At 67.8% G+C, this 115,343-nt stretch carries 91 protein-coding genes, 2 pseudogenes and 1 riboswitch (1 of these 94 running past the window's edge); of the genes and pseudogenes, 49 read left to right on the forward strand and 44 right to left on the reverse strand.

Annotated elements, in window-relative coordinates:
* Window positions 1–145: 145 nt before the first annotated feature.
* The 8 genes from GQ57_RS10595 to GQ57_RS10630 form a co-directional block, all read right to left on the reverse strand.
* Window positions 146–529, reverse strand: coding sequence for a VOC family protein (locus GQ57_RS10595; protein ID WP_034197842.1), 384 nt, complete (start codon window positions 527–529; stop codon window positions 146–148).
* A 123-nt stretch (window positions 530–652) separates the two neighbouring features.
* A complete protein-coding gene (locus GQ57_RS10600; protein WP_034197843.1) occupies window positions 653–3,961 on the reverse strand; it encodes an efflux RND transporter permease subunit in 3,309 nt (1,102 codons plus the stop codon).
* An 83-nt stretch (window positions 3,962–4,044) separates the two neighbouring features.
* The gene (locus tag GQ57_RS10605; protein ID WP_034197844.1) at window positions 4,045–7,158 is read right to left on the reverse strand and encodes an MdtB/MuxB family multidrug efflux RND transporter permease subunit; all 3,114 of its coding nucleotides are present in this window, start codon (window positions 7,156–7,158) and stop codon (window positions 4,045–4,047) included.
* A gap of 15 nt (window positions 7,159–7,173) precedes the next feature.
* Window positions 7,174–8,511 (reverse strand): MdtA/MuxA family multidrug efflux RND transporter periplasmic adaptor subunit, encoded by a 1,338-nt coding sequence (locus GQ57_RS10610; protein WP_031401841.1) that lies wholly within the window; start codon window positions 8,509–8,511, stop codon window positions 7,174–7,176.
* Between the two features lie 253 nt (window positions 8,512–8,764).
* On the reverse strand, window positions 8,765–9,589 hold the full coding sequence (locus tag GQ57_RS10615; protein ID WP_031401842.1) for an IclR family transcriptional regulator: 825 nt from the start codon (window positions 9,587–9,589) through the stop codon (window positions 8,765–8,767).
* A 607-nt stretch (window positions 9,590–10,196) separates the two neighbouring features.
* A complete protein-coding gene (locus tag GQ57_RS10620; protein ID WP_031401843.1) occupies window positions 10,197–12,161 on the reverse strand; it encodes a PhoX family protein in 1,965 nt (654 codons plus the stop codon).
* A gap of 159 nt (window positions 12,162–12,320) precedes the next feature.
* Window positions 12,321–13,514, reverse strand: a complete 1,194-nt coding sequence (locus tag GQ57_RS10625) for an ammonium transporter (RefSeq protein ID WP_031401844.1) — start codon at window positions 13,512–13,514, stop codon at window positions 12,321–12,323.
* Between the two features lie 264 nt (window positions 13,515–13,778).
* Window positions 13,779–14,114: a hypothetical protein gene (locus GQ57_RS10630; RefSeq protein ID WP_031401845.1), complete on the reverse strand. Its 336-nt coding sequence runs from the start codon at window positions 14,112–14,114 to the stop codon at window positions 13,779–13,781.
* 193 nt (window positions 14,115–14,307) lie between these two features.
* Between GQ57_RS10630 and GQ57_RS10635 the strand changes: the two genes are divergently transcribed.
* The 4 genes from GQ57_RS10635 (at window position 14,308) to GQ57_RS10650 (ending at window position 16,761) form a co-directional block, all read left to right on the forward strand.
* A complete protein-coding gene (locus GQ57_RS10635) occupies window positions 14,308–14,736 on the forward strand; it encodes a hypothetical protein (RefSeq protein ID WP_031401846.1) in 429 nt (142 codons plus the stop codon).
* 90 nt (window positions 14,737–14,826) lie between these two features.
* Window positions 14,827–15,282 carry an Rrf2 family transcriptional regulator gene (locus GQ57_RS10640; RefSeq protein ID WP_034197845.1) on the forward strand — a complete coding sequence of 152 codons (456 nt, stop codon included), beginning with the start codon at window positions 14,827–14,829 and terminating at the stop codon, window positions 15,280–15,282.
* Window positions 15,283–15,416: 134 nt separating this feature from the next.
* On the forward strand, window positions 15,417–16,058 hold the full coding sequence (locus GQ57_RS10645; RefSeq protein ID WP_034197846.1) for an NAD(P)-dependent oxidoreductase: 642 nt from the start codon (window positions 15,417–15,419) through the stop codon (window positions 16,056–16,058).
* A gap of 232 nt (window positions 16,059–16,290) precedes the next feature.
* A complete protein-coding gene (locus tag GQ57_RS10650; protein ID WP_031401849.1) occupies window positions 16,291–16,761 on the forward strand; it encodes an Lrp/AsnC family transcriptional regulator in 471 nt (156 codons plus the stop codon).
* 60 nt (window positions 16,762–16,821) lie between these two features.
* Here the strand turns inward: GQ57_RS10650 and GQ57_RS10655 are convergent, their stop codons facing one another.
* Genes GQ57_RS10655 through GQ57_RS10665 form a run of 3 tightly spaced genes read right to left on the reverse strand, consistent with a single transcriptional unit; the run spans window position 16,822 to window position 20,321 of the window.
* Window positions 16,822–17,595, reverse strand: a complete 774-nt coding sequence (locus tag GQ57_RS10655) for an ABC transporter ATP-binding protein (RefSeq protein WP_034197847.1) — start codon at window positions 17,593–17,595, stop codon at window positions 16,822–16,824.
* A gap of 4 nt (window positions 17,596–17,599) precedes the next feature.
* Window positions 17,600–19,288, reverse strand: coding sequence for an ABC transporter permease (locus GQ57_RS10660; RefSeq protein WP_034197848.1), 1,689 nt, complete (start codon window positions 19,286–19,288; stop codon window positions 17,600–17,602).
* On the reverse strand, window positions 19,278–20,321 hold the full coding sequence (locus GQ57_RS10665) for a Fe(3+) ABC transporter substrate-binding protein (protein ID WP_034197849.1): 1,044 nt from the start codon (window positions 20,319–20,321) through the stop codon (window positions 19,278–19,280). The genes GQ57_RS10660 and GQ57_RS10665 overlap by 11 nt, the downstream gene beginning before the upstream one ends.
* 241 nt (window positions 20,322–20,562) lie before the next feature.
* Here GQ57_RS10665 and GQ57_RS41535 point away from each other — a divergent pair, with 241 nt between their 5' ends.
* Complete coding sequence (locus GQ57_RS41535; RefSeq protein ID WP_006476417.1) at window positions 20,563–20,724, forward strand: hypothetical protein; 162 nt, start codon at window positions 20,563–20,565, stop codon at window positions 20,722–20,724.
* 146 nt (window positions 20,725–20,870) lie between these two features.
* Here the strand turns inward: GQ57_RS41535 and GQ57_RS10670 are convergent, their stop codons facing one another.
* Together GQ57_RS10670 and GQ57_RS10675 are read right to left on the reverse strand one after the other, a co-directional pair.
* Window positions 20,871–22,238: an amino acid permease gene (locus GQ57_RS10670; protein WP_031401853.1), complete on the reverse strand. Its 1,368-nt coding sequence runs from the start codon at window positions 22,236–22,238 to the stop codon at window positions 20,871–20,873.
* 286 nt (window positions 22,239–22,524) lie between these two features.
* Window positions 22,525–24,816, reverse strand: coding sequence for an FUSC family protein (locus GQ57_RS10675; RefSeq protein ID WP_034197850.1), 2,292 nt, complete (start codon window positions 24,814–24,816; stop codon window positions 22,525–22,527).
* Between the two features lie 182 nt (window positions 24,817–24,998).
* Here GQ57_RS10675 and recC point away from each other — a divergent pair, with 182 nt between their 5' ends.
* The 4 genes from recC to arfB are packed head-to-tail and all read left to right on the forward strand — an operon-like array spanning window position 24,999 to window position 34,778.
* Window positions 24,999–28,337, forward strand: coding sequence for an exodeoxyribonuclease V subunit gamma (recC, locus tag GQ57_RS10680; RefSeq protein ID WP_034197851.1), 3,339 nt, complete (start codon window positions 24,999–25,001; stop codon window positions 28,335–28,337).
* Window positions 28,334–32,041, forward strand: a complete 3,708-nt coding sequence (recB, locus tag GQ57_RS10685) for an exodeoxyribonuclease V subunit beta (RefSeq protein ID WP_034197852.1) — start codon at window positions 28,334–28,336, stop codon at window positions 32,039–32,041. Before recC ends, recB begins: the two co-directional genes overlap by 4 nt.
* Window positions 32,038–34,377, forward strand: coding sequence for an AAA family ATPase (locus tag GQ57_RS10690; RefSeq protein ID WP_034197853.1), 2,340 nt, complete (start codon window positions 32,038–32,040; stop codon window positions 34,375–34,377). Before recB ends, GQ57_RS10690 begins: the two co-directional genes overlap by 4 nt.
* The gene (gene arfB, locus GQ57_RS10695; protein ID WP_034197854.1) at window positions 34,374–34,778 is read left to right on the forward strand and encodes an alternative ribosome rescue aminoacyl-tRNA hydrolase ArfB; all 405 of its coding nucleotides are present in this window, start codon (window positions 34,374–34,376) and stop codon (window positions 34,776–34,778) included. The genes GQ57_RS10690 and arfB overlap by 4 nt, the downstream gene beginning before the upstream one ends.
* Window positions 34,779–34,858: 80 nt before the next feature.
* Here arfB and GQ57_RS10700 read toward each other — a convergent pair whose 3' ends face one another.
* The 5 genes from GQ57_RS10700 to thiC form a co-directional block, all read right to left on the reverse strand.
* Window positions 34,859–36,139 carry a sensor domain-containing phosphodiesterase gene (locus GQ57_RS10700; protein ID WP_031401859.1) on the reverse strand — a complete coding sequence of 427 codons (1,281 nt, stop codon included), beginning with the start codon at window positions 36,137–36,139 and terminating at the stop codon, window positions 34,859–34,861.
* Between the two features lie 410 nt (window positions 36,140–36,549).
* Complete coding sequence (locus GQ57_RS10705; RefSeq protein WP_031401860.1) at window positions 36,550–37,476, reverse strand: DMT family transporter; 927 nt, start codon at window positions 37,474–37,476, stop codon at window positions 36,550–36,552.
* 144 nt (window positions 37,477–37,620) lie between these two features.
* Complete coding sequence (locus GQ57_RS10710; protein WP_031401861.1) at window positions 37,621–37,866, reverse strand: hypothetical protein; 246 nt, start codon at window positions 37,864–37,866, stop codon at window positions 37,621–37,623.
* A gap of 205 nt (window positions 37,867–38,071) precedes the next feature.
* Window positions 38,072–38,284, reverse strand: coding sequence for a glycine zipper 2TM domain-containing protein (locus GQ57_RS10715; protein ID WP_031401862.1), 213 nt, complete (start codon window positions 38,282–38,284; stop codon window positions 38,072–38,074).
* A gap of 234 nt (window positions 38,285–38,518) precedes the next feature.
* Entirely contained in the window at window positions 38,519–40,450 is a 1,932-nt protein-coding gene (gene thiC, locus GQ57_RS10720) for a phosphomethylpyrimidine synthase ThiC (protein ID WP_034197855.1), read from the reverse strand.
* 124 nt (window positions 40,451–40,574) lie between these two features.
* A riboswitch (TPP riboswitch) is annotated at window positions 40,575–40,691 on the reverse strand.
* Window positions 40,692–40,959: 268 nt separating this feature from the next.
* On the opposite strand from thiC, the gene GQ57_RS10725 reads away from it, so the two are divergent.
* The 3 genes from GQ57_RS10725 to GQ57_RS10735 all read left to right on the forward strand — a co-directional run bounded on the left by GQ57_RS10725 (window position 40,960) and on the right by GQ57_RS10735 (window position 42,743).
* On the forward strand, window positions 40,960–41,205 hold the full coding sequence (locus tag GQ57_RS10725; RefSeq protein ID WP_031401864.1) for a pentapeptide MXKDX repeat protein: 246 nt from the start codon (window positions 40,960–40,962) through the stop codon (window positions 41,203–41,205).
* Between the two features lie 87 nt (window positions 41,206–41,292).
* Window positions 41,293–41,925, forward strand: a complete 633-nt coding sequence (locus tag GQ57_RS10730) for a cytochrome b/b6 domain-containing protein (RefSeq protein ID WP_034197856.1) — start codon at window positions 41,293–41,295, stop codon at window positions 41,923–41,925.
* A gap of 29 nt (window positions 41,926–41,954) precedes the next feature.
* Entirely contained in the window at window positions 41,955–42,743 is a 789-nt protein-coding gene (locus tag GQ57_RS10735) for a molybdopterin-dependent oxidoreductase (protein WP_034197910.1), read from the forward strand.
* A 30-nt stretch (window positions 42,744–42,773) separates the two neighbouring features.
* Here the strand turns inward: GQ57_RS10735 and GQ57_RS10740 are convergent, their stop codons facing one another.
* The gene (locus tag GQ57_RS10740; RefSeq protein WP_034197857.1) at window positions 42,774–44,498 is read right to left on the reverse strand and encodes a methyl-accepting chemotaxis protein; all 1,725 of its coding nucleotides are present in this window, start codon (window positions 44,496–44,498) and stop codon (window positions 42,774–42,776) included.
* A 583-nt stretch (window positions 44,499–45,081) separates the two neighbouring features.
* Between GQ57_RS10740 and GQ57_RS10745 the strand changes: the two genes are divergently transcribed.
* Window positions 45,082–46,260, forward strand: a complete 1,179-nt coding sequence (locus tag GQ57_RS10745) for an EamA family transporter (RefSeq protein WP_034197858.1) — start codon at window positions 45,082–45,084, stop codon at window positions 46,258–46,260.
* Window positions 46,261–46,287: 27 nt separating this feature from the next.
* Here the strand turns inward: GQ57_RS10745 and GQ57_RS10750 are convergent, their stop codons facing one another.
* The 8 genes from GQ57_RS10750 to GQ57_RS10785 form a co-directional block, all read right to left on the reverse strand.
* A complete protein-coding gene (locus GQ57_RS10750) occupies window positions 46,288–47,487 on the reverse strand; it encodes an MFS transporter (protein WP_031401869.1) in 1,200 nt (399 codons plus the stop codon).
* Between the two features lie 156 nt (window positions 47,488–47,643).
* Window positions 47,644–48,468, reverse strand: coding sequence for a phosphodiesterase (locus GQ57_RS10755; protein ID WP_034197859.1), 825 nt, complete (start codon window positions 48,466–48,468; stop codon window positions 47,644–47,646).
* A gap of 87 nt (window positions 48,469–48,555) precedes the next feature.
* On the reverse strand, window positions 48,556–49,587 hold the full coding sequence (locus GQ57_RS10760) for an ABC transporter ATP-binding protein (RefSeq protein WP_034197860.1): 1,032 nt from the start codon (window positions 49,585–49,587) through the stop codon (window positions 48,556–48,558).
* 13 nt (window positions 49,588–49,600) lie between these two features.
* Window positions 49,601–50,497, reverse strand: coding sequence for an ABC transporter permease (locus GQ57_RS10765; RefSeq protein ID WP_034197861.1), 897 nt, complete (start codon window positions 50,495–50,497; stop codon window positions 49,601–49,603).
* Window positions 50,498–50,507: 10 nt separating this feature from the next.
* Window positions 50,508–51,332: an ABC transporter permease gene (locus tag GQ57_RS10770; RefSeq protein WP_031401873.1), complete on the reverse strand. Its 825-nt coding sequence runs from the start codon at window positions 51,330–51,332 to the stop codon at window positions 50,508–50,510.
* A 17-nt stretch (window positions 51,333–51,349) separates the two neighbouring features.
* Window positions 51,350–52,378 carry an ABC transporter substrate-binding protein gene (locus GQ57_RS10775; protein ID WP_034197862.1) on the reverse strand — a complete coding sequence of 343 codons (1,029 nt, stop codon included), beginning with the start codon at window positions 52,376–52,378 and terminating at the stop codon, window positions 51,350–51,352.
* Window positions 52,379–52,445: 67 nt separating this feature from the next.
* Window positions 52,446–53,471 (reverse strand): LacI family DNA-binding transcriptional regulator, encoded by a 1,026-nt coding sequence (locus GQ57_RS10780; RefSeq protein ID WP_031401875.1) that lies wholly within the window; start codon window positions 53,469–53,471, stop codon window positions 52,446–52,448.
* A gap of 226 nt (window positions 53,472–53,697) precedes the next feature.
* A complete protein-coding gene (locus tag GQ57_RS10785; protein WP_034197863.1) occupies window positions 53,698–54,276 on the reverse strand; it encodes a TetR/AcrR family transcriptional regulator in 579 nt (192 codons plus the stop codon).
* A 332-nt stretch (window positions 54,277–54,608) separates the two neighbouring features.
* Between GQ57_RS10785 and GQ57_RS10790 the strand changes: the two genes are divergently transcribed.
* The 16 genes and pseudogenes from GQ57_RS10790 to lpdA all read left to right on the forward strand — a co-directional run bounded on the left by GQ57_RS10790 (window position 54,609) and on the right by lpdA (window position 75,448).
* Window positions 54,609–55,412, forward strand: coding sequence for an SDR family NAD(P)-dependent oxidoreductase (locus GQ57_RS10790; RefSeq protein WP_031401877.1), 804 nt, complete (start codon window positions 54,609–54,611; stop codon window positions 55,410–55,412).
* Window positions 55,413–55,454: 42 nt separating this feature from the next.
* Window positions 55,455–56,576: a DUF5938 domain-containing protein gene (locus GQ57_RS10795; protein WP_031401878.1), complete on the forward strand. Its 1,122-nt coding sequence runs from the start codon at window positions 55,455–55,457 to the stop codon at window positions 56,574–56,576.
* 27 nt (window positions 56,577–56,603) lie between these two features.
* A complete protein-coding gene (locus GQ57_RS10800; RefSeq protein ID WP_031401879.1) occupies window positions 56,604–58,145 on the forward strand; it encodes an AMP-binding protein in 1,542 nt (513 codons plus the stop codon).
* Between the two features lie 77 nt (window positions 58,146–58,222).
* A complete protein-coding gene (locus tag GQ57_RS10805; protein WP_031401880.1) occupies window positions 58,223–59,098 on the forward strand; it encodes a transporter in 876 nt (291 codons plus the stop codon).
* 19 nt (window positions 59,099–59,117) lie between these two features.
* Window positions 59,118–60,296: a lipid-transfer protein gene (locus tag GQ57_RS10810; RefSeq protein ID WP_034197864.1), complete on the forward strand. Its 1,179-nt coding sequence runs from the start codon at window positions 59,118–59,120 to the stop codon at window positions 60,294–60,296.
* A gap of 542 nt (window positions 60,297–60,838) precedes the next feature.
* Window positions 60,839–61,307, forward strand: a pseudogene (locus GQ57_RS10815) (tyrosine-type recombinase/integrase); the annotation flags it as partial.
* A 162-nt stretch (window positions 61,308–61,469) separates the two neighbouring features.
* Window positions 61,470–61,733: a hypothetical protein gene (locus GQ57_RS10820; RefSeq protein ID WP_031401882.1), complete on the forward strand. Its 264-nt coding sequence runs from the start codon at window positions 61,470–61,472 to the stop codon at window positions 61,731–61,733.
* A gap of 1,259 nt (window positions 61,734–62,992) precedes the next feature.
* Window positions 62,993–63,418, forward strand: coding sequence for a hypothetical protein (locus tag GQ57_RS41545; RefSeq protein WP_152603235.1), 426 nt, complete (start codon window positions 62,993–62,995; stop codon window positions 63,416–63,418).
* Entirely contained in the window at window positions 63,415–68,187 is a 4,773-nt protein-coding gene (locus GQ57_RS10825; protein WP_081896641.1) for an RHS repeat-associated core domain-containing protein, read from the forward strand. Before GQ57_RS41545 ends, GQ57_RS10825 begins: the two co-directional genes overlap by 4 nt.
* Window positions 68,188–68,538: 351 nt before the next feature.
* A pseudogene (locus GQ57_RS39150) lies at window positions 68,539–68,859 on the forward strand (RHS repeat-associated core domain-containing protein); the annotation flags it as partial.
* Between the two features lie 386 nt (window positions 68,860–69,245).
* A complete protein-coding gene (locus GQ57_RS10830; RefSeq protein WP_034197865.1) occupies window positions 69,246–69,458 on the forward strand; it encodes a hypothetical protein in 213 nt (70 codons plus the stop codon).
* Between the two features lie 213 nt (window positions 69,459–69,671).
* Window positions 69,672–69,995, forward strand: a complete 324-nt coding sequence (locus tag GQ57_RS39155; protein WP_075123050.1) for an RHS repeat domain-containing protein — start codon at window positions 69,672–69,674, stop codon at window positions 69,993–69,995.
* A gap of 468 nt (window positions 69,996–70,463) precedes the next feature.
* A complete protein-coding gene (locus GQ57_RS10835; RefSeq protein WP_031401062.1) occupies window positions 70,464–71,696 on the forward strand; it encodes a 3-methyl-2-oxobutanoate dehydrogenase (2-methylpropanoyl-transferring) subunit alpha in 1,233 nt (410 codons plus the stop codon).
* A complete protein-coding gene (locus GQ57_RS10840) occupies window positions 71,693–72,739 on the forward strand; it encodes an alpha-ketoacid dehydrogenase subunit beta (RefSeq protein ID WP_031401061.1) in 1,047 nt (348 codons plus the stop codon). Before GQ57_RS10835 ends, GQ57_RS10840 begins: the two co-directional genes overlap by 4 nt.
* Window position 72,740: 1 nt before the next feature.
* Complete coding sequence (locus GQ57_RS10845; RefSeq protein WP_031401060.1) at window positions 72,741–74,051, forward strand: dihydrolipoamide acetyltransferase family protein; 1,311 nt, start codon at window positions 72,741–72,743, stop codon at window positions 74,049–74,051.
* A 5-nt stretch (window positions 74,052–74,056) separates the two neighbouring features.
* The gene (lpdA, locus tag GQ57_RS10850; protein WP_034197867.1) at window positions 74,057–75,448 is read left to right on the forward strand and encodes a dihydrolipoyl dehydrogenase; all 1,392 of its coding nucleotides are present in this window, start codon (window positions 74,057–74,059) and stop codon (window positions 75,446–75,448) included.
* A 7-nt stretch (window positions 75,449–75,455) separates the two neighbouring features.
* Here lpdA and GQ57_RS43670 read toward each other — a convergent pair whose 3' ends face one another.
* Together GQ57_RS43670 and GQ57_RS10865 are read right to left on the reverse strand one after the other, a co-directional pair.
* Entirely contained in the window at window positions 75,456–76,205 is a 750-nt protein-coding gene (locus GQ57_RS43670; RefSeq protein WP_235215047.1) for a helix-turn-helix transcriptional regulator, read from the reverse strand.
* Window positions 76,206–76,358: 153 nt separating this feature from the next.
* Window positions 76,359–77,459 carry an alpha/beta hydrolase gene (locus GQ57_RS10865; RefSeq protein ID WP_235215048.1) on the reverse strand — a complete coding sequence of 367 codons (1,101 nt, stop codon included), beginning with the start codon at window positions 77,457–77,459 and terminating at the stop codon, window positions 76,359–76,361.
* Window positions 77,460–77,579: 120 nt separating this feature from the next.
* Here GQ57_RS10865 and GQ57_RS10870 point away from each other — a divergent pair, with 120 nt between their 5' ends.
* Complete coding sequence (locus GQ57_RS10870; RefSeq protein ID WP_031401055.1) at window positions 77,580–78,605, forward strand: AraC family transcriptional regulator; 1,026 nt, start codon at window positions 77,580–77,582, stop codon at window positions 78,603–78,605.
* A gap of 125 nt (window positions 78,606–78,730) precedes the next feature.
* Here the strand turns inward: GQ57_RS10870 and GQ57_RS39165 are convergent, their stop codons facing one another.
* Entirely contained in the window at window positions 78,731–81,664 is a 2,934-nt protein-coding gene (locus GQ57_RS39165) for an ESPR-type extended signal peptide-containing protein (protein WP_052001254.1), read from the reverse strand.
* Window positions 81,665–82,118: 454 nt separating this feature from the next.
* Here GQ57_RS39165 and GQ57_RS10880 point away from each other — a divergent pair, with 454 nt between their 5' ends.
* Window positions 82,119–82,748 carry an NAD-dependent epimerase/dehydratase family protein gene (locus GQ57_RS10880; RefSeq protein WP_031401053.1) on the forward strand — a complete coding sequence of 210 codons (630 nt, stop codon included), beginning with the start codon at window positions 82,119–82,121 and terminating at the stop codon, window positions 82,746–82,748.
* Window positions 82,749–82,772: 24 nt separating this feature from the next.
* Here the strand turns inward: GQ57_RS10880 and GQ57_RS10885 are convergent, their stop codons facing one another.
* Window positions 82,773–83,690 carry a LysR family transcriptional regulator gene (locus GQ57_RS10885; protein WP_034197870.1) on the reverse strand — a complete coding sequence of 306 codons (918 nt, stop codon included), beginning with the start codon at window positions 83,688–83,690 and terminating at the stop codon, window positions 82,773–82,775.
* A 127-nt stretch (window positions 83,691–83,817) separates the two neighbouring features.
* On the opposite strand from GQ57_RS10885, the gene speB reads away from it, so the two are divergent.
* From speB to GQ57_RS10910, 5 genes are all read left to right on the forward strand, one after another.
* Window positions 83,818–84,786 (forward strand): agmatinase, encoded by a 969-nt coding sequence (gene speB, locus GQ57_RS10890; protein ID WP_031401051.1) that lies wholly within the window; start codon window positions 83,818–83,820, stop codon window positions 84,784–84,786.
* Window positions 84,779–85,243, forward strand: a complete 465-nt coding sequence (locus tag GQ57_RS10895; protein ID WP_031401050.1) for a GNAT family N-acetyltransferase — start codon at window positions 84,779–84,781, stop codon at window positions 85,241–85,243. The genes speB and GQ57_RS10895 overlap by 8 nt, the downstream gene beginning before the upstream one ends.
* Window positions 85,244–85,376: 133 nt before the next feature.
* Window positions 85,377–86,051, forward strand: coding sequence for an SOS response-associated peptidase family protein (locus GQ57_RS10900; protein ID WP_034197871.1), 675 nt, complete (start codon window positions 85,377–85,379; stop codon window positions 86,049–86,051).
* Between the two features lie 300 nt (window positions 86,052–86,351).
* Window positions 86,352–87,782: a purine-cytosine permease family protein gene (locus GQ57_RS10905; protein WP_034197872.1), complete on the forward strand. Its 1,431-nt coding sequence runs from the start codon at window positions 86,352–86,354 to the stop codon at window positions 87,780–87,782.
* A 161-nt stretch (window positions 87,783–87,943) separates the two neighbouring features.
* Window positions 87,944–89,014 carry a porin gene (locus GQ57_RS10910; protein WP_034197873.1) on the forward strand — a complete coding sequence of 357 codons (1,071 nt, stop codon included), beginning with the start codon at window positions 87,944–87,946 and terminating at the stop codon, window positions 89,012–89,014.
* A 50-nt stretch (window positions 89,015–89,064) separates the two neighbouring features.
* Here the strand turns inward: GQ57_RS10910 and GQ57_RS10915 are convergent, their stop codons facing one another.
* Window positions 89,065–90,021: a LysR family transcriptional regulator gene (locus GQ57_RS10915; protein WP_031401046.1), complete on the reverse strand. Its 957-nt coding sequence runs from the start codon at window positions 90,019–90,021 to the stop codon at window positions 89,065–89,067.
* A gap of 190 nt (window positions 90,022–90,211) precedes the next feature.
* On the opposite strand from GQ57_RS10915, the gene GQ57_RS10920 reads away from it, so the two are divergent.
* The 4 genes from GQ57_RS10920 (at window position 90,212) to GQ57_RS10935 (ending at window position 94,355) form a co-directional block, all read left to right on the forward strand.
* Complete coding sequence (locus GQ57_RS10920) at window positions 90,212–91,522, forward strand: MFS transporter (protein ID WP_034197874.1); 1,311 nt, start codon at window positions 90,212–90,214, stop codon at window positions 91,520–91,522.
* Between the two features lie 31 nt (window positions 91,523–91,553).
* Window positions 91,554–92,834: a Zn-dependent hydrolase gene (locus GQ57_RS10925; protein WP_034197875.1), complete on the forward strand. Its 1,281-nt coding sequence runs from the start codon at window positions 91,554–91,556 to the stop codon at window positions 92,832–92,834.
* Between the two features lie 33 nt (window positions 92,835–92,867).
* On the forward strand, window positions 92,868–93,890 hold the full coding sequence (locus tag GQ57_RS10930; RefSeq protein WP_034197876.1) for a histone deacetylase family protein: 1,023 nt from the start codon (window positions 92,868–92,870) through the stop codon (window positions 93,888–93,890).
* 162 nt (window positions 93,891–94,052) lie between these two features.
* A complete protein-coding gene (locus GQ57_RS10935; protein ID WP_034197877.1) occupies window positions 94,053–94,355 on the forward strand; it encodes a hypothetical protein in 303 nt (100 codons plus the stop codon).
* Between the two features lie 24 nt (window positions 94,356–94,379).
* On the opposite strand, the gene GQ57_RS10940 is transcribed toward GQ57_RS10935, so the two are convergent.
* The 6 genes from GQ57_RS10940 to GQ57_RS10965 all read right to left on the reverse strand — a co-directional run bounded on the left by GQ57_RS10940 (window position 94,380) and on the right by GQ57_RS10965 (window position 102,380).
* Window positions 94,380–95,342 carry a Csu type fimbrial protein gene (locus tag GQ57_RS10940; protein WP_034197878.1) on the reverse strand — a complete coding sequence of 321 codons (963 nt, stop codon included), beginning with the start codon at window positions 95,340–95,342 and terminating at the stop codon, window positions 94,380–94,382.
* Window positions 95,339–97,660 carry a fimbria/pilus outer membrane usher protein gene (locus tag GQ57_RS10945; RefSeq protein ID WP_235215049.1) on the reverse strand — a complete coding sequence of 774 codons (2,322 nt, stop codon included), beginning with the start codon at window positions 97,658–97,660 and terminating at the stop codon, window positions 95,339–95,341. The genes GQ57_RS10940 and GQ57_RS10945 overlap by 4 nt, the downstream gene beginning before the upstream one ends.
* 70 nt (window positions 97,661–97,730) lie before the next feature.
* Window positions 97,731–98,450 carry a fimbrial biogenesis chaperone gene (locus tag GQ57_RS10950; RefSeq protein WP_031401039.1) on the reverse strand — a complete coding sequence of 240 codons (720 nt, stop codon included), beginning with the start codon at window positions 98,448–98,450 and terminating at the stop codon, window positions 97,731–97,733.
* A gap of 15 nt (window positions 98,451–98,465) precedes the next feature.
* Window positions 98,466–98,951: a Csu type fimbrial protein gene (locus GQ57_RS10955; RefSeq protein WP_407638601.1), complete on the reverse strand. Its 486-nt coding sequence runs from the start codon at window positions 98,949–98,951 to the stop codon at window positions 98,466–98,468.
* Window positions 98,952–99,543: 592 nt separating this feature from the next.
* A complete protein-coding gene (locus GQ57_RS10960; RefSeq protein ID WP_034197880.1) occupies window positions 99,544–100,749 on the reverse strand; it encodes an MFS transporter in 1,206 nt (401 codons plus the stop codon).
* Window positions 100,750–101,468: 719 nt separating this feature from the next.
* Window positions 101,469–102,380, reverse strand: coding sequence for a LysR family transcriptional regulator (locus GQ57_RS10965; RefSeq protein WP_031401036.1), 912 nt, complete (start codon window positions 102,378–102,380; stop codon window positions 101,469–101,471).
* A gap of 167 nt (window positions 102,381–102,547) precedes the next feature.
* Here GQ57_RS10965 and GQ57_RS10970 point away from each other — a divergent pair, with 167 nt between their 5' ends.
* Window positions 102,548–103,468: a pyridoxal-phosphate dependent enzyme gene (locus tag GQ57_RS10970; RefSeq protein WP_034197881.1), complete on the forward strand. Its 921-nt coding sequence runs from the start codon at window positions 102,548–102,550 to the stop codon at window positions 103,466–103,468.
* 223 nt (window positions 103,469–103,691) lie between these two features.
* Here the strand turns inward: GQ57_RS10970 and GQ57_RS39175 are convergent, their stop codons facing one another.
* On the reverse strand, window positions 103,692–105,038 hold the full coding sequence (locus GQ57_RS39175; RefSeq protein ID WP_081896643.1) for a DUF2242 domain-containing protein: 1,347 nt from the start codon (window positions 105,036–105,038) through the stop codon (window positions 103,692–103,694).
* Between the two features lie 116 nt (window positions 105,039–105,154).
* The gene (locus GQ57_RS10985) at window positions 105,155–106,048 is read right to left on the reverse strand and encodes a LysR family transcriptional regulator (protein ID WP_034197884.1); all 894 of its coding nucleotides are present in this window, start codon (window positions 106,046–106,048) and stop codon (window positions 105,155–105,157) included.
* A 109-nt stretch (window positions 106,049–106,157) separates the two neighbouring features.
* Here GQ57_RS10985 and GQ57_RS10990 point away from each other — a divergent pair, with 109 nt between their 5' ends.
* From GQ57_RS10990 to GQ57_RS11005, 4 genes are all read left to right on the forward strand, one after another.
* Window positions 106,158–106,913, forward strand: coding sequence for a TerC family protein (locus GQ57_RS10990; RefSeq protein ID WP_031401032.1), 756 nt, complete (start codon window positions 106,158–106,160; stop codon window positions 106,911–106,913).
* 91 nt (window positions 106,914–107,004) lie between these two features.
* Complete coding sequence (locus tag GQ57_RS10995; RefSeq protein WP_031401031.1) at window positions 107,005–107,307, forward strand: TFIIB-type zinc ribbon-containing protein; 303 nt, start codon at window positions 107,005–107,007, stop codon at window positions 107,305–107,307.
* 172 nt (window positions 107,308–107,479) lie between these two features.
* Entirely contained in the window at window positions 107,480–108,253 is a 774-nt protein-coding gene (locus GQ57_RS11000) for an isocitrate lyase/PEP mutase family protein (protein WP_034197885.1), read from the forward strand.
* Window positions 108,240–109,286 (forward strand): bifunctional transcriptional activator/DNA repair enzyme AdaA, encoded by a 1,047-nt coding sequence (locus GQ57_RS11005; RefSeq protein ID WP_031401029.1) that lies wholly within the window; start codon window positions 108,240–108,242, stop codon window positions 109,284–109,286. Before GQ57_RS11000 ends, GQ57_RS11005 begins: the two co-directional genes overlap by 14 nt.
* A gap of 191 nt (window positions 109,287–109,477) precedes the next feature.
* Here GQ57_RS11005 and GQ57_RS11010 read toward each other — a convergent pair whose 3' ends face one another.
* Window positions 109,478–109,888 (reverse strand): Hsp20/alpha crystallin family protein, encoded by a 411-nt coding sequence (locus tag GQ57_RS11010; protein ID WP_034197886.1) that lies wholly within the window; start codon window positions 109,886–109,888, stop codon window positions 109,478–109,480.
* Between the two features lie 16 nt (window positions 109,889–109,904).
* Window positions 109,905–110,345: an Hsp20/alpha crystallin family protein gene (locus GQ57_RS11015; RefSeq protein ID WP_031401027.1), complete on the reverse strand. Its 441-nt coding sequence runs from the start codon at window positions 110,343–110,345 to the stop codon at window positions 109,905–109,907.
* Window positions 110,346–110,591: 246 nt separating this feature from the next.
* On the opposite strand from GQ57_RS11015, the gene GQ57_RS11020 reads away from it, so the two are divergent.
* A complete protein-coding gene (locus tag GQ57_RS11020) occupies window positions 110,592–111,509 on the forward strand; it encodes a 3-hydroxyacyl-CoA dehydrogenase NAD-binding domain-containing protein (protein ID WP_034197887.1) in 918 nt (305 codons plus the stop codon).
* A 39-nt stretch (window positions 111,510–111,548) separates the two neighbouring features.
* Here GQ57_RS11020 and GQ57_RS11025 read toward each other — a convergent pair whose 3' ends face one another.
* On the reverse strand, window positions 111,549–111,830 hold the full coding sequence (locus GQ57_RS11025; protein WP_031401025.1) for a DUF4148 domain-containing protein: 282 nt from the start codon (window positions 111,828–111,830) through the stop codon (window positions 111,549–111,551).
* A 154-nt stretch (window positions 111,831–111,984) separates the two neighbouring features.
* Window positions 111,985–112,833 (reverse strand): LysR substrate-binding domain-containing protein, encoded by an 849-nt coding sequence (locus GQ57_RS11030; RefSeq protein ID WP_031401024.1) that lies wholly within the window; start codon window positions 112,831–112,833, stop codon window positions 111,985–111,987.
* Window positions 112,834–113,161: 328 nt separating this feature from the next.
* On the opposite strand from GQ57_RS11030, the gene madL reads away from it, so the two are divergent.
* From madL to mdcA, 3 genes are all read left to right on the forward strand, one after another.
* A complete protein-coding gene (gene madL, locus GQ57_RS11035; protein WP_034197888.1) occupies window positions 113,162–113,557 on the forward strand; it encodes a malonate transporter subunit MadL in 396 nt (131 codons plus the stop codon).
* An 11-nt stretch (window positions 113,558–113,568) separates the two neighbouring features.
* Window positions 113,569–114,336, forward strand: a complete 768-nt coding sequence (madM, locus tag GQ57_RS11040) for a malonate transporter subunit MadM (RefSeq protein WP_031401022.1) — start codon at window positions 113,569–113,571, stop codon at window positions 114,334–114,336.
* Between the two features lie 132 nt (window positions 114,337–114,468).
* Window positions 114,469–115,343 carry the 5' portion of a malonate decarboxylase subunit alpha gene (mdcA, locus tag GQ57_RS11045; protein WP_031401021.1) on the forward strand. The gene runs 772 nt beyond the window's last position, so 875 of the gene's 1,647 nt are visible here — the first part of the coding sequence; its start codon is at window positions 114,469–114,471; its stop codon lies beyond the right edge, outside the window.

Raw genomic sequence — 115,343 nt, forward strand, 5'->3', positions numbered from 1 at the left:
GGCGGACCTCTGTAATGCGGTAGCCAATCCGCGGATATCAGCGTGATCCACCGTCGAGACGTACTGCTACGCCGCCCTCAGGAAATTCGAATGGAACCTCTCAGAGAGAACTGAAAACCGATCCCAATTGACAGCGGGAGTCATATCAGCCGTTCATCGCATACGGCCGCGTCATTACTTCGAGGAAGTGGCCGTCCGGATCGTCGAAATACACGCCGCGGCCACCGTTGTGACGGTAGATGTCGCCGGCTTGCCGCCTGGCCGGATCGGCCCAGTGCGCCAGCCCGCGCTCGCGAATGCGGGCGAGCACGCGATCGAAGCCGGCCTCGTCGATCAGGAACGCGTAGTGCTGCGCGTCGATCTTCCCCGTTTGTTCGTAAAAATCGAGCGACACGCCGTTGTCGAGCGGGACGACCAGCATCGCGCCGAACGGCGTCGGCGGCGGCAACTCCAGAAGCTCGGTGAGGAAGCGGCTCGACGCGTGCTTGTCGCGGCACCAGACGATCGTATGGTTGAGCTGGACGTTCATGGTGTGGCCCCGTGAAGGGCACCGCGATGGGCATGCACACACGATAGCCGATAGCGGCCGCGGTTCAAGCGGGACAAGCCTGACAAGCGCGACAAGCGGCCGCCGGACGGGCGGCCGCTTCGATTACTCGCCGGCGATGGCCGGCCCGCCGGTATTGCCGCGGCGGTTGCGCCGCTTCTCGGCCCATACGCGGAAACGGTCCATGTACAGGTAGACGACCGGCGTCGTATAGAGCGTCAGCACTTGCGACACGATCAGGCCGCCGGCGATCGCGATCCCGAGCGGCGCGCGCAGCTCGGCGCCGTCGCCGTTGCCGAACGCGAGCGGCAGCGCGCCGAGCAGCGCCGCCATCGTCGTCATCATGATCGGGCGGAAGCGCAGCAGGCACGCCTCGTGGATCGCGTCGAACGACGACTTCCCGTTGTTGCGCGTCTGGTCGATCGCGAAGTCCACCATCATGATCGCGTTCTTCTTCACGATGCCGATCAGCAGGATCACGCCGATCAGCGCGATGATGCTGAATTCGGTCTTGAACAGCAGCAGCGCGAGCAGGGCGCCGACGCCGGCCGACGGCAGCGTCGACAGGATCGTGATCGGGTGGATATAGCTCTCGTACAGGATCCCGAGCACGATATAGACGGCCAGCAGCGCGGCGAGGATCAGGATCGGCTGGTCGTTCATCGACTGCTGGAACGCCTGCGCGGTGCCCTGGAAGCTGCCGACGATCGTCGGCGGGACGCCGATCTCGCCCATCGTCTGGTAAATCACCTGCGTGGCCTGCGACAGCGACACGCCCGGCGGCAGGTTGAACGAGATCGTCGTCGCGACGAACAGCCCCTGGTGGTTGACCGACAGCGGCGTCGTGCTCGGCCCGAACGTCGCGATGGCCGACAGCGGGATCATCGTCGACTGCGAGGTCGACACGGACGCGCCCGACGACGCGCTCGACTTGCCGCTCGACGCGATCGAGTTGAGCGCCTGGTTGCGCGCGGAATCGGACGCGATCGCCGCAGCGCTTTGCGCGGCCGTGCCGGCGCTCGACGTGCCGGCCGACGTCGCGACGTAGGTGCCGGCGGCCGCGTTGGTGGTCTGCGAACCGTTCGCGCTGCCGCCCGTCGTGCTGATCCACACCTGGTTCAGCATTTCCGGGTGCTGCCAGTATTTCGGCGCGACTTCCATCACGACGTGGTACTGGTTCAGCGGGTTGTAGATCGTCGAGACCTGGCGCTGGCCGAACGCGTCGTACAGCGTGTTGTCGATCTGCGACGGCGTGATGCCGAAGCGCGCGGCCGTCGCGCGGTCGATCGTGACCATCGACTCGAGGCCGCCTTGCTGCTGGTCGGAGTTCACGTCGGTCAGCTCGGGGCGCTTCTGCAGCGCCTCGGTCAGGATCGGCCCCCACTTGTACAGCTCGGTGCTCGAATCGCCGAGCAGCGTGAACTGGTACTGCGCGTTGCTCTGCCGGCCGCCGACGCGGATGTCCTGTGCAGCCTGCAGGAACGTGCGGGCGCCCGCGACGTCCGACAGCGGCGCGCGCAGTTGCTGGATCACCTGGTCGGCCGACAGCTTGCGCTCGGAACGATCCTTCAGCGTGACGAACATGAAGCCCGAGTTGGTTTGCGTGCCGCCGGTGAAGCCCGCGACGCTCTTCACGTTCGGGTTGTGCTGCACGATCCGCATCATCTCGGAGAACTTCAGCTTCATCGACTGGAACGACGTCGCCTGGTCGGCCTGGATGCCGCCGATCATCAGCCCGGTGTCCTGCTGCGGGAAGAAGCCCTTCGGCACGACGATGTACAGGTAGACGTTCAGCCCGACCGTCGCGACCAGGGTCAGCATGATCAGCAGCGGCCGGCGCAGCGCCCACGACAGCGAGCGCTCGTAACCGCGCTGCATGCGGCTGAAACAGCGTTCCAGGAATCGCGCGAAGCGCCCTTCGCTCTGCGGCGTGTGCGACTCGGGCAGCAGGCGCGCGCACATCATCGGCGTGACGGTGAGCGACACCGCGAGCGACACGGCGATCGCCAGCGACAGCGTCAGCGCGAACTCGCGGAACAGGCGCCCGACGATGCCGCCCATCAGCAGGATCGGCAGGAACACCGCGACGAGCGAGATGCTCATCGACAGCACCGTGAAGCCGACCTCGCGCGCGCCGTCGAACGCGGCCTGCATGCGGGTCTTGCCGTTCTCGATGTGCCGCGAGATGTTCTCGAGCACGACGATCGCATCGTCGACGACGAAGCCGGTCGCGACGATCAGCGCCATCAGCGACAGGTTGTCGATCGAGAAGCCGAGCAGGTACATCGCGCCGAACGTGCCGATGATCGAGATCGGCACCGCGACGCTCGGGATCAGCGTCGCGCGCCAGTTGCGCAGGAACAGGAACACGACCATCACGACCAGGCTGACCGCGATCAGCAGCGTGTGCTCGGTGTCCTTCAGCGACGCGCGAATGGTGGTCGAGCGGTCGAGCACGGGCGTGACGGTGATGTCGGCCGGCAGCGACGCGGTGAGCTGCGGCAGCGCGTCGCGCACGCGGTCGATCGTGTCGATGATGTTCGCGCCGGGCGAGCGGTAGAGGATCACGAGCACCGCGCGCTTGCCGTTCGACAGGCCGAGGTTGCGCAGGTCCTCGACCGAATCGACGACGTCGGACAGGTCGGACAGCCGGACGGCCGCGCCGTTGCGGTACGCGACGACCAGGTCGCGGTATTGCGACGCCTCGGACGCCTGGTCGTTCGTGTAGAGCTGGTAGTGCTGCGGGCCGAACTCGATCGCGCCCTTCGGCGCGTTGGCGTTCGCGGAGGCGAGCGCCGCGCGCACGTCCTCCAGGCCGATCCCGTAGTGGAACAGCGCCTGCGGCTCCAGCTCGACCCGCACGGCCGGGTTCGCGGAGCCGCTCACCGACACCTGGCCGACCCCGTCGATCTGCGACAGCGACTGCTGCAGCACCGTCGACGCGGCGTCGTACAGCTTCGCGGCCGACGTGGTTTCCGACGTCAGCGACACGATCATGATCGGCGAATCGGCCGGGTTGACCTTGCGGTAGGTCGGGTTGCTCTTCAGCGCGGCGGGCAGGTCGGCGCGCGCCGCGTTGATCGCGGCCTGCACGTCGCGCGCGGCGCCGTCGATGTCGCGGTTCAGGCCGAACTGCAGGGTGATCCGCGAATTGCCGACCGTACTCGTCGACGTCATTTCGGTCACGTCGGCGATCGAGCCCAGGTGCCGCTCGAGCGGGCTCGTCACGCTGGTCGCGACGGTTTCCGGGCTTGCGCCCGGCAGCGACGCCTGCACCGAGATCGTCGGGAAGTCGACCTGCGGCAGCGGCGACACCGGCAGCTTGACGAATGCGAACAGGCCCGCGAGCGCGACGCCGATCGCGAGCAGCGTCGTCGCGACGGGGCGGGTGATGAAGGGGCGCGACAGGTTCATGTCGGCACTCGCTGGGCCGCCCCAAGGGTGCCGACCGCCCCCTTGGGGGGCAGCGAACGAAGTGAGCGTGGGAGTCGTTTCATTTACGCATCCGTGCGCGTGCCGGCGTGGGGGCCGTGGCGTTCGAACCAGCCGCGCACGCGGCGCGCGAGCGAGTCGAAGCCGAGGTAGATCACGGGTGTCGTGAACAGCGTCAGCACCTGCGACACGATCAGGCCGCCGGCGATCGCGATCCCGAGCGGCTGGCGCAGCTCGGAACCGGCGCCGGAGCCGACGATCAGCGGCACCGCGCCGAGCAGCGCGGCGAGCGTCGTCATCAGGATCGGCCGGAAGCGCAGCAGGCACGCCTGGTAGATCGCCTCGCGCGGCGGCTTGCCTTCGACGCGCTCGGCCTCGAGCGCGAAGTCGATCATCATGATCGCGTTCTTCTTCACGATGCCGATCAGCAGCACGATGCCGATGATCCCGATGATGTCGAGATCGTGCCCGGTGATCATCAGCGCGAGCAGCGCGCCGACGCCGGCCGACGGCAGCGTCGACAGGATCGTGATCGGGTGGATGTAGCTCTCGTACAGCACGCCGAGCACGATGTACATCGTGACGATCGCGGCGAGGATCAGGAACAGCTGGTTCGACAGCGACGCCTGGAACGCGAGCGCCGCGCCCTGGAAGCGCGTCTGGAACGACGCGGGCAGGCCGATGTCCTTCTCGGCGGCCTCGATCGCCTTGACGGCCTCGCCGAGCGACGCGCCCGGGGCGAGGTTGAACGACACGGTGGTCGACGGGAACTGCGACAGGTGCGCGACCAGCAGCGGCGACGGCCGCTCGTGGAACGACGCGATCGACGACAGCGGCACCTGGCCGCCGCCCGCCGACGGCAGGTAGATGTCGTTCAGCGATTGCGCGTAGTGCTGCTCCTTCGGCTCGGACTCGAGGATCACGCGGTACTGGTTCGACTGCGTGAAGATCGTCGACACGATGCGCTGGCCGAACGCGTCGTACAGCGCGTTGTCGACGGTCGCCGGCGTGATGCCGAAGCGCGCGGCGCTTGCGCGGTCGATCTCGATGTAGACCGACTGGCCGTTGCTCTGCAGGTCGGTCGCGACGTCGGCGAGCGACGGCTCCTGCTGCAGCCGGGTGACGAGCTTCGGCACCCAGGTCGCGAATTCGTCCGGGTTCGGGCTCGTCAGCATGAACTGGTACTGCGTCGGGCTGACGGTCGAGTCGATTGTCAGATCCTGCACCGACTGCATGAACAGCGAGATGCCGGTCACGTCGCGCACGCGGTGCTGCAGGTCGCGGATGATCTGCGCGGCCGTTTCGGAGCGGTCGTCGCGCGCCTTCAGGTTGATCAGCATCCGGCCGCTGTTCAGCGTGATGTTGCTGCCGTCCACGCCGATGAACGACGTCAGGCTGTCGACGTTCGGATCCTTCAGGATCTCGGTTGCGAGCGCCTGCTGGCGTTCGGCCATCGCGCCGTACGAGATGGACTGCGGCGCCTGCGTGATCGCCTGGATCACGCCGGTATCCTGCGCGGGGAAGAAGCCCTTCGGCACGTAGACGTAGAGCAGGGCGGTCAGCGCGAGCGTCAGCAGCGCGACGACGAGCGTCGAGCGCTGGCGGTTCAGCACCCATTCGAGCGCGACCGCGTAGCGCGCGATCACCCAGTCGATCGCCCGGTGCACGCGCGCCTCGAAGCGATGGCTCTCGGGCGGCGGCGAATGGCGCAGCAGCTTCGCGCACATCATCGGCACGAGCGTGAGCGACACGATGGCCGAGATCACGATCGTCACCGCGAGCGTGATCGCGAATTCATGGAAGAGGCGCCCGACCACGTCGCCCATGAACAGCAGCGGGATCAGCACCGCGATCAGCGACACCGTCAGCGAGATGATCGTGAAGCCGATCTGCCTCGAGCCCTTCAGCGCGGCCTCGAGCCCCGACTCGCCTTCCTCGACGTAGCGCGCGATGTTCTCGATCATCACGATCGCGTCGTCGACGACGAAGCCGGTCGCGATGGTGAGCGCCATCAGCGACAGGTTGTTCAGCGAGAAGCCGGCCAGGTACATCACCGCGAGCGTGCCGATCAGCGACAGCGGTACGGACAGGCTCGGGATGATCGTCGCATAGATGTTCGCGAGGAACAGGTACATCACGAGCACGACGAGCGCGACCGCGAGCAGCAGCTCGAACTGCACGTCGCGCACCGCGGCGCGGATCATCGTCGTGCGGTCGGTGACGATCTGCACGTCGAGCGCGGCCGGCAGCGTTTCCTGCAGCTTCGGCAGTTGCGCCTTGATCGCGTCCACCGTCTGGATCACGTTCGCGCCCGGCTGGCGCTGCACGTTCAGGATGATCGCGGGTTCCGAATTCACCCATGCGCCGAGCTTGGTGTTTTCCGAGCCGGCGACGACGGTGGCGACGTCGGTGAGTATCACCGGGCGGCCGTTCTTGTAGGCGACGACGGCGCTGTTGTACTGGTCGGCGCTCGTGAGCTGGTCGTTCGCGTTGATCGTGTACGCGCGCGACGGGCCGTCGAAGTTGCCCTTCGGCGTGTTCACGTTCAGGTTCGAGATCGTCGTGCGCAGGTCGTCGAGGTTCATCCCGTACTGCGCGAGCGCGGTCGGGTTCGCCTGGATGCGCACGGCCGGGCGGTTGCCGCCCGACAGGCTGACGAGGCCGACGCCCGCGATCTGCGAAATCTTCATGGCGAGGCGCGTGTCGGCCAGGTCCTGCACCTGCGTGAGCGGCAGCGTCTTCGACGTGACGGCGAGGGTCAGCACCGGCGCGTCGGCCGGGTTGACCTTCGCGTAGATCGGCGGGGCAGGGAGGTCGGACGGCAGCAGGTTGCCGGCCGCGTTGATCGCGGCCTGCACTTCCTGTTCGGCGATGTCGAGCGGCAGGTCGAGCGAGAACTGCAGCGTGATCACGGACGAGCCGGCCGAGCTTTGCGACGACATCTGGTTCAGCGACGGCATCTGCCCGAACTGCCGTTCGAGCGGCGCGGTGACCGACGAGGTCATCACTTCCGGGCTCGCGCCCGGGTAGAAGGTCTGGACCTGGATCGTCGGATAGTCGACTTCCGGCAGCGCGGCGAGCGGAAGGAAGCGCAGCGCGACCAGACCGGCCAGCATGATCGCCGCCATCAGGAGCGCGGTGCCGACCGGCCGGAGAATGAAGATACGGGAGGGATTCATCGGGCGGCCCGCGCGTTATTGGGCCGCTGCCTGCGACGCGCCGTGCCGGTGTCCGTGATGGCCGCCGGCGCCCGAGGCCGCATGCGCGCCCGACGCGCCTTTCGGCCGGTCCGCCGGGATCGCGATCTTCGCGCCTTCGCGCAGCCGGTCGGAGCCGTCGGTCACCACGCGCTCGCCGATCGCGAGGCCGCTGACGATGCTCGTGCGCTCGCCGTCGACCGGGCCGGGCGTGACCTTGCGCACCGTCACCGTGTTGTCGGCGTTCACGACGTAGACGAACTGGCCGATCGAGCCGCTCAGCACGGCCGAGGTCGGCACGATCGTCGCGTTGCGCATCACGTCGACCAGCAGCCGGGTGTTCACGAACTGATTCGGAAACAGCATGCCGGCCTTGTTGTCGAAGTTCGCGCGCAGCTTGACCGTGCCGGTGCTCGTGTCGATCTGGTTGTCGAGCGTCGCGAGCGAGCCCGTCTCGAGCGGCACCGTGTTGTTGCGGTTGTACGCGGTGACCGACAGCGTCTGGCCGGCGTTCACCTGCTTGAGGATCTGCGGCAGGTTGTCTTCCGACGTCGTGAAGATCACGCTCATCGGCTGCAACTGCGTGATCACGACGATGCCGTTGGTATCGCCCGGCGTCACGTAGTTGCCGGGGTCGACCTGGCGCAGGCCGACGCGGCCGGATACCGGCGCCGTGATGCGTGCATACGTGAGGTTCAGTTTCGCGGAATCGATCGCGGCCTGGTCGGTCTTGACCGCGCCTTCGTATTGCTTGACGAGCGACGCCTGCGTATCGACCGTCTGCGACGCGATCGAGTCCTGCGACAGCAGCGTCTGGTAGCGCTTCAGGTCGAGGCGGGCGGTCGCGAGCAACGCGGCGTCGCGCGCGTACGTGCCGTCGGCGTTCTCGAGGGCCACCTGGTACGGGCGCGGGTCGATCTGCGCGAGCAAGTCGCCTTTCTTGACGATCTGGCCTTCCTGGAACGCGACCGACTGCAGGTAGCCCGACAGCTGGGTCTTGACCGTCACGTTCGCGAGCGGCGTGACGGTGCCGAGTGCGGACAGCACGATCGGCATCTCGCCCTGCGTCGCGGTCGCGACCTGCACCGGCTGCGGAATGTTCGCCATGGCAGCGGGGCCGCCGCGGCCGCGATGGCCGCCGCCGTTGCCGCCGGAACTCGCGCCCGCGCCGCTCGCGGCGCTGCCGGCAGCCGGCGTGCGGCTCCACGGGTGCCACCACAGCAGGCCGCCGATGACGACGACCGCGAGCGCCCCGATCATCAGCTTACGGCGCGGTGGCCGTGCGTGGGGCGCGGGATCTTTCGAGGGAAGCGTGGGCTTTTGTTCGTTATCCATCGTGTTCTGTCAGGAAGACGGCGCGGCGTGCCGGGAATCGGACTGCTGGGCTGCGCGGGAGCGGGCGGTGCCGGTAGGGGCGGCCCGGCTCGGTCCGGGGCCCCGCCGGCGCGCGCGGGAAAAGAGCGGTGCGCGCCGCGAATGCGGCGCGACGATGGGCATGATGCTACGTCCCGTCCCCGTTAGAGTCCAGTGGTCTATCTTTCACTGGGTTACGGTCGTTACAGAACACGACAGGATGATGACGAAACGATTACACGCGGACGCGCCGGGCCGGCGCCCCGCCGATCTCGCGGGTGATTTTCGCGATGCATTCGTGCAGGGCGGGCACCACGTGTTCCCGCAGCCAGTCGGGCGGGCACTGATGCGACGCGCCGCCGCAATTCACCGAATAGCGCTGCCCCGACGGGCCGACGAAGCCGGCCGCGACGGCATTCAGGCCTTCGCGCCATTCGCCGATCGCGATCGCGTGGCCGTCGCGCATCGCGTCGTCCAGCGCGGGGTTCAGCCGCGCGGACACGTGCGGCCAGTCGTCGCCGGCCGTGGTGCGCAGCGAGTCGATCAGCAGGCGGCGCTCGTCGTCCTCGAGCGCGGCGAGATAGGCTCGGCCCACCGCGGTGCGCGCGATGTCCATCCGCGAGCCGATCTCGAGGCGCGTGACGAGCACGGCCGAGCGCGGCCGGATCACGTCGATCGCGACCATGTCGAGCCGGTCGCGCACCGCGAGGTGCACGGACAGCGACGTACGCTCGGCCAGCTCGATCATGAACGGCCGCGAACGCGCGCGGATGTCGAAGTTGCGCAGGAAACCATGGCTCAGTTCGAGCACCGAGGCGGTGAGCACGAAGCGCTCGCTGTCGGGCAACTGGAACAGGAAGCCGGCGCTGACGAGCGTCGCGGTGATGCGCGAGACGGTCGGCTTCGGGATGCCGGTCAATTCGGCCAGCTCACGATTGCTGACGGGCGCATCGGCGGCCGCGATGCGGCGCAGCACGGCGAGGCCGCGGGCGAGTGCCGTGATCTCGTCGGGCGACGATTCACGGTCCCGGGACGCGGAAGGGGTTACAGTTGTGGACACGAGGGATTCTCTCTATTTCCGAAACTCGATTTCAATTTTGTTGGTATTGTAGGACTATTGTCAAAAGATGCATGTTCCGCGGGCGAACCGGTCACTGGATGATATTTTACGGGTTCACCCTTGGTTTATTAGGAAAACGCTCAAATGAGCGTTGCTGAAAAGTGCGTGAACCGGTGCAAATACCGCTTGACTTGTCGGGCGGAAACGGAAAGAATGTCTCACGTTTTCGAAACATCGTTTCAGGAGTTTAACCGGCAACGGTGTTTCGCGCAGTCTCTCAGGTTCTAGCACGGCCCTCGGAATGGCTAGAACTTTTTTAGCGCCACGGTCTCCGTGGCGCTTTTTTTTGCCTGTTTTACCGCGCATCCGCCCGGACGCGTCAGACCCGCATTATCCTCCGATCGTTGCAAACACCCGTTCGAACCCGCGCGGCGCATGCCGGCATGTACGGTTCGTGCGATTCGCGCGCGCAAAAAAAAGCGCGACACCCGCACTGGGCATCGCGCATGAAACGGCGTGGAGCGCCGACGAATGAACGGTGATGAAGAAAGTGGCGGCCGGCGAGGTCCGGCCGGCCAGCGGAGGCGGGCCTCCTCGCGCGATCCGGTCAGGCCTTCACGAGCTTGATGCCGGTCTGCTCGGCGGTCAGGTAGCCGACGCTCGCGCCGAAGCGGTCCTTGAAGTTCGCGCGCACGAGCGGATCGAGCGTCGGCTTGACCTTGTCGTGCAGCGGCGACTCCCAGTCGCCCGCATGCTGGAAGTTGCTCATGATGTAGGTCCAGCCGTTGATCTCGTCGACCGCGTGCAGGCCGGTCGATTCCGCGCCGGCCGGACACGACAGCACGCGCACGAGCGACTTCGTGTCGACGTTGTAGGCCCACAGGAAGTTGTTCACGTGCATGCCCGAGTCTTCGCCGATGAAGAGCGTGCGCAGCTTTTCGGAGTACTTCAGGTTGTCGGGGTTCGCGATCTTGTCCGGGTTCGCGAGGTTGCCGAGCCCGTCGGCCGCGGCGAGATCCTCGCCGACGAGCGCGGCAGGCGCGCCCATGTCGACCGGCACCCACTCGCTGTCGATCGCGCCGCCCGTCGTGTCGCGCTGGCTGCCCTTCAGGTTCAGCGCGTAGACGGCGCCCGCCGCGATCTTCTTGTCGACCGCGACGTCGCGCGATACGGCGTTGCCCTTGACCATCGACGTCTCGATTCGCGACATCGCGGTGTAGACGATCTTGTCCTTCGCGTTCACGGTCGTGCCTTCGAGCTTCGTGAAGCCCATGCTGCCGCCGAGCAGCGCCGCGTAGCGGTGTGTCTCGAGGAACGCGGCGGCCTTTTCCATCCCCGGCTTCACGCGCATCCAGTTGAACTTGCCGCCGAAGTGGATCTTCGTAAAGCCCGGATCGTTCGGGTCGGTGGTCGTCAGGTCCATGATGTCCGACGCCTTCAGCGTGTTCGCGAGCGTTTCGATTTCGCCGCTCGTCGCGTGGCCGATCCGGATCCACGTCAGCGTCGCGGTGCCTGCGCCGGCGGACGACGTCTGCGCCCACTTCGCGACGTACAGCGTGCCGGCCGACAGGTCGGCCGCCTTGTCGGCGACGAACATGAACAGGCCGCCGTTGGTGGCGTCGTCACCCATCATCACGGTGCGCTGGTCCGGCATCACCTGGATCAGCTCGTGCGAGATGCGGCCGAGGCAGTAGTGCTTCTTCACGGTGCCCGTGCCGTCCGGATTCACGGTGATCTCGGGCAGGTGGCCGTAGTGGTAGGGGTTCGCCTTCGTTTCGTCGCCGAACGTGTTCTTGCTGAACGCCTTGAACTGCGCGTCGGTAGCGACCTTCGTCGCGTCCGGCTCGTATTCCTCGCTCGACAGATGCGTGCCCCACGGCGAAAGGCTCGCGCCGCAGGTGATCCACAGGCCGTGCGCCTTCGACGTGTCGACGTTGTGATACTTGACGACCTTCAGCGCGCCGTTGGCCGGATCCTGATCGAGCGTCAGCACCGCGATCGGCGAAGGCAGCTGCCCGTACTGCGATGCGCTGGCCTGATCGCGCGTCGTGTATTCGAACTGCACGACCGCGAACACCGTATTGCCCTTCACGCCGGGCACGTTCGCGTTCTTCAGCGTGAGCAGCGAGCTGCCGTCGGGGCAGTCGGAATAGAACTGGCGCTCCTTGCCGGGCACCGAACGGTCGATGATCGGCTGGTTGTTGATGTCGTAGTAGCCGCCCGCGAGCGTCGTGCCGCCCTTGCCGTCCGGCAGCAGGTCGCCCGTCACGAAGAACGGCCGGTACGCCAGCTTGAAGTTGCGCGTCGAGCCATCCGAAAAGGACACCGACAGCGTCGAGCCGACCGTCGTCGTCGCCATGGCGGCCGCGTTGTCGAGCGTGGGCGCGGCCATCGCCGAGAACGCTGCCGACGTGTAGGCGGCGGCCACCGGGGCCGGCGTCGACGCCGGATTGTCGTCGCCGCCGCAACCCGTCAGCAGGGCCGGCAGCGCGAGACCGGAAAGGGGAAGCATCGGCGCACCGGCGAGGATCTTCAGGGCCTGACGACGGGAAGCATTGGGCAACGCGGGCATGTGGAGTCCAGTTTCAGTTGTTGGAAGAATGGCCTTCGCGAAGCAGGCGAACAGCAAGCTTCGGGAAGGCAAATTGAAAACTGGACGGAAGTGTAAGGACGCTGGATGAAAGTTTTTTGAATTGAAAACGTAATGATGCGTCGGATGTTCGTCAGGTGCTCAATCGCGCTCGGGGGTCGCCGAGATGCGATGGATCGACAGGTCCGCGCCGTCGAATTCGGCTTCGCGGTCGAGGCGCAGTCCGACGGTCGCTTTCAGCGCGCCGTAGACGAGCGTGCCGCCCGCGGTCGCGATCACGATGCCGCCGAGCGTGCCGACGAGTTGCGACATGAACGACACGCCGCCGAGCCCGCCGAGCGCGGGCAGGCCGAACACGCCGGCCGCCAGGCCGCCGAGCGCGCCGCACATGCCGTGCAGCGGCCACACGCCGAGCACGTCGTCGATGCGCCATCTGTTCTGCACGCAGGTGAACATCGCGACGAACAGCGCACCGGCCGCCGCGCCGGTGACCAGCGCGCCGATCGGGTGCATCACGTCGGAGCCCGCGCACACCGCGACGAGGCCCGCGAGCGGCCCGTTGTAGGTGAAGCCCGGATCGTTGCGGCCGGCCATCCACGCGGCGAGCGTGCCGCCGACCATCGCCATCAGCGAGTTCACGGCGACGAGGCCGCTGATCTTGTCGAGCGTCTGCGCGCTCATCACGTTGAAGCCGAACCAGCCGACCGCGAGCACCCACGCACCGAGCGCGAGGAACGGGATGTTCGACGGCGGGTGCGCGGCAATCCGGCCGTCCTTCGCATAGCGGCCATGGCGTGCCCCGAGCAGCAGCACCGCCGGCAGCGCGACCCAGCCGCCGAACGCATGCACGACGACGGAGCCCGCGAAATCGTGGAACGGCGCGCCGAACGCATGCGTGAGCCAGGCCTGCACGCCGAACCGTTCGTTCCAGGCGATTCCCTCGAAGAACGGGTAGATGAAGCCGACGATGATCAGCGTCGCGACGAGCTGCGGGTTGAACTTCGCGCGCTCGGCGATACCGCCGGACACGATCGCGGGAATCGCCGCGGCGAAGGTCAGCAGGAAGAAGAAGCGCACGAGCGCGTAACCGCTGTGCTGCGACAGCGTGCCGATGTCGTCGAAGAACTCGACGCCGTACGCGATGGTGTAGCCGATGAAGAAGTACGCGAGCGTCGACACGGAGAAGTCGACCAGGATCTTCACGAGCGCGTTGACCTGGTTCTTCTTGCGGACCGTGCCCAACTCGAGGAATGCGAAGCCCGCGTGCATCGCGAGCACCATGACGGCGCCGATCAACAGGAACAGTGTATCGACGCCGGATTTCAGACCATCCATGCCGTGGCTTCCTTGCGCAAAAAACGGGCAAGGAACGCAAGTATCGAGCCAACCTGGTGAACGACTGCGTGAAATTGGTGCTCAGGCAATGCGCGATGCGGCATTCCAGTGAATCGTGCACGGGATCGGGGCGCTCCCGGCATGAGGCGGGCGCCGTGCCGGGTGCCCGCGCGTGGTGCGGCAGGTACGGAACTGGTGCGTGAACGGGCGCGGGCGCCGCGGCGTGGTGCGCGATGGTGCGCCATCACGCACCGATCTGGCGCGTCAGTAGCGGGCGAACAGTGGCTGCGGCCGGCGCAGCCGCAGCGCGCACGCCGACCAATAGGCCGCGACGGTCGACAGCCCCAGCGCGGCGAATGCGAGGGCGGCGAAGCCTGCAAGCGACTGGCCGTCGCCGTCGGGGCCGAGGATGCCTTCCGCCACGATCAGCGCGGCTGTCCAGAAGCCGATTATGGCCTGCGTGAGCAGGCGGGCGCATGCGACGCGGCGCGGGCGCCCGGATTCGGCCAGGCGGCGCGCCGATGGCGGGCGCAGGCACAGGAACAGGGTGGCGGCGAGCAGCGCGGCGAGGGCGATGAACCAGTCGATGAGGAAAGCCATGAGAAAAAAGGGACACGTATGAAGCGGGTTGAAGCATGCCCACTTTAGTGTCATCGCACCTGCGATTAAATCAGACAAATCCGAAATTGGAAGGTATTTTTAATGTGCAGGCGACATTGGGCCCGTTTCAGAGGCGGTATCATCGACACTGGTACAACTACGAGGTCGTGTCACGCACGGCTGGAGATTGTTGATGAAGATGAAGATGTCGCGGGCGCGTCGCGTGCCCGGGTCCCTGCTGGCCGCTGCGGCCGCCGGCGCGTTGCTGTTGCTCGCCGGCTGCGAGAAGTCCGCCACGCCGGTGGCGCAACCCGATACGGCCGCCAGCGCGGCCGCCGATGCCGCGGACCATGCGGCCAAGGCGCTCGACCAGATGGCGAGCACCGTCAACCAGCAGCTCAACGCCGCGAAGGCCGGCATCGCGTCCGCGGCGTCGGCCGTGCCGCCGTTGTCCGCGAGCGGCCTCGCGTCGGCGGCGCAGGCGCAGATCGACGCGACGGCTTCCGCGGTCGTCGCGCACGCGGCTTCCGAAGCCGGCGCGAAGATCGCGGAAGCCGGCAAGAAGCTCCAGCAGTGGAGCCAGCAGAACGCCGCGGGCGCCAAGCCCGCGAGCGGCGAGTAGCGCGGACTTGCATGATCCGCTAAATGTAATTATAGTAGTTACACATGTCGCCGGCCGCGGGATGGGCCGGCGTCGACGAGTGAGTCAGGAATGAATACCAGCAGCCGGTTCGCGTTTGCCGTCCACGTGCTCGCCTTGCTGTCGATGCAGGAAGGGGTGCCGCTGTCGTCCGACATCATCGCGGGCAGCGTGAACACGAATCCGGCGCTGATCCGCCGGCTGTTGTCGATGCTCGCGGGGGCCGGGCTGACCACGTCGCAACTGGGCGCGGGCGGCGGTGCGCTGCTGGCGCGCGAGCCGGGCGAGATCACGCTGTTCGACGTCTATCGCGCGGTCGACGATGCGCAACTGTTCGCGCTGCACCGCGAGGCGCCGAATCCCGCGTGCCTGGTCGGCCGGCATATCCAGGGCGCGCTGATCGGCTATATCGGCGACGCGCAGCGTGCAATGGAGGCCTCGCTCGCAACGCGCACGCTGGCGGACGTCACGGCCGACATGCTGGATTGCGAGCAGCGCACGCAGCACGCGACGCAGGCCGGCGGATAGCCGGTGGCGGCAGGCAGGGCAGGAAGCCGGGCGGCGCGCATGCGCGGCGGCCGGCGCAACAGGGGCTTTGCCCCGTTTTTTTCGATCTTATATGTAATTAATTTAGTTACATTTTTTCTTTCTGGAGAATCGACATGACGCAACGTACCTTGAATATCGCGCTGTTCGGCGCCACCGGCACGATCGGCTCGCGCATCGCGGCGGAAGCCGTGCGACGCGGCCATCGCGTGACCGCGTTGTCGCGCCGTCCCGGCGCGGCCGGCGACGGCATCGCCGTGCAGGCAGCCGACCTGTCCGACGCGGCCAGCATCGCGGCCGCGCTGCCGGGCCATGACGTCGTCGCAAGCGCGTACGGCCCGAAGCAGGAAGACTCGGCGAAGATCGTCGCGGCCGCGAAGGCGCTGGTTGCCGGCGTGCGCCAGGCGGGCCTGAAGCGCCTGGTCGTGGTGGGCGGCGCCGGTTCGCTCGAAGTCGCGCCCGGCAAGCAGCTGGTGGACGGCGAGGGCTTCCCGGAAGCGTACAAGGCAGTCGCGCTCGCGCATCGCGACGCGTTCGACTACCTGAAGACGGTCGGCGATCTCGACTGGACGTTCTTCGCGCCGGCTGCGCTGATCGCGCCGGGCGAACGCACGGGTACGTTCCGCACCGGCGTCGGCAAGCTGATCGTGGATGCGCAGGGCAACAGCAAGATCTCCGCGGAAGACTACGCGATCGCGTTCGTCGACGCGCTCGAGCAGGGCAGCTTCGTGCGCGAGATCGCGACGGCCGCGTATTGAGCGGCACACCGGCCGGCGGCGTACGTGTGCCGGGGCGGTCGCGGCGTGCGGGCCGCCCGGCGCGGCCACTTCGGGCGATTCCACCCTGACGGGCGGTGTCGCCCGATCGGTTTGGCGCGAGCGGCGTGCCGGATCGGTGTTTATCCCGGTCGACGCGGCGAGGCGGTTTTCATATTGTTCCCCGTTGTGCAGGATGCATAGAATAAATTTCTATCGACGAGGGACTGGGGAAATGGACGCCATCGATCGCAAGCTGCTGGAGTTGCTGCAGGCGGATGCCACACTGCCGATCGCGGAACTGGCGCAGCGCGTGAACCTGTCGCAGACGCCGTGCTGGAAGCGCGTGCAGCGGCTCAAGGAAAGCGGCGCGATTCGCGCACAGGTCGCGCTATGCGATCCGCGCAAGCTCGGGGTCGGCACCACCGTGTTCGTCGCGATCCGCACGAACCAGCACACCGAGGAATGGGCGCAGCGTTTCACGCAGGCGGTGCGCGACATGCCGGAAGTGGTCGAGGTGTATCGAATGAGCGGCGAGACCGACTACCTGCTGCGCGTCGTGGTGGCCGGCATCGACGATTACGACCGCGTCTACAAGCAACTGATTCGCGCGGTGCCGTTGTTCGACGTCAGCTCGTCGTTCGCGATGGAGCAGATCAAGTATTCGACCGCGCTGCCCGTGCGCGATCTCGCCGAGCCGGCGTAGCGGGGCGGCGGCGCGGCACGGACGCAACCCGTGCCGGGCGACGCGGGCGGCGGTGCGGCGTCAGCGGCCGCGCGCCAGTGCGCGCGCGCGTTCGTCGGCCAGCGCGTCGCGGCGCACGAAATCCGCGACGAACGGGCTGGCCGGGTGGTGGTGCAGCGCATACGGCGTATCCCATTGCGCGAGCCGGCCATCCTTCATCACGCCGATCCGGTCGGCGATCGCGAATGCCTCGGCCTGGTTGTGCGTGACGAGGATCGCCGTGTGACCGGTGCGTTTCAGGATGTCGCGCAGTTCGAACGCGAGCCGCTCGCGCGTATCGACGTCGAGGTTCGAGAACGGCTCGTCGAGCAACAGCAGCTCCGGCGACGGCGCGAGCGCGCGGGCCAGTGCGACGCGCTGCTGCTGGCCGCCCGACAGCTCGTGCGGAAACGCATCGCCGGAATCGGCCAGGCCGACGAGCGCGAGCATCTCCACAACCCGCCGGCGCCGTTCGGCCTTCGGCTTGCGCCGCAGACCGAACGCGACGTTGTCGGCCGTGCTCAGGTGCGGAAACAGCGCGTAATCCTGGAACATCATGCCGATGCGCCGGCGTTCGGGCGGCACGTCGAGCGACGGCGCGGCGACGGGCGAGCCGTCCAGCATGATGCGCCCCATGCGCACCGGTTCGAAGCCGGCGATCGCGCGCAGCACGGTGGTCTTGCCGCAGCCCGACGCGCCGAGCAGGCAGCCGATGTCGCCGCGCGGCAGCGCGAGACTCAGCCCGTCGACCACCGTGCGGCGGCCGTGCGGCGTGTCGTAGGCGAGGCAGAGGTCGTCGAGTTCGAGCAGGTTCACGGGTTCAGGTTCCGATCTGGTGGCGGGTGCGCGCGAGCAGGATCACGGGCACGAGCCCGGCGAGCACGATCGCGAGCGCGGCGACCGCGCCTTCCTCGTAGGTGCCGCGCGCGGCTTCCGCATACAGCCAGGTCGCGAGCGTGTCGAAGTTCAGCGGCCGCAGCAGCAGCGTCGCCGGCAATTCCTTCATCGCATCGACGAACACCAGCAGCGCGCTCGTCGTGAGCGCGGGCCGCAGCAGCGGCAGGTGCACTCGGCGCAGCGTGCCGCCGGCCGTTTCGCCGAGCGAGCGCGACGCCTGTTCGAGCGACGGCGGAATGCGCGCGAGGCCGGCCTCGATGCTGCCGGCCGGGATCGCGAGAAAGCGCACGGTATAGGCGATCACGAGCGCGGCCGCCGAACCCATCAGCAGCAGCCCGTCGCGATCGAGCGCGGCGCCGAACAGCCGGTCGGCCGCGGTGAACGGGATCAGCAGGCCGATCGCCAGCACGGTGCCCGGCACCGCGTAGCCGAGGCTCGCGATCCGCGCGCACGCGCGGCCCGGGCCCGCATGGGCGCTGTCGCGTTGCGCGCGCGCGGCCCAGGCAACGACGAGCCCGCAGGCGAGCGTCGCGGCGGTGGCGGCTGCGGCGATCGTCAGCGTGTTCGCGAGCCCCGTCATCAGTTGGGCGGACACGCCGCCGACCAGATGCAGCCGCGTGGCCGTTTCCACCGCGAGGTACGCGGCCGGCGCGCCGAAGCCGAGCAGCACGGGCAGCCAGCCGAGCGCGGCGGCGCCCCAGGCGGCCGCGCCGTTCAGGCGGCGCGGTGAGATCGGCCGCATGCGCCGGCCGTGCGCGTAGCGCTGGCGGCGCCGCCCGTAGCGTTCGAGCACGATCATGCCGACGACGATCGCGAGCATCGCGAGCGCGATCTGCGCGGCGCCGGCGAGATCGGAGCGCGTGATCCAGGTCGTGTAGACGGACACGGTGAGCGTCTGTACCCCGAGGAATTCCGACGCGCCGATGTCGTTCAGCGTCTCGAGCAGCGCGAGACTCACGCCGACCGCGATCGCGGGCCGCGCGAGCGGCACCACGACGCGCCAGAACGTCGCGATGCGTCCCGCGCCGAGCGTGCGCGCGGCTTCGAGCAGGCTTGCCGACTGCGTGACGAACATCGCGCGCGTGCTCAGGTACACATACGGATACAGCACGAAGCCCAGCACGAAGATCGCGCCGGGCAGCGAGCGCAGGTCGGGCAGGCGGAACTGGCGCGGGCTGTCGAAGCCGAGCAGCCAGCGGATCGCGCCCTGCACGGGGCCGATCGGGTGCAGCAGGTCGAGATAGGCGAACGCGACGATGTAGGTGGGCACCGCCAGCGGCAGCAGCAGCGCCCACGTAAGCATCCGCCGGCCCGGGAAGTCGTAGGCGGTCACGAGCCATGCGCAGCCCGTGCCGACGATCGACACGATCGCGCCTACGCCCGCGAGCAGCAGCAATGTATTGACGAGCGCCCGCGGCAGCACGAATTCGGCGAGATGGCGCCAGTGCGCGAGATCGGCGCCGAGCGCGGCGGCCACGAGCACCGCGAGCGGCGCCGCGACCGCCGCGGCGATCGCCAGCGCGGCGAGCAGCCACAGGCTGTCCGCGCGCGGCCGCAGGCGCGGCCGGAACGGGACGCGATGCGCGCCGGCGGGCGACGCGTCAGTTGTCAAAACCGACCTTGTCGACGAGCTGGCTGGCCTGCTTGCGATGCTTCGCGATGTCGGTCAGCGGCAGCGGATCGATCTTCAGCACACCGAAGCCCGCGATCACCGGGTCGAGCTTCACGTTCGCGCGTACCGGGTATTCGTAGTTCGCCTGCGCATACAGTGCCTGCGCTTCCGGCGATACGAGGTATTCGAGCAGTTTCACCGCGTTGGCCTTGTTCGGCGCGTACTTCGCGACCGTCGCGCCGCTGATGTTGACGTGCGTGCCGCCGCTCTTCGCGTTCGCGAACGTCGGCCGGACGACCTTGATCGCGTCGCCCCACTTGCGCGCATCGCTGCCGGGCTCCGCATGCTTCATGTGGCCGACGTAATACGCGTTCGCGAGGCCGACGTCGCAGATGCCGCCGAGGATGTCGCGCGCGACGTCGCGGTCGCCGCCCGTCGCCTTGCGCGCGAGGTTCGCCTTCACGCCGCGCAGCCACTTCTCGGTCGCGGCTTCGCCGTCGTGCGCGATCATCGCCGCGACGAGCGCCGTGTTGTACGGATGCTGGCCCGAGCGGATGCAGACCTTACCCTTCCATTTCGGATCGGCGAGATCCTCGTAGCGGAACGTGTCGACCTTCAGGTCCTTTTCGACGTACAGCACGCGGTCGCGCAGCGACAGCGCGTACCAGTCGCCGTTCGCGCCGCGCAGGTTCGCGGGAATCGCGTCGTCGAGCACCTTCGAGCGCACCGGCTGCGACAGGCCGCCGTCGACGAGATCGAGCAGGTTGCCGACGTCGACCGTCATCAGCACGTCGGCCGGCGACTGCGCGCCTTCCGCTTTCACGCGTTCGAGCAGGCCATCCTTCACGAACACCGTGTTGACCTTGACGCCGCTCTGCTTCGTGAACGCGTCGATGAGCGGCTGGATCAGCTTCGGCTCGCGGGTGGTGTACAGGCTCACTTCCTCGGCTGCCTGGGCCGGCGGCGCGAATGCGGCCGCGGCAAGGGCGAGGGCGCCGGCAAGCGGCAACAGGCGGGTGCGCGGATTCGACATGAAGACTCCGGAGCGGCAGTGGACGATGGGAGCGTTCCGGGGCGCACCTGCCGCTCAGGCAACCCGAAACATTACAAAATGAAAGATTCCGGATTCTAGATCGAAATGGGAATGGTTATCAAATGAAAGCGCGCGCCGGCAGGCGCGGAAGACGGGAAGGCGAGGGGAAACGGCGCGTCGCGGCGGGGGCGCAAGCGCGTAGAATGCCGGCTTCGACGAATTTGACGGAACCGCCCCGACCATGAACGATCAGCGCAAGAAGAACCCAGTCCGCAACGTGAGTATCCTGATCGTCGTCGCCGTCCTGCTCGTGATCGGGACGATCCTGTACAACGCGATTTCGCAGAAGCACGCGTACGACGAGGCCCATCCGGCCGAGGCCGCGAGCGCCGCATCGCACTGACGCACCGGTCGCGGCCCGGTCGGGCCGCGCACGGCGCGTGCGGCAGGTGGGAGAGGGGGCGGCTTCCGGCACGGCAGGCGCCGGGCGAAGCCGTGCAACGGACGGGCGCCCGCGCGGGCGCGCCGCGCAGGGGGATCAGCCGTGCGTCAACGTGACGCAGGTGCGAACTTCGGGCGGATCCGTGCGTAGAACACCGCCGCGAGCAGCGCGAGCCAGGCCGCGCCGACGTACAGCGCGACGCGCGTGTCCTCGAACCAGCCGAGCATCACGATCACGAAGCCCATGAACGCGATCGTCAGCGCCGGTGCGACCGGCCACATCGGCACCTTGAACTTCAGCGCCGCGATTTCGGCGTTCGACAGGCGGCGGCGCATCGCGACCTGCGACAGCAGGATCATCAGCCAGACCCACACGGTCGCGAACGTCGCGATCGCCGCGACCATCAGGAACACGTCCTTCGGCATCAGGTAGTTGAGCAGCACGCCGACGAGCAGCGCGACCGCCATCACGAGCACGGTGACCCACGGCACCCCGTGCCGCGAGGTCGTCATCAGCACGCGCGGCGCCTGGCCCTGCCGCGCCATCCCGAACATCATCCGGCCCGCGCCGAAGATGTCGCTGTTGATGGCCGAGATCGCCGCGCTGATCACGACCAGGTTGAGGATCGTCGCGGCCGACTTCACGCCGAGCGCGGAGAAGATCTGCACGAAAGGGCTGCCGTCGCTGCCGACGCCCGTCCACGGGCTGATCGACATCAGCACGACCATCGTCAGTACATAGAACAGCAGGATCCGCGCGGGCACCGCGTTGATCGCGCGCGGAATCACGCGCTCCGGGTCCTTCGCCTCGCCGGCGCTCATCCCGATCACCTCGATGCCGCCGTACGCGAAGATCACGACCGACAGCGACGCGATCAGCCCGCCGATCCCGTTCGGCAGGAAGCCGCCGTGGTTCCACAGGTTCGCGAACGTCGGCGCGTCGGCCGAATGGCCGAAGTGCATGCCGCTCAGCAGGATCGCGACGCCGCCGCCGATCATCGCGACGATCGCGCCGACCTTGATGATCGACAGCCAGAATTCGAGTTCGCCGAACACCTTCACGTGGCACAGGTTCAGCCCGCAGATGATCGCGACGACGCCGAGCACCCAGATCCATTGCGGGACATCGGGAAACCAGAAGCCCATGTAGATGCCGAACGCGGTGATGTCGGCGATCGCGACGATCACCATTTCGAGCGTATAGGTCCAGCCGGTGACGAAGCCCGCGAACGGGCCGAGGTTCTCGGTCGCATAGTGGCCGAACGAGCCGGCGACGGGATCGCGCACGGCCATCTCGCCGAGTGCGCGCATCACCATGTAGACGGCCGCGCCGCCGAGGAGGTAGGCGAGGATCACGGCCGGGCCGGCGAGCTGGATCGCGGACGCCGAGCCGTAGAACAGGCCCGTGCCGATTGCCGAACCCAGCGCGAGGAAGCGGATGTGCCGCGCGCTCAGGTGGCGCTGCAAGTTTTTCATCGAGTCTCCGATATCGTTATGCGGCGGATCGGGCGACCGAAGCCGGCCCGACTGGCTCAAGTTGTCTATACAACTTAAATATGAACAAATGATAACAAGCCGGGCCGGTCGGCCGGAATCGGGTATTCCCTGACTGGCGCAACGGACGCAACAGGGGGCCGGGCGAGCGCGCGACGGGCGGGCGTGTCGCGTGGAGCGGGCGGATCATGCTTCGGGGGACTGGATCAGGGGCGCCGGGGCCGCTGCGCTGCATGCGCGGGCGGCCGCCGGCCGGGTCTGGCCGCGCTCAGGCGGGCAGGCGGATCACGCTGGCGTCCTTGCGGATCAGCAACGACGACGCGAGCATCTGCTTGCACTGGTGCGCGAGCACTTTCAGGTCGTGCGTGAGCTCGGCGCCCACCGCGTCCGACCGTTCCGCGGACACGACCATGGCATCGAGATCGCGCGTGATCTGCTTGCTTGCCTCGAGCTGGTGGGCGGGCGGCGGCTCGCCGGCCTCCGCTTTTTCGAGATTATCGAGTACCGCCGCGAGGCCGCGGTGCAGCGCGTCGTCGTGGACGAGGCTGTCGTCGGCCGAGCATGCGTTGCGGATCAGCGGGGCGGCGGCCGTGATCTGCGCGCCGAGCACGTGCGTCTGCACGAGCAGGTCGTTCAGTTCCGGCACGAAGCGCTGGTGCGCCTTCGGCTCGATCATCATGCGCTGGAATGCTTGGCCGAGGTTCGCGAACGCGATGTGCACGTCCTTGCGCGCGAGGCGGTAGCGGTAGTCGTCGTCGAGCGTCGCGGCCGGGGTTTCGACCGCCGCGGCCACCCCGGGCACGACGGCCGCGCCGTCGGCGGCCGGCACGGGCGGCGGCGACGCGCCACGCCCGGCACGCCAGACGGCCTCGAAATACTTGCGCGTGGCGGTGAGCATGTCGGCGACCTGCTTGCCCATCAGCCGGTATTCCCAGTACGGGAACAACCGGCTCGCGGCGATCGCGATCATGCAGCCGACCACGGTGTCGATCGCGCGCTCGCCGATGATCCGCATGCTGCCCGGCGCGAGCAGGTGGAACATCAGCAGCACGTACGACGACGTGAACACGACGCTCGCCGCGTAGTTGAACAGCAGCAGGCTGTAGCTCATCACCATCGACCCGAACATGATCGCGATCAGCAGGTGCGGCTCCTTCACGGTGTAGATCAGCGCGATGCTCGCCGCGCAGCCGATCAGCGTGCCGATGATCCGCTGCGCGTTGCGCTGCTTGGTGAGCGAATAGCCGGGCTTCAGGATGATGATGGTCGTCATCACGATCCAGTAGGCGTTCGTGAGCGGCAGCAGCCGGCCGATCCAGAAGCCGACCGCGACCGCGATCGTCACGCGCAGCGCGTGACGGAAGCTCGGCGAGCGCATGTTCAGGTTCGAGAAGATCAGCAGCGGCGACATCCGGCGGCGCTGCAGGAAGCGCGTGAGCGCCTTGTCGATCTTCAGTTCGGTTTTCTGCGGATCGGCGTGACCGGACAGGTTGCGGCGCATCCGGTCGATCAGGCGCGTCGCGCTCCAGATGCGCCGGAACGTCGCGAGCACGGCCGCATAGGCTTCCGCGTTGGTGGCCGCGAAGTTCTTCTTGCGCATCAGCTCGATCTCGTATTCGATCGCGCGCAGTTCGGCCTTCACGCTGATCCGCGAATGCGGTGCGCGGTTCTCGAGCACCGCGAGGCCGATCTCCTCGAGGTCGGCCGCCGCCTTGCGGATCAGGTCGCGATAGAAAATGATCAGATCCGAGCCGCCGAACGTGTTGCGCACCAGCGGGTAATCGGTGTGCGCGCCGACGAACAGCTCGTGCAGGTCGACGCTGTTGATGAACAGGTTGTACATCGTCGTGCGGCCGGGATCGAGCTTGCCGCGCCGCAGCTTCGGCAGGTTGCGCAGCACGATGTCGCGCGCGGTTTCCTGCGTTTCGACCGCGGTGATCTGCTTGGCGACCAGGTTGCGGTAGCACTCGTCGAGATCGGCGTCGAGATCGTAGAACTGCGCGCGCGCGAGCAGGTAGTCGGCGCACGCGAACAGGCTCTCGGCGAGCGCCTGCTGCTCGATCCGGCGCGCCTGCCATTGCGACACGAGCGTGGCCCAGTACGTGTACCAGAGGCCGCCCGCGAGAATCCAGCCGGCGTTGACGAACGCCTGCAGCGGCGTGAATTTCTCCTCGAGCGTCATCACCATCATGAACAGCGTCGCGAAGCTGATCTGCGGCCAGCGGTTGCCGTAGACGACGATCAGCGACAGCACGAACGTGAGCGGCACGATCGTGAGCCACAGCGCGAAGATGTTCGGCGTGGCGAGGCCGGTTGCGAGCGCGGCGAGGAAACCGATCACGCTGCACGCGAGCATTTCGTTCTGCTTGTACTTGAGCGGGCCCGGCATGTCGACGACGCAGGCGCCGAGCGCGCCGGTCGAGATCGTGAAGCCGAGCTCCCGGTTGTTGAACACGATCAGGCACAGCACGGCCGGCAGCGAGACGCCGATCGCGATCCGCAGGCCGCCGAAAAAGTACTGGCTGTAGAAAAACTTTCTGATTTCGACCGAATAGCGCATCGATGGGCTGAATGGCAGACGAAGACGCCCGGAGGCGGCGTATTGACTGGCGACGAGTCTATCGTATTTCACGGCGCCCAAACCCCTGGCCTTCCGGCCGATTCTCGCGGCCGCGACCCTTTGCTATCCTTGGTGCTCCTGTTCGCCCGGCTGGCCCGGCGCGACGTACCGACGCCCGCTTCATGCTCCATCTCTTCTATTCGAACCGTCACGAGACACTGGCCGACGCGCTGCTCGAGGATCTGGCCGCGTTCCCGGCCCGCAACGGGCCGTGGGCGCCGCAGCAGGTTATCGTGCCGAGCGCGGCGCTGCGCCGCCGTCTCGAGCTCGACATCGCCGCGCGCAACGGCGTGTGCGCGAACGTCGAGTTCACGTATCTCGCGCAATGGCTGTGGGCGCAGATCGGCCGCGTGCTGACGGTGCCCGTGCGTTCTCCGTTCGCACCCGACCGCCTCGTGTGGCGCTGCTACCGGCTGTTCGCGCAGGCGGCCGGCGGCGCGCCGTGGCTCGCGTCGCCGCGGCTGGCCGCGTATCTGTCCGCGTCCGACGACGCGATGCGCTACGAGCTCGCGCACCGCGTCGCGGCCGTGCTCGACCATTACCTGACCTATCGCCCCGAATGGCTCGCGGCGTGGCAGGCCGGCGAGTCGGTGCTCGCGGGCGACGCCGCGCCGCGCGGGATCGGCGATGCCGCACGCGACGACGAACGCTGGCAGGCCGCGCTGTGGCGCGCGCTGCTCGCCGAACTGAGCGACAGCGGCACGCCGCCCGCGCACCGTTTCCTCGTCGAGGCGCGCCACCTCGATCCTGAAACCGTCGCGCGCGCCGACTGGCCGGAATCGGTCAGCGTGTTCGCGCTGCCGACCATGCCGCCGCTGCATGTCGCGCTGCTGCGCGAGCTGTCGCGCTGGATCGACGTGCGCGTCTATGCGCTGAACCCGTGCCGCGAATTCTGGTTCGACATCGTGACCGCCGCGCATGCCGAGGCGCTCGACGCGGCCGGCCGGCTCGACTACCAGGAAGTCGGCCACCCGCTGCTCGCCGAATGGGGCAGGCAGACGCAGGCGCAACTGCACATGCTGCACGAACTGACCGAAAGCGCCGCATCGGGCGATGCGTCGCGTTTCGTCGAGAATCCCGCGCCGACCTGGCTCGCGCGCGTGCAGAACGCGATCCTCGAACTGCAGCCGGAGGCGCAAGCCGGCGGCGCGCCGGCCGAGCGCGGCATCGAGGTGCACGTGTGTCACAGCCTGGCGCGCCAGCTCGAGGTGCTGCACGACCGGCTGCTCGCGTGGTTCGACGCCGACGCGAGCCTGCAGCCGTCCGACGTGCTGGTCGCGGTGGCCGACCTCGCGGCGGCCGGGCCGCTGATCGACGCGGTGTTCGGCACCGCCGGCGCCGGCGGCGCGCGCGTGCCGTACCGGATCACCGGCCTGCCGCCGTCGCAGGCGAACCCGGTCGCGCGCGTGCTGCTCGACTGGCTCGCGTTGCCGGAGCGGCATGTCGGCGCGCCGGAGCTGGTCGAATGGTTGCGCGTCGACGCGGTGGCGGCGCGCTACGGCATCGACGCGGCCGCGCTCGAGACGGTGCAGACCTGGCTCGCGGCAGCCGGCGCGCGGCGCGGGCTGTCGCCGCTCGCGAGCGACGACGCGGCCGTGCCGTCGCCGCGCCATACGTTCTCCGATGCGCTCGCGCGGCTTTTTCTCGGCTATGCGATGCCGGAAGGCGCGGCGCCGGTCGGCGCATGGCTGCCGATCGAGGCGGCCACCGGCAGCGAGGCCGAGCTGCTCGGCCGGCTCGCGCGCTTCACCGACGATCTCGACGGCTTCGCGCGGCAACTCGGCGAAGCGCACACGCCGCGCGGCTGGAGCGAACTCTTCGCCGACACGCTCGCACGTTTCTTCGATTCGGGCGCCGCGCATGCGGACGCGCTCGCGGGCGTGCGCGACGCGCTCGACGCGATGCTGGCCGCGATGAAGGAGGGCGCACCCGACGAAGCGCTGCCGGCGGCCGTCGTCCGGGCGGGGCTGGCCGCCGCGCTCGACGATCCGGCGCGCGGCGGGGTGCCGTGGGGCGGCGTCACGTTCTCGTCGCTGACGAGCTTGCGCGGTCTGCCGTATCGCGTCGTCTGCCTGCTCGGGATGGACGACGGCGTGCTGCCGAGCCTCGCGCGCGCGGACGAATTCGACCTGATGGCCGTGTTGCCGAAGCTAGGCGACCGGCAGCGCCGCGACGACGAGCGCAACCTGTTCCTCGACCTGCTGCTCGCCGCGCGCGACCGGTTGCTGATCGCGTACACGGGCCGCAGCATCCGCGACAACGCGCCGTTGCCGCCGGCGGCGCTCGTCGACGAACTGCTCGACCACCTGGCGCTCGTCACGGCCGGGCCCGACGCCGCGCCGGACGCGGTCGATGCCGCGCGGCGCGCGTTCGTCGTCGAACATCCGCTGCAACCGTTCGCGGCCGCGTATTTTCAGCCCGGCAGCGGGCTCGCCTCCTATGACGCCGAGCGCGCGACACTCGCGTCGCTGCTGGCCGCCGAGGCGGCGCGCGACGCTCCGCGCGAGCAGCCGTTCTTCGCGCAGCCGCTGCCGGTCGAACCGGTCGAGCCGGTCGCATTCGGCGAGTTCGAACGTTTCTGGCGGCATCCCGCGCGTGCGCTGCTGCGTGCACGGCTGGGCATCGTGCTCTCCGACGTGCAGGCCGAACTGCTCGACACGGAGCCGTTCGCGCTCGACTTCGCCGGCAGCGACGCGCTCGCCGAGCGCGTGCTGCCGCTGCTGATCGAATCGGGCGACGGGGCCGTGCACGATCACGCGCTGCGCATTGCGGACGCGAGCCCGGAATTGCCGGGCGGCGCGACGGGCGCCGTATGGCGCGACCAGGCGCTCGGCTCGATGTCGCAACTGGCGTCGAACGTGCGCCGCGCGCTGGCCGAGGGCATGGAACGTCGGCCGTTCTCGCTCGTCGTGGTGCCGGCGTGGCCGGATACGGATCAGGCGCTGTTCGGCGCCGACGACGCGATGCTGTCGGCCGACGCGGTAAGCGCACCGCTCGAATTGCACGGCACGCTGAACCGGCTGACGCCGGCCGGGCAGATCATCTATCGCTATGCGCGGCCGAGTGCGCGCGACTACCTGTCCGCGTGGCTCGCGCATCTCGTCTATTGCGCGGTCGAACCGGACGGCCCGCGCCGCACATTGTGGTTCGGCAGCGGCGGCGCGTTCGAGCTGACGCCCGTCGCGGCGCCGCTCGAGCGGCTCGCGCCGCTGGCCGCGCTGTTTCGCGCCGGGCGGCGCATGCCGCTGCGGTTTTTCCCGCGCAGCGCATGGGCGACGGTGTCCGACGGGGAGGCCAAGGCCGCGAGCGTCTGGATCAACGAGCGCGTCGTGAGCGAGGCCGACGATCCGGCCATCGCGATCGCATGGCGCGGCGCGCATGCGTCGCTCGACGAGCCGTTCGGCACGCTCGCGCGGCTCGTGTTCGAGCCGCTCGTCGAGCATCTGAAGGAGGTCGCATGAGTGTCGTGACGCAGCAGTCCGCGCTCGAACTCGACGTGTTCGCGTGCCCGCTCGACGGCGTCAACCAGATCGAGGCGTCGGCGGGCACCGGCAAGACCTGGAACATCTGCGCGCTGTACGTGCGCCTGTTGCTGGAGAAGGACCTCGGCGCGGACGAGATCCTCGTCGTGACCTTCACGAAGGCAGCGACCGCCGAACTGCACGAGCGGATTCGCAGTCGGCTCGCGCAGCTCGCGCACGCGCTCGACACGGGGGACGACGGCGGCGATCCGTTCATCGGGCGCCTGCTCGACACGACGCTCGGCGAACACGGCGCGCTCGATCCCGAAACCGCCGCGAAGCGGATCCGGCGCGCGCTGCGCGCATTCGACCAGGCCGCGATCCATACGATCCACGCGTTCTGCCAGCGCGCGCTGCAGGAAGCGCCGTTCGCGGCCGCGATGCCGTTCGCGTTCGACATGGAGGCCGACGATGCGGCGCTGCGCTTCGAACTCGCGGCGGATTTCTGGCGCACGCGGGTCGAACCGGCCGCCGCGCGCTGGCCGGGCTTCGCGATCTGGCTGGTCGAGTCGGGCGCGGGCCCGGCCGCGCTCGATGCACAGCTCGCGCGCCGGCTGAAGAAGCCGCTCGCGGCGCTGCGCTGGGACGGCGTGACCGAGCCGGACGAAGCCGCCGAGGCGGCCGCGGCCGAATGCTTCGCGGAGGCCGCGCGGATGTGGGCGGCCGAGCGCGATGCAATCGGCGCGTTGTTGCACGCGGCGCAACCCGTGCTCAACCAGCGCTCGCACAAGCCCGACGCTGTTGCCGATGCGCTCGACGCGTGGGCCGCGCATTTCGCGCAGGGCGAAGCGGCGGCCGCGTTGCCGAAGGCGGCGCTGAAGCTCACGCGCACCGCGCTGGCGAAGGCGACGAAAAAAGGCGGCGCGACGCCCGAACATGCATTCTTCGACGTGGCCGACGCGCTCGAGGCGGCCGTGGCGGCAGCCGAGGCCGCGCAGCGCGCGCGCTGGCTCGCGCTGATCGCCGACTGGCTCGACATGGCGCCGGGCGAGCTGGCCGAGCGCAAGCGCACGCGGCGCATCGTGTCGTTCGACGATCTGCTCGCGAACCTGTACCACGCGCTGCATGCGCACCCGTGGCTCGCGCAGACGCTGCGCGCGCGCTATCCGGCCGCCCTGATCGACGAGTTCCAGGATACCGACCCGCTGCAGTTCGCGATCTTCGACCGGATCTTCGCGCCGGGCGGCCCGCTGTTTCTCGTCGGCGATCCGAAGCAGGCGATCTACAGCTTCCGCGCGGCCGACCTGCACACCTATCTTGCCGCGCGCGCACGTGCGAGCGCGTGCTATACGCTCGCGGTCAACCAGCGCTCGACGCCGGCAATCGTCGATGCGTGCAACCGCTTCTTCATGTCGAATCCGCGCGCGTTCGTGCTCGACGGGCTCGACTATTACCCGGTGCGCGCGGGCACGCGTGTGCGTGCGCCGTTCGTCGACGAAACCGATCCGGGCCCGGCCGGCGACTTCCGGGTCTGGGCATTGCCGGGTGGCGAGGGCACGCTGCTCAAGCGCGACGCGCAGGCGCAGGCCGCCCAGGCCTGCGCGGCCGAGATCGCGCGGCTGATGCGCGGCGCGCGCGAGGGGCGCGTGCGGCTGGGCGACGCGCCGTTGTCGCCGGGCGACATCGCGGTGCTCGTGCAGACGCACCGGCAAGGCAGCCTGGTGAAACGCGTGCTGGCCACGTGGGGCATCGGCAGCGTCGAGCTGGCGCAGGCCTCGGTGTTCTCGACCGGCGACGCCGAGCAGCTCGAACGCGTACTGGCGGCGATCGACGCGCCGGGCGACCTGCGGCGTCTGCGCGCGGCGCTCGCGTCCGACTGGTTCGGCCTCGATGCCGGCGCGCTGTGGCGAATGGAGCAGGGCGACGGCGATGCGGCGCGCGAAGCGTCGGCGGCCGACGGCGCCGACGCGATGAGCTGGGTCGAGCGCTTCTCGCGCTATCGGCTGTTGTGGCGCGAGCGCGGGTTCGCGGTGATGTGGCGCACGTTCACGCGCGAGCTGCGGATCGCCGAGCGGCTGATGGCCGGCGCGGACGGTGAGCGCCGAGTGACTGACCTCAATCACCTGGCCGAACTGACGCAGGCGCGCGCGTCCGCCCAGCCGGGCATCGCGCCGACGCTGCGCTGGCTCGCCGCGCAGCGGCTCGACGGCGGCGGCGAGGAAGCGCAGTTGCGGCTCGAATCCGATCGCAACCTCGTGCAGATCGTCACCGTGCACAAGTCGAAAGGCCTGGAGTATGCGATCGTCTTCTGTCCGTTCCTGAACGACGGCGGGTTGCGCGAGCCGCCGTCGTCCGCGTTGCCGGATGCCCGCGAGTATCACGACGACGCGGGCGACGCGGTGCTGCATTACGGATGCGACGACGAGGCGGCCGCGCACGCGGCAAGGCAGGCGATGCGCGAGCAGGCCGCGGAACGCGCCCGGCTCGTTTACGTGGCGCTCACACGCGCGGTGTATCGCTGCTACGTCGTCGCCGGGCCGTACCTGTCGTCGCGCTCGACGCGCGAGGCGCGGCGCAGCGTGCTGAACTGGCTGGTCGCCGGCGCCGGCCAGCCGTTCGACGCGTGGCTCGACGAGCCGCCCGACGAAGCCGCGCTCGACGCGGCGTGGCGCGCGCTCGCGGGCGGCCCCGTGAGCGTCGCGCCGCTGCCGGCGCCCGCGCGCCGCGAGCGTCTCGCGGCGGGGCACGACGCAGCGCAGACGCTCGCGGCACGCCACGCGACGCGTATGCTGCGCGATGCGTGGCGGATGGCGAGCTTCAGTTCGCTGACCGCATCGATGGCGCGCGAGGAGGCGGGCGTCGCGGCCGTGCCGGACGACGAACTGCGGCCCGATCACGATGCGCTCGCCGAGGTGACGCCCGATGGCGCGTCGCTGCTGGCCGACACGGTGGCGCCCGAACCGCCGGACGACGACATCCTCGTGTTCCCGCGCGGCGCGGCGGCGGGCGAGTGCCTGCACCGCCTGTTCGAACTGAGCCGGTTCACGCAGCCCGACTCGTGGCACGCGGCCGCGCTCGGCGCGCTGCACGACCGGCCGGTCGAGGCCGAGCCCGAACTCGCGCCGCGCCTGCCGGCCATGATGGCGCGGCTGGTCGGCGATGTCGTGCGCACCGAGCTCGTGCCGGGCATGCGGCTCGCCGATCTCGATCCCGCGAAGCGGCTCGACGAAATGGGTTTCCTGTTCCCGGCGCCGGCGCTCGACCTGACGGCGCTGCGCCGGCTGCTGGTCGCGCACGGCTACCCGGACGTTGCACTCGAGGCGGGCACGCTCGCCGGTTTCATCAAGGGTTTCATCGACATGATCGTCGAACACGACGGCCGCTTCTGGATCGTCGACTGGAAGTCGAACCATCTCGGCACGACGCCGGATGCCTACGGCCCGCGCGCGCTCGACGTCGCGATGGCCGACCACGCCTATCACCTGCAGGCGCTGCTCTATACGGTCGCGCTGCATCGCTACCTGCGCGGGCGGCTTCCCGACTACGATTACGACACGCACATCGCGGGCTACCTGTACCTGTTCGTGCGCGGCGTGCGGCCCGACTGGCGCAGCGGCGGCGAGCCGGCCGGCGTGCATGCGCGGCGGCCCGCGCGCGAACTCGTCGACGCACTCGACCGGATGATGGAAGGGGGCCGCGCATGAACGCATCCGACGACACGCTCGAATTTACCGGCGGCCTCGTTGCACGGCTGCCCGAACCGGCCGATTTCGGCATCGCGCTCGCGGAAGGCTTTGCACGTCGCATCGGCGACCTCGCGCGCCGCGCCGGCGCGCCGGCCGCGTCCGCGCGCTGGGCGGCGCGCGCCGCGTTCGCAACGAGCCGCGCGACCGCCGGCGGTCACGTCTGCGTCGCGCTCGGCGCGCTCGCGCAGCGCTACGAAGCGCCGCTCGACGACGTGCGCGCGGCGCTTGCCGCGAGCGGCGTGGTCGCGTTCGGCACGCTCGCGCGCGGCGACGAGCGGCCGCTGATCGTCGACCGGCACGACCACCTGTACCTGTCGCGCTATTTCGACTACGAGCGGCGCCTGGCCGATGCGCTCGTGGCGCAGGCCGGGGCGGCGGCGCCGGACGGCGGCCTGTCGCCCGACCGGTTGCGCGACAGCCTCGCGCGCTACTTCGGGCCCGCGACCGGCGAGGTCGACTGGCAGCGCGTCGCGGCGATCGTGGCGCTGACGGGGCGCGTGACGATCGTCAGCGGCGGCCCCGGCACGGGCAAGACGACGACCGTCGTCGGCGTGCTGGCGTGCCTGCTCGATGCTCACCCGGGTTTGCGCATCGCACTGGCCGCGCCGACCGGCAAGGCCGCGCAGCGGATGCAGGAAGCGCTGCATGCGCGGGCCGGCGACCTGCCGCCCGAACTCGCGGCGCACCTGCCCGACACGTCGTACACGCTGCATCGGCTGCTGGGCGGCGGCGGGGCGGCCGGCTTCCGGCATCATCGCGACAATCCGCTGCCGTACGACCTGATCGTCGTCGACGAGGCGTCGATGATCGACGTCGCGCTCGCCGCGCATCTGCTCGACGCGCTCGCACCGGGCGCCCGGCTCGTGCTGCTCGGCGACAAGGATCAACTGGCCGCGGTCGAGGCGGGCGCCGTGTTCGCGGAGCTGAGCGCGCGGCCGGCGTTTACCGCCGCGGCGCGCACGCGCATCGCGCAGGCGCTCGGCATCGACGAGGCGGCGTTCGTCGCGGCGTTGCCGGTGCCGGACGAAACGGCAACCGCCGCGGTTCCGGCGGCGAATCCGGTTGCAGCCGCGGCCCGTGCCCCGGCATCTCCGCCGGCATCCGCCGTTGCCGTCGCAGCCGTTCGCAAACGGGCGGCGCGGCCGAAAGCCGATGCGCGACAGGCATCGCTGTTCGACGACGAGCCGCAGGATGACGAAGCATCCTCGGCCGAAGCGGGGGCGCCGCCGGCCGCCGGCCCGATGCCGGCCGAAACCGGCGAGGCGGCTGGAGCGGGCGTCGCGGGCGACGACTCCGCGTGGATCGGGGCCGACGAACTCGCGTGGCTCGATACCGTCGAGCTGCCGCCGTTCGACGCAGGCGACGCGGCGCTTGCGTCGGTCGCGTCGGCCTGGCCGGGCGACCCTGCCGCCGCTGCCGCCGCTTCCGCCACGCAAGTGCCTGCCTCCGCGCCAGCGCCGCTCGCGGACTGCGTCGTCTGGCTCGAGCGCAATTACCGCTTCGGTCTCGATTCGCCGATCGGGCGGCTGTCGCTCGCGATCCGCCGCGGCGACGTGCAGGCCGCACTCGATGCGCTTCCCGCGGACGACGCGGCTGCCGCGTCGTTCCACGACGATGCAGGCGATACGCTCGCATCGTCGACGGTCGAGCGGCTTGCGCGCCGGTTCGGCGCTTACCTCGATGCGTTGCGCGACGCGCTGGCCGCGCCGGCGCCTGATCCGCTGCCGCTGTTCGATGCGCTCAACCGGTTCCGGATCCTGTGCGCGACCCGCAACGGCTCGCGCGGCGCGGAGCACGTCAATGCGCTCGTGGCCGCGCATGTGCGGCATGCGGCGCGCGTGCCGCTGGCGGTCGGCGCGCACTGGTTTGCCGGGCGGCCGATCATGGTGACCCGCAACGACTATGCGCTCGGGTTGTTCAACGGCGATATCGGCATCGCGTTGCCCGACGCGCACGGTGTGCTGCGCGTGTGGTTCAGGCGTGCGGACGGCACCGCGCGCGCGGTGTCGCCGGCCGCGCTGCCGCCGCACGAAACCGCGTTCGCGCTGACGGTCCACAAGTCGCAGGGCTCGGAATTCGACGAAGCCGCGCTCGTGTTGCCGGCCTCGTTCAGCCGGGTGCTCACGCGCGAACTCGTGTACACGGCCGTCACGCGAGCCCGCACGCGCGTGCAGGTGATCGGGCCGCGGCGCGTGCTGGCGCAAGCGGTCGCGACGCGCACGCAGCGCGATTCCGGGCTCGCGGCCCGGGTCGACGAAGCGCTCGCCCGGCATCGCATGGAGGTGTCGCGATGATGATCCGCTATACGCTCGATCCGGCCGACGTCGAATGGACGGCCGTGCGCGCACAGGGTGCGGGCGGGCAGAACGTGAACAAGGTCTCGAGCGCGATCCACCTGCGCTTCGATATCCGTGCGTCGTCGCTGCCACCCGTCATCAAGGAGCGGCTGCTCGCGCTGTCCGACCAGCGCATTACGCGCGACGGCGTCGTGGTGATCAAGTCGCAGGAATATCGCACCCAGGAGAAGAACCGCGAAGCCGCGCTGGAGCGGCTCGATACGCTGATCGGCAGCGTCGCGTTCACGCCGCGCGCGCGGGTCGCCACGCGGCCGACGCGCGCATCGAAGGAACGGCGGCTCGAGCACAAGTCGCGCCGCAGCGCGGTGAAGTCGGGAAGAGGGCGGGTGGACGACTGACGAACGGAGGCGCAACCGCAACCGCAACCGGCGGCAGGCGGCAGGCGTGCCGGCCGCCTGGTCGCCCGCCGCCGCGCCGGCTATCGCATCACGGTTCCGGCGCTGTCGAGCACGAAGTCGACGCAGAACACGACGAGCCGGCTCTGCGCGCGGATCGCGACGGCGGCCGTGTAGCAGTCGCGGCCTTCGGTCAGCGAGAAATGCGGGCCCATCAGCGCGACGCGCCCGGGCGCGGCGATCGCGCGCTGGAAGTACGGGCGCCGCGACCAGTTGCTGTGGGTTTCCGGAAACAGCGGCGCAAGCCGGGTGGCAGCCGACTGGCCGTCGTCGGTGTGCGCGCCGATCGACGGCAGGAACTGCTCGCCGGTTTCGTCGGTGACGAACACGCGGCGCGCGGCCGGCACCGCGAACACGCGTTGCGCGGCGTCCTGCAGGTTGCCGCTCGCGGAAAACGCGGCCGCGCCGGTGAGCACCAGCCGCTCGATCGCGTCGAAGCCCGGCTGCTCGGCGGCGACCGGCGTGTGCCGGCGGGCGATGAAGCGTTGCCACGCGGCGTCGAGCATCGCGGGGGCGGCCGCGCTCGCGTGCGCGATCGATGCATCGGGCTGGCCGAACTGGAAACCCTGCACGAAATCGATATCGGCTTCCATCAGCGCCTGCAGTGCGTCGTCGCTTTCGACGCCCTCGGCGAGCACCATCGCGCCGGCCTGATGCAGCATCGACACGAGGTGGTGCATGATGCGGCGATCGTCGGTCGACCCGGTCGAGCGCTCGACGAGCGAGCGGTCGAGCTTGACGATGTCGGGCCGCGTGCGCCACACGCGGTCGAAGTTCGAGAATCCCGTGCCGAAATCGTCGATCGCGATCAGGAAGTCGCGATGCTGGATCATGTCGATCGTGCGGGCGAGCGCGGCTTCGTCGCGCGCCGGTTGCTCGACGACCTCCAGCACGATGCGGTTCGGCGGCAGCGTGAAATGCCGGCACAGCGCCTCGACGAATTCGCGCTGCACCAGGCCCGAATCGAGCACGCGCGGCGTCACGTTCAGGAACAGCCAGCCGTCGCCGATGCCCTGCGCGACGAAGTTGGCCGTGTGCAGGCAGCGCGCGAGCCGGTCGAGCAGCAGCGCGTCGGCGTCGGCGCGGGTCTTGTCGAACAGCGCGGCGGGCGAGATCAGCGTGCCGTTCGCATCGACGACGCGCAGCAGCGCCTCGTAGCCGACGACCCGCTTGTGCGTGATCGACAGTACCGGCTGGAACACGCTGCGCAGCGTCGTGGTGCGATAGGTGGCGATCCAGCCGCCTGGCGTCGGCGTGAGGCGTTCGAGCAGGGAGTCGAGCGAGAGGTCGCGGGCGGTCTTCATGTCAACGGCGCCCTGGCGCGAACGGCGGGGCGACAGCGCGCCGCCGTGCCGAAGCAGTCGCACGCGCCGGCGGACGCGAAAGGACGAGGCACATCGTGACCGCCTTCTGCGGGTAAGTGTTCGCAGTGTAGCGGGAATGCGGCGGCTCGCGTATCAGGGAAACTCCAGACGGGCTGCAGTGCGGGCTGCGGCCGGCCGCGCGCGTGCGCGCCGCGAAGCGGAGGGCGTCGCCGCACGTGAGCCCATGGTGTCACGGCGTGGGCGGAGCGCGAGGCGGGATATTCCGGCTGCCGCGAAGGCCGCCCGGACAGGACGCCGTCTGATGAATGCCGGCGGCGCGCCGGGGAAGCGGCGCACGGCCGCCGCGTCTCGCTTCACGCGCGACGGCGGTGCGCGCCTCCGGATCGTCGTCAGGCCGCTCCGTTGCTGCGCGGCCGCAGGCCGGGAATCCGCCTGATCGCGCCGGTGGCGAGCGCGGTGCCGACGAGCACGATCGCGCAGCCTTCGATCATCACGGCCGACACGTGTTCGCCGAGGAACAGCGCGCCCCACAGCAGTCCGAACACGGGAATCACGAACGTCACGGTAATCGCGCGGGCGGGGCCGACGTGCGCGATCAGGTAGAAGTAGATGAAATACGCGATGCCCGTGCACGCAACGCCGAGGGCGAGCACCGAGCCCCATGCGTGCGCGCTCACCGGCGCCGCCGGCCAGGTGGCGATCGCGAACGGCAGCAGCAGCACGGTGGAGCCGATCATGCTGCCGGTCGCGTTGACGAGCGGATCGACGCCGCTCAGCTTGCGCTTCGTGTAATTGGCCGCGATGCCGTACAGCAGCGTCGCGCCGAGTGCGGCGGCGGCGGCGAGCGCGGTGGCCGTGGCACCGGTGTCGCCGTGCGCGGTCGCGACCTGGTTCCAGACGAGCGTGAGCACGCCGGCGAAACCGATCACGAGGCCGAGCGCGCGCGGCAGCGACAGCTTGTCCTTCAGCCACAGGTAGGCGACGAGCGCGCCCCAGAGCGGCGTCGTCGCATTGATCACCGACGTCACGCCGGCCGACAGCGTCAGTTCGGCAAACGCGAACAGGCAGAACGGGATGCCCGAGTTCAGCGCGCCGACGACGAACAGCGGCCATGCGCGACGGCGCAGCTCGGCGCCGAGGTCGGCGGGTTTGAAGCGGGTCAGCGCGAAGCCGGCGAGGAACAGCGCGCCGATGCCGACCCGCAGCGCCATCAGCGGCGCGACGCCCAGATCGACGACGCCGATCCGGATAAACAGGAACGACGCGCCCCACAGGGCGGCGAGCACGGTCAGCAGCAGGGCGTTCTTGGGCGACATCGATCGTGAGGGCGGGGGGAAGGGATGGAGGGCATCTTACACCCCGCCGGCACGCCGTCGTTTCAGGTTTGGATGAAACGACAAGAAACGGGAAGTTTGCCGGTTGCCGGCCCGCTGCGATCGGGGGCAGGCAGTCGCACGCGATCAGTGATGACGCCAGCCGCCGCGTCCGCCGAAGCCGAAATCGAGCGAGACCGACGGTCCCCAGTAGCCGCCGTACGCGGGCACGTAGGCCGGCGCCGGATAGTAGTAAGCGGGGCCTGGATCGACGTAGACGGGCGCCGCCACGGGCGCCGCCGTGTAATAGCCGCCAGGATAGTAGCCGTACGGGTAGTAGCAGCCGGCGAGTGTCGCACCGGCGAGCGCCGCGGCGACGAAGGTCCTGTTCATGATGTTTCTCCGGCGGAGCCGGCAATCGGCCGATGCTCAGGGCGTGAACACACCCCAAGCTTAGGCCGCGCCCCGATGACACGGTGTGCCAAACGGTAACGGATCGTTTCCGCGCCCGCTGCGGGCCACGTTGCGGCGCCGCATGCGAAAACGGCGCCGCCGCGCCGCGGAAACGCCGTCCGGCCGAAAAGCCGCGGCGCGCCGCTTACTTGCCGACCTGGTTGCCGATGATGCCGCCGGCCGCCGCGCCGCCCAGCGTCGACAGCGCGCTGCCGCCGATTGCCGCGCCGGCGACGCCGCCGATACCCGCGCCGATGGCCGTGTCGCGCTGGCGCGTCGTCATCGAGTCGCAGGCCGACAGGCCGGCCACCGTTGCGACGACGAGCGCGCATGCCCCAATACGCCGAATCGCATTCATGATCGTTGTCCTTGCGGTAGTGAACGGGGAGGGTGCGCGACCGGCTGGCGGCCACGCACGAATCCAATCTACGCGGCGTGCCGCGGCGCTGCTGTAAGGACTTGTTAAGGCTCGCGCGGTTTCGTAATCAATTGTTTCCAGCCGGCCGGCCGGCGCGCGGCATGCGCAAAAAAGCCCGCTCGAAAGCGGGCTTCGTGCAGCGCGCGGCGATCCGGTGCGGATCGCAACGTTCGCTTACTGGCGGTGATAGATCTCGGCGCCGGTCTTGACGAACTCGACCGCCTTGACTTCCATCCCCTTCTTCAGCGCGTCGGTTTCCGACACGCCCTGTTGCGCCGCGAACTCGCGCACGTCCTGCGTGATCTTCATCGAGCAGAAGTGCGGGCCGCACATCGAGCAGAAGTGCGCGACCTTCGCCGAATCCTTGGGCAGCGTTTCGTCGTGGAATTCGCGCGCCTTGTCCGGATCGAGACCGATGTTGAACTGGTCTTCCCAGCGGAACTCGAAGCGCGCCTTCGACAGCGCGTTGTCGCGCACCTGCGCGCCCGGGTGGCCCTTGGCGAGGTCGGCGGCGTGCGCGGCGAGCTTGTACGTGATGATGCCTTCCTTCACGTCGTCCTTGTTCGGCAGGCCCAGGTGTTCCTTCGGCGTCACGTAGCACAGCATCGCGGTGCCGAACCAGCCGATCATCGCGGCGCCGATGCCCGACGTGATGTGGTCGTAACCCGGCGCGATGTCGGTGGTCAGCGGCCCGAGCGTGTAGAACGGCGCTTCCTTGCACCAGTCGAGCTGGAGATCCATGTTCTCCTTGATCAGCTGCATCGGCACGTGGCCGGGGCCTTCGATCATCACCTGCACGTCGTGCTTCCACGCGATCTGCGTGAGTTCGCCGAGCGTCTTCAGCTCGCCGAGCTGCGCTTCGTCGTTCGCGTCGTAGATCGAGCCGGGGCGCAGGCCGTCGCCGAGCGAGAAGCTGACGTCGTACGCCTTCATGATCTCGCAGATCTCTTCGAAGTGTTCGTACAGGAAGCTTTCCTTGTGATGCGCGAGGCACCACTTCGCCATGATCGAGCCGCCGCGCGACACGATGCCCGTCATCCGGTTCGCGGTGAGCGGCACGTACTGCAGGCGCACGCCCGCGTGGATCGTGAAGTAGTCGACGCCTTGCTCGGCCTGCTCGATCAGCGTGTCGCGGAAGATTTCCCAGGTCAGGTCCTCGGCCTTGCCGTTGACCTTTTCCAGCGCCTGGTAGATCGGCACCGTGCCGATCGGCACCGGGCTGTTGCGGATGATCCACTCGCGCGTTTCATGGATGTGCTTGCCGGTCGACAGGTCCATCACCGTGTCGCCGCCCCAGCGGATGGCCCACGTCATCTTGTCGACTTCCTCGCCGATCGACGACGTCACGGCCGAGTTGCCGATGTTCGCGTTGATCTTCACGAGGAAGTTGCGGCCGATGATCATCGGCTCCGATTCCGGGTGGTTGATGTTCGCGGGGATGATCGCGCGGCCGCACGCCACTTCCGAGCGCACGAATTCCGGCGTGATCTCGGCCGGGGCGTTCGCGCCGAACGCGCTTGCACCGAATGCCTGGCCCGGGTGCTGGCGGCCCATCATCGCGGCCAGCTTCGCGCCGTTCGGGCCGCTGGCCTTCAGGCTTTCCAGGTATTCGGCGCGGCGCTGGTTCTCGCGGATCGCGATGTATTCCATCTCCGGCGTGACGATGCCCTGGCGCGCGTAGTGCATCTGCGTGACGTTCTTGCCGGCTTGCGCGCGGCGCGGGTTGCGGTGCAGGCCCGGGAAACGCAGCTCGGCGGTGGCCGGATCGGCCGCGCGCTCGAGGCCGTACCGGCTCGACAGGCCCGGCAGCGCCTCGGTGTCGCCGCGGGTGTCGATCCAGCGCTGGCGCAGCGCCGGCAGGCCCGCGCGGATGTCGATCTGCGCGTCCGGGTCGGTGTACGGGCCCGACGTGTCGTACACGTAGATCGGCGGGTTCTTCTCGCCGCCGAAGCCGGTCGGCGTGTCCGACTGCGTGATCTCGCGCATCGGCACGCGGATGTCGGGCTGCGAGCCGGTCACATAGACCTTGCGCGAATTGGGCAGCGGCGCGACCGCGGCGGCGTCGACGTGGGCGTCGGCGGACAGAAACTTCGGATTGGCGTTCATGCAATCTCCTGTATGAGCGCCGGGCAGGCGCTTCGGCGCTTGCCCGGAGCCCTTGACGAATGTGGGGCTCGAGCTAAGCAGGAGACGAGGCTTGGTGAGGCGGCGGATTTCGTCAGAGGGATGGCGGCGAAATCCGTACGCTTCCCTGCGCTGGCATTATCCAGATCAGGTTCAAAGGGTATTTCTCACCCGCAATGCCGGTTGTTTGACCGAGCGCATTGCAGGACCCCCGCGTTAGCAGCGCACACGATACACCGGCTTCGCGGCGGTTTCAACCGGGGGCGGATCGGTTGCCCCGGTGCGGCCGCAGCATCGCGGGCGGCACGACGGCCCGTCGAAACGCCGGCGCGCATCGCTGCCGCACGGCCCGCGGTTCGGCCGGCGGTGCGGAAGCGGCGCAGCATGGCGCGCCTTCGCGCGGTCCGGAAAAAACTTTTCGCGGCGGCTGTCATTTCCGGTGGCGTCGTCCGTCTATTCGGCTCCTTAAACCCATGTTCGGGAGAGATGTGATGAAAAAAGTACTGATCGCCGCCTGCGTCGCCGCTTTCGCCTCGATCGCCACCGGCGCGTATGCGCAGAACGACGCGATGTCGCAGCAAGGTTCGTCGATGTCGAAGGACGCGATGTCGAAGGATGCGATGGGCCATGACGCGATGAAGAAGGGCGGCATGAAGAAGCACGCGATGAAGAAGGACGCGATGGCGCACGACGCGATGGGCAAGGCGTCGGGCGACAAGATGGCGCCGTCGAACTGACGAGGGCGGACGCGGCGCGGCCGGCGCGTGCGTCGCACGGCGGCCGCCCGCACGGCGTCCCGGCGACGCATTCCGGGAGTCTCGATCATGCAACCCGTACCCGCTGGCGGGCGCGCGGCCGCCACGCCGCCCGCGCGCCCGATCCATCCGCCGTGGGTGCGCGCGAGCCACTGGCTGAACGCGCTCGCGGCGATCCTGATGGCGCTGTCCGGCTGGCGCATCTACGATGCGTCGCCGCTCTATCCGCCGTTTGCGTTTCCTCCCGGCCTCACGCTCGGCGGCTGGCTTGGCGGCGCGCTGCAATGGCATTTCGCGGCGATGTGGCTGCTGGTCGGCAACGGGGTCTTCTATCTCGCGATGTCGATCGCGACGGGCCGCTTCGCGCGCAAGATGCTGCCCGTCACGCCGGCCTCGGTGTGGCGCGACCTGCGCGCCGCGCTCGGCGGGCGGCTGTCGCACGACGATCCGGGCGTCTACAACGCGGTGCAGCGCGCCGCGTACCTGACCGCCATCGTCGATCTCGTCGTGCTGGTGCTGTCGGGGCTCACGATCTGGAAGTCCGTGCAATTCCCGCTGCTGCGCGAACTGTTCGGCGGCTACGACAACGCGCGGGTCGTGCATTTCTGGGCGATGTCGCTGCTCGTCGCGTTCTTCGTCGTGCACGTCGCGATGGCGCTGCGGGTGCCGCGCTCGCTGCTCGCGATGCTGCGCGGGCGCTGACCGGTCAACCCCGGGTGAAGGAACGCATCATGTCGGAATCCGAAAACACGCGCGACGGCTCGCGCTGGACGCTCGACCGGACATCGCTCGAACTCGACCTGCGCCGCGAGCTGGCGATGCCGTCGCGGCGGCTGTTCAACCGGCGCCTCCTGACGCTCGGCGGGCTGACGATGCTGACCGGCTGCACGTTGGAGGACGATGCGTCGGTCGAGACGTTCCTCGCGACGGTGTCGCGCATGAACGATCGCGTGCAGGCCTGGCTGTTCAGCGGCGAACGGCTCGCGCCGACCTACACCGAAGCCGACCTCACGCGGCCGTTCCCGTTCAACGCGTACTACGGGATCGACGACGTGCCGCACGTCGACGCGTCGACCTATCGCCTCGTGCTGTCGGGCCGCGTGACCGGCAAGCGCGTGTGGGCGCTCGACGAGCTGTATGCGCTGCCGCACGCGGAGCAGATCACGCGACATATCTGCGTGGAAGGGTGGAGCGCGATCGGGCGCTGGGGCGGCACGCCGTTCGGCGCGTTTCTGCGGCGCGTCGGCGCGGACACGAGCGCGAAATACGTCGGTTTCAAATGCGCGGACGACTATTACGAAAGCATCGACATGCCGACCGCGCTGCATCCGCAGACGCTGCTGGCGTTCGAATACGACGGGCGGCGGTTGCCGGCGGAGTTCGGCTTTCCGATGAAGCTGCGGATGCCGACCAAGCTCGGCTACAAGAACCCGAAGCACATCATGGAGATGTTCGTTACCGACACGTATCCGGGCGGGTATTGGGTCGACCAGGGATACAACTGGTTCGGCGGGTCGTAGGCGGCCCGCACGCGGGCCGCCTGCGTGCGATCAGAACGTTTCCCAGTCGTCGCGGCCCGCCGCGCCCGCAGTCGCGAGCGTGGTTGCCGGCGCCGGCGCCGGCGCCGTCGCGCGCGGCGCGGCGACGCGGGCCGGGGCCGGGCGGCGCACGACCTTCGGTGCGCCGTGCGCGGGCGCGGCTGCCGCCGCTGCCGCTGCCGTGCCTTGATCGCCGGCAAGCTTGAATACCGCGACCGCGCGCTTCTGTTCGGCGGCCTGCTGTTCGAGCGATTGCGCGGCCGCCGACGCCTGTTCGACGAGCGCCGCGTTCTGCTGCGTGACTTCGTCCATCTGGCCGACCGCGACGTTGACCTGCTCGATGCCGCGGCTCTGTTCGTCGGACGCGGCCGAGATCTCGGCGTTGATGTCGGCGACCCGGCGGATCGCCTGGCGTACGTCGCCCATCGTGCGGCCGACCGCCTCGGCCTGGTCGGAGCCGTCGCGCACGGTTTCGACCGACTGCTGGATCAGTTCCTTGATTTCCTTCGCGGCGCTCGACGCGCGCTGCGCGAGACTGCGCACCTCGCCCGCGACGACCGCGAAGCCGCGCCCCTGTTCGCCGGCGCGCGCGGCTTCGACCGCGGCGTTCAGCGCGAGGATGTTGGTCTGGAACGCGATGCTCTCGATGAGGCCGGTGATGTCGGCGATCTTCGTCGAGCTCGCGGTGATGTCGTGCATCGTCGACAGCATCCGCTCGACGACTTCGCTGCCGGAGTCGGCGACGTCCGACGCGTTGGTGGCGAGCGTCGTCGCCTGGCGTGCATTCTCCGAGTTCTGCTTGACCGTCGCGGTCAGCTCTTCCATGCTCGCGGCGGTTTCCTCGAGCGACGCGGCCTGCTCCTCGGTGCGCGACGACAGGTCCATGTTGCCCGCGGCAATTTCGCCGGACGCGGTCAGGATCGAGTCGCTCGACGTCTTGATCCCGCGCACGACGCGCGCGAGCTGCGTATCCATCTGGCGCAGCGCGTCCAGCAGGTGGCCGAACTCGTCGTTCGAGCGGATCTCGATCGAGTTCTCGAGGTGGCCGTCGGCGATGCGCTGTGCGGTGTTCATCGCGATGCCGAGCGGCTGCGTGATCGCGCGCTGCAGATACCACCATGCGGCGGTCGCGACGACCACGCCGATCGCGAGCGTGCCGAGCGACGCCCACAGCAGCATGTGGAACGTGTCGCTGCCCTGGTCGGCGGAATCCTTGACCTGCTTCGCGTTGATCGCGATGTCCTCGTCGATGCTGTCGGTGAGCGTGCTGCCGAGCGGGCGGACCTTGTCCAGCGCCGCGGTCGTCGCATCGGCGTTGCCCGATTCCGCCGCGCCGAGCGCGGTCGACGCGAGCGAGCGGAAATCGCCGAGCTGGCTGGCGATGCGGTCCGCGACCTTGCGCTCGTCGTCGGCCGTCACCTTCGCGGGGTAGTAGTCGTTCCACGCGGACAGCATCTTCTTCTCGCGCTCGCGGATGCGGTCGACGACGGCCTTCGCTTCGGTCGCGTCATGCGTCGCGGCGAGCCGCTCCAGGTTGAGGCGCATCTGCAGCGCACCCGCCTGCGTGCTCGCCAGATCCTCGATCGGCACCGTGCTGTCGGTGTACATCGAACTCATGTCGCCGCTCAGCGTCGCGAGCCCCCGTATTCCTTCCGTACCGATTGCGATCATCACGATCACGCATGCGGCGAACGCAACCACGATCTTGAACTTGATGCTGCCAGTCAGCTTGTTCATGCCCCGCTACCCATGTAAGAAAAAACCTGTCATGTCCCGGTCCGCATCGACGCATTCTTCAGATAAAAATCCATGACGCGGGCAGGGTTGATGGCCGGGTATACGGCAACGGGACTGGCGACATTAGGGGAAATGCACCAATCCGGTCAAATATTCAGCGTTTCGATAAAACATCAGTGCACCACCTTTCGGACGTGTCCCAATCTGCTTTCGAATGGCATGTTCGATTGCCGTCGTTCCGTCCGGGCGGGGGGCGGCCCGGACGGTCCGGATTCCGGACGAAGTCGTGCGGCCGCCGGCATGAAACTGTCGCGCCGAAACGTCAGTCGGACACCTTTCAGTCAGGTCCGGGGATGCTTTCGAATCCGTGATGCCATAATGCCGACACGTGCGCAGCCGTTCCGGGTGCGCACGTTTTCATGTCCGTCTGCCGCCGGCCCTGCCGGTTCACATCGTCGCCGTTCGCACTGTCATGTCGTTCCGCACGTTCGCTCTCGCCGTTCCGACCCGATCCGGGTCGTCTGCCGGGTTTCCCGGCGTCTTTCAACAGGGCACGCGGCACGCCGTGCGGGCAGGCTGAACGATGACGCCGCTCGACCGCCTCCTCGATTTCCTTTCCCGCCTTTCGTTCCGCATCCGCCTGCCGCAAAGCCGCGGCGGCCGCGTCGCGCTGGCGCTCGTGTTCATCTATTTCGTCTGGGGTTCGACCTACAGCGGCCTGCATTTCGCGCTGCAGTCGTTCCCGCCGCTGCTGCTGTCGGGGCTGCGCAACCTGCTCGGCGGGATCGGCCTGTTCGTCTTCGCGCTGCGGCGCAAGCCCGAATGGCCGACGCTGCTCGAAATCCGCAATGCGGGGATCGTCGGCACGATGCTCGTCGCGCTGTCGTCCGGCACGATCGCGCTCGGGATCAGCTCGGTCAGCAGCGGCTCGGCCGCGGTGATGGTCGCCACGGTGCCGCTGTTCGCGACCGTGATCGCGGCGGTCGCCGGGCGGCCGGTCACGAAAGGCGAGTGGGCGGCCGTCGCGCTCGGGATGGTCGGCATCGTCATCCTGAATTCGGGCGGCGCGGCCGCGCAGAACTCGGCGCTCGGCACGATCTGCGTGCTGGCCGGCGCACTGTTCTGGGCCGGCGGCGCCCATCTCGCGACGCGGCTCAAGCTGCCGTCCGACCTGTTTCTCTCCACGTCGCTGCAGATCGGCCTCGGCGGCCTGATCTCGACGCTCGTCGCCTGGCTGATCGGCGAACGGATCGAACACGTGATGGTGGGGCCGGTGTTCGCGTTCGTGTACCTGATGGTGTTCTGCACGATGGCCGCGTACGTCGCGTACGGCTATCTGATCCGCCACACGAGCCCGATCATCGCCAGCAGCTGCATGTACGTGAACCCGATCGTCGCGGTCGCGCTCGGCGCGCTGCTGCTCGGCGAGCCGGTGACGACGTCCACCGTGGTCGCGACCGTCGCGATCCTCGGCAGCGTCGGGCTGTCGTTCGTGTTCGATCCGGCGCGCCGGCCGGCGGCGCGCGCGGCAGCGGCCGCTGGGCCTGCCGTGGCTACCGCGACGGCGCCGGCGGCGGACGCCGCGTCCGCTTCCGAGCCGATCGCGGTACCCGATGCGGCGCCTATCCTGGCGCCTTCCGCCGTGCCGCTTGCCGTGCCGGCACCGGCCGCGGTGGTCGACCCGGCGGCGGTCATGGATCCGGCGCCGGCGTTCGCCGCGCCGCCGGTCGACCAAGCGGCGGCGCCCCGCGCCGACGCGTGACGCAGCCGCGGCCGCGGCCGGCCGCGGTCAGCCGCGCCGGCCGTTGCGATGGTGGAACACGCCCGCGCACAGCGTGAGCGCCAGCCCGGTCGCGCACATGCCGATCCAGCCGAACGCGTGCCACGCGGCGACGCCGGCCGACGAGCCGATCGCGCCGCCGATGAAATAGCACACCATGTACACCGTGTTGACGCGGCTGCGCGCCTCGGGCTTCAGCGCATAAATGCGCGACTGGTTCGAGATCTGCGCGGCCTGCACGCCGACGTCCAGCACGACCACGCCGATCACGAGCCCGACGAGGCTCGCACCCGACAGCGCGAAGATGACGAACGACAGCGCGAGCAGCGCGATCGCGAGCGAGATGATCGCGCGCGGGCCGCGCTGGTCCGCGAAACGGCCTGCATACGGCGCGGCGAGTGCGCCTGCCGCACCGACGATCCCGAACAGGCCGGCCGCTTGCGGGCCCAGATGGAACGGCGCGCCGGCGAGCAGCAGCGTGAGCACGGGCCAGAATGCGCTGAACGCCGCGAACAGCAACGCGCCCGTCAACGACGCTTCGCGCAGCCCGCGCAGTTCGGCCGCCAGGTGCCACATCGAGCCGAGCAGCTTGCCGTACGGCAGGGTCGAGGTGGGCGAGCTGCGCGGCAGCCGCGCCACGATCACGGCGGCGAGCGCGACGAGCGCCACGACCGAGGCGGCGAATACCGCCCGCCAGCCGAAGTATTCGGCGATGAAGCCGGCGGCCGTGCGGGCCAGCAGGATGCCGAGCAGCAGGCCGCTCATCACCGTGCCGACCGCCTGCCCGCGCTCGGCCGGCGGCGCGATCTCGGCGGCAAACGGCACGGCCTGTTGCGCGATGGTCGCGAGCACGCCGATCGCCAGGCTCGCGGCGGCGAGCACGGCCAGCGACGGCGCGCTGGCGGCCACGATCAGCGCGACCGACAGGCCGGCGATCTGCATCAGGATCAGCCGGCGGCGGTCGAAGCGATCGCCGAGCGGCGCGAGCAGGAACATGCCGGCCGCATAGCCGAGCTGCGTCGCGGTCGGCACGACGCCGATCCACGCAGCGCCGCCGGAAAAGCTCGAACGGAAGCTGTCGAGCAGCGGCTGGTTGTAGTAGATGTTCGCGACGGATACGCCCGCGATCGTCGCGAGCAGCAACAGCAGGCTGCGCGAGTAGTGGGGCGAGGCGTCGTCGGACGGATGGTCGGTGGAGGCGCTGGACATGGCGGCACGAGGCGGAGTGGGCAGGCGCGGGCACGCGGGCGGGCCGGGCGCCGGTCGAGGCTGCCGATCATACCGGAGCGCCGTGAATCGTGCCGGGGCGGGCGGCGAACCGGCGCAACCGGCCGGCCGTCGCCCGTCGTCGCGCGCGTCGCCTTCTCAGTCGACCAGTTCGCCGGTCGGTTCGTAGAACGGATAGGGGCCGGCGCCTTCATCCACATACACATGGTGCGACGTCATGCCGGTATCCGGCGCATAGCGATGCACCGCGAATGCCGGCGGTTCGAGCCGGAACGCGGACGGCGCGTCGGCCCGCAGGTCGAATGCGACCTGATGCGCGGGCGACGGCACCGCCGCCGCGAGCGTGCCGCCGAACCGCGTGAACATCGTGCGGTGCACGTGGCCGCACAGCACGCGCTCGACGTTCGGATGGCCGCGCAGCAGCGCGTCGAGTTTCGCGGCGGCGGCGGGGGCGAGGCGCAGTGCATCCATGTGGCCGATTCCCGAGACGAACGGCGGATGATGCAGCGCGACGATCACCGGCCGGTCGCGCGCGGCGTCGAGCTGCGCGGCGAGCCATGCGAGCCGCGTGTCGCACAGGTCGCCGTGGCTGGCGCCGGGCACCTGCGAATCGAGCGCGAGCACGCGCACCGCGCCGAGATCGAGCGCGTACTGCACGAATTCGCCGTCGTGCAGTTCGGCGCGCTCGGCGAACGCGCGGCGCAGCCCGGCGCGGTCGTCGTGGTTGCCGATCATCAGGTAGTACGGAATCTCGAGCGCCGCGAGCAGCCCGCGCAGGTTGCCGTACTCCTCGTCGTGGCCGAAGTCGGTCAGGTCGCCGGTGACGAGCACCGCATCGGGACGCGGCACGAGCGCGTTCAGTTTCGCGATGCAGCGCGCGAGCGCGGCCGCCGTGTCGACGCGCCGGTACGCGAGCTGACCCGGACGCTTGATGTGGAGATCGCTGATTTGAGCAAGCAGCATCGTCGTTTTCCGGAATTGTCTGGTTATCGTGGGGGCGGCGTCGTGCGCCGCGACAGGGTGGTGCATGAATGATGCACGAATGACGGATTACGCGCCGAGCGCGATCAGGCCTTCCGGTGCGATCGTCATGCCGACCGCCGTGCCGCGCGCAAGCGCGATGCGGCCGGGGACGTCGATCACGAGCGCGTCGGGCGCCGCATGCTCGATCGTGAGCCGCGTGCGCTCGCCGAGGAACGCGCACGCGCCGACCGTGCCGCGCAGCGGCGCATGCGCGGGATCGGCGAGCTGCGCGTCCTCGGGGCGGAAGAACCATTCGTCGGCGGCGTGCGGTGTCGCGATCGCCCCGCCCGTCGTCACGAGCGCGCCATCGCGCCACTGGCCCGCGAGCCGGTTCAGCGTGCCGATGAACTGCGCGACCGTGCGGTTCGCCGGCCGGTAGTAGATGTCGCGCGGCGTGCCGATCTGTTCGATGCGGCCGGCGCCCATCACGACGATCCGGTCGCCGAGTTCCATCGCCTCGGCCTGGTCGTGCGTCACGTAGACGGTCGTCACGCCGAGCTCGCGCAGCAGCGCATTCATCTCGCGACGCAGCGCATCGCGCAGCTTCGCGTCGAGCGCGGTCAACGGTTCGTCGAGCAGCAGCACGCGCGGCCGCACCGCGAGCGCGCGCGCCAGCGCGACGCGCTGGCGCTGGCCGCCCGACAGTTGATCGATCGGCTTGTCCGCGTGCGCGTCGAGCCGCATCATCGCGAGCAGTTCGTCGACGCGCTCGCGCAGCGCGCGCGGCGCGGTCTTGCGGATCTTCAGCCCGTAGCCGACGTTGCCGCGCACGGTCAGGTTCGGAAACAGCGCGTAGTTCTGGAACACCATGCCGACCTGGCGGCGCTCGATCGGCAGCGCGGTGACGTCGTCGTTGCCGAACGTGATGGTGCCGCCGGCGTCCGGCGTGTCGAGCCCCGCGATCAGGCGCAGCGTCGTGGTCTTGCCGCAGCCCGACGGCCCGAGCAGCACGAGCGTCTCGCCGGCGCCGATCGACAGGTCGAGCGGCTCGAGCACGCGCGTGCCGCGGAAGGTCTTCGCGCAGCCGGTCAGGGTGATGGGAGTGGAATCGAGTTTCATGTGAGCGGGAAAGTCAGCGTGCGCGGCGCTTGAGCGCGCGCGTGCCGGACGGATCGACGCCGAGCCACTGCATCGCGACGAGGAGCGGCAGCGTCATCAGCAGGAACAGGATCGTGTACGCGCTGCCGACTTCGAGGCGCAGCGACGCATACGTATCGGCAAGCCCGACCGGCAGCGTCTTGGTGTCGGGCGTGTGCAGCATCCACGTGAGGTTGAATTCGCCGATCGACAGCGTGAGCACCGCCAGCGCACCCGCGACGATGCCGGGGCGCAGGTTCGGCAGCACGATCGTGACGAAGCGCGTGACGAACGACGCGCCGAGGCTCGCCGCGCCTTCCTCGAGCGTGCGCAGGTCGGCGCCGGCCGCCACCGCCGCCACCGCGCGCACCATGAACGGCAGCGTGAACACGACGTGGCCGACGACGATGAACCACAGGCTCATCCGGAACGCGGTGAAGCCGCCGTAGACGACGAGCAGCGCGAGCGCCGACGCGAGTCCCGGCAGCGCGACCGGCAGCACGAGCGCTTCCTCGATCGCGCGCGCGACGCGGCTCTTGCTGCGCGCGAGGGCGTAGCCGGCGGGCACGCCGACCGCCAGCACGATCGCAAGCGTCGCGAACGCGACGTAGAGCGACAGCGCGACCGAGCCGTGATACTGCTCCCAAACCTGTTCGAGCCAGCGCAGCGTGAGCCCGCTCGACAATCCGCGGAAATAGTTGACGGTCAGGCCTGCGAGTACCGACATCACGACGGGCACGATCAGGAACGCGCACAGCAGCAGCGTGACGCCCCACTGGAGGGCGGCGATCGCGCGCGCGCCCGTGACGCGCGGGGCGCGCCGAGCCGTGCCGTTCGCCTGTGCGGGAGCGGGCGCCGGCGACGGCGTGGACGAACCGGAAAGCGATTGCATGGAGGACTCCTCAGGCCGCGGCGGCGGCGGTGTGGCCCGTGAACCGGCGCGCGAGCGCGAGCACGGCCCACGTGACGATGCCGAGTACGATCGACAGGCCGGCCGCCGTCGCGATGTTCGCGTTCAGCGTGAACTCGGTATAGATCGTCATCGGCAGCACGTTCAGGTCGGTGGCGAGCGTGAACGCGGTGCCGAAGGCGCCCATCGCGGTCGCGAAGCAGATCGCGCCGGCCGCGATCAGGCCGGGCGCGAGCGCGGGCAGCACGATGTCGACGAAGATGCGCCACGGCGACGCGCCGAGCGAACGCGCGGCTTCCTCGAGCGACGCGTCGAGCTTCGACGCGGCCGCGATCACGGTGACGATCACGCGCGGAATCGAGAAATACAGGTAGCCGACGAACAGCCCGGCGACCGAATACGCGAATACCCACTTGTCGCCCGTGAGCTTCGCGGACAGCATGCCGATCAGCCCCTGGCGCCCGGCAAGCATGATCACCATGAAGCCGACCACGACGCCCGGGAACGCGAGCGGGAACGTGAGCAACGCGAGCAGCACGCGCTTGCCCGTGAATTCGCGGCGCGCGAGCAGGAGGCCGGCGATCGTCGACAGCACGAGCGTCGCGAGCGTGACGCCCGCGGACAGCGCGATGGTCCCGCCGAGGCTCCTCATGTAGCGCGCGTTGCCGAGCAGCGCGGCGTACTGCGAGAAGAACGCGCCGTCGGCGGACACCTGCACGAGCGCCGCCATCGGCAGCAGCCAGAACGCGGCGAACACCGCAAGCGCCGGCGCGACGAGCGCGACGCGCCAGCGCAGCGGGAAGGTCAGGTCGAGCATCGGTCGGGACCCGCCGCTTATTGCATGACTTGCAGGTACTGCAGGCCGAACGCCTGCTGGCCGGCCGCCATCTTGCCGAAGTCGACCGACCTGGCCCGCGCGTATTCGCTCGCCGGCAGGAACTTCGCGGCGATGTCGGCGCCGAGCGCCTGCGCGCGCACCGGGCGCAGGTAGGCGTTGGCCCACAGCTTCTGGCCTTCGTCCGACAGCACGAAATCGAGCACCTTCTTGCCGTTCGCGTCGTGCGGTGCGCCTTTCACGAGGCTCATCACGTACGGCACCGCGATCGTGCCTTCCTTCGGAATCACGAACTCGACGTTCGCGTTGTCCTTGTACTTCGCGCGATACGCGTCGAAGTCGTAGTCGAGCAGGATCGGAATCTCGCCCGACAGCACGCGCGCATATGCGGTCTGCTTCGGCACGATCGGCGCGTTCGCCTTCAGCTTCCGGAACCAGTCGAGCGCCGGCTTGAAGTTGTCGAGGCTGCCGCCGAGCGCCTGGTTCACGGCGACCGCGCCCGCATAGCCGACGAACGCGCTCGACGGGTCGAGATAACCGACCATGCCCTTGTATTCGGGCTTCAGCAGGTCGGCCCACGAACGCGGCACCGGCTTGCCGTCGAGAGCGTCCTTGTTCACGAAGAAGCCGAGCGTGCCCGAGTGGATCGCGAACCAGTAGCCTTGCGGATCCTTCAGGTTCGCGGGGATGTCGTTCCAGTGCGCGGGCTTGTACGGCGCGATCACGCCCTTGTCCTTCGCCTGGAACGCCGACGACACGCCCAGGTAGACGACGTCGGCGACCGGGCTCTTCTGTTCGGCGATCAGTTGCGCGATCGACTGGCCCGAGTTCTTGTTGTCGAACGGTACGCGGATGCCCGTCTTCTGCTTGATCGCGGCGATCTGCGCGGCCCAGTCGGCCCATTCGGGCGGGCAGTTGTAGCAGATCGCCGTTTCATCGGCGTGGGCGGCGGGCGCGCCCGCGATGAGCGCGGCGCAGGCGACGGGCGCTGCGAGCGCGCGCAGCAGCGAGGTCAGGCGAAAGGACACGGTGGGTCTCCGGGCGAGGGTGTGGCGCTGGGTGGTGGGTTGGGTGCGCGCCGGGTAGCGCGCGCGTTCAGGCCTTGTGCAAGTGCAGGTCGGCGGCCGGCGGTGCGATCGTCGCACCGTCGCGCACCGCATGCGGCAGGATCAGCGACGTGCGCTCGAGGGTCGCGCCGCCGATGCATTCGACGAGACGCTGCCACGCATGGCGGCCGATCTCGCGGTTCGGCGTCGCAACGCTCGCCAGCGGCGGCGCGAGCAGTTCGCCGATCGCGATCCCGTCGAAGCCGAGCACCGACAGATCGTCGGGAATCGAGAAGCCCGCGCGGCGCAGGCCGCGCATCACGACCATCGCGAGCAGGTCGTTGCTGCAGAAGAGGGCGGTCGGGCGCGTCGCGTCCGCTGTCAGATGCGCGAGCACCGCATCGGGCAGCTCGGGCGCGTTGAAATCGACTTCGACCGGCGGCAGCGTCGCGACGCCGCTTTCCTCGAGGGCCTGCGCATAACCGAGATGGCGCTGGCGCGCGCGGTCCGACGCGGCGAGCGAGCCGGCCAGCATCAGCACGCGGCGGTGGCCGCGCGCGATCAGCAGCCGGACGCCGTCGTAGGCGGCGCGACGGTTGTCGACCGAGACCGACGGGCGCCGCCGCGTGTCGTTGTGCATCAGCACATAGTGCGGACCGTCGTGGTCGAGCATGTCGAGCAGCGGATGCGTGTCCGCGTCGGCGACGGTGAGGATCAGCCCTTCGACGCGCTGTTCGCGCAGCGTCTCGATCGCGTGGCGCTCGCGTGCCGCATCGTATTCGGTCGTCATCAGGATCAGCTTGAAGCCGGCCGCGGTCGCGAGTTCGTCGACGCCCTGCAGGCAGTCGGCGAACACCGGATTCGACAGCGTTGGCACGACGACGCCGACGAGCCGCGTGCGCTCGCCGCGCAGTTGCCGGCCGAGCGGGCTCGGCCGGAACTGCAGCGTGTCGATCGCGGTGCGGATCGTCTGCAGCGTGGCGGGGCTGACGGTGTGCGGCGCGTTGATCGCACGCGAGACGGTGGCGATCGAGAAGCCCGCGAGGGCAGCGACGTCCTTGATGGTCGAGGTCATGAAGTAACGCGATGTAAACGTTTTCGGCCGGAAAATTATCGAAAACGTTTGTGACTGCGCGATGACGCTCGCGACGCCTGTTTCGTGAAAAGCACGACACAAACGTCAGATGGTTGTGCCCGCCGGACGACGTGGAAACGATTGTATCGGGGATGGTGCGGCGCGGGAGGAAGTATGAGGGCGGCGCAGCGGGCAGGCGCGGCCCGCCCGCATGCCGCCGGGTGCGTTACACGAGCCGCGGCAGCAGCGTGCGCACTTCGTCGAGCAGTCGGGCAATCGCGTCGGGCTGGTTCGACACGTGCAGCAGCAGGTGTTTCTGGAAGAGCCCGTCGAGCAGCGCATAGGCGGCGCCCGGCGTGATCGACGGCTGCCGGCCGCCGAGTTCGGCATAGCGCATGACGACTCGCCAGACCATTTCCTCGAGGCTCTTGTCGATCTCGTTCACCACGTCGCGAAACGCGTCCTCGAACAGCGCCTGTGCGCGCAGGTCGTACCAGAGGCTGTGCATTTGCGGCTCGTCGCGGATCGTTTCCGCGAGCTTGTCGAGGAAGCCGTTCATCAGCGCTTCCTGCGACTGCGCGGCGGCCGTCACCACGTCGTAACGCGTCGCGCACTGTGCCTTGAATTGCCGGATGCTGCAGCGGATCAGGTCGAGCTTGTCTTCGAAGTAGTAATGCAGCACCGCATGCGTGTACTCCGACTTCTGCGCGATTTCGCGCAGGCTGGTCTTGGCGTACCCGAGCTCCGCGAGTGTGTTCAGCGCGGCTTCCGCGAGTTCGACGCGACGCGCTTCGTACTTGTCCACGGGATCGCGCCTCGGGCGTGCCGAACGTTGTCGCGTGGCAGTGGGCGCGGGGTCGTGCTGCTTCGTCATCCTGCTGTCGTCTCCTGTCGAGCGGTTGCGCCGCACGATGCCGCGCGGCTTGCGCGGCGCCGTCGTCGGTCGGCCATTGCATTGTGCAAAGCAGCGAAACGACTGTCAAGAAAAAACCGGACGGTTGTAAAAATAAATCTTGACACACGGATAGCAATATCTAACCATTCGTAAAAATTTATCTTTCCAGTTGGTTAGATGTTGTCGGGCCCGACGACCGTTCCGGGCGTCGCCCGGCGTAACGTTGAAGCGTGGAGGGAGACATGGAGAACGGCAGGCTGGCAGGACGCAAGGCACTGGTGACGGGCGGCGCCCGCGGGATCGGCGCCGCGGTGGCGCATGCGCTCGCGCAGGCGGGGGCGGACGTGATGATCGGCGACGTGCTTGCCGATCTCGCCGCCCAGACCGCGCACGACATCGCGCAGAAGGGCGTGCGCACGGGCGTCGTCGCGCTCGACGTCGGCAACGACGAGCATTGGGGGCACGCCGCCGGCGCGATGGTCGGGGAGATGGGCGGCTTCGACATCCTGATCAACAACGCGGGGATCGAGATCACGTCGCTCGTCGCGGACCTGCAGGCGGCCGACCTGCGCCGCATGTGCGACATCAACATCGTCGGCGTCGGCCTCGGCCTGAAGCATGCGTTTCGCGCGATGCGCCCGGGCGGTGCGGCGGGGCGGGGCGGCGTCGTCGTCAACGTGTCGTCGGTCGCGGCCACGATCGCCTATCCGGCCATCGCCGGCTATTCGGCCACCAAGTCCGCCGTGGATCGCCTGACGCGTGTCGCGGCGATGGAAGCCGGCAAGCTCGGCTACGGCATTCGCGTCAATTGCGTGTACCCGGGCCTGACGCCCACCGAGATGGGGATGAAGCTTGCCACCGACATCGTCGCCAACGGGCTGGCGCCCGACGTCCAGGGCGCCGTGTCCGCCGTCGTCGCGCAGACGCCGCTCGGGCGCCTCGCGACGGTCGACGAGATCGCCGACGCGATCGTCTTCCTGTGCTCCGACGACGCCCGCTTCATCACCGGCGCCGGCATGCCGGTCGACGGCGGCATGGGCATGTAACGAGAGACGGGGACCGGATTTTTCTTTGATGAAGGAGGAGACATGAGCGACAAGAAGCCCGTGGTCGTCTACGGCGTGTCGGGGTACACCGGCCGCCTGGTATGCGAATACCTGCGCGAGTACAACATCCCGTTCATCGCGGCGGGACGCGACCGCAAGCGCATCGCGGAAGTCGTCGAGCGCATTCCCGGTATCGAGACCGCAGACTACGAAATCGTCGAGGTCGAGCATTCGGTGGCCGCGCTCACGGAGCTGTTCAAGGGGGCGAAATTCGTCAGCAACATGGTCGGGCCGTTCATCAAGTACGGGCCGGAGGTGGTCGAGGCGTGTCTTGCGGCCGGCTGCCACTACTCGGACACGACCGGCGAGCAGGACTGGGTGCTGCTCGCGAAGGAGCGCTGGGGCGACGCGTTCGCGAAGAAGGAATTGCTGCTCGCGCCGAACGTCGCGCAGATGTACACGACGGGAGAAATCGCGGCGAACCTGTGCCTGGAGACGCCGGGACTCGACACGCTCGATATCCTGGTGTTGTGGAAGGGCTTCCCGACCTATGCGTCGACGCAGACGATCTTCACGATCCTGAAAGCGACCTGGTACTACCTCGAGCAGAACAAGTACGTCACATGGGAGCCGACCGCGCATGCGGAGGTGGCGGTGCCGGGGCAGCACGAAACGGCGATCGCGATGCCGTGGGGCGGCACGGCGCACCCGGTGTGGTTCAAGGACGATCCGCGCGTGGCGAACTGCCGCGCGATCGGCGGCGTGATGGCGCGCGCGGTCATGGAGGGCGTGCAGAAGACGACGCGGATGTTCGACGAGAAGATCCGCCCGCTGCCGCCGGCCGAACAGGAAGTCGCGCTCGCCGAGATCGCGAACAGCCTGCAGGCGAGCATGCCGCCGCGCGAGAACCCGCGCCTGAACACGACGATCGACTCGGTGCATGCGTCGGGCCCGCTCGGCCGCGCGCACTGCGTGATCCACGGCGTCTGCAACTACAAGCAGACCGGGCTGCTGCAGGCGTATGCCGCGTTCTCGCTGCTGCAGACGCCGCCGAAACGGGTCGGCTTCGCATCCGGCTGCCAGGCGTTCGGCCATCACGCGCTGCTCGGCCAGTTGCGCAGCTTCGGCCTCGTCATGAAGCCCGTGCTGACCGTGCAGGACTGACGCGTCGCACTTTCCGGGAGAATCGTCATGCGCTTGACCCGCTATCTCGACAAGGGCGCGTCGCTCGGCGCCGACCGGCCGTGCCTCGTCGCCGACGACGAGACGCTGACCTACGCGCAGGTTCAGCGCCTCACCTACCGCGTCGCGCGCGGGCTCGCCCGCTCGGGCGTGGCCGCCGGCGACACGGTGGCGATCCTGTCGGGCAACGATCCGGTCGCGTTCGCGTGCGTGTTCGGCATTGCACGGGCGGGCAACGTCTGGTGCCCGATCAATCCGCGCAATGAAGTTGCCGAGAATCGCTTCGTGCTCGAGACCTTCGCGTGCCGCGCGCTGCTGTTTCACAGCGCGTATGCAGCGATGGTCGAGAAGATGTTGCCGGGGCTGCCCGCGTTGAGCGTGGCCGTGTGCCTGGATGCGACACTGCCGTTCGCGCCGTGTCTCGACGACTGGCTGGACGGCTTGCCGGACACGCCGTACGAACGCGAGCCGGTGAGCGACGTCGCGATGCTGCCGGGCACCGGCGGCACCACCGGCGTACCCAAGGGCGTGATGCTGTCGGAACGGAACCTGGAGACGATGACGGCGCTCACGCTGATGAGCTACCCGTTCGACGGTCGGCCGGTGTATCTGGCGTTCGCCCCGCTCACGCATGCGGCCGGCGTGCTGTGCCTGCCGGTGATGACGCTCGGCGGCAGGATCGTCGTGATGCGCCATCCCGACGTCGGGGCGTTTCTGGCGACGATCGCACGGGAACGCGTCACGCATACGTTCCTGCCGCCGACGGTGATCTACATGCTGCTCGACCACCCGGACCTGCCCGCGACCCGCCTCGATTCGCTGCAGTGCTTCTGGTACGGCGCCGCGCCGATCTCGGTCGAGCGTCTTGCCGAGGCGCTCGAGCGGATCGGCCCGATGGCGCAGTTGTTCGGCCAGACCGAGGCCCCGATGATGGTGTCGACGCTGGCGCCGGCCGATCACTATCGCCCGGACGGCTCCATCGCGATCGAGCGACTGTCGTCCGCCGGCCGGCCGACGCCGCTCGTCGAGGTCGGCATCATGGACGGGCAGGGGCGTCTGCTGCCGACGGGCGAGCGCGGCGAGATCGTCGTGCGCGGCTCGCTGGTCATGAAAGGCTACTACGAGAATCCCGACGCGACGGCCGAGGCATCGGCATTCGGCTGGCACCACACGGGCGACATCGGCTACCTCGACGCGGACAATTTCCTGTTCATCGTCGATCGCGCGAAGGACATGATCATCACCGGCGGATTCAACGTCTACTCGATCGAAGTCGAGCAGGCGCTGCTTGCTCACGCCGACGTGCGCGACTGCGCGGTCATAGGCCTGCCCGACGACAAATGGGGCGAGCGGGTGGTGGCCGTCGTGCAGCCGCGCGACGGCAGGCGGATCGATACCGCGGCGCTCGCCGCGTTCGTGAAGGAGCGGATCGGCAGCGTCAAGGCGCCCAAGCAGATCGAGGTATGGAGCGACCTGCCGCGCTCGAAGGTCGGCAAGGTGTCGAAGCCGGACGTGAAGGCCAGACTGCGCGGCGGCGTGTCGGCCGGGTAGGACGGCGTACCGGGCGATCCGGCCTGCGCCGGTTTCGCGCATAAATAATAGGAATACTGAATAAAAAGGATGGAGACATGAAGACGAAGGCGATGCAGCCTGCCGCGCTGGCGGGCGTTTTGCTGGCGCTCTCTACCTCGGCGTCGGCGATCGACATCTACCCGGGCGACTATACGGTGCTGCCGCCCGGCACGACGCTCGCGCTCGGCTATCTCGGCTATACGCCGAGCAGCGACTTCCGGCTGGACGGCGTGGGCAAGGTGCCCGATTCGAGCCTCGATCAGACCGTCGGCATTGCGCGGGTGCTGCACTACACGCAGATCGGCGGCGTGCCGCTGGCCTTTCAGGCGTACCTCCCGTTCGCGAAACTGACCGACGTCAAGGTCGGCGGCAGCCCGGTGCCGACGAACAACGGACTCGGCGACCTCACGTTCGGCGCGACCGCATTCCTTGTGAACCGTCCGGATCCTCAGTACGGCACGGTGGTCGGGTTTACGGCCTACTTTTCCGTGCCGACCGGGAAATACGATCTCGGCCGGGTCGGCGCGGGTGCCGGCACCGTCGTGTTCACGCCGCAACTCGGCGTGATCCAGGGGCTCGGCCGCAACCTGTTCTTCGACGGCGCGCTGGACGTGGCCGCGCAACCGGGGCATGACGACGCCGGACAACGCATTTCCGTGCGACCGTCCGTCGAACTGCAGACGTACCTGCGCTATCAGTTCACGCCGGCCACGTCGGTTTCGTTCGGCTACGCGGGCACCTTCGGCGGCAAGGAGTATGTCGACGACGCCTATACTGGCCAGAAGACGAGCACGAACCAGCTGCGGTTGTTCGCGAGTCACATGCTGACCCCGACCTGGCAGGTGTCGGGGATGCTCGGCAAGGCGCTCTCGGCCGAAGGCGGCTTCAAGAACGACTATAGCGTCCAGTTACGCGTGATGAAGATCTTCTGAACCCACGAAGGAGCCCAGCATGAGTCGTCGAGTCAATGTCATCGGTGTCGGGATGATCCCGTTCATGAAGCCGGGCGCGAGTCCGCAGTACTACGAGATGGCCGCGGAAGCCGCGCGCATTGCGCTTGCCGACGCCGGCATCGCATACGACGCGGTCGAACAGGTGTACGCCGGGTACGTCTACGGCGATTCCACCTGCGGGCAGCGGGCGATCTACGAGGTCGGCATGACCGGTGTGCCGGTCGTCAACGTCAACAACAACTGCTCCACGGGTTCGACCGCGCTCTGGCTGGCGCGCCAGGCGATCGACAGCGGCGCGGCCGAATGCGTGCTGGCGCTCGGGTTCGAGCAGATGGCGAAGGGGGCGCTGACGACCTGGTTCAACGATCGTGCGTCGCCGCTCGAACCGCATCTCGATGTCGCCGACACCGTGCAGGGCGAGATCGAGGCACCGATGGCCGTGCGGATGTTCGGGGGCGCCGGGCGCGAGTACATCGAGCGCTACGGTGCCGCGCGGGATACGTTCGGCATGATCTCGGTCAAGGCGCGCGAGCATGCCGCGCGCAATCCGTACGCGCTGTTTCGCGAGCCATTGGACCTGGCGCAGGTGATGGGGTCGAGCGAGGTGTTCGATCCGCTCACGCGGTTCCAGTGCTGCCCGCCGACCTGCGGCGCCGGCTGCGCGGTACTGTGCTCGGATGAATTCGCGAGACGTCACGGCCTGGCGCGGCGGGTGCACATCGCCGCGCAGGCGATGACCACCGATTACCCGAGCAGTTTCGCGCCGACGTCGATGATCCGGATGGTCGGCTACGACATGACGGCCGCTGCCGCCCGGCAGGTGTACGAGCAGGCCGGGATCGGGCCCGAGGATCTCGACGTCGTCGAGCTGCACGACTGCTTCACGAGCAACGAGCTGATCAGCTACGAAGCGCTTGGACTGTGTCCCGAAGGCGGTGCGGAGCGGTTCGTGCGCGATCGCGACAACACGTACGGCGGCAGGATCGTCACCAATCCGTCGGGCGGCCTGCTGTCGAAGGGCCATCCGCTCGGCGCGACCGGACTGGCCCAGTGCGCGGAGCTGGTCTGGCAACTGCGGGGCGATGCGGGGGCGAGACAGGTCGAAGGCGCGCGCGTGGCGTTGCAGCACAATATCGGCCTGGGCGGCGCCTGCGTCGTGACGCTGTATCGTTCGTGACGAATGACGGCGTCGTACGGGGCCGGACCGATGGTAGAATGCGGTCCGCCCTCTTGCCGGGGTGATGAAATTGGTAAACATAGCGGACTTAAACGATTGAGTGCCCGGTCGGAAACGGCCGGTGCAGAACCCTTCAAATTCGGTGAAACCCCTGATGCGCGCATCGAGGCAACGCCGAGCCAAGCCTCGCGACATCCGCGAGGAAGGTGTAGAGACTAGACGGGGGGCGCCTAAGGCGCACGGGTGGCAGTGATGCCCGCGCGCGACGGCGAAGGCATAGTCCAGCGCACGAACGGCATCGCCTCGACGACGCCGGCTTTGAAAGAAGCAGTGTGACGAAAATCCGCCGCCTTAACTGGCTTGCCGGTTCGAGTCCGGTCCCCGGCACCATAGAATTATCTCGCTGTATCTCGTGCGATCTCAGAACCCCGCTCAGAACCTTGTCCTGGCGGGGTTTTTTGTTCCATTGAGTCACATTGATGCTCGTTACATCTCATCGAAGGGTTGGTATATTCGTTGATATCCAAGGGCGTCGATGCGCCATGCCACCTACCGATTCAACGGCGAAGAATGCGAAGCCGGCGGACAAACCTTACAAGCTCACCGATGGCGGCGGGATGTACTTACTGATGCAGCCCGACGGTGCCAAGTACTGGCGGCGGCCCGCGAACGCCGGGACGATGCATGGAAGAGGCTAGCGGCTGGCGTCGATCCAAGCGTGGCGAAGCGCATCGCGAAGCGGACAGCTCGTCCAGCAGCCAGCAAGACCTTTGAGGCTGTGGCTCATGGGTGGATGAACGAACGCAAAACTGTTGTCGAGATCGGGCAGTACGAAAAGACGCTGGCTCGCCTTGAGAGCGATGTGTTCCCGTGGCTCGGCGGCGTCCGATAACTGAAGTCGACACCCCCGAGATCCTCGCGGTGCTGAAGCGGATCGACAGTCGCGGCGCCAGATACACGGCGCATCGAGTGCGGAGTGAAATCAGCCGCGTGTTTCGGTATGGCATCAAGGCGAAGGACACGTTCGAGAAGCTGCTCCAGAAGAGTCTCGGCATAGCGCAACTGATGTTGAACACCTGGCTCTTCCGAGGCCACCAGATCTATCTGTCTTCCGGAAGACGGAAGTGACGGGAGTACCACTCCGATCTCACGCTCCAACCGACACCAGACACGATGAAATACACCCCTCCCAAGGCTGAAGACCTTCGGCACCTGAAAGTAGAACTTGGCCGTACCGGCGAGCAGATGGCCGAATTGTTCGGCGTGGCCGGCGGCCAACAGTGGCGAAAGTACACGGGCGGCGCGGAGCCGCGCGAACTCAGCCCGCATATCCTGTTCTTTGGTGCTGCCCGGCTCGTGCTGCCCGACGAGCAACTCGCGTTGGTGCTCGACAAGATGCGCGTGCTCGGCGCGCAGATCGATCTCGCGGAAGACTAAGGCACCCGGGACCCTCGTCATCGGCTCCAATTTGGCTGTGGACGTCCCTGCGCGATGTCGTAGATGTTTTCGAATCGCGAATGCGCTCATGGATGAATTCAGACCGACAACTGCAACTGCGGCAGACCCGCCAATACCGGGTCGACGAACGGCCAGCCAGTCGTTACGTCAAAGACCGGCCGTTTTGACGAGCTTCTGTGCAGGGCCTCGCACGTACGGCAACCTGGGATGAGGGGCAGGAGACCTGCAAAATGAAGAGATCCGGCAGACGAATCTCGCTGGGCCAAAGCGAGTCAATGCGGGGGAGGGGCATTACGTTGGGTGACCTCACCGGAATACGTCTTGCAACGCCGTCGTGAGCGAAGGTCACGAGTTTGCTGTTACCGAGGTGGGCAGTCGTACCCTGGGGCTTGATTTGTAGGGGCGTGGCGTACCGGCTGCTGAATCGGAACCCGACTCCGCGAAAGATATGGATGCACATGCCGACGGCCAGAGAGAACACGGACGGGGTTATGCGACATGCTTGATTGCCCAGTCCGAGGCACTTTGCCGCGTTATCTTGAACGTCACACCTGCGCCGAACCAGGCGGCGTCGAGACGTTGAGTGTCGGTGCGAGCACGGTGATGATCGTCCACGTACCGGACGACCGCTCGGAGCAAAGCTCATGTCGTACCCGATGCGGAAGTTGGAACGGCCCCCTTGCCACGACCGGCATAAAGCTGACTAATCACCTTGATGGTGCGTTTGTTGTAGATGCGCGACACGATGACGTATGCGTTTAGCGTGCGGGGCGCGTCATGACGAACACAAGAAAATTATTGCCAACGTCGACCAAGTCAATGTTTTTATGTGGGGTGATCAGTGCAAGTTTTCGAGATTGCTGGACGATGTGAATTTAATAATCCCAAAATTACTGTTCGGCTACGAGTGCGTGATGAATGATGGGCTTTTCTCGTTATGGAAATAAAGCGGCTGGAGAGTGTGCTGAATTTCATAAGTGATGGGGTGGTTGAAGGTGGGTGTTTTTGATATATCGAATATCTCGATTTTTTATTTTTAAAATTGTTTGCAACTGTCAATTTTGTGGGTGATTGTTGGAAGTGAAAGGGAAGGAGTCGTGGTGTTAACCTGGGTGTATGACTGCATCAATAGAGTCCGGGAGTCAATTGATCTGACATCCTTGTAATTTCTGGCAACACGAGAACAAATATTATCGGTACATTGCGGCGGAAGAGACCAATTACTGCGCCGCTAACACATGAAGAAACAAGAAGCTTCGGCAGCGTTGATTTCGGCGTTGGCGAGCGCTTCTACGCTGGTCCACGATGTTCAGCCATCCGGAATCACGTTCAGCTCACGGATTCAGCGTTTTCATCAACAACTTGATGCCATCGAGGGGTTGAATTCGCGCCCCAATGTGTCGGCATCGACTGGAGAAAAGATGTCGGCGCCCGGTATTACGAGACTGCCGCTCGATAATCTGTTTTTTCCGATCGAGGCGATCGAGCTGGAAGGCAAGGCGTTTAAATGGATCGCATGTCTTATTCCAACAGTCGTGAGAAAGCGCAAACCGACTCGGTCGCGCCTGATATGCGTATGTCCGGATTTGTTTGACAGACGAGGCGCAGATCTCTCGCGGCATCTTCGCGTCGTTTCCGAATTCATTTTCAGTTTCTCCCCATGACCGCATCTTCGACCGTAGCTGCTACTCGCCCGGTGCAGTTGGCCGTTGCGCCGCTTAACACCATTCATCCGGAAGACATTGCTGCCGCCTCGCGCAAATTCGATCAGTGGCTGCAACAGATCAGCGGCGGCGTCGTGACGCTGGAGCGGCTTAGTAATGCTGCGCAGGGTCTGCCGGTCGTCGGTAACGTCATCGCTCTGGTCAGCGTGGCGCTGGACCTGAAGGCGTTGCACGACAAGCCATCCGCCGACGCGATGGACTGGGTGAACATCGGCATCGACATGATCGGGATCATTCCCGTTCCGCAGACGCTGGCGGCAGCACGCATGGCCCTCAGACCGATGCTGGTAGAGGCGCGTCGCGAGTTGGCAGTCGAATTGAAAGCGATGGCGAAGCATGGCGAGAAAGTCCAGACCCACGATGCCCTGGTCAATCTGCTTGCCGCGCATCTGAATGCGACCATTGTTGGGGAACTGGAGACGTTCGTCCAGGGAGCGCAGGTCCGCCTGGATAGCATGCTCAAGGACGCGGGCGAGCTGCTGAAAAAAATGCTGCTGGACATGGCGGCTGGCATGAAGAAGGCAGCGCTGGACACGCTCAATGCGGAGGGTAATGCGAAGTTGGCCGGAAAGGAGGTCCGTCAGGCGGCGGATGTCTTTGTGCGCGATCCCGGTGCGAGTATCACGAAGGGCTTATGGGTGCTGCATCAGGCGACCAAGGCCGGGGCGGAGGCAGAATCCAACGCGGTTGAGAGCCTCACCCCGACACCGCAACAACGCGCGCAGATTGCAACTGACGTGGACCGGAAGATTCGTGAGCTGGCCGGTATGTGCAAGGGCGCATTGGCTAAACTTGCCGATCCGCGTGTGGGTGAAATCGCCAAGTTGCTGACGCTGTTGCTGGCCGTGGTCAAGGCTTATCGGAAAAAGAACGGCCACAAGGGCCTGGCTGCGAACGTTCCGGAAAACAAGAGTGGCCAGGCGGCCCATAGCCACGGCGATAACACCACCGACGCTATCAGTGCACAGGCAAACGCCAAAAGCGATGGCGGCTGCAAGGAGTGTGAAGGAACAACGGGTAGCATCAGCTTTGCTCGGGGCGCTGAGCGCCTGGAACACGAAGACTTCTCGCTGCCGGGGCCGTTTCCGCTTACCTGGAGCCGTCAGTATCGATCCGACCTTGCTGCCTACGATGATGGGCCGATGGGCGCGCGCTGGATCTCGCCGTATACGACACGGCTCGACATCGTGCAAAACGATGCGCTGCCGGAGAGCCTTCGTTATCACGCAGCGGACGGCCGCACGCATGCGTATCCGTTGCCGAAAGTCGGGGCGTTTCATTTCGACGCCATCGAGAACCTGACGCTGGTGCGGGTTTCCGATCGAGTGGTGACCCTGGCGCGTGGCTACGATGTCAGAGAGACCTACGAGCGTCACGGCCAACACTTCCGTTTGACGGGCATCGTATTGCGCAACGGTGAGGGCCTGGCGCTGGCCTATGATCATCCGGCACACATGCCCAATCATGCGCTGCTGCCGTCCGATCTGATGTCCTATCACGGGGAGATCGAGATCGATGCCCACGTTCATGTGGTGTCCGACGAACACGGTCGCATGGCGCAGGTGTGGCTGATCGAAAACAACAAGGCGGTTCGTCAGCTTGCTGGCTATACCTACGACGATGCCGGCGATCTGGTGGCGGCGACCGACGAGAATGGTGCCAGCCGTAGCTATACGTATCAACACCACTTGATCACGCGGTACACGGATCGTACTGGCCGGGGTATGAACCTGCGCTGGGATGGCGAGGGCGCGATGGCCAAGGCCGTGCGTGAATGGGCTGACGACGGCACCTACGACACGAAGCTGGAGTGGGATCCGAACATCCGGTTGACCTATGTCACCGATGCCCAGGGCAACGAGACCTGGTATTACTACGACATTCTCGGCTACACCTACCGTATCCGACATGCGGACGGGCGTTCGGAATGGTTCTTCCGGGACGAGGCGAAGAACATCGTTCGTCACCTTCATTCCGACGGCAGCGTCGAAACCTTCACCTACGACGACCGCAGCAATCGGGTCTCGCACACGCGGGCTGACGGTAGCACGGTGTATTACGCTTACGACGCCCGCGACAACGTGCGCAAGATTCGTGACGGCGAAGGTGGTCTGTGGGTGCGCGACTACAACGCGAAAGATCACCTGATCGAGGAAATCGATCCGCTCGGCAACAAGACTGAATACACCAACAACGCGCTCGGCCAGCCGGTGGAAATCATTGACGCGAGGGGCGGCAAAAAGCAGCTCTCGTACAGTGCGACTGGCCAGTTGACGTCCTATGCCGACTGCTCGGGCAAGACCAGTCGATGGCAGTACAACGGGCGAGGTCAGCTGGAGCGGTTTATCGATGCGGCAGGCCAGGCAACTCAGTATCGCTACAAGGCGGGCCAACTGGTTGACGTGACGCGCCCCGATGGGGCGACAGAGCAATATGAGCGCGACGCGGAAGGGCGACTGCTGGCGCACGTCGATGGATTGCGCCGACGCACGGAGTGGACTTATACGCGTGCGGGTCTGATTGCCACCCGTCAAGACGCTAACGGGGAGTCGCTGGGTTATCGCTGGGACAAACTGGGCCGGCTGGAGGCGTTGCGTAACGAGAATGGACGGGAGACGTCATTTGCGTACGATCCCGTGGGCCGGCTGCTGGCCGAAACGGGCTTTGATGGCAAGACGACGCGTTATCGATACGATCCGTCATCCGGTGTGTTGACGGACGTGTCGACAGGGGAGCAAGGACACCGGATGACGGCGGTCGAATTCGATGCGGTGGGCCGACTGACCGCACGCTGGACGGGGCAATGGGATCCGGATACGAGCCAGTGGAAGTACGGCGAGCGCGAGCGGTTCGCGTACAACGGCAACGGTCAGATGATTCTGGCGGAAAACCCCACTAGCCGCCTGCAATGGTTCTACGATGACGCGGGCAACGTCACGCGAGAGCACCAGCACTTCAGTTTCCTGAAAAATAAGCGGGTCGCAGTGTGGCGGCACGAATACGACGTGTTGAATCAACGGGTCGTCACGATTCGGCCGGACGGTCACCGTGTAGCCGTCATGACCTACGGCAGCGGACACGTGCACGGCATGATGCTGGACGGCACGGAACTCGTCCAGATCGAACGTGATGACCTGCATCGAGAAATCGAGCGGGTGCAGGGCAATGGCCTGACGCAGAAGCAACAGTACGATTTGGCAGGACGGCTGCAACAGCAGAAGCTGATCGCAAGCCGGAGCGAAACGCAGGGCGGCAAACTGCTGGTGCAGCGCAGCTATACCTACGACCGTGCCGGTCAACTGGAGCGCATCGAGGATACGCAGAACGGGATGCGGACCTACCGCTACGATCTGATAGGACGATTGGTGGCGGCAACCGGCATGCTGGGCGAAGAAACCTTTGCGTTCGATCCAGCAGGCAATCTGCTGGACGACGCGCAGACGCGGCGCTTCGAATCACCTGATCAAAACACGCCAGGATATTCGAGTCGAATCCAGGGGCGTCCGACGCTGCTGGACAACCTGCTGCGCGAGTACGCGGGGACGCACTACATCTGGGACGAATACGGCAACCTGACGGAACGTCGCCGTAATGGCGAGCAAGCGTGGTACGAGTGGGACGGATTCGATCGGCTTATCCAGTTCAGTAACGGCAAGGTGACTGTTAGCTACTGGTACGACGCATTGGGTCGACGCGTGGCGAAGAAGTCAAATGCATGGGTGCGCCAAAGCTCGTCTGACGGCAGTGGCTATCGGGAGGCCGAGACTGCTCGGTTGAACGCAGAGCACGGCTACGGCCTGACGCTGTACGGCTGGGATGGTGACAGACTGGCGTGGGAGAGTGGCACGGGCGAGCATGCCGGCAGCAATGGCCGCACGACGCACTACGTGTACGAGCCGGATAGCTTCGTTCCGCTCGCGCAAGCGATTCATACGGGCTGGATTGAACTGCACGAGCAGCCGGAATACGATGAGCATTACGACATCGACCGAGACCCGTTGTGGAGTCGCACGAACAAGCCGGTAGCGTTCGCGCAGATTGGCTATTACCAGTGTGACCAGATCGGTACGCCACAGGAAGTGACGGACGAGGCGGGCGAGGTCGCTTGGTCAGCACGCTACAAGGCGTGGGGGGCGGCGAAGGAAGTCATCAGCGAGGCGGCGCGGAAGGCAGATATCCGTAACCCGATCCGCTTCCAGGGACAGTACTTCGATCATGAGACGGGACTGCACTATAACCGGCATCGATACTACGACCCAAGCAGTGGCCGCTTCATCAGAAAAGACCCGATTGGTCTTGTTGGCGGCTTGAATGCGTACGCATACGTGAAAAACCCTGTCACCTGGACCGATCCGCTGGGCTTGCAGGCGATGGGGCCGGCGCTGCTTGGAATGGGAAACCTGTACGCAAGAGGCGCTATGCCTCCACGACCGGTATTAGCCGGAAATGGAGAGGTAAGGGGGCTATTAAATGATATCAGCAATAATCCAATTCCGGCTGACGAATTGCCGGGGAATTGGCCGGGCGTTAATGTCCCGGTGGCTGCCCCTCAATTTTATTGTGCAAAGGGATTTTATGGAAAAATCGATTTATCGCCAACGAACAATTCAGGGTTGACGTGCAAGAGAAAGCAGGAGCCTCTTCAGCAGTCTTTTGTTGGGAGCGGCGAACCCCAACCTTTTACATGCACCGAGTCAAGTTTCAGATGAAAATTAAATCTTATTTAATCCCGTCTCTTGTTATTCTAATTTTACTCATGCCTATATTTATTTCTATGTGTCAGCCGACATTCGAGCAGAGAGAGAGGAGCTGCATAAAGGAGTGCAGGCAGCAGGGGAAATTCGGAAGATATCAGCCAAGCTATCCACAGTACGGGCGTAACATCGATGCCGGCTATGAGTGTCAGTGTTATTAATTTGAAATTGTATCTAGAGTCGACCTAAAAATCTCTCGGATTGATTTGAGGTCGCCCGAGTCTTATTTGAATTTTTTTCATAAAAAGCAGCAAATTCTAAGTTAAATTTATTAAAATAATATGATGGCTCACGGAGCCGCACTATAACCGGAATCGGTATTGCGATCCGAACTCAGGGTGGTTCATCAGTAAAGATCCGATCGGGTTGGTCGGCGGTATTAACGTCTACGTATGCGTGAAAAGCCCTGTCATCTGGATCGATCATCTGGGCCTGCAGGCGATGGGGCCGGCGCTGCTTGGAATGGGGAATCTATATCGTTCTGATCTTGCGTCGCCACTACCTGAAATAGTGCGAAATAGTGAGGTGGGTGATGCATTGGGAGAGGTAACTAATTATCCTTGGCCTGCCCCCCGAAATACCGGGGGAGTGGTCCGGCGTAAACGTTCCATGGACGATGCCAGATAGTTGCTGATCTAAAGGTTATTGCGGTGATGATCCATTGGATGATTTGCGTCCGACTGATAATTCCGGAAAGATGTGCAAGGTAAAGCGCCATGCAAACGGACAATCTGTGTCCGTGTTCGGCCAAGAACAACGTAAATTTACCTGTTAAAAGGTGAATTTATTTGCAAATTAAATTTATGAAAAATCTATGCGGATTTGTTTGCATTTATTTTTTGCGCTTGCAATTATTATATTAGAAGTATTGTTGTATCGCATAATTAATTGTGCGATGTTTGGCGTGTTGCGGGTCGGACAGAGTGAGTGCCGAAATACCAGATTGCGCGCACGATCCCGGAGGCATCGGGCGGCACGACCTACATTCCGGATGCCGTCGTGCCTGATCTGAGGTGCTCTACGAATATGACGCCTTCAGCCGACGCATCAGCAAGGAAATCGAGCGTCTGGATGGCAGTACCGACCGAACCCGCGTTACGTGGGACGGCGACGTGTTGCTGCTGGAGGAGCGTTTCCACGTGCAGCCAGAGCAGCGCCGGGGCGGCTACGATCCGATCGAGGACAAGCCGGTCACGATCGCACGCGAGGACGCGGAAGATAAATAATCGCTGCCTGTGGCGCAACGCGTCCATGCGCTTCCGCAGCGGTATCAATGGCAGGCGATGTCGATGTACTTGCACGAGCCGGAGAACTTTGTTCCGCTCGCGCAAGCGGTTCATACGGGCTGGATTGAACTGCACTAGCAGCCGGAATACGATGAGCATTACGACATCGACCGTGACCCGCTGTGGAGCCACACGAACAAGCCGGTAACGTTCATGCAGATTGGCTATTGCCAGTGTGACCAGATCGGCACGCCACAGGAAGTGACGGACGAGGCAGGCCAAGTCGCTTGGTCGGCACGTTACAAGGCGTGGGGTGAAGCAAAGGAGGTCATCAGCGAAGCGGCGCGCAAGGCGGGTATCCGTAACCCGATCCGTTTCCAGGGGCATTACTTCGATCATGAGACGGGCCTTTATTACAACCGCTACCGTTATTTCGACCCGGATGTCGGTCGGTACGTGTCGAAAGACCCGATTGGTCTTCGCGGTGGCATACAACCTGTATGCCTATGCGCGGAACGCGCCGACCATGAGCACTGACCCGTTGGGTCTGCAACAGAGTCTCGCAGGTTTGAATATGCCCGGAGTGGCTGAACGAGCAAGCTTGGTCATGTAAAGACGGTTAATTGTTTGTGAGCCTTAGCGGAAAAGCCTCTCGACGAATCGTGCCGTTTCGGTCCCCAGGCACCACGATCGCCTTCACGGCGATGTGATGCAGCCCAGAAGACGCGAACACCCGAACACCCCCAAAAAGCCGCACACCCGCGGTTTTTTGTCTTCGGCCGCCCCGCATCAACCCGGCGCGCGCCGCATGCCGGCCCGCCCCGCGCGCCGGACATGGCAAATATGCTCACCGCGATCGACTGAATTGGTCATCGACGGCCGGCCCCGCATTGCATAAATTTCCACGGTTGACGTGCCTATCCGCACGCCAGCGAGCGTGCAAGCCGGCAACCGGCGGCACGTTCCCAATCAGCGTGAGACACAATCGAGCGTGGAGACGACACGATGAGCCTGTCAGAGCCATTGCGTCTGCATGTGCCGGAGCCCACTGGGCGTCCGGGCTGCCAGACGGATTTTTCCTATCTGCATCTATCGCCGGCCGGCGCAGTCCGCCGCCCGCCGATCGACGTTGCCGCGGCGGACACCGCCGATCTCGCCCGCAGCCTCGTGCGCGTGCTCGACGACAGCGGCAAGGCGGTCGGCCCGTGGGCCCCCGATCTCGACGACGCGCGGCTGATCGCCGGGCTGCGCGCGATGCTCAAGACCCGCATCTTCGACGCGCGCATGATGATCGCGCAGCGCCAGAAGAAGATCTCCTTCTACATGCTGAGCCTCGGCGAAGAGGCGATCGGCACCGCACACACGATGGCGCTGCGCGACGGCGACATGTGCTTTCCGACCTACCGCCAGCAGAGCATCCTGATCACGCGCGACGTGCCGCTCGAGCGCATGATCTGCCAGCTCATGTCGAACGAGGGCGACCCGCTGAAAGGCCGCCAGCTTCCCGTGATGTACTCGGACCGCGACGCGGGCTTCTTCTCCATCTCGGGCAACCTCGCGACGCAGTTCATCCAGGCGGTCGGCTGGGCGATGGCGTCGGCGATCAAGGGCGACACGAAGATCGCGTCCGCGTGGATCGGCGACGGTGCGACCGCCGAAGCCGACTTCCACACCGCACTGACGTTCGCGCACGTATACCGCGCGCCGGTGGTGCTGAACGTGGTCAACAACCAGTGGGCGATCTCGACGTTCCAGGCGATCGCCGGCGGCGAAGGCACGACGTTCGCGGGCCGCGGCGTCGGTTGCGGGATCGCGTCGCTGCGGGTCGACGGCAACGACTTCCTCGCGATCTACGCGGCGTCGAGCTGGGCGGCCGAGCGTGCGCGCCGCAATCTCGGCCCGACGCTGATCGAGTGGGTGACCTATCGTGCGGGCGCGCATTCGACGTCGGACGATCCGACCAAGTACCGGCCGAGCGACGACTGGACCCATTTCCCGCTCGGCGATCCGATCGAGCGCTTCAAGCGCCACCTGATCGTGAAAGGCATCTGGTCGGACAGCGCGCACGAAGCGTTGACGGCCGAGCTCGAGGCCGAGGTGATCGCCGCGCAGAAGGAAGCGGAAAAATACGGAACGCTGGCCGATGACCGGATTCCGTCGCCGGCCTCGATGTTCGACGACGTGTACAAGGAGCTGCCCGCGCACCTGCGCCGTCAGCGCCAGGAACTGGGAGCATGACCATGGCGCAACACGAGACAGGCACGGCGACGCAGCCGATGACGATGATCCAGGCGCTGCGCTCGGCAATGGACGTGATGCTCGGGCGCGACAGCGACGTGGTCGTGTTCGGGCAGGACGTCGGCTATTTCGGCGGCGTGTTCCGCTGTACCGAGGGGCTGCAGAACAAATACGGCAAGTCGCGCGTGTTCGACGCGCCGATCTCCGAAAGCGGGATCGTCGGCGCGGCGGTGGGGATGGGCGCGTATGGGCTGCGCCCGGTGTGCGAGATCCAGTTCGCCGACTATTTCTACCCGGCTTCCGACCAGATCGTGTCGGAAGGCGCGCGGTTGCGCTATCGCTCGGCCGGCCAGTTCATCGCGCCGATGACGATCCGGATGCCGTGCGGCGGCGGCATCTACGGCGGCCAGACGCACAGCCAGAGCCCGGAGGCGATGTTCACGCAGGTGTGCGGGCTGCGCACGGTGATGCCGTCGAATCCCTATGACGCGAAAGGGCTGCTGATCGCGTCGATCGAGAACGACGATCCGGTGATCTTCCTCGAGCCGAAGCGGCTGTACAACGGGCCGTTCGACGGCCATCACGACCGTCCCGTCACGTCTTGGCTCAAGCATCCGGCCAGCGCGGTGCCCGAGGGTTACTACACGGTGCCGCTCGATACGGCCGCCGTGGTGCGGCCCGGCAACGACGTGACGGTGCTGACGTACGGCACGACCGTGCACGTGTCGCTTGCCGCGGCCGAGGAGACGGGCATCGACGCGGAGGTGATCGACCTGCGCACGCTGTGGCCGCTCGACCTCGACACGATCGTCGCGTCGGTACGCAAGACCGGGCGCTGCGTCGTGGTGCACGAGGCGACGCGCACCTGCGGCTACGGGGCGGAACTGGTGTCGCTGGTTCAGGAACATTGCTTCTACCACCTCGAAGCGCCGGTCGAGCGCACGACGGGTTGGGACACGCCGTATCCGCATGCGCAGGAATGGGCGTACTTTCCGGGCCCGGCCCGGGTTGGTGAAGCGTTGCGACGCGTGATGGAGGCGTGAGATGGGGATTCATGTCATCAAGATGCCGGATATCGGCGAAGGGATCGCCGAGGTCGAGCTGGTGGCCTGGCATGTGGAAGTCGGGCAGCTGATCAAGGAAGACCAGCCGCTCGCCGATGTGATGACCGACAAGGCGGCGGTCGAGATTCCGTCGCCCGTGACGGGCAAGGTGCTGGAACTCGGCGGCCGGATCGGCGAGATGATGGCGGTCGGCAGCGAACTGATCCGGCTCGAAGTCGAAGGCGAGGGGAACCTGAAGGCCGGCGCACCGGTGCGCGAAACGAAGGTAGAAACCGCACCGGTTGCCGCCGCGCCGTCGAAGGCGGCGGCCGATGCGCCGGCGCAAGCGCCCGCGCAGGCCGCGGCAAAGCGCGCGCCGGCGGAGCCGCGTCGCGCGGAGCACGTCGAGCCGCCGCGCGCGGCGCTCGCGCCGGGCGAACGTCCGCTTGCGTCGCCGGCCGTGCGCCAGCGTGCGTGGGACATGGGCATCGAGCTGCGCTATGTGCGCGGCACGGGGGACGCCGGGCGAATCCTCCATGCGGACCTCGATGCGTATGCGCGCACCGGCAGCGGGTCCGCGCGTGCGTCGCAAGCGCACGGCTACGACGAGCGCAACGACGAAACCGAAGTGCCGGTGATCGGGCTGCGGCGTGCGATCGCGCGCAAGATGCAGGAAGCGAAGCGCCGCATTCCGCACTTCAGCTATGTCGAGGAGATCGACGTCACCGAGCTCGAATCGCTGCGTACGGAACTGAATCGCCGCTACGGCGACGCACGCGGCCGGCTCACGCCGCTGCCGCTGCTGATCCGCGCGATGGTGATCGCGTTGCGCGATTTCCCGCAGATCAATGCGCGTTTCGACGACGAAGCCGGTGTCGTCACGCGCCACGGCGCGGTGCACATGGGCGTCGCGACGCAGACGGACGGCGGCCTCACGGTGCCCGTGCTGCGTCACGCGGAGGCGAAGGACGTGTGGTCGATCTCGGCCGAAATCGCGCGGCTCGCCGATGCGGTACGCGCAAACCGCGCGCAGCGCGACGAGCTGAGCGGCTCGACGATCACGATCTCGAGCCTCGGTGCGCTCGGCGGCATCGTGTCGACGCCGGTCATCAATCATCCCGAGGTCGGCATCGTCGGCGTGAACCGGATCGTCGAGCGGCCGATGATCCGCGACGGCGCGGTCGTCGCGCGCAAGATGATGAACCTGTCGTCGTCGTTCGACCATCGCGTCGTCGACGGGGCGGACGCGGCCGAATTCATCCAGGCCGTGCGCGCGGTGCTCGAGCGCCCGGCACTGCTGTTCGTGGAGTGAGCGCCATGAAGAACGAACACACCACGCTGCTCGTGATCGGCGGCGGCCCGGGCGGCTACGTCGCCGCGATTCGCGCCGGCCAGCTCGGCATTCCGACCGTGCTCGTCGAGCGCGACCGGGTCGGCGGCACCTGCCTGAACATCGGCTGCATTCCTTCCAAGGCGCTGATCCACGTCGCGGACGCATTCGAACAGGCATGCGGCCATGCGGGCGAGGGCGCGCTCGGGATCAGCGTGCGCACGCCCGAGATCGACATCGCGAAAAGCGTTGCATGGAAGGACGGCATCGTCGACCGGCTGACGCGCGGCGTCGGCGCGCTGCTCAAGAAGAACGGCGTGCGGGTGCTGCATGGCGATGCACGCGTGGTCGACGGCAAGACCGTCGAAGTCGCGACCGGCGGCCACACGGTGCGGATCGGCTGCGAGCACCTGCTGCTCGCGACCGGCTCCGAGCCGGTCGCGCTTCCGTCGATGCCGTTCGGCGGGCATGTCGTGTCGTCCACCGAGGCGCTGTCGCCGGCGACGTTGCCGAAGCGGATGGTCGTCGTGGGCGCCGGATATATCGGGCTGGAACTCGGGATCGTCTACCGCAAGCTCGGCGTCGACGTGAGCGTCGTCGAAGCGGCGGAGCGCGTGCTGCCCGCCTATGACGCCGAACTCGTGCGGCCGGTGGCCGATTCGCTCGCGCGGCTGGGCGTGCGGTTGTTGCTCGGCCACAAGGTGCTCGGGCTCGCGGAGCAGGGCGCGGTGCGCGTGCAGGCGGCCGACGGTGCGGAACAGACGCTGCAGGCCGATCGCGTGCTGGTCGCGGTCGGGCGCCGGCCGCGCGTCGACGGCTTCGGGCTCGAGTCGCTGCCGCTCGAACGCAACGGCCGCGCATTGCGGATCGACGACGAATGCCGGACGTCGATGCGCAACGTCTGGGCGATCGGCGACGTCGCCGGCGAGCCGATGCTCGCGCATCGCGCGATGGCGCAAGGCGAGATGGTGGCCGAGCTGATCTCCGGGCGACGCCGCAAGTTCATGCCTGCGGCGATCCCGGCGGTGTGCTTCACCGATCCCGAGATCGTCACGGCCGGCTGGTCGCCGGACGACGCGCGGGCGGCCGGCGTCGATTGCGTGAGCGCGTCGTTCCCGTTCGCGGCGAACGGGCGTGCGATGACGCTGCAGGCGACCGACGGCTTCGTGCGCGTCGTCGCACGGCGCGACAACCACCTGATCGTCGGCTGGCAGGCGGTCGGGGGCGGCGTGTCGGAGCTGGCCGCGGCATTCTCGCAGTCGCTGGAGATGGGCGCGCGGCTGGAAGACATCGGCGGCACGATCCATGCGCACCCGACGCTCGGCGAAGCGCTGCAGGAAGCCGCGCTGCGTGCGCTTGGGCACGCGCTGCATATCTGACGTGCAGTCATCCTGAAACGCGGCGCCGATGCGCAACGTGCGCATCGGCGATTCTTTCCGCATCAGGTGTACGGCAGACACTCTCGTTCGATCTTCGGAATGCCGCGATGCCGGCGTTCCGCATGCCCGCCTGTTCGTGCGGATCGCGCTGGCCGTCGCTCGTCCCGCTTCGGCGGGCGGACGCCGCCCGCATCCTCAATTCTCTCGGCGTCGCGCCGAAGTGGCGCTTGATCGCCGTCGACAGATAGCTCTGCGTGCCGAAACCGCAATCCAGCGCAATCGACAGGATACTGTCCGACGTATGTTCGAGCATCCAGCGCGCGCGTTCCAGCCGGCGTTCGATGATGTATTGCGCAGGCGTGCGGGAAAACTGCGACATGAACGCGTCGATGGTCGCGCGCTCGCTCATGCCGACGAGCCGGCAGAGATCGGCGGGTCGATCCGGTTCGCACCGGATTTCTTCGCCTATGCGAACAACCTTTACGCGAAGGGAAGCCCGCAACTGACCGACAATCACTCGAACCAGGTCGGCATCATGCTCGACTACCTGCTGTCGAAGAAGACCGACGTCTACATGAACGCCGTGTATCAGCAGGCGAGCGGCGGCGAGGACGTGATCGCATCGGTGTGCGGCACTTTCACGGCCTCGTCGGGCGCGCGGCAGACCGTATTGCGCGTCGGTGTGCGAACGGTGTTCCAGGCGATCGCCGCAGGGTGCGCGGCGCCGCTCGCAGCCCGCCGCTTCCTCGCGCGGCAACGCACGGTTCGGCGTGCCTTCACGGTGCCCGGCATGCTCGATGCGATACGTTCGACGGGGCAGCCGGATCCGGCCCGCGAGCGTGCAATCCGCGACGACGAGACGGCGCCGACCGACGCGCCGGCGCCGAAGCCGTCTCTTGCGCGCGTGGCGTCAGAAAGGCGCGCGCGACCCGACGCGCCCGGCCGTCACCTCGCGATAGAACGCATCGATCGCATCGACCATCTGCGACAGCCCCGGCTGCTCGAGCGGATAGTGGCCCGCGTTCTCCAGCATCGCAACCTTGACCGGCACGCGGCGGATCCGCGCGAGGAACGGCTCGCTCAGGTGCAGCGGCGTCCAGCGGTCCGCGGCCGGCTGCGTGAGCAGGATCGGGCACACGGCGAAATCCTCCGGCTCGACCGCCGGCCGGTACGACATGTAGGAATCCAGAAACGCCATCGTCATCGCGTTGCCGGCGGACGTACGGTCGGACAGCCACACCTTCAGCGCATCCGGGTCGTTGACGAGCGCGGACATCTTGCTGGCGAGCGTCATCGGCACGCGCATCGATTTCAGCGGGGTCATCGCGGCGATGTGCATCATCGGGCCGCCGACGCGGCTCATGAAGACGTTGCGCGCGGTTTCGTCGCGCACCTGCTGCAGGCGCTGGTCCAGGAAGGTCATGCCGACGATGCCGTCGACCTTGCCGTTCAGCGCGGCCACGTGATACGTGAGCATGCCGCCCGCGCTCAGCCCGTAGAGCACGATCGGCCGGTCGTCCTTCGCGCGTTCCGCGTCGACGAGATCGCTGCCCGCGTGCACCCAGTCGTCGTAGCGGACCAGCGCGCCCCGGGCGACTTCGGTCATCCCGTATTCGGGCATGTCGATCGCGATCGTTTCGTAGCCGCGGCGCGCCAGCTGTTCGCCGAGGATCATCGACATCTGCCGGCCGTTGGTGCCGACGCCATGGAACAGGATCACCTTCACCGGCGCCTGCGGGTTGCGGTACGTGTCGAGGTGCATGCGGTGGCCGTGCCAGGACCACCATTCTTCCTGCGGCTGCTGGCCGTCCCGCCACTGGAAGTCGGTCGGAAGGAAGGTCTGCATGTCGCGCCAGACGGACTGGTCGGCATAGGTCTTGGGCATGGCGGCGGACTCCGGTGAGTTGGGCGAAACGGCATCGTCGGCCACGGCCGGCGCGAGCGGCGCGCTCGACAGGCCGGCGGCCAGCAGCAGCGTGCAGGCCGGACGAAGGAGCGAGGGAAGCTTCATGGCGGTCGATGCCTGGCGGGTTGCGATGGCTCTCATCATGCTGGCGCGAGCGTGCGCCGGCCATACTGCGGCAGGCCAACCGCTTTAGAATCTAGGCCAACCCACGTCGCGAGGCGTCTGATGAATGTCTGGAACTTTGCCCGGAGCCCGGCTTCCGTCCTGCTGATGATCGACTTCGGGCGCGACCGCGGAATCGCGCCGTCGGCGCTGCTCAAGGGGGCCCAACTCACGCTGAAGCAGCTCGCCGACCCGGACTTCACGGTGCTGGCCGCGCAGGAGCTGGCCGTTGCGTCGAACCTGCTGGACCTGACCGCCGGCGAGCCCGACGTCGGTCTCAAGGTCGGCCTGTCGTACCAGCTTTCGGCATACGGGCTGCTCGGCTACGGGCTCCTGAGCAGTGCGACCGGCATGGACGCGGTCGCGCTTGCCGGCCGTTACCTGGCGCTGACCTACACGTTCGTCGCGATGACGTTCCGGCGGGAAGGGCGGCACGATGCGATCCGGTTCGACGCGTCGCCGGAACTCGCCGCGAACGTGCAGCGATTCTTCGTCGAGCGCGCGATGGGCGCGACGTGCCGCGTGCTGCGCGACGTGATCGGCGGCGCGTTCGAACTCGCGACGTTCGATCTCGCGTACGGCGCCGCGCCCGGTTCCGACGTGCGGCAGCCGGTGCCGGGCGCGCAGGTCCGGCACGGCCAGCCCGCCAATACGCTCACGTTCGAGCACGCGCTCCTCGAGCGGCCGCTGCCGCAGGCGAATGCCGCAACCGCGGCGATGTGCGAGCGCATGTGCGCCGAGCTGGTCACGCGCCGGCGCACGCGCGTCGATCTCGTGTCGTTCCTGAACGAATACCTGGCCACGCGCCCGTTCGACCGGCCGCCGCTGCTGAAGGACATCGCGACGCTGCTCAACACGAGCGAGCGCACGCTGAAGCGCCGGCTGCAGGAAGAGGGCGCATGCTTTCGCGACATCTCGAACGCGGTGCGCAAGGCCCGCGCGCAGGCGCTGATCGCCGAAGGGCGCCTGTCGATCAAGGAAATCGCGCAGGAGCTGGGGTTCAGCGACATGTCGTCGTTTTCGCAGGCGTACAAGCGCTGGACGGGTGTCGCGCCGAGCGTGTCGCGGCAGGGCACGGCGGCCCCGTAGCGCGCGAACCGGGGCGACTTCGCCAATTCCGGCATAAAAAAAGCCCGCGAGCGACCTGACGCTCACGGGCTTTGCCGTTTCTGCGGCGACGCGGGCCGGTGCGTACTGCGCCGGCCCGCGCGGCATTACCAGGAGTGCCCGATGCCGCCGTTGACCATCATGCGCGAGCCGTTCACCGTGCCGACGCCCAGCTTGATCACGGTGTTCTGCGCGATCCGCGCGCTGCCACCGACCGCGATCGCCGTATAGCCGCCGTAGTTGCCGAAGCCGGCGCCGACCGAGATCACCTTGCCCGGATCGACCTGCGGCATGCCCGCCAGCGCGCCGGCGATCGCGATGCCCGAATACGCGTTGCGCGCGAGATCGTTCACGCCTTGCTGAATCGCGCCGACCCGCTGGTCGGTGTAGCGGTTCGCCGATTCGCTCGCCATCGTGAGCTGGTTCAGGTTGACCGCGTCGGTGCCCTGCGTGCCCGGCGCGACGTTGACGATCTGGCGCTGCTGCTCCGCGTTGCCGACCGAGACCACGTTCGAGCGGCCGCCGTCGTTCGAGTTCGCGCCGATCGCGACCGAGCCGGAGCCGGCCGCGACGGTCGGCGCATCGGTGCCCGAGCCGTTCATGTCGGCCGTGATGCCCGTGTTGCGCGATGCCGACGTCGACAGGTTGTTGATCTGCGTGTTGATGCTGTTCACGCTGGTCGACAGCGACGACACGCGGTCGTTGGTCGTGGAGAGGCCGGTTGACAGCGACGTCACGCTCGTCGACGTGGACGTGGACAGCGAGCCCAGCGCTTCGTTGGTCGACGACAGGCCGGTCGACAGCGAGCCGATGCTGGTCGACGTGGCGGTGGACAGCGACGCGAGATTGCTGTTCGTCGAGCTGAGCCCGGTGGACAGCGACGCGACGTTGAGGTTGGTCGCATGCAGCTGGCTGCCGTTGATCGCATCGGTGCTGTCGGCGCTCACGCGGCCGGCCGCGACGTTCTGGATCTGGCGCTCCTGGCCCGGTGCGCCGACGCTGAACACGCCGAACGGGTTGGCGCCCGCGTAGCCGCCGAATTGCAGGTCGCCGATGCTCGACGACGATACGCCGACGGCCGCGCCGGTGATCGAGCGATGGCCGATCGCCACCGAGTTGTCGAGGTGGGCGATCGCGTTCGGGCCGATCGCGACGCTGTTCGCGCCGGTGGCCTGGCTGTCGGCTTCGGTCGAGTTCGCGTGGAAGTACTTCGCGCCCTTCGCGTTGAGGTTGTCGAGCGCGTCGCCCACGCTGGTGTTGACCGTCGTCGTGCCGTCGTTGTTGTACGTCACGTACGACGGCGCGGTGATCTTGCCGGTGGCCGGATCGTACGCCGCCCCGCCGCCGAGCGCGTCGGCCGTGCTGTTGCCGAGGTTCGTCGTGTTGACGGTGACCGCGCCGATGCTCGTCGACAGCGAGCCGAGGCCCGATGCGGTCGACGTCGACAGCGACGCCATCGTGCTGTCCGTCGCGCGGAGGCCGGTCGACAGCGAGCCAAGGCCCGTCGACGCGGACGTCGACAGCGAAGCGAGCGTGCTGTTCGTCGTCGACAGGCCGGTCGACGTGGACGTCGACAGCGACGTGACGGCGTCGCCGGTCGTGCTCAGGCCGGTCGACAACGATGCGAATCCGCTCGACGTCGAGGTCGACAGCGACACCAGATTGTCATTCGTAGTACTGATCGTTGTGGACAAGGCGCCGACGGTGGACGACGTGGCGGTCGACAGCGACGTCAGGTTCGTGCCGAGCGTGTCGATGCCGGTCGACGCCGAGGTGGACAGCGAAACCAGTGCGTTGCGCGTCGTCGACAGCCCGGCGGCGGTCGACGTCGACAGCGAGGCGACGGTGTCGCCGGTCGTGCTGAGCCCGGTCGACAGCGACGCCATGTTGAGGTCGACCGTGTCGATGCGCTCGGCGGTGGTCGTGGAGAGCGACACGAGCGAGCTGTTCGCGCTCGACAGTCCGCTGGACGTCGACGTCGACAGGCTCGTGAGGCTGCTGCCCACCACCGTCAGGGCGTCGTTGGTCGCGTTCAACTGCGAGCCGTTGACGGCGTCGGTGCTGTCCTGGTCGAGCCGGCCGGCCGCGACGTGGGTGATCGTGCGTTCGCGGTTCCGGCTGCCCACGCTGACCGTCCCGACCGGGGCGGTGCCGTTGAAGCCGTAGGTGTTGCCGTTGATCGTCGCGCCGCTCGTGCCGGTGGCGGCATCGGTCACCGCGCCGGCGCCGAGCGCGACCGAGTTCGCGTGGGCCGCCGTTGCGCTCGCGCCGAGTGCGACGGCGCCGGCGCCGGATGCGACGGCGCGCGGGCCGATCGCGGTCGCGGCCTGCGCACTGGCGGTGGCCTGCGTGCCGACCGATACGCTGCTGGCGGCCGAGCCGGTCGCCCGATCGCCGAGCGCGATCGCGCTCGTTGCGCTCGCCGTTGCGGCCGAACCGGCGCCCAGCGCACCGCGCCCGGACGCCTGCGCGTTGCGGCCGACGGCCGTGCCGGTCTGGCTGGACGATGCGTTGGCGCCGATCGCCGTGCTGTTCTCGGTGGCCGCGCTGTTGTAGCCGACGGCGGTTGCGCCTGTATAGCCGCCGGTGCCGGCCTTCGCGCCCGCGCCGATCGCGGTCACGCCGTAGCCGCCGCCGGGCGTCACGGCCTGTGCGTCCTGGCCGATCGCGATGTTGCCGGCGCCGGTCGAGCCGCTGCTGCTGGTCGCGCCCGAACCGATCGCGATGTCGGCAACGCCCGCTGCCGCCGCGTTGACGCCTGCCGCCAGCGCGTTCAGGCCGGTTGCACCGTCGTTGTCGACATTGCCGCCGGCGGTGCCGCCGTCGTTCACGCTGTAGTACGAGGTCGTGGCGGGCTTCGCCGATTGGGCTGCGGCGTCGAGCGGTGCGACGGCGGCTGCGATCACGGAGAGGGCGGCGGCGACACGCGCGCCGGCCGGGACGCTCTTCGAGGCTTTCCTGCCGTTGGCGCGGGTGGTTTCGGAGGCGGCGACCCAGGCGCCCAGTGCGTCGTTCCAGATCGTACGGAAAGTGCGGTTCATAGTCTGTCTCGGAAAAAAGAGGACGCCGCACCGCGATACGATGACTTGAGGAATTAAGACAACGGGATGGGCGTTCCTGGGTGAATTAAGAGATAACGAACGAAGTGAATCTTACAGAATGAAATACATTTGTAATGTAAAACAACGAAAAATGAATGCGCTTTCTTTCGATGTTTGACATTGTTTGTCGCACAAACATCGAAGAAATCGACGTTTAGTGTGATGGGGTTCGATTAAAATTGCAAAAATTCGCGGAAATGTGCGGCGGATTGAAGCATGCGGCGATGCGGCCGTCGATGTGCCGCAACAAATTCGAGATAAGGAGTGGGGTGCGCTGTAATTTTTCGAGACGTAAGGCGGTTGTCGGCGCGGGGCCGGCCGACGATCATGTCGGAAGCCGGAAAGCGGGCCGTTCCCGACCCGTCGACGCCGGCTCCACACGGAAGAACCGGACATGAAATTGCTGCTCGTCGGCGCGACCGGACTCGTCGGCCGTCACGTCCTCGAAGTCGCGCTTGCCGATGCGCGGGTCGATCAGGTGATCGTTCTCGCGCGCCGGCCGTTGTCGCCGCATCCGAAAATGCGCGCGCTGGAGGTCGATTTCGATCATCTGCCCGACGCGGCCGACTGGTGGCAGGCCGACGCCGTGATCTGCACGCTCGGCACCACGATGCGGGCCGCCGGCTCGAAGGCGGCATTCCAGCGCGTCGACCACGACTATCCGCTCGCGGTCGCGCGGCTCGCGCACCGGTACGGCACCCAGGTCTACGTCCTGAATTCCGCCCTCGGCGCGGATCCCGCGTCGCGCATCTTCTACAACCGCGTGAAGGGCGAGGTCGAGCAGGCGCTGGCGGGCGTCGGGTTCGCGTCGCTCACGCTTGTGCGGCCGGGGCTGATTGGCGGCAGCCGAGACGAATTCCGGCTCGGCGAGCGGTTCCTGGTGTTCGCGCTGAACGTGGCCCGACCCGTGTTGCCGGCGAAGTGGCGCGTGAATCCCGCGCGGCGGATCGCCCGCGCGCTGCTCGACGCGGCGATCGACGCGCGGCCGGGCGTGCAGGTCATCGCGTCGGACCGGCTCGTCTGACCCGCAACGGGCGGCACGCGTCGGTCATGGGCCCGCGAAGCCGTCGAGTCCGCCGAACTGTTCGGCGAGCGCGGCCGTGAATGCGTCCAGCGCTTCGCTGCCGTCGCAGTTCCGCGGTGTCGCGAGCTGGAATTCGACCGTATGGCTCAGCTTGTTCGAGAGCAGCCGGCGCATCTTCCCTGCGGCGACCCACGGCGCCGCGACATGGTCGGGCAGGAAACCGACGTGCGCGCCGGACAGGATGAAGATCACGTCGGCGTCGACGTTTTCGGAGAACGCGGTCGGCTGCGCGTTGCGCAGCGCCGCACCCGACGTGTTCGTCTTGTAGAGCCGCGCGACGTTGCTCGTGCGTGCGATGTCGTTGACCGACACGGTCCTTTTCGCAAACAGCGGATGCCGGGCGCCGCAGTGCAGCGACTGGTGCTCGACGAACAGCGGCGCGTAGTGCAGGCCGGCCTGGTGGCCGGAAAAGTAGCCGATCGCGAGCTGCAGTTCGTTTTTCAGCAGCCTGCGCTCCAGCTCGTCGGGCGGCACCGCGACCATCTCGATCAGCACGGCCGGCGCCCGCTCGCGGAAGCGGCCGACGCCTGCCGCGATCGATTCGACGATGTCCGGTGCCAGCCGCTCGGAAAGCCCGATGCGCAGCTCGCCGAGCACCGTGCCCGACACGTGCTGCGTATCGCGCGTGAACACGTCCATTGCGTGCAGGAGCCGCCGCGTCGACTGCAGCACGCGTTCGCCCTTCGGCGTCAGCCGGAAGCCGCTCTTGCCGCGATCGCACAGCCGGAACCCGAGGCGCGTCTCGAGCTTGGCCATCTGCGTGCTGATCGTCGACGGCGCCATCCCGAGCGTGCCCTGCGCGGCGCTGAAACCGCCGCTTTCGACGATCGTCAGAAAGAGCCGCAGCAGCTGCAAATCCATGTCTCTCAGTCGGGTCAGCATGGCGATACATCGCGTTTCGTGAAGTCGGCTTATGTTAGTTCATATTTTTCGTCGGATGCCGTGACGGCAGAATCGGGCCCGAGGTCGCCAGCCGCGCGGCCGTCCCCCTCCAGGCAGGCATCCGACGATGAGCCAGAACGATTTTGCATTCACGCGCGACAGCCTTTACGGCACGCAGGCCGAACCGACTTTCGCGGGCGCGACGAGCTTCATGCGCCGGCGTTTCAGCCGCGACCTCGACGGCGTCGACCTCGCGATCACCGGCGTGCCGTTCGATTCCGCCGCATCGCACCGGCCCGGAACGCGCTTCGGCCCGCGCGGGTTGCGGATCGCGTCGACGGGCATCGCGTGGGAACGCCCGTGGCCGTGGTCGTTCGATCCGTTCGACGTGCTGGCCGCGGTCGACTATGGCGATTGCGCGTTCGATCTCGGGCAGCCCGAATCGGTGCCGGGCGCGATCGAGCGGCATGCCGACGGGATTCTCGCGCGGGGCTGCGCGATGCTGACGCTCGGCGGCGATCACTTCATCACGTATCCGCTGCTGAAGGCGCATGCGAAGGTGCACGGGCCGCTGTCGCTCGTGCATTTCGATGCGCACACCGACACCTGGCCCGACCGCGACGTCAAGCGCATCGATCACGGGACGATGTTCTATCACGCGGCGCGGGAAGGGTGGGTCGTGCCCGGGCGGTCGGCCCAGGTCGGCATCCGGACGACCAACGACGAGCCGATGGGCTTCGACATCCAGGATGCGCGCCACGTGCATGCGTCGACGCCCGCTGCGATCGCCGCGCGCATTCGCGAACGGGTCGGCGATCGCCCCGTGTACCTGACGTTCGACATCGACTGTCTCGATCCGGCGTTCGCACCGGGCACGGGTACGCCGGTCTCGGGCGGGCTGTCGAGCCATCAGGCGTTCGAGATCCTGCGTCACCTGGAAGGCATCAACCTGGTCGGCATGGACGTCGTCGAAGTGTCGCCGCCGTATGATCATGCGGAAATCACGTCGCTGGCCGGCGCGACGATCGCGCTGGAGCTGATCTGCCTGTATGCATCGCGCCGGCGGCGGAACCTGGAAGCATCGAACGATGACTGAACTCACCTGGCGCAAGGCCGTTCCCGACGATGCGGCCGCGTGCATCGAACTGCGCGGCAAGACGCGCGAGAACGCATTCACCGACGCGCAGTTGCGCGACCTCGGCATCACCGTGGAAAGCTGGGGCGACGGCATCCGCAGCGGCCTGTTCTCGGGCCAGGTCTGCTGCGCGAACGGGCGCATGGTTGGCTACTGCTTCGGCGACACCGGTTCGGGCGAGATCGTCGTGCTTGCGATCCTGCCCGAATACGAGGGCGCGGGGATCGGCAGGCGGCTGCTGCGGCAGGTGGTCGACGCGTTCGCCGCGAACGGTTTCACGTCGCTGTTTCTGGGGTGCTCGACCGATCCCGCGTCGCGCTCGTACGGCTTCTACCGCCATCTGGGCTGGACGCCGACAGGAACGCTCGATGGCGCGGGCGACGAAATCCTGACGCTGCGGATCGGGCGGCAAGCATGACGGCACGCGCCGGAGGCGCGCGGCGCATCGTCGATGCGTAAAACCGTTTCGTCATACCCGGCGAGGCGATAGCGCGGCCGCGGCGCCTGCGCCGACCTACGATGAAGATATCGCCCCCATCGTCCGCCCAGCCGTGTGCACCCATTACCGCGCCCCCGATGAAGACCCGGGCATCAGCGAACTGAAGATCGGCATCGGCGATCTGTACCGTCGCGACCCGTGGCAGCCCGACGTGTATCCCGACTATCCGGCGCCGCTCGTGCGCGCCGCCGGCGACGGCCTCGAGGTCGCCGCCGCCGTGTTCGGCTTCTGGCCGAAATTCATGCAGCCCGAGCGGGTCGACGAGCGAGGCCGGAAAGGCAGGAAGCTCGATACGGTGAACGCACGGGCGGAAACGGTCGGCTCGTCGCGGCTCTACGGCAACGCGTGGCGCAACGGCCAGCGCTGCCTGATTCCGGTGCGCTGGATCTTCGAACCCTGCTACGAGAGCGGCCGCAACGTGTGGCACCGGATCGGCGTCGACGGCTGGCAGCCGTGCTGCGTCGCCGGCATCTGGCGGCGCTACGACGGCGGCGCGCGATCGTGCATCGGCATGGCGATGCTCACGATGAACGCCGACGATCATCCGGTGTTCGCGCGCATGCATCGGCCCGGCGACGAGAAACGGGGCGTCGTGATCCTGCACCGCGACGACTACGACGAATGGCTGCATGCACGCGACGTCGAGGCAGCGCGACGCCTGCTCGAGCTGCTCCCCGCCGGCGACATGGCGGCCGCGCCCGATCCGGCGCCGGCGGCCGGCGCCTGAGCCTGCACCATCCCCCCGCGAACGGCCGGCAGACCGCTCGCGTCGCGCCTATTATTCATACAATTTCGAAATGCGATCGATTTCGGGTAATCACCGATACCTCGCAAGTTGTATATACAAGATGATCCGCTGGCAATGTCGGCACACGTCGTGCCGCTTGCGCGCCAGCGTGCTGACCGTGCGTGCGTGGCGCATGCCGGCGATCCACGGCGCCCCGCATCCGCAGAGCCGAAAGGGCGGCTCGCAGTTTCCCGTTCCGTTCAAACCATATGTGGTCCTGAGTATTTTGGAGATTGTCCCGTGTCAACGAATCCCAGCGGAAAAGCCGGCGGCCTGATCGAGGTACGTTCGATCGACTTCATTCCCGACGCCGAGCGCCACGGCGGCTTGCTGAGCCAGTTCACCCTGTGGCTGTCGGCCAACATGCAGATCACGGCCATCGTCACGGGCGCGCTCGCCGTGGTGCTTGGCGGCGACGTGTTCTGGTCGCTGGTCGCGCTGCTGCTCGGCCAGTTCGTCGGCGGCGCGGTCATGGCGTTGCACGGCGCGCAGGGGCCGCAGCTCGGCCTGCCGCAGATGATCTCGAGCCGCGTGCAGTTCGGCGTGTACGGCGCGATGATCCCGATCGTGCTCGTGTGCCTGATGTACGTCGGCTTTTCCGCAAGCGGCTCGGTGCTGGCGGGGCAGGCCGTCGCGCAGTTGCTGCACGTCGACGACGCGGCCGGCATCCTGCTGTTCGCGGCCGTGATCGTCGTGCTGACCGTGTGCGGCTATCGCGCGATCCATGCCGTCGGCCGGATCGCGAGCGTGGTGGGCATCGCCGCGTTCGTCTACATGTTCACGCAGCTGTTCGCGAACCACGACATCGGCGCGCTGCTCGCGAACCGGCACTTCACGCTCGCGAGCTTCCTGCTGTCGATGTCGCTGTCCGCGTCGTGGCAGATCGCGTTCGGCCCGTACGTCGCCGATTACTCGCGCTACCTGCCGCGCTCCACTTCGTCGGTCGCGACGTTCCTCGCGGTCGGCCTGGGCTCGGTGATCGGCGCGCAGGCCGCGATGGTGTTCGGCGTGTTCGCGGCCGCGCTGGCCGGCGGCCAGTTCGCGCACCACGAAGTCGCGTACATCGTCGGCCTCGGCTCGACGGGCGCCGTGGCCGCGCTGCTGTACTTCAGCATCGCGTTCGGCAAGGTGACGGTGACGGCGCTCAACGCGTACGGCAGCTTCATGTCGATGGCGACGATCGTCAGCGGTTTTCGCGGCAAGCACGCCGTGTCGTCGCGCAGCCGGCTGGTGTACATCTTCGGGATGATCTGCGTGTCGACGCTGATCGCGCTCGCGGGGCGCCATTCGTTCCTGAAGGAGTTCACCGCGTTCATCCTGTTCCTGCTCGCGTTCTTCACGCCGTGGAGCGCGATCAACCTGGTCGACTACTACTGCTTCACGCGCTCGCGCTACGACGTGCCGGCGCTGTCCGATCCGAACGGCCGCTACGGGCGCTGGAACGTGATGGCGATCGCGATCTACGTGGTCGGCATCCTCGTGCAGCTGCCGTTCATGTCGACGCATGTCTATACGGGCCCGCTCGTCGACGCCCTGGGCGGTACCGACATCTCGTGGATCCTCGGGCTGACCGTGCCGGCCGTGCTGTACTACGTCGGTGCGCGCGCGTCGCGCCGCAGCATCCCCGAACGCCTGATCCTGCCGCTCGAACGCGGCGAAGCCCACCACTGACCAAGCGTCTCGCACATCGGGCCGGCCGGTTGCCGGCCTGAGCGTCGCGTCGGGCCGGGCGCCGCCTGCGCCGCGCTCCGTCTTACATTCCCTTTTCCGCGATGCCGGTGCGGCGCGTCCGCCACACCCGGCGTCGTTTCATTCTCCGACTATTAAATAGTATGACTAATCAAATGGATACTCGCGCCCGTTGTTCACGGGCACGGCGGATGCATGCCGGTCTTCGCCTTGCGGTCGCGGCCGCGTGTCTCGCCGGTTCGGGCGCGGCGCTTGCGCAGGACGGCGTCACGCTGTACGGCGTGATCGACGAATTCGCGCAGTACGTGAATACCGGCAACGGCTATACGGCGGCGCTCAATTCGGGCGGCCAGTGGGGCAGCCGGTTCGGAGTGAAAGGCGGCGAGGATATCGGCGGCGGCCAGCGAATCGAGTTCGCGCTGGAAAACGGCTTCAACCCGAACGACGGCTCGCTCGCCAGTTCGGGCAGCCTGTTCAACCGGCAGGCGTGGGTCGGTATCTCGGGCCAGTGGGGCAAGGTGCGCGCGGGCCGGCAGAATTCGCCGCTGTTCAACGACCAGGGCGGGCAGGACGCGTTCGGCGGCGTCACGCAGGCGTCCGGCATGGACAACCTCACCGTGTTTGCGTTCCGCACGAGCAATACGCTGTCCTACCAGAGCCCGGAAATCGCGGGCTTCCAGGGCGGGCTGTACTTCGGGTTCGGCGACGCGGGCGGCGTGCGCTCGGCGGGCGCGAGCCAGCAGCTCGACCTGACCTACGAGCACGGCCCGTTCGCGGCGTTCGTCGCGGGCCAGTGGCTGAAGAACGCGACCGCAACCACGACCGATCGCACGATCATGGCCGGCGCATCGTACGCAATCGGCAAGGCGACCGTGTACGGCGGCTTCTCCGCGGTGAAGTGGGCCGACATCGGCATCGACTCGCGCGTGTACGGGCTGTCGGTCAAATACCAGTTCAACCCGGCGAACGCGCTCGCGCTCGGTTACGCGTACCTGCACGACCAGTCGTCGCAGGGCAACAATGCGGACCAGCTTGGGCTGATGTACGAGTACGACCTGTCGAAGCGCACGAACTTCTACGCCGCGCTGTCGTACCTGCGCAACCGCAACCAGGCCGGCTACACGCTCGCCGGCGCGGCGAACCCCGGGTTGCCGCTCGCGTATCCGGGCGCGAACGCGCGCGGCGTGCAGCTCGGCATCGTGCATCGCTTCTGACGGCGGCATCGCGCCGGGCCGCCCGCGCCCGGCGCTTCGCGGGCGCGCCGTCATTTCCCCAGCCGCTCCGCGAGCGAGTGGCGTTGCATGCAGCGCTCCATCGCATCGAGAAACGCCTGCTCGGCGGCATTCATCTTCCGGTCGCGATGCCACAGCAGGAACACGTCGACATCGACGAGCCCGTCGTCGGGCGGCAGCCGCCACAGCCGCTGCTGCGCGATGTCGTCGCGGACGATGTGCTCGGGCAGGCAGCCGATGCCATAGCCGGCGAAAATCAGCCGCCGCACTTCCTCCAGGCTCGGCGACGACGCGACGATGCGCCCGGTGAACCCCTTCTGGTCGCGGAACACGGCGAGCGGCGACAGGCTGTCGCCGATCTGGTCGCTCGTGAACGACACGAAATTCTCCGCGAGCAGATCGTCCATCCGCAGTTGCGTCTGCCCGAACAGCCGGTGATGGCGGCCGCAGTAGATCGCATAGCGCTGGCGCAGGAAGCAGCGCATCTCCAGCTTGTCGTGCGGCGTGCGGCACAGGCCGAGCCCGGCCGTGGCCGTTTTCTGCAGCAGCGAGGAAAGAATGTCCGACGAGCGCATCACCTCGATCTGCAGGTCGATGCGCGGATACGCGCGATGGAACTCCGCGAGGAATTCGTCGTACACGGGCGACTCGATGCGGCTCACCGTCAGCAGCCGGATCGAACCGGTCAGGTCGGCGGTGCTGTCGTCGATTTCCGTTTCGAGACGCGAGATGCCGCCGTAGATGTCGCTCGCGATCCGGTACACGGCTTCGCCGGCCGGAGTCGGCGCGAAGTGCGTGCCGCGCCGCTCGATCAGCTTGCGTTCGAGCGTGTCCTCGAGCCGCCGCAGCGCCTGGCTCACGGCCGGCTGCGTCACGTGCAGGCGCGCGGCCGCGCGGCTCACGCTGCGCTCCTGGACGATCACCAGGTAGGTGCGCAGCAGGTTCCAGTCGAGACGGTCGTTCAGGAACGGGGCGAGGTCGGGGCGCATCGGGTCTCCGGACAGGGCGTCGCGGTTTGTATTAGCCAAATTTATACAGAGAATAATAACTTGAAATTTGACTAATGATTTGCGGCGGCCGATAAAGGAGGGGTGCCGCAGCGTGCGGCGCAAGGCCGCGCCAGACGGCTGCCACACGATATTGCGCGTCGTCCCGGGGCGGCGTGCGTCAGGAGCCCGCATGACCCAGACCCTTCCTTCCGCCCGCCAGCCGGGACGCGCCGCGACGGCCGCGTTCATCGGCACGATGATCGAGTGGTACGACTTCTACATCTACGCGACCGCCGCCGCGCTCGTGTTCGGCGAACTCTATTTCCCGTCGCACGACCCCTTCGTCAGCACGATGGCGTCGTTCGCGACGTTCGCGGTCGGCTTCTTCGCACGGCCGCTCGGCGGCTTGATCTTCGGCCATCTCGGCGATCGCATCGGCCGCAAGAAGGCGCTGATGACGACGTTGATGATGATGGGCGTCGCGACCGTGTGCGTGGGCCTGCTGCCCGACTATTCGAAGGTCGGCATGCTCGCGCCGGTGCTGCTCGTCGCGCTGCGCGTGGTGCAGGGGATCGCGGTCGGCGGCGAATGGGGCGGGGCGGTGCTGATGGCCGGCGAGCATGCGCCGCAGGGCCGCCGCACGTTCTTCGCGTCGTTCGCGCAGCTCGGCAGCCCGGCCGGCTTGATCCTGTCGCTGATCGCGTTTCGCGCGGTGACGTCGATGGACAAGGCCGACTTCCTCGCATGGGGCTGGCGCCTGCCGTTTCTCGCGAGTTCGGTGCTGCTCGTGGTCGGCATCCTGATCCGGCTCGGCGTGAACGAATCGCCGGAGTTCGCGCGCGTGAAGGAAACCAACCGCACGGTGAAGCTGCCCGTCGCCGAAGTGTTCCGCTCCGCGTCGGGGCTGGTGCTGCTCTGCATCGGCGCGAACACGATCGGCATCGCCGGCGTCTATTTCACGAACACGTTCATGATCGCGTACACGACGCAATACGTCGGCGTCTCGCGTTCGCTGATCCTCGACAGCCTGTTCGCGGTCGCGATCATCCAGTTCATCGCGCAGCCGGTCGCGGCATGGATTGCCGAGCGGATCGGCGGCGCGCGCTTCCTGAAGCTCGCGGCGCTGCTCGCGATGCTGTCGCCGTATCCGATGTTCATGCTCGTGCAGGGCGGCACGTCCGCGTCGCTGGTTGCCGGCATCGCGCTCGCCGTGGTCTGCATGGCCGGCTTCTATTCGGTGATCGCGGGCTTCGTGAGCGAGGTGTTTCCCGCCCACGTGCGCTATTCGGCGATCTCGCTCGCGTATCAGATCTGCGGCGCGCTCGCGGGCGGGCTGACGCCGCTCGTCGGCACGTGGCTCGCGCATCGCTTCGCAGGCCAGTGGTGGCCGCTCGCGGTGTTCTACACGTGCCTCGCTGGCATCTCGCTGCTCTGCATCGTCGCGCTCGATGCGCGCCGCGCGGCCCGGCCGGCTACTGCCGAAGCGTACGGTTCGCATTGAGCCCCGACGAACGAATCCATACGGAGTACACATGAAAGATCTGCTGGAAATCGACGGCGCCCGTTTGTGGCGGAGCCTGGAGGACATGGCGCGCGTCGGTGCGACGCCGCGCGGCGGCGTGCGGCGCCTCGCACTCGACGACGACGACCGGCGCGGGCGCGACCTGTTCGCGCAGTGGTGCCGCGACGCGGGGATGACGGTGAGCGTCGATGCGATCGGCAACCTGTTCGCGCGGCGCGACGGCGCCGATGCGCAAGCCGCGCCGGTGCTGATCGGCAGCCATCTCGACACGCAGCCCGAAGGCGGCCGCTTCGACGGCGTGTATGGCGTGCTCGCCGCGCTCGAACTCGTGCGCACGCTGAACGATGCGGGCGTCGTCACCGGCAAGCCGCTGGAGATCGTGTCCTGGACCAACGAGGAGGGCGCACGCTTCGCGCCGGCGATGCTCGGGTCCGCCGTGTTCACGGGCGCGTTGCCTCTCGACGCGGCGCTCGCGGCGCAGGATGCCGACGGCGTTACGCTCGGCGCCGCGCTCGACGCATGCGGCTATCGCGGCACGCGTACGACGGGCGGTGCGGTCGACGCGTATTTCGAGGCGCATATCGAACAGGGGCCCGTGCTCGAGGCGAACGGCACGACGATCGGCGTCGTCACGGGCGGGCAGGCGATCCGCTGGCTCGACGTGACGGTGGCGGGCATGGCCGCGCATGCGGGTACGACGCCGATGCCGTATCGCAAGGACGCGTATTTCGCGAGCGCGCAGATCGCGGCCGAACTCGAACGGATCGTCGCGGGTTATGCGCCGCGCGGGCTCGCGACGATCGGGCAGGTCGGCATCCGCAACGCGTCGCGCAACACCATCGCCGGCGACGTGACGTTCACGGTCGATCTGCGTCATCACGACGATGCGCAAGTCGATGCGATGGAGCGCGACCTGCGCGATGCGTGCGCGCGCATCGCTGCCGCGCGCGGCGTGCAGGTCGCGGTCGACCTCTGCTGGCGCAGCCCGGCCACGCCGTTCGATGACGATTGCGTCGGGCTGGTCGCGCAGGCGGCGGCCCGGTTCGGCTACACGAACGAGCGGATCGTCAGCGGCGCCGGCCACGACGCGATCCTGCTCGCGCGCCGCTTCCCGACCGCGATGGTGTTCATCCCGTGCGTCGACGGTCTGTCGCACAACGAAGCCGAGGATGCGCTGCCCGACGACGTGACGCGGGGCGCCAACGTGCTGCTCCATGCGGTGCTTGCGCGCGCAGGTGTCGCGAGTGTCGCGGCGGGCGTCGCGGCAGCACCCGCCGCGCAGGATGCGTGACGCGGCATCACGACGAAACGACGAGGAGCCCAGATGAAGACCTATTTCCATCCCGAGCAACTGCTGCACCATCCGCGCAGCTACCTGTCGCGCGGGCAGATGCGCACCCCGCAGGAAGTGCCGGAACGCGCGGCGCGGCTCGTCGCGGCCGTGCGTTCGCTCGACTTCGACGTATGCGAGCCGGCCGACCGCGGCACCGCGCCGATCGCGGCCGTACACGACACGAACTACCTGCGCTTTCTGGAAGAGGCGCATCGCGACTGGAAGCGGATGCCTGCCGACTGGGGCGACGAAGTGATGTCGAACGTGTTCGTGCGCGAGCCGAACCCGCTGCGCGGCGTGCTCGCGAAAGCCGCGCGCTACCTCGCCGATGGCAGCTGCCCGGTCGGCGCGAACACGTGGCGCGCCGCGTACTGGTCCGCGCAGGGCGCACTCGCGGCCGCGTCCGACGTCAACGGCGGCGCGCGCGAGGCGTATGCGCTGTGCCGGCCGCCCGGCCATCACGCGCGCCGCGACGCGGCGGGCGGCTTCTGCTACCTGAACAACGCGGCGATCGCCGCGCAGTCGCTGCTGGGCCGCCATCGCCGGGTCGCGATCCTCGACACCGACATGCATCACGGGCAGGGCGTGCAGGAGATCTTCTACGGCCGCGACGACGTGCTGTACGTGTCGATCCACGGCGACCCGACCAACTTCTACCCGGTCGTCGCGGGCTACGAGGAAGAGACGGGCGTGGGGGCCGGCAACGGCTTCAACCTCAACCTGCCGATGCCGCACGGTTCGCCGGAGTCGGCGTTCTTCGAGCGGCTCGACGATGCGCTGCGCGCGCTCGCACGGTTCGAACCCGATGCGCTGGTGCTCGCGCTCGGCTTCGACATCTACAAGGACGATCCGCAGTCGCAGGTGGCCGTCACGACCGACGGCTTCGGGCGGCTCGGCGGGGCGATCGGCGCACTCGGCTTGCCGACGGTGATCGTGCAGGAGGGTGGATACCACCTCGAAAGCCTCGATGCGAATGCGCGCGCGTTCTTCGGCGGGTTCGGCGGCGCGCGCTGAAGTGTCCCGGCCGCACGTTCGCGGCGTGCGGCGCGCCGCATCGTTGGACAGCACGCCGGGGCCGGATCGCACGCCGGCGCATTCAAGTTTTTCGCTTGCGCGCCGTTGATTCGGGCGTACGCTGGAAGAACCCGGGCAAGTGGGAAAAGAGGGGGCTGAACCATGAAGACAACCGGCCGGATCGGAAGCGGCGCGCTCGCCCTCGCGTTGCTGTGCGCCGGGCCGCGTACCGGCGCGACCGAGCCGTCGATCCCGCTCAGGGTCAGTCTCACGATTCCGGAAATCTGCACGATCGGCGCGACCGCCGGCCCGGGCCTGCGTGCCGGCGCGGAGGGCGATGCGCCGAGCGTCAATTGCGTGCACGGCACCCCGTTCCTGCTCAGCCACGCGCCGGCGCCGGGCGCGACCCGGTCGCCGCACGGCCTCGGCGCCGGCGCGCCCGCGGCCTGGACCGTCACGTTCTGAGCCGAGGATCGGCCGCCGCACCCGCTAGAAGCTGATCGTCGCCGTGATCGTGTCGCTGTAGTTGCCGGGGGCCGGCGAGGTCTGCGGCGGCACCGCGCCATAGACGGTCACGACCTGCGACATGCCTGTCCCGATGCCCGTGACCGTCGAGCTGCCGCCGGTGCCGTCGCCCCACGCGTTCGTGTACGAGGCGCTTGTGTAAAGCCCGTAGCCGATCGTCCCGCCACCGCCGCTGCGCTGCATCTGGCGGGCCGTGACGTTGCCGCTGCCGCCGCCGTTCAACGCGATCTGCCACGCGTCGCCGTTGGTGCACTGCGCAGTGATCGAACCGGTCGCCGTGAGCGTGCCCGATAGCACGCTAGCCGTGCCGAAGTTCACGCCGGTCGCGCTGATGTTGCAGTTGTTGACGACGTTCGCCGTCGCGCCGAACGGGAAGGTGCCGCTCGATGTCGTCAGCGATGCGCAGGTCGGCGCGCCGAGCAGGTAGAACCCGGCGTTGAGCGATGTCGCGGTGCCCGCGAACTGCTGCGAGTAGGTCGTGGTGCTGTCGCCGGTCGTCGGGACGGTCGGCTGGTTCCCGGCGATCTGTCCGTACACGGTGACCGTCGCGGTCGCACTCGTGCCGAGCGCGGGTTTGACGAGCGTGACGGACGCCGGCGTCGTGCCGGCAGACACCGAGCCCCACGCGATCGTATGTCCGCCGTCGAGATAGAGGTCGTACTGCATCGAGTTGCCGCCGTTCACGAGGCTGCGCGGACTCGTGCCGCCGAGGTTCAGGCACACGAGTACGTTCGGGGTCAGCGTGATGGCCGACCACGTGCAGGTGACGCTGACCGAGCCGGTCGCGGTGACGGGCGCGTTCGAGATCGGGCTGACCGAGCCGAAGCTCACCGTCGACGCCGTGGCCGTGCAGGTCTCGGCCTGCGCGTGGCGCGGCATGCCGCACCACGCGGCGAACGCGATCACGAGCAGCAGCGCGAGCCTCATGGCGCCGCCCGGCAGGTCAGGGGCCCCACGGTCGGCAGCGTGCCGTTGCCGGGCGCCGTGAACGCGAATTCCGCGACGCAGCGCTGCGTGCCGTCGTCGACCGCGAGATGGTTGTCGTCCTTCAGTCCGTCGATGAACGTGAGCCCGTCGTAGCCGACGATCGTGTCCATGCCGCTCTCGACGTGATGCACGTGCGCGCCGGCCGGCAGCGGACGACCCGCGGCGTCGTGCAGGACGACCGACGCCGCGCGATAGCGCGTCACGCCGAAATGCGCGACGACGCCCGATTGCGCCTGCGGCACGATCGTCATCGACGTGCGGGCGATCCGCGCATCGGCGGGCAGTTTCATCGCATCGATCGCGACCTGGTTGTTCTGGTACGCGTTCAGGTCGGGCACGAGCAGATGCCCCGCACGATCGGTCGTGCCGATCACGCGGTTCTCGTGCAGCACCGGGATGCCCGCGACGCCGTCGGTCGAGACCAGCGCGAAGCCGTCGTCGATGCGGCGCGACACCTGCAGGCTGCGGTCCATGAGCACGAGCGCGCCGCTCACGTCGAGCGACCCGCCGCTCTGCCGGTCGATGTTCTGCGCGACGGCGATGACTTCGCCCGCGCGGCCGAGATAGCGCAGCTGCGCCTGCCGGTACGGCACGGCGCCGGTGCCGCCGGTCTGCACGCCCCAGCCCCAGCCGCCGTCGTAGTCGGGCGGGCGGCTCGCGTCGACGGTGTAGTTCGACTGGCCGCGCTGGCGCCCGGCGGTCGCATTGATCGACGTGTTGTGGCCGAGCCCGACGTTCAGCGACACGAACGCGCCGTTCGCGCCCTGTTGCGCGAAGTCGCGGTAGGCGGTCACGCTGAGCGACGCGAGATCGCCCAGGTTCAGCGTGTACGACACCGTGCCGATCCGCGCGCTCGGGCCTTGCGGCAACCGGAAGCCGATATAGCTGAGCGACAGCGTCTGGCGGCCCAGGAACGGCAGCGCGAGCGTCGCCTGGTCGGTCGCCGCGGGCACCGTGGAGCCTTCGCCCGACGCGAGATCGCCGTAGCGGCCGAATGCGCGGATCGTCTGCGCGTTGAGCGAGAAACGCGGCTCGATCAGCTGGTAGCCGACGCTGACCTGCGTGCCCGGATAGCGGCCGGCGCTGCCCGCGATCGCGCCGTTCACGACGCCGGCGTAGCCGAGGCGCAGCAGCGCGCCGACGCCGGCATTGACCACGCCGCCGGTGGCTTCCGCATGCCCTTCGACGGTCAGCGCGTCGCCGAGCCCGCGCCGCAGCGAACCGCTGACGGCCGGCCGCGTGTCGTAGTCGAACGACGCCAGCCCGTAGTTGCGGCGCAGGAAGCCGGCTTCGAACGAATAGCTCGACAGCCCGGCGGACAGCATGCGCGTATCGACGTAGAGCGGCACGGAGGTCGCGACGGTGCGCCCGAGCGCGTCGTGCGTAATGACGGTGGCCTGGCCCGCGCCCGTGATGCCCGGCACGTCGCGGATGATGAACGGGCCGCTCGGCACGTTGCCGCTGTACTGGCGCACGTTGTTGACGTACAGGTCGACCGCCGACGGCACGGCGGCGGAGCCCGCGAGCGACGGGATCGGGAACGTGACGAGATCGGGTCGCAGCGCGAAGTTGCTGCGCCACTGGAAGCCGCCGAGGCGGACCGAGCGCGTCCACGCGAGCGATCCGGAGATCGCGTCGCCGACCTGGATCGTGCTCGGTCGCGCCGGGTCCGAGCGGCTCCACGAGGTATCGAAGCGCGTGTAGTGCCGCTGGCCGTTGTAGAAGCTTGCGGTACCCGTGGTGTCGAACACGCCGTCCGGATCGAAGTAGCGCACGTCGGTGTAGAACGAGAACTGCCGGTTGCCGAGCGTTTGCGCATACGCCTCGTAATTGATCGCGATCCCGCGCGATGCCGTGGCGGCTTGCGTGGGCGGCAATGCGCGGCTGTCGATCGCGTGCGGGCGGCGCAGCGTGTCGGGCATCTGCAGGTCGACGCTCTGGCGTGCGACGTCGTAGCGGTAGCGCAGGCCGGGAATCGTGTCGAGATCGATCGTCGTCGCGTCGGCGATGCCGAGCCGGTCGGTCGCGAAGCCGATCGTGCGGAGGTCGGCGCCGCTCGCCGACAGGTGGCCGGTGCGTTCGCGGAAGGGGGCGAGCAGCGCGGTGTTTTCGCCGTTGACGCTGACTTCGAGAATCACGTCGTGCGTGCCGTCGGTCATCACGAGCGCCGGGTGGTCGTCGGCATGCGCCTGGCCGAACGCGAGCAGGCCGGCCGTGACGACGGCCGCGACCGCGACGTGCGGCGAACGTCGCGGCATGCTGCGTCCGTTGGCCGGGAGCGTGCCGGTGCGTGGCGAAGGGGCAGGAGCCGGGCGGCGCACCGGCGGTCTAGCCCGGCGGCTCCACCGCGACGACCGCGCTGGCCGGTTGCGAATTGACGGCCGCCCGCACCGTGACCCGGCCGTCGAGCGCGACGCCGGCCGGCAGCGGCACGCTCCATTGGCCCGTGCGGCCCGCGAGCGCGTAGCCGAGCAGCCCGCGCGTGAGCGGGTACGCATGGCCGTCGGCGGTCACGAGCTCGACCGACGCCAGTTGCGCGCGCCGCGTGCCGCCGTTGCGCACCCGCAGCACCCAGCCGCCGTTGCGGCGCAGCAGCGCCCAGTCGAGTTGCGGCGCGCCGTTGGCGGCCGGCTCGACGAACACGGGAATCGAGTAGCGCAGGCGGATCGAGACGCCGTTGGCCGGCGCCTCGCCGGACCGGGGCAGTTCGTCGATCAGCAGACGGTAGCTCTGCTCGATGCCGGACGACGCGCGCGACGCGCGCACGACGCGGATCAATTGTTCCGACTGGGTGCCGACCTCGATCAGCGGCGGGCTTGCCACCAGATCCTGCGTGGGTGTCAGCGTGTCCTGGCCGTCGGCCTGGTCCCAGCGGAACACGCGCACCTGCCCGTACACGGGGCGCTCGCCCGGATTGCGCAGCGTGATGCCGGTGGCCGTGTCGTCGGTGGCGAATTCGATCGTGACGGGGGAAATCTGCAGCGACGCGGCGTGCGCGGCGCCGGCCGCGCACAGCAGCGCGGCGAGCGTTCGGCGTAATGCGGACATGGGGCGCGGCGCCGGTCAGAAGTAGACGGTGGCGGTGACGGTCGTCTGATAGGTGTCCGGCTTCGGGGTCGTTTGCGCGGGCACCTGGCCGTAGACGGTCAGCGTCTGCGCGGCGCCCGTGCCGGTGCCGGCCACGGTGTTGGTGCCTTGCGTGTTGCCCCAGACCGTCGTGTGCCCGGCGTCCTGGTAGAGCTGGAAGCCGACGGTCGTCGTCGTGTTGCCGGTCGCCGTGCCGGCCATCAGCCGGCTCGTGACGCTCGATCCCGTGACCGAGCCCGCGTCGAGGCCGACGTTGTAAGGCGTCGTGTTGGTGCAGGTGACGCTGACGGTCGTTTGCTGGTTGATCGCGGAGGCCAGCACGCCGTTCGTGCCGAAGGCCAGCGGGTTCGCGGCGATCATGCAGTTCGGCTGCAGTGTCAGCGTCACGTTGAAGGTGGCGGTCGCGGTGCCGTTCGAATACGTGGCCGCGTCGGCGGCGGGAGTCGGAAGGCCGAATGACAGCGCGAGCAACAATGTCGTGGAAGCGATGGCGACTTTCACACTGATCCCTCATCGATCGGTTTTTCATTGAATTTATGCCGCGCTTCGCATGCCACGGTATTGCAAATCCTGATACGAATTGACGAGTCTTTCAATCGTTAATTTTGCGCTGTTGCATTTTGTTACAAGTTGTTCGAGGATTTATTGAATAAAGCTGGAAAGTATTGCGTTTTTGGTTTCGCGTGGAGGTCGGTTGAAAGATTTTCCTGCAATGCAGCAAGGATTTGGTTGTTCGCGTGGGGTGTGGATCGATATCCGGATCGATACGATGGGATGAATTGATTCGCGTGGAACAGGGATTTAACGCATCACGTGGAATTCGGCGATTTGAAAATGATTCATTAAAAAAGATTGAATCGATTTCGTTGATTTTTAAATGAATCGAATTGCGAGTTCGGCGGGGTTCGGGGTTGTTCAGGATGCTTGCCGATCGGCGAATCGTGAAATCGCTCCCGGCGGCTGAAAATGCAGACGGCCGCTTTGCGCGGCCGTGGGCGTATGTGGCGTAAGGGGCGCCGCATCGGCATTCAGGCCGATGCAGGGCGCGTCGCGATCAGGAATTCGCGGCGGCCGGGGCGCGGCGTTGCTGCGCGATCTGCAGTACGACGAGCGCGAGCCCGGCCGCGGCGATCAGCCCGCCGACGAGCGGCACGGCCGCGTAGCTGAAGCCGGCCGAGATCGCCGCGCCGCCGGCTGCCGCGCCGAGCGCGTTGCCGAGGTTGAATGCGCCGATATTGACGGCCGATGCCAGGCCCGGCGCTTCGTGGGCCGCCCGCATCACGCGCATCTGCAGCGGCGGCACGACCGCGAACGTCGCGACGCCCCACACGAGCAGCGTGACGGCGGCGCCGGCATGCGTGCTGGCGAGCAGCGGGAACGCCGCCATCGTCGCGATCAGCAGCAGCAGGAACCCGATCAGCGTGCCGTCGAGCGAGCGATCGGCCAGGCGGCCGCCCGCAATGTTGCCGATCGAGAAGCCGACGCCGATCAGCACGAGCATCGCGGTCACGAAGCCGGGCGTCGCGCCGGTCAGGTGTTCGAGCGTCGGGGCGACATACGTGTACAGCGTGAACATCGCGCCGGCGCCGAGCACCGTCGTTCCGAGCGCACCGAGCACGACGGGGCGCGTCAGCACGGAGAGTTCGGCGCGCAGGTCGGGCATCTTGCCGGCCTCGCCCTTCGGCAGCGCGGCGAACAGGCCGGCGATCGCGATCAGGCCGAGGCCCGCGGTTGCCGCGAACGACATGCGCCAGCCGATGATCTGGCCGAGCCAGGTCGCGGCCGGCACGCCGCCGACGTTCGCGATCGTGAGGCCCATGAACATCGTCGCGACCGCGCTGGCCTGCTTGTCGCGCGGCACGAGGCTGGCCGCGACCACCGAGCCGAGCCCGAAGAACGCGCCGTGGTTGAGGCTGGTCACGAGGCGCGCCAGCAGCAGCGTCGTATAGCCCGGCGCGACGGCCGACAGCAGGTTGCCGATCGTGAAGATCGACATCAGCGCGATCAGCGCCGAGCGGCGCGACCAGCGCGCGAGCAGCAGCGTCATCAGCGGTGCGCCGGCCATCACGCCGATCGCGTAGGCGCTGATCAGCATGCCGGCCTGCGGAATCGACACGTGCACGCCGTCGGCGATCACCGGCAGCAGGCCCATCGGCGAGAATTCGGTGGTGCCGATGCCGAACGCGCCGGCCGCGAGCGCCAGCAGCGGCAGCGCGGCGCTGCCGCCCGGGCGGGAGGGGGAAGAAGTCTTGGTGTTCACGCGATGGGCTCCGGTAAGCGACAGGCAATGGCACGAGGCCTTGACGATGGGGTGCAGTGTGCCTGCATGACTCTTGTGGAAAAAGTCGTATCGGGACGAAATTATCTTGATTCCATGTCAACAATGCCGGGCGCGCGCAGGGCTCGTCGGCGCGCGGGGGAACGAGCGTGCATTTCCCGGAAGCGAGTTGTAATGCGGGCGGCGCGCTTTGGGGGCGGGGGAGCGCGGAACTTTGGCGGTTCGCGGCGGCGCGACGGCCGTTTCCGGCGGCGAGTCGTGGGGAGCACGGCGCTCGCGCGGCGGCGTGTGGCCGCGCGAAGCGGGCGGGCCGCTCAGGCGACGGCCGTCGTCCGGAACGACTGGCGTGCGATCGCTGAAAACGTTTGCCGGCAAGGCGCAGGGGCAAAAAAACCCCGGCCACAGGGGGACCGTGACCGGGGCGGAAACACATCCTCTCTATGGCACGAGGGTTGGATGCGCGCGCAGTATATTTCGGTTCATGACAATTCGAATCGGCGTTAAACGGCCGTTTTTGGTGCCAATTTAAAAATGCCGGCGGCGCGGCGCCCGTCGTGATCGTTCTGAAAGAATTTGCGTGAGAAAGGTGTCGTTGTTTAGCGCGTTTCGGCAGCCGGAACGATGGCGGGCGGCGGGCGGCTCGCGGCGGCCGGCCCCGCGACGCGTGCCGCGCGATCGGCGGGCGACCGCCCGGCGCCCGGTCAGTCCGGCGCGCCGGCCGCATCGCGCACGGCCGCGAGAAACCGTTCGACGACGGGTGACGGTGTCGCGGCGGCGGCGTCGAACACGAACTCGATGTCGAAGCGGCTTGCGAGTTCGTCGAGCGCGACGAGCCGAACCGTGCGCGGGCAGGTCGGCGATGCGCTTTCCGGCACGAATGCGCAGCCCATGCCGGCCGCGACGAGGCCGATCAGTGTCGGGATATCGCTGCCGATCTGTGCGATGCGCGGCGTGAAGCCGGCCTGCTGGCACTGCGCCATCACGAACCGGTGGTGCGCGGCGGAGCGCTGCGCGTCGAACCAGACGAACGGCTCGTTCGCGACGTCGGCCAGCGTGCGCGGTGCGGTGAAGCGTTTGCCCGGCGGCGCGGGCATCGCGAGCACGAAGCGGTCGCTCAGCAGCCGCACGCCCGACAGGTGCGGCGCCTCGTCACGACGCCACGCCATGATGCCGCCATCGAGCTGGCCGCGTGTCAGCGCGCTCGCCTGTTCGGCCGACAGCATCGGCACGATCGACAGCTTCACGTCCGGGCACGCGTCGCGAAACGCCTTGAGGACGTTCGCGACGATCGGCAGCGGCAGGCAGTTCGGCAGTGCGCCGAGCCGCAACTCGCCGAGCTGGCCGGCCGCGCTGCGCAACGCTCGCTCGCGGCTGTCCTGCAGCGCCGCGAGCAGCCCGGTTGCATCCTGCAGGAAGCTCGCGCCGGCTGCCGTGAGCGTGACGCCCGTCGTACGGCGGACCAGCAGCGGGGTGCCGATGGCGTCCTCGAGTTCGCGGATCTGCCGCGACAGCGCAGGCTGGACGATGCCGGCCGCGCGGGCGCCGGCCATCACGCTGCCGGCTTGCGCGACGGCCACGAAGTAACGCAGGTGACGCAGTTCGATCTGGCGCATGCAGTGTCCGTTCCGGTTCGATGATATGCCTGGAAAGCATAACAAACATCATTCGATGGTATTGGAAAGCATGGCTGGCGTGCCGTACGATGGCCTTCGTTGCCGTGCTTGCGCAGCGAGCCGCGTGCGTTTCCACCGTTCCCCCCTGTTCCCATTGGTCCCGTCCCATGCCGCTTCATATCCCCACTCCCTATGTCCGCTCGCAAATCGCGTCCCGCCGGCTCGGCAAGACCATCCGGCTGAAGCTCGAGGCGTTGCAGCCGTCGGGCTCGTTCAAGCTGCGCGGCGTCGGCGCCGTCTGCGAAGCGCGGCATGCGGCCGGCGCCCGGCGGTTCGTGTCGTCGTCGGGCGGCAACGCGGGCATCGCCGTCGCGTATTGCGGCCGCGAACTGGGTGTGCCGGTGAGCGTCGTCGTGCCGGAAAGCACGTCGGCACGTGCGCGCGAGCTGATTCGGATCGAAGGGGCGGAACTGGTCGTGCACGGCGCGAGCTGGGCCGAGGCGAACGCGTTCGCCCAATCGGCGCTCGGCGAGCACGACGCGTTCGTGCATCCGTTCGACGACCGCGTGCTGTGGCAGGGTCACGCGACGATGATCGACGAGATGGCCGCGGCCGGTCCGAAGCCGGACGCGGTCGTGCTCGCGGTCGGTGGCGGCGGGCTGCTGTGCGGCGTGCTCGAGGGGCTGGCGCGCAACGGCTGGCACGACGTGCCGGTGGTCGCGGCCGAAACGGAAGGCGCCGACTGTTATGCGCGCTCGCTCGCGGAGGGACGCCCCGTCGTGTTGCCGGCGATCACGAGCGTCGCGACGTCGCTCGGCGCGAAGCAGCCGTGCGACGCGGCGCTCGAATGGGCCACGCGGCACGCGATCCAGCCGGTCGTCGTGTCCGATGCCGACGCGGTGGCCGCGTCGCTGCGCTTTCTCGACGAACACCGGATCGTCGTCGAGCCCGCTTGCGGCGCCGCGCTGGCCGCGCTCGAGCGGACGGTTCCCGTGCTCGCCTCGGCGACGGAGGTTGCCGTGATCGTCTGCGGCGGCGTGACGACCACCGTCGAGCAACTGCAGACGCTGCACGCGACGTTACGGTGAGCCGGGCGGCTGGTGCGGGCGGGCCTGCGGGGCGACGGTCGATGTGGGTGGTCGCAGGCGCCGGCAGCACTTGATCCGCAGGGCGGCATTCATGCAATGACGGCTGCCACGCTGGCGGCCGGCTGCCGTCGGGGCGGGAAATCCGGTGGAGGCGCGTGACGGGGAAGGGTACGTATCGTCGTGCCGAGCCTGATGCGGCCGGGCGCGACGATACGGGTGCCGGTCAGTTCGCGGCGGGTGCGGAGGATGCGACCGGGGTGCCGGCGGCAGGTGCAGGCGATCCGCTTGAGGGCGCAGATGCCGATGCGGGGGCCGAAGTCGCGGTCGCGGCCGGCGCCGGCGTGGCAGCCGCCGGCGCCGTGGCGGCAGGCGGCGATGCCGGGCTGGAGACAGATACAGAGGCGGGTGCGGGTGCCAACGCCGATGCAGGCGTCAACGCGGAGACTGGAGCCGGTGCAGGTGTCGATGAGGCGACTGGTGCTGAAGCCGGTGCAGGCGCCAACGTGGCAACTGGGGCCGAAGCTGGTGCAGGTGTCGACGCGGCAACGGGAGCCGTAGCCGGTGCAAGAGTCGACGTGGCAACGGGAGCCGAAGCTGGCGCAGGTGTCGACGTGGCAACGGGAGCCGCAGCCGGTGCAAGAGTCGATGTGGCAACGGGAGTCGAAGCCGGTGCAGGTGTCGACGTGGCAACCGGAGCCGCAGCCGGTGCAAGAGTCGACGTGGCAACGGGGGCCGAAGCCGGTGCATGCGTCGCCGTGGCAACCGGAGCCGAAGCCGGCGCGGGCGTCGGCGCGGCGACGGGCGCCGAAACCGCTCCCGCCGGCGCCGCACCGCCCGTCGCGGCAGGCACGGCGCTCGCGCCCGATGCCGGCGCGGCACCCGGCGCCGAAAGCGGCACGGGTGCGGCAGGCGGCGTCGGCACGACCGGCGTCGTCATCTTGATCGGCTCGCCTTGCGGCGTCGGCGCGGGCTCGGGCAGCGGTGCGACGGCTTCCTTTTCGGCCTGCTTGACGGTGGCGCGATCGCGCCGGGCCGGATCGATCTTCAGGAAATGGTCGACGAGGTTGAAGAAGCGCTCATAGAACACGCCGGCGGGAATCGTCTCGCTCGCGGTCTTGACGAGCGCATCGTCGCTCGACCCGATCGGCAGCGACAGCGAGCCGAACAGGCTGAGGCCGACGCTGGCCGACGTATTCGACTTCTTCAGCGTGTAGCGGTCCTGCACCGCGTTCACGTACGCGATGCTCGACGAGCCGTCCGCGTTCGCGTCCGCGCACACGACGTGAAACTCGATCACGACGTGCATGTCGTTGTTCGGCTGGAAATTCTTGCTGCCGTCGACCGCGTCGTTGCGCGACGACGACGCCACATAGCCCTGGCTCAGCAGCGCGCGCCGCGCGGCCTCGCAGGTCGCGTCGGACTTCGAATGGAACGTGTGCGCGTACGGGCTGCTGGTCGCGTCGAACTGCTCCTGCTGGTAGATCGGCTTGGGCGGCGACGAGCACGCTGCCAGCACGGTCGCGGCCGCGAGCGCGCACGAAGCGGAAAACAGGCGAAATCGGTTGTGCATGGCGTCTTTCAGAAGGCTCGGCGAGATGCCGCGCAAGGGGAGGCGCCCGGGTGGTGCGCGCGCAAATCTCGGATGGCCGGGGCGTCATTATAGTTTCGTTTGATGTCGCGCTCGCTTCAGTCGGTCGGCGCGGGGCGAGCCGCGGCCAGCAACTGCGAGGCGAGCGGATGATGCTCGCCGCGCCGTGAGCGGATCGCGTGAATTTCCTCGGTCACGTCGCCCGCGCGCCCGAGCCGCCGAAGGCCGCGCAGCAGCGACGCGTCGTTCGCGCCGAGTTCGCTCAGCGGAAACACGCCGAGGCCGCGCGCCGCGAATACGGCCATCAGCGCGCTGTCCTCGAATTCGCCGGCCACGCGCGGCACGATCCGTTCGCTTTCGAGCCATTGATCGAGGCGCGTGCGCAGTGCCGAATGCGCGGTCGGCAGCAGCACGGGCAGGTCGGCCAGGCACTGCGGGAAGCGCTGCCGCGCGGCCGGCGTCACGAGCGCCGCCGGCCCGTACCAGTCGACCGGCGACGCGACCAGCCGCTCGCTCGTCACGCGCAGGTTCGAGCCCGACGGCGCGCCCTGGCCGGCCAGCACGAGATCGAGATGATGCAGCGCCAGCTCCGCGAGCAGCGCGTCGTGCTCGCCCTCGTGGCACAGCAGCCGCAGCGTGGGCGTATCGAGTACCGGCGCGAGGATCGCGTGTGCGGCGAGCTTGGAGATGCCGTCCGCGAGGCCGACCGCGAGCCGCACGGTCGGCCGGCTGGCCGCCGCGCGGACTTCGTCGGGAATCAGCCGCCCCATCTCGAAGATCGCCTCCGCGCGCGCGAACGCGGCCTGGCCGGCGTCGGTCATCGCGACGCCGCGCCCGGCGGGGCGCAGCAACTGGTGCCCGAGCGCCTTCTCGAGCTCGCGCACCTGTGCGCTGATCGTCTGCACGGCCATGTCGAGACGTCCGGCCGCGCGCGCGAAGCCGCCTTCCTTCACGACGACCCAGAAATAGTACAGATGCCGGAAATTGAGCATGGAATCGTTTACTTCGTAAAAACCGAACCTAAGATCAGATTCTCTCTGATTTTTCCGAAGTTCGGGGCGGCATATCATCTGGCTTTCCACTTTCGTATCGGCCCATTTCATGGACTACCTGCTGACGCTTGCCGCCGACCCCGCCGTCTGGGCCGCGCTCCTGACGCTCGTCGTGATGGAAGTCGTGCTCGGCATCGACAACCTGATCTTCATCTCGATCCTCAGCAACAAGCTGCCCGAAGCGCAGCGCGCCCGCACGCAGCGCCTCGGCATCGCGCTCGCGCTGGTGATGCGCCTCGCGCTGCTCGGCAGCGTCGCGTGGATCGCGAGCCTCACCGAACCCGTGTTCACGGCCTTCGACCATGCGTTCTCGTGGCGCGACATGATCCTGCTGTCGGGCGGCCTGTTCCTCGTCTGGAAGGCGACCACCGAGATCCATCACCACGTGGCGCACGACGGCGACGGCGCGAGCGGTGCCGGCGGTGCGGCCGGCCTGACGGTGTGGGCTGCGATCGGCCAGATCGTGATGCTCGACATCGTGTTCTCGATCGACAGCATCGTGACCGCGATCGGCATGACCGAGCACGTCCCGATCATGTTCGTCGCGGTGATCGTCGCGGTGGCCGTGATGCTGTTCGCTGCCCAGCCGCTCGCACGCTTCATCGACCGCAACCCGACCATCGTGATGCTTGCGTTGTCGTTCCTTGTCGTGATCGGCATGACGCTGATTGCCGAAGGTTTCGGTTCGCACGTGCCGAAGGGCTATATCTACGCGGCAATGGCGTTCTCGGCCTTCGTCGAGGGGATGAACATGCTGGCGCGGCGCGCGAAGGCGAAGCGCGCGGCGCGGGTGGAGGGCGACTGAGCCATCGTGTGCGATGCGGGCCGCTGCGGCGGCCGGCTCGCACGCTTTCAAGTGGAATTTTTAAGGAATCCATACGGAAAGGAGAAGTGCAATGAAATGCCCAGTCTGCAAGACGCCCGACCTGCTGATGGCCGAGCGCCAGTCGATCGAGATCGACTACTGTCCGACGTGCCGCGGTGTGTGGCTCGATCGCGGCGAACTCGACAAGCTGATCGCCGGCGAGACCGGCGACGCGCCGGCGCGGCGCGATATGGCGCCGGCGCAGCACGATGCGCACACGCCGCGCGGCCACGACGACAGTTGGGGGCGCGACGGCCGCGCGCACGACGATCGCTACCGGCACGACGGCCAGCGTCGCAAGAAGTCGGTGTTCGACCTGTTCGATTTCGATTGACCGCGGCGTCGCTTCCCGCGCCGGCGCGGGGCACGCGCCGTCCAACGGGGCTGCGGTGCAGGAGGAGGCCGGGAGACGCGGCGCGGCCGGCCGAAAAATACCTGTTCAAATTTCGGTTGTGAGGCGATCGGCCGGGCAACGATACTTGCGCCATGTTCACGCGAGGTGTTCCATGAATTTTGCCCGGCTTCATCAACAAACCGAACCGCTGCTGCTCGCCAACGTCTGGGATGCGGCCAGCGCCCGTGCCGCGGAAGCCGCGGGGTATGCGGCGATCGGGACCTCCAGCGCCGCCATGGCCGAGTTGCTCGGCCATGCAGACGGCGAGGGTATCGCCTTTGCCGAATTGAAGGCGCTGGTCGCGCGTGTGCGATCGGTATCCGGCCTGCCGCTGTCCGTCGATGTCGAGGCCGGCTATGGCGCGACGCCCGAGGCCGTGGTGGACAATCTGCGCGAGCTGGCTGCGCTGGGCGTGGCCGGCGTCAACCTGGAGGATAGTGTCGTGCGCGAAGACCGTCGCACGCTGGTGGATGCCGATACCTTTGCGCGGCGCCTGCACGATATCCATGCCGGCTTGCGGGCGGCCGGCATCGGGCTGTTCCTCAACGTCCGCACCGATACCTTTCTGCTGGGCGTGGCCCATGCGCGCGAGGAAGCCGTTTCACGCGGCCGGCGCTATGCCCTGAGCGGAGCGGACGGCCTTTTTGTTCCCTGTGTGACCGACGAAGCCGATATCGCCGCGATTGCGGCCGGCGTCCCGCTTCCGTTGAACGTGATGTGCATGCCTGATCTGCCGTCGTTCGAGCGGCTGGCGGCGCTGGGCGTCAAGCGCATCAGCATGGGCAATTTCCTGCACCGGCGGATGCACCAGGTGCTGCAGCAACTGCTCGTCGACGTGCGCGCCGGTCAATCCTTCCAGCCGGTGTTCGCGCATGCTGGTGACTGACGCCGGGCGGATCGACGCCTACTATCGCGCGCTGGTCGAACGGGCGGCGGATCACGTCGGCATTTTCTACGTCGGGGTGAAGACCACCGGCGTGTTCTGCATCGCGACCTGCCGGGCGCGCAAGCCCAAACGCGAGAACGTCGTGTTCTACACGGACCTCAAGGAAACGCTCGATGCCGGCTACCGGCCCTGCAAGGTCTGCAAGCCGACCGAGAACGCCCACGCCGCGCCGCCCGAGGTGGCCGAGGCCATCGACTGGGTGCGTGCGCATCCGAAAGAGCGCGTGACCGATGAGCTTCTCCGGCAGCGCGGGCTCGCGCCGGAACGCATCCGCCGCTGGTTTCACCGGCATTACGGGATGAGTTTCCAGGCGTTCCAGCGTTCGCTGCGAATCAATACGGCGCTCGAGGAACTGAAGGCCGGCCGCCGGGCCACCGACGTCGCGCTCGACAGCGGCTACGATTCGCTGAGCGGTTTCGGCTATACCTGCAGGAAACTGACGGGGCGCGCGCCGACCGGGGCCGCGAACGTGGTGCTCGTGCATCGCTTCACCACGCCCCTGGGGCCGATGTTCGTGTGTGCGAGCGAGCGTGGCGCATGCCTGCTCGAGTTTGTCGACCGGCGCATGCTGGAGACCGAATTCAGGGATCTCCAGCGACTGTTGCACGCACGCATCCTCGCGGGAGAAAACGCGCATACGCGTCAGGCCGAACGTGAAATCGGCGAGTATTTCGCCGGTGTGCGCAAGCGGTTCGATCTGGCGCTGGACACGCCCGGCAGCCCGTTTCAGCAGTCGGTATGGCAGGCCCTGCGTGCGATTCCCTATGGCGGTACGGCCAGCTACGGCGAACAGGCGGAGCAGCTCGGCCATCCCCGTGCGGTGCGGGCAGTCGCGCGTGCCAATGGCGCGAACCGGGTGGCGATCGTCATACCGTGTCACCGGGTGCTGGGGCGGGACGGGACGCTGACAGGCTATGGCGGCGGGCTGGCCCGCAAGCAGTGGCTGCTCGAGCATGAGCGGCGCCACGCGTAGCGGCGTCGGCAGTCCGATGGGCCCCGGATCGGAACCGGAGCGGCCGGCCTTGCCGGTGGCATGCCCGCGCGGACGAGCGGGCAACCGGCATGCCCCGTCGCGCATCGCGGTGATGTCGCCGATACACCATGCCCCACCGACGACGTCCGGCGGGGCATTTTCATGCGGAGCGGGGAGATGGCTGCGCGCGCTTACGCGTTGCCGGCCGTCACGTCGATGCGGCGCGGACGCGTTTCCTCGCGGCGCGGAATCGTCACGGTCAGCACGCCGTCGCGCAGGTTCGCATCGATCCGCGACGTGTCGAGGTCGGGGCTCAGCACGAACGACCGTGCATAACGCGTCGCGCGGACTTCGGCGTGACGGACGCGCAGGTCGGCCGGCGTGTCGAGGTGCGTGTCGGCTTCGATCGTCAGCGTGTTGTCGTGCACCTTCACGTCGAGGTTCTCGCGCGGCACGCCGGGCAGGTCGGCCCGCAGCGTGACGCCGAGTGCGTTCTCGACGATGTCGACGGCCGGCGTGATCGCGGGCCGGCGCGCGGCTTCGGCGGCGGCGGAGTGAACGACGTTCGGGCGGCGTTCGGCCAGGGTCGGGTTCGTATTCATGTCGGTATCCTGAATATTATTGAACGGTAATCGAATGCGGCTTCGATGCTTCGCGCCGGCCGACGCGGATCAGCAGGCAGCCGTTTTCATAGCGGGCGCTGACCTGGTCGGGGTCCGCATCCCGCGGCAGCTCGACGACACGGCGGAACGCGCCATGAAAGCGCTCCTGTGCATACGTGCGCAGATCGTCGCCTTCGCCGCGCGGCGCGGGCTTGCGCTCGCCGCTGATCGTCAGCAGGTCCTTGTCGATCGACACGTCGAAATCGGCCGCGGCCATGCCGGGCGCGAACGCGACGATCTCGATGGCCTCGTCGGTGGCGCCGACGTTGAGCGCGGGAAAGGCGCCGGGCCGCACCGCGCGGATGCCGGACGGGCGGTCGCCGAGCAGGTTCGCCACCTGCCGCTGCACGCGGGCGAATTCGTCGAACAGGTCGTTGCCGAAATGGATACCGCTCATGTTGGTCCTCCTGAACAGGGAACGCGGGAGACGTGACGGCGCGACGCCTGCGGCGGGCGCGACGGTGACTCCACGGGGTCGATACGGGGGCGGCGCGTGGCATGACGCACTGCCCGACGCCCTGTAATTAGTGGCCGCCGCGACGCATTTCAAGAGGGCATGTGCAATCTGCGTCAATGCATCCGCGCGGGATTCGATGCGACAATCGCCGCCGCACCATCCGCAGACCAACTACACGGGACAACCATGGACATTCGACGCATCGCGATCGTCGGCGCCGGCGTGATCGGCGCGAGCTGGGCAGCTTTCTATCTGACGCAGGGCTTCGACGTTGTCGCGACGGATCCCGCGCCGCAGGCCGACGCGCGGCTGCGCGACGCGCTGGCTGCGTTTCTGGGCGAGCGGGCGGCCGGGCTGTCCGCGCGGCTGTCGTTCGACGCCGATCTGGCGCGCGCGCTCGACGGTGTCGACTTCGTGCAGGAGAACGGCCCGGAGCGGCTCGATCTGAAGCGTGAGCTGTACCGGCAGATGGATGACGTGCTGCCCGCGCACGTGCCGATCGCGTCGAGTTCGTCGGGCCTGAAAATGTCGGACATCCAGACCGCGTGCGCGAAGCATCCCGAACGGTGCCTGATCGCGCATCCGTTCAATCCGCCGCACCTGATTCCGCTCGTCGAGCTGGTCGGCGGAGACGCAACCGGCCGGGACGTGATTGCGCGCGTGAAGGCGTTCTACGATGCGCTCGGCAAGCAGACGATCGTCCTCAACAAGGAGATGACCGGGCACGTCGCGAACCGGCTGGCGGCCGCGCTGTTCCGCGAGGTGTATCACCTCGTCGGCGAAGGCGTCGTGAGTGTCGCCGATGCGGACAAGGCCGTCGCGTGGGGCCCCGGCCTGCGCTGGGGGCTGATGGGGCAGTGCCTGACCTATCACCTCGGCGGCGGCGCGGGCGGGATCGCGCACTTTCTCGAGCACCTGTCGGGGCCGATCACGAGCTGGTGGGACGACCTCGGCACGCCGTCGTTCGATCCGGCCGTCGATCGCCAGCTGAACGACGAATTGCGCACGATCCAGGGCGAGCGGTCGATGCAGGAACTCGCGGCCGAGCGCGACCGGCTGCTCGTCGAGCTGATCGACGCGCGGCGGCGCAGCTTCCTGCCCTGATCGAGCCGCAGCGCAGCGACCCGGCGAGCCTGCGGCTGCTTACTGCTGCGCCGCCGTTTGCGGTGCCTGCGGCGCCTGTGCGAGCCACGGGGGATTCTCGGCCTGCACGAGTTCGCGGTTGCGCGCGCGTGTCGCGTCGCTCGGCGGATAGTTGCCGTCGTTCGTCGGCAGTTCGCCGTTCAGATAGGCCTGCTTGAGCTGGTCGATGACTTGCGCGCGGGTCAGTCCCTGCTCGGGCGCCGCGGCGTCGGTCGTCTGGGCGAAGGCGGGGGAAAGCAGCGCGGCGGCGGCGGTCGCGACAGCGAATCGCAAGATGTTCATGGCGTACTCCGGTCAATGGAACGAGGCACCGGATGCGCGCGGCGGCGGGCCGTGCGTTCCGATGGGTTCCATTGTCGCGAGCGGGTGCTGCGCGGACGATGACGCGTTCCGGGCAGAGCTGTCAGTTCGCGCGCGGGCGGCGCGCCTGCCGCGGTTACAACTCCGAGGCCGCCGCGATCAGCGTGGCTTCGAGCGCGAGCGTCGAGCGCGACGCGGCCGCCGGCCGGTCGATCACGTATTCGAGTTCGCCGAGTTCGGGCAGCCCCGCGTCGAGCCGCGCGAGCCCGGCCGGGATCACGTAGCCGGCGAACGCGCTGACGCCGAGCCCCGCGCTCGCGGCCGCGCGCAACACCGCGACGCTGCTGCTCACGACCGCGATCCGGTACGGCCGCCCGACGGCCTCGAGCGATTCGAGCACGCGGCGGCGCGACACGCTCGGCTCCGGATGCATCGCGAGCGGCAGCACGGCCTCGTGGCCGGTGATCGGCGAATCGGGGCCCGTGCACCAGTACAGCGGCTCGCTGCGGATCACGCGGCCGCGCCGGCTGCCCGCGATGCGCTTCGCGAACACGAGATCGTGCCGCCCTTCGTCGAGCGCGTCGAACAGGTCGCCCGACAAGCCGGTCGAGATCGCGAGCTCGACTTCCGGGTTGCGTTGCACGAAGCTGGCGAGCGCGGCCGTCAGGTGCGCCGACGCGAAATCCTCCGACATCGCGAGCCGCACCTTGCCCGACAGCGGCGGCCCGCACACCGACGTGACGGCTTCGTCCATCAGCTCGAGGATGCGCACCGCGTAGCGGAACAGCGCGTCGCCGTGCCGCGACAGGTGCACGTTGCGCGTATCGCGCTCGAAGAGCGGCCGGTCGAGCAGCTCCTCCAGGCGGCGGATGTGCTGGCTGACGGTCGACTGCGACAGGCTCACGCGTTCGGACGCGGCCGTGAAGCTGCCGGACTGGGCGACGGCGACGAAGCTGCGCAGCAGCTCGGGCGGTAACGGACGCATTGCTAAATCCACTGAATCGGTTTCGACAACTTCATAAATGGCCGGAGCGCGCGGCGCTAGTATCGGATCACGCCCCGGTGCGTCCCGCAACGGGGCGCAAGCGGGGCGCGCAGGGCGCGTCGTGCCGGCGGCTGCATCGGTCAGTCTACGGCATCCGGCGTCCGGCCCGAAACCGCATCATTCCATCGACCGCCCGAGAACGCACCCGCACGACGGGCCGCCGGGCAGCGGCGCACCGCCGCAGGAGACAGTCCGCGCACGGGATCGGCGTGCCGGCCCGGTTCCTGCACGCGTCCGGCGCCCGTCACGAAGAGACTGGAGACGACTCATGATCATCTACGGAACCGCGCTGCTGGCGTTCTGCCATCTGGCCGGGCTGTTCCTCGGCGACCTGCTGGGCAGCGCGATCGGCGTGAAGACCAACGTCGGCGGCGTCGGCATCGCGATGCTGCTGCTGATCTGCCTGCGCCTGTGGCTGCACCGCCGCGGCTGGCTGCCGAAGGAGACCGAGGCGGGCGCCGGCTTCTGGGGCGCGATGTACATTCCGGTCGTCGTCGCGATGGCCGCGAACCAGAACGTCGTCGCCGCGCTGAAGGGCGGGCCGGTCGCGCTGCTGGCCGCCGTCGGCGCGGTCGCGATCTGCGCCTGCTGCATCGCGGTACTCGTGCGCACCGGGCGCGACGACACGGCCTTCGCGGGCGTGCCGCAATTCGACGAACAATGACGGAGGCCGCCATGCTGCAGATGCTCGAAAAAACCGTCGCCCACAACGGGCTCGTCGCGTCGTTCGCGCTGGTCGGCCTGATCATGTGGCTGTCGTCGATCGCGTCGCGCAAGCTCACGTTCGGCCGCGTGCACGGCTCCGCGATCGCGATCGTGATCGGTCTTGCGCTCGCGTATGCCGGCGGCGCGTTCACCGGCGGCGAGAAAGGGATCGCCGACGTGCCGTTGTTCGCGGGCGTCGGCCTGATGGGCGGCGCGATGCTGCGCGATTTCGCGATCGTCGCGACCGCGTTCGAAGTGCAGCCGGCCGAGGCGCGCAAGGCCGGGCTCGTCGGCGTGGTGTCGCTGCTGCTCGGCACCGTGCTGCCGTTCATCGTCGGCGCGTGCATCGCGCGCGCGTTCGGCTATACCGACGCGGTCAGCATGACGACCATCGGCGCGGGCGCCGTCACCTACATCGTCGGGCCTGTCACGGGCGCGGCGATCGGCGCAAGCTCCGACGTGATCGCGCTCAGCATCGCGACCGGGCTCGTGAAGGCGATCATCGTGATGGTCGGCACGCCGGTCGCGGCCGGCTTCATGGGCCTGAAGACGCCGCGTTCCGCGATGATCTTCGGCGGCCTGGCCGGCACCGTCAGCGGCGTGAGCGCGGGCCTTGCCGCGACCGATCGCCGGCTCGTCCCGTACGGCGCGCTGGTCGCGACGTTCCATACCGGCGTGGGCTGCCTGCTCGGTCCGTCGGTGCTGTTCTTCACGACGCGCGCGCTGGTCGGCGGATAGGCCGGCGCGGGTCGGCCCGCGCGCGGGCCGCATCCATCGCGGCGTCCTCTGAGTCGCATTCGTCAACATCATCAATCGGCGGCGGCGTCAGGCTTAGAATGCCGCTGAACCATCGAAGCGGGAGAACTGTTCATGACGGGATGGAATCACGCGCGTCAGGCGCGCGATGCACGCCTCGCAGCCGGCGCGGCGCATGCGCAAGGCAAGCGGGTCGATGCGCGCGACGCCGTCGCGCTGCTCGAAGCGGTGCTGCGGCCCGGCGACCGCGTGTGCCTCGAAGGCGACAACCAGAAGCAGGCCGACCTGCTCGCGACGGCGCTTGCCGACGTCGACAGCGCGAAGATCCACGATCTGCACATGGTGCAGTCGGGCGTCGTGCTGCCCGAGCATCTCGACGTGTTCGAGCGCGGCATCGCGAAGCGTCTCGACTTCGCGTATTCGGGCCCCCAGTCGCAGCGGATCGCGAAGCTGCTGTTCGGCGGCAGGATCGCGCTCGGCGCGGTGCATACCTATCTCGAGCTGTTCGCGCGCTACTTCATCGACCTCACGCCGCAGGTCGCGCTGATCGCGGCGGTCAGCGCCGATCGCGACGGCAACCTGTACACGGGGCCGAACACCGAGGACACGCCGACCGTCGTCGAGGCCACCGCATTCAAGGACGGCATCGTGATCGCGCAGGTCGACCGCATCGTCGACAAGGTGCCGCGCGTCGACATTCCCGGCGATCGCGTGCATTTCGTCGTCGAGGCCGGCCGGCCGTTCTACGTCGAGCCGCTGTTCACGCGCGATCCGGCCGCGATCACCGAAACGCAGATCCTCACCGCGATGCTCGCGATCAAGGGCATCTACGAGCCGTACGGTATCCGGCGGCTGAACCACGGGATCGGTTTCAACACCGCCGCGATCGAGCTGCTGCTGCCGACCTACGGCGAGAAGCTCGGGCTGAAGGGCAAGGTCTGCACGCACTGGGCGCTCAATCCGCACCCGACGCTGATTCCCGCGATCGA

Source organism: Burkholderia sp. MSh2, assembly GCF_000731655.1.
Classification (GTDB): domain Bacteria; phylum Pseudomonadota; class Gammaproteobacteria; order Burkholderiales; family Burkholderiaceae; genus Burkholderia; species Burkholderia paludis.

Coding starts and splice junctions, on each gene's coding strand:
- GQ57_RS10595 (WP_034197842.1), bottom strand. CDS start 529: ATGAACGTCCAGCTCAACCATACGATCGTCTGGTGCCGCGACAAGCAC.
- GQ57_RS10600 (WP_034197843.1), bottom strand. CDS start 3,961: ATGAACCTGTCGCGCCCCTTCATCACCCGCCCCGTCGCGACGACGCTG.
- GQ57_RS10605 (WP_034197844.1), bottom strand. CDS start 7,158: ATGAATCCCTCCCGTATCTTCATTCTCCGGCCGGTCGGCACCGCGCTC.
- GQ57_RS10610 (WP_031401841.1), bottom strand. CDS start 8,511: ATGGATAACGAACAAAAGCCCACGCTTCCCTCGAAAGATCCCGCGCCC.
- GQ57_RS10620 (WP_031401843.1), bottom strand. CDS start 12,161: ATGCCCGCGTTGCCCAATGCTTCCCGTCGTCAGGCCCTGAAGATCCTC.
- GQ57_RS10625 (WP_031401844.1), bottom strand. CDS start 13,514: ATGGATGGTCTGAAATCCGGCGTCGATACACTGTTCCTGTTGATCGGC.
- GQ57_RS10630 (WP_031401845.1), bottom strand. CDS start 14,114: ATGGCTTTCCTCATCGACTGGTTCATCGCCCTCGCCGCGCTGCTCGCC.
- GQ57_RS10635 (WP_031401846.1), top strand. CDS start 14,308: ATGAAGATGAAGATGTCGCGGGCGCGTCGCGTGCCCGGGTCCCTGCTG.
- GQ57_RS10640 (WP_034197845.1), top strand. CDS start 14,827: ATGAATACCAGCAGCCGGTTCGCGTTTGCCGTCCACGTGCTCGCCTTG.
- GQ57_RS10645 (WP_034197846.1), top strand. CDS start 15,417: ATGACGCAACGTACCTTGAATATCGCGCTGTTCGGCGCCACCGGCACG.
- GQ57_RS10650 (WP_031401849.1), top strand. CDS start 16,291: ATGGACGCCATCGATCGCAAGCTGCTGGAGTTGCTGCAGGCGGATGCC.
- GQ57_RS10665 (WP_034197849.1), bottom strand. CDS start 20,321: ATGTCGAATCCGCGCACCCGCCTGTTGCCGCTTGCCGGCGCCCTCGCC.
- GQ57_RS41535 (WP_006476417.1), top strand. CDS start 20,563: ATGAACGATCAGCGCAAGAAGAACCCAGTCCGCAACGTGAGTATCCTG.
- GQ57_RS10670 (WP_031401853.1), bottom strand. CDS start 22,238: ATGAAAAACTTGCAGCGCCACCTGAGCGCGCGGCACATCCGCTTCCTC.
- GQ57_RS10675 (WP_034197850.1), bottom strand. CDS start 24,816: ATGCGCTATTCGGTCGAAATCAGAAAGTTTTTCTACAGCCAGTACTTT.
- recC (WP_034197851.1), top strand. CDS start 24,999: ATGCTCCATCTCTTCTATTCGAACCGTCACGAGACACTGGCCGACGCG.
- recB (WP_034197852.1), top strand. CDS start 28,334: ATGAGTGTCGTGACGCAGCAGTCCGCGCTCGAACTCGACGTGTTCGCG.
- GQ57_RS10690 (WP_034197853.1), top strand. CDS start 32,038: ATGAACGCATCCGACGACACGCTCGAATTTACCGGCGGCCTCGTTGCA.
- arfB (WP_034197854.1), top strand. CDS start 34,374: ATGATGATCCGCTATACGCTCGATCCGGCCGACGTCGAATGGACGGCC.
- GQ57_RS10700 (WP_031401859.1), bottom strand. CDS start 36,139: ATGAAGACCGCCCGCGACCTCTCGCTCGACTCCCTGCTCGAACGCCTC.
- GQ57_RS10705 (WP_031401860.1), bottom strand. CDS start 37,476: ATGTCGCCCAAGAACGCCCTGCTGCTGACCGTGCTCGCCGCCCTGTGG.
- GQ57_RS10710 (WP_031401861.1), bottom strand. CDS start 37,866: ATGAACAGGACCTTCGTCGCCGCGGCGCTCGCCGGTGCGACACTCGCC.
- GQ57_RS10715 (WP_031401862.1), bottom strand. CDS start 38,284: ATGAATGCGATTCGGCGTATTGGGGCATGCGCGCTCGTCGTCGCAACG.
- thiC (WP_034197855.1), bottom strand. CDS start 40,450: ATGAACGCCAATCCGAAGTTTCTGTCCGCCGACGCCCACGTCGACGCC.
- GQ57_RS10725 (WP_031401864.1), top strand. CDS start 40,960: ATGAAAAAAGTACTGATCGCCGCCTGCGTCGCCGCTTTCGCCTCGATC.
- GQ57_RS10730 (WP_034197856.1), top strand. CDS start 41,293: ATGCAACCCGTACCCGCTGGCGGGCGCGCGGCCGCCACGCCGCCCGCG.
- GQ57_RS10735 (WP_034197910.1), top strand. CDS start 41,955: ATGTCGGAATCCGAAAACACGCGCGACGGCTCGCGCTGGACGCTCGAC.
- GQ57_RS10740 (WP_034197857.1), bottom strand. CDS start 44,498: ATGAACAAGCTGACTGGCAGCATCAAGTTCAAGATCGTGGTTGCGTTC.
- GQ57_RS10745 (WP_034197858.1), top strand. CDS start 45,082: ATGACGCCGCTCGACCGCCTCCTCGATTTCCTTTCCCGCCTTTCGTTC.
- GQ57_RS10750 (WP_031401869.1), bottom strand. CDS start 47,487: ATGTCCAGCGCCTCCACCGACCATCCGTCCGACGACGCCTCGCCCCAC.
- GQ57_RS10755 (WP_034197859.1), bottom strand. CDS start 48,468: ATGCTGCTTGCTCAAATCAGCGATCTCCACATCAAGCGTCCGGGTCAG.
- GQ57_RS10760 (WP_034197860.1), bottom strand. CDS start 49,587: ATGAAACTCGATTCCACTCCCATCACCCTGACCGGCTGCGCGAAGACC.
- GQ57_RS10765 (WP_034197861.1), bottom strand. CDS start 50,497: ATGCAATCGCTTTCCGGTTCGTCCACGCCGTCGCCGGCGCCCGCTCCC.
- GQ57_RS10770 (WP_031401873.1), bottom strand. CDS start 51,332: ATGCTCGACCTGACCTTCCCGCTGCGCTGGCGCGTCGCGCTCGTCGCG.
- GQ57_RS10780 (WP_031401875.1), bottom strand. CDS start 53,471: ATGACCTCGACCATCAAGGACGTCGCTGCCCTCGCGGGCTTCTCGATC.
- GQ57_RS10790 (WP_031401877.1), top strand. CDS start 54,609: ATGGAGAACGGCAGGCTGGCAGGACGCAAGGCACTGGTGACGGGCGGC.
- GQ57_RS10795 (WP_031401878.1), top strand. CDS start 55,455: ATGAGCGACAAGAAGCCCGTGGTCGTCTACGGCGTGTCGGGGTACACC.
- GQ57_RS10800 (WP_031401879.1), top strand. CDS start 56,604: ATGCGCTTGACCCGCTATCTCGACAAGGGCGCGTCGCTCGGCGCCGAC.
- GQ57_RS10805 (WP_031401880.1), top strand. CDS start 58,223: ATGAAGACGAAGGCGATGCAGCCTGCCGCGCTGGCGGGCGTTTTGCTG.
- GQ57_RS10810 (WP_034197864.1), top strand. CDS start 59,118: ATGAGTCGTCGAGTCAATGTCATCGGTGTCGGGATGATCCCGTTCATG.
- GQ57_RS10820 (WP_031401882.1), top strand. CDS start 61,470: ATGAAATACACCCCTCCCAAGGCTGAAGACCTTCGGCACCTGAAAGTA.
- GQ57_RS41545 (WP_152603235.1), top strand. CDS start 62,993: ATGAAGAAACAAGAAGCTTCGGCAGCGTTGATTTCGGCGTTGGCGAGC.
- GQ57_RS10825 (WP_081896641.1), top strand. CDS start 63,415: ATGACCGCATCTTCGACCGTAGCTGCTACTCGCCCGGTGCAGTTGGCC.
- GQ57_RS39155 (WP_075123050.1), top strand. CDS start 69,672: ATGCAGATTGGCTATTGCCAGTGTGACCAGATCGGCACGCCACAGGAA.
- GQ57_RS10835 (WP_031401062.1), top strand. CDS start 70,464: ATGAGCCTGTCAGAGCCATTGCGTCTGCATGTGCCGGAGCCCACTGGG.
- GQ57_RS10840 (WP_031401061.1), top strand. CDS start 71,693: ATGACCATGGCGCAACACGAGACAGGCACGGCGACGCAGCCGATGACG.
- GQ57_RS10845 (WP_031401060.1), top strand. CDS start 72,741: ATGGGGATTCATGTCATCAAGATGCCGGATATCGGCGAAGGGATCGCC.
- lpdA (WP_034197867.1), top strand. CDS start 74,057: ATGAAGAACGAACACACCACGCTGCTCGTGATCGGCGGCGGCCCGGGC.
- GQ57_RS10865 (WP_235215048.1), bottom strand. CDS start 77,459: ATGAAGCTTCCCTCGCTCCTTCGTCCGGCCTGCACGCTGCTGCTGGCC.
- GQ57_RS10870 (WP_031401055.1), top strand. CDS start 77,580: ATGAATGTCTGGAACTTTGCCCGGAGCCCGGCTTCCGTCCTGCTGATG.
- GQ57_RS39165 (WP_052001254.1), bottom strand. CDS start 81,664: ATGAACCGCACTTTCCGTACGATCTGGAACGACGCACTGGGCGCCTGG.
- GQ57_RS10880 (WP_031401053.1), top strand. CDS start 82,119: ATGAAATTGCTGCTCGTCGGCGCGACCGGACTCGTCGGCCGTCACGTC.
- GQ57_RS10885 (WP_034197870.1), bottom strand. CDS start 83,690: ATGCTGACCCGACTGAGAGACATGGATTTGCAGCTGCTGCGGCTCTTT.
- speB (WP_031401051.1), top strand. CDS start 83,818: ATGAGCCAGAACGATTTTGCATTCACGCGCGACAGCCTTTACGGCACG.
- GQ57_RS10895 (WP_031401050.1), top strand. CDS start 84,779: ATGACTGAACTCACCTGGCGCAAGGCCGTTCCCGACGATGCGGCCGCG.
- GQ57_RS10910 (WP_034197873.1), top strand. CDS start 87,944: ATGACTAATCAAATGGATACTCGCGCCCGTTGTTCACGGGCACGGCGG.
- GQ57_RS10915 (WP_031401046.1), bottom strand. CDS start 90,021: ATGCGCCCCGACCTCGCCCCGTTCCTGAACGACCGTCTCGACTGGAAC.
- GQ57_RS10920 (WP_034197874.1), top strand. CDS start 90,212: ATGACCCAGACCCTTCCTTCCGCCCGCCAGCCGGGACGCGCCGCGACG.
- GQ57_RS10925 (WP_034197875.1), top strand. CDS start 91,554: ATGAAAGATCTGCTGGAAATCGACGGCGCCCGTTTGTGGCGGAGCCTG.
- GQ57_RS10930 (WP_034197876.1), top strand. CDS start 92,868: ATGAAGACCTATTTCCATCCCGAGCAACTGCTGCACCATCCGCGCAGC.
- GQ57_RS10935 (WP_034197877.1), top strand. CDS start 94,053: ATGAAGACAACCGGCCGGATCGGAAGCGGCGCGCTCGCCCTCGCGTTG.
- GQ57_RS10940 (WP_034197878.1), bottom strand. CDS start 95,342: ATGAGGCTCGCGCTGCTGCTCGTGATCGCGTTCGCCGCGTGGTGCGGC.
- GQ57_RS10945 (WP_235215049.1), bottom strand. CDS start 97,660: ATGCCGCGACGTTCGCCGCACGTCGCGGTCGCGGCCGTCGTCACGGCC.
- GQ57_RS10950 (WP_031401039.1), bottom strand. CDS start 98,450: ATGTCCGCATTACGCCGAACGCTCGCCGCGCTGCTGTGCGCGGCCGGC.
- GQ57_RS10965 (WP_031401036.1), bottom strand. CDS start 102,380: ATGCGCCAGATCGAACTGCGTCACCTGCGTTACTTCGTGGCCGTCGCG.
- GQ57_RS10970 (WP_034197881.1), top strand. CDS start 102,548: ATGCCGCTTCATATCCCCACTCCCTATGTCCGCTCGCAAATCGCGTCC.
- GQ57_RS39175 (WP_081896643.1), bottom strand. CDS start 105,038: ATGCACAACCGATTTCGCCTGTTTTCCGCTTCGTGCGCGCTCGCGGCC.
- GQ57_RS10985 (WP_034197884.1), bottom strand. CDS start 106,048: ATGCTCAATTTCCGGCATCTGTACTATTTCTGGGTCGTCGTGAAGGAA.
- GQ57_RS10990 (WP_031401032.1), top strand. CDS start 106,158: ATGGACTACCTGCTGACGCTTGCCGCCGACCCCGCCGTCTGGGCCGCG.
- GQ57_RS10995 (WP_031401031.1), top strand. CDS start 107,005: ATGAAATGCCCAGTCTGCAAGACGCCCGACCTGCTGATGGCCGAGCGC.
- GQ57_RS11000 (WP_034197885.1), top strand. CDS start 107,480: ATGAATTTTGCCCGGCTTCATCAACAAACCGAACCGCTGCTGCTCGCC.
- GQ57_RS11005 (WP_031401029.1), top strand. CDS start 108,240: ATGCTGGTGACTGACGCCGGGCGGATCGACGCCTACTATCGCGCGCTG.
- GQ57_RS11010 (WP_034197886.1), bottom strand. CDS start 109,888: ATGAATACGAACCCGACCCTGGCCGAACGCCGCCCGAACGTCGTTCAC.
- GQ57_RS11015 (WP_031401027.1), bottom strand. CDS start 110,345: ATGAGCGGTATCCATTTCGGCAACGACCTGTTCGACGAATTCGCCCGC.
- GQ57_RS11020 (WP_034197887.1), top strand. CDS start 110,592: ATGGACATTCGACGCATCGCGATCGTCGGCGCCGGCGTGATCGGCGCG.
- GQ57_RS11025 (WP_031401025.1), bottom strand. CDS start 111,830: ATGAACATCTTGCGATTCGCTGTCGCGACCGCCGCCGCCGCGCTGCTT.
- GQ57_RS11030 (WP_031401024.1), bottom strand. CDS start 112,833: ATGCGTCCGTTACCGCCCGAGCTGCTGCGCAGCTTCGTCGCCGTCGCC.
- madL (WP_034197888.1), top strand. CDS start 113,162: ATGATCATCTACGGAACCGCGCTGCTGGCGTTCTGCCATCTGGCCGGG.
- madM (WP_031401022.1), top strand. CDS start 113,569: ATGCTGCAGATGCTCGAAAAAACCGTCGCCCACAACGGGCTCGTCGCG.